The organism is Hymenobacter amundsenii (genome assembly GCF_002204745.1).
Lineage (GTDB): Bacteria > Bacteroidota > Bacteroidia > Cytophagales > Hymenobacteraceae > Hymenobacter > Hymenobacter amundsenii.
Map to the genome: position 1 here is coordinate 57,672 of NZ_NIRR01000004.1, position 111,818 is coordinate 169,489.

Below are 111,818 nucleotides of genomic sequence, written 5' to 3' on the forward strand. Positions count from 1 at the left end.
GGCGAGGACGCGGGCTTGAGTTTCCATAGTTTCAAAGGTAGCGCATCGGCGGTGAATGCATGACTCGACAGATGAGTAACAGGCTAGTTCGCTCGTTCATCAGGCCATCCATTCGTTGCTTCCTCTTATCTTGCCCCTTATGAGCACCCCCCAGCAGCTTGCCGAAGTCCTGACCAGCCTTCGGGTAGGCAACCAATCGTACTTAGTGCGCTTCTACGAGCAGAACCGCGCCCTGTTTGCGCGCTGGGCCCGCCGCCAGCACCAGTTGGAGCCCGGAGCCGCCCACGAGCTGCTGCGCACGGTGGTGGTGGAGTTCTACGACCAAGTGGCCGATGGCCGCCTCACCAAGCTGCCGCCCGACGTGCGGGCCTACGTGTACGGGCTGGCCGACGAGCGGGTCCGGGCCACGTCCACCGACGGGCTGCCGGTCAGCGAGTCGGGCCGCCGCCAGCGCCTGCTGGCCCTGTTCCGCACGCTGGGCCTCGACTGCCAGAAAATGCTGATGTATTTTTACTTCCGAGGCTACAATTTCGAGAAGATGGCCGGCAAAATGGGTTTCGCCAATTCCAACGTGGCCCGAATGCAGAAATCGACCTGCCTGCGCAAGCTCTACGAATTGCAGCGCCCGGCCGAAGCCGTTGCCTGAGTTGGCTCACGGGGTTCTGCGTAGCTTCGCCCTGCCGGCCTCCGGTGCTGCTCCTATTTCTGCCTCCTTCTTTTCGCTCGTTTCATGTCTCTGCCCGCCCCCGATCTGCGCCCTTACCTGGAAGAGCTGGAATGCTTTGCCGATGGGCAGCTGAGCGCGGCCGAGCAGGAGGCGTTCGAAGCCCGCCTCGAAACCGATGCCGACCTCTACCAGGCCTATCAGCTTTACGAGCAGCTAACGGCCGACCTACGCTGGGTGGCGGGCCACGAAACCCTCTACCAGCGCCTACTGGCGCTCGACCAGCGCCTAGACCAGCGCGAAGTGGCCCTGACGCGGGTGCGGCGGCGGCAGCGGCGCACCCAGCGCCGCTGGGCCGTGGGCGTGGTGGCGGCCGCCGTAGCCCTGCTGGCCCTATGGCTGGTTTGGCGCCCCACTATCCCCAACGCCGCCGACAACTGGATCCGTTACTACGTGCCCGAGGCCGGCTTGTCGAGCGCCGTGATGCGGGAAAGCCAGCGCCCGTTGCTGGCCGAAGCCATGCGCCAGTACCACGAGGGCCACTACGATCCGGCCCTCTATACCCTACGCCGGATATCGTCGAATACCATTGGGCAGGACACGCTTACGTACTACAACGGCATTTTCCTGCTCAGCCAAAACGAACCCGAGGCGATTCAGGCGGCCCAGCCCTTCCTGCGGCGCGTAGCCATGCAGGCCGACTCGCGTTTGGCCGGCCAGGCGCGCTACCACCTGGGCATGGCTTACTGGCGCAACCAGCAAATCACGGCCGCCCGTAACACCCTGCGGGCCGTAGCCAACGACGCCCGCAACCCCTACCAGGACGCCGCCCGCCAGGTATTGCGCTCGGGACTGATAAAGGAGTAGCACAAGCCGCGGCCTTCTCCGCTTCATCTACCCGCGCTTTTCAATAACGTATTCCCGCTCGATGTTGGGCTGCAAGGTCAGCTCTCCGGTGTCGAGGTTGAAGGCGGCCAAGTGGCGCAGCTCGGGGTTGTGGCGGTAGACGCAACCGGTATCGAGGCATACCGCGCCGGGGTGAGTGGCCAGGCGCCGTTGCACCTCGGCGTGGGGCGTGGGCACGTGGCCGTGTACTAGTCGCCGGCCTTGTAGGCGCGAGGCATCGAAAGTGAATTCCTTGCTATTGAGCATGCTGTGCCAGTCGTGGCGCATGGTGGCGGCCGGCTGGCGGAAATCGTAGCCGGCATGTACCAGCGTCCAGCCCGCAATATCGAGCTGATGGGGCAACTCCCGGAGCCAGCGCAGGTAGTGGAGCGGAATATCCTGGGCGCGGGGCACGCCGAAGCTGGCGAGCGTGAGTTGGCGGTCGGCCTCGGTGGCCCAGGTGCGGTCGGTGTGGCCTTCGGCGGCATCGAGCAGCTCCTGGTCGTGGTTGCCGCGCAGGCACACCACCTGGAAACCCCGGCGGGGCAGCGCCAGCAGGTAGTCGAGCACGCCCCGGCTATCGGGGCCCTTGTTCACGTAGTCGCCCAGCAGGTACAGCTCGTCATGAGGTTGCAGCTGCAGCTGGTTTTCAACCAACTCCCGCAACGAGAGCAGGCAGCCATGGATATCGGTTATCACGTAGCGGGCCATAAGTAGCAGGCAGAATAGAAGTGGAGAAACCAGTTGAAACCCAAACGAGCACCCATGCCAATGAGTGCTCGTTTAGGGTTGGTCGTTATGCCAGCGTGGGTTAGCTGTAAGCCGGTTTGTCGAGGTCGGGCTTGTCGTAGTTGCGGTTGGGGTTGTTCACCAAATGGGGCGGAATCTTGTCCAGTCCGTCCTCGGTATACTCGTCGGCCAGCTTCTGCTGGTCGTCGTCGTTGGCGAGGGGCTTGCTATTGGGGTCCGACTTGCGCTGGCCGGTGCCGGCTGGGTCGCCACTATTCTCTTTCGATTGCTGGTTGCTATTGTCAGACATAATAAGGGGGGTAATCAAGCCGTTAGCTGAGAGCTGTTAGTTTTCGTTCAACTGAAAAAGAGCTAGCAGCTAACGGCTTGTGAAAATTATTGGTCGATGGCCGTGTCTTTGGCGTCGTAGTCGGTAAGGTCGGCGTTGGTGCCTTGGCTGGCGAGCTTGGCGTTGGAAGGCGGGTTGGCCTCCATCTGGCCCATGCCCACGCGCGAATCAGGGTCTTCCATTTCGTCGGGGCCTTTGCGGGCGTCGTCGCCATCGAGCTCATCAACCGGTCGGCGGGGCTCCTGGGTAAGGCGGTGGGCTGGCATGTCCTGGTTGGGGCGGTCGGGGCGGCCTTCCTCGGTGGTGCGCATGTTATCGGCGGGCGGGGCCACCTTGTCTTCGTTCTGGTTCATCGACACGGCCGTGACCCCATCGGAGCTATCGGTGCCGAAGCCCTGCTTGCCGTCGCGGTTACCGAAGCCACCGCGGGCGTCCTCGTTCTTGGGCGGGTCGGCGCCGGGCACGATGTGGCCGGCTTTCATTTCCTGGTCCGAAGTATCGTCGTTGAGCACGCGCACGGGGCGGTCGTTGGGGTCAATAGCCATAGTTGTTTTGGGTTGAGGTGGATAGGCGGGCGTTTGGTAAAGTGTACTGTGGTTTGCAGGTTTGGGTTTAGCTTTGGGCCGGCCGCTGGGTTACCGGCAACCTTCTGTACTCACTCTGGCAGCAGGGCGCGGTTGGAACTTGCAGGGTTCCGCGCCTGTGGAAACCAGCAGCAAGAGAGCAGTTATAATGACGCTGAAGGATGAATAGCGGCTCAGAATATGAGTGACTTACCTGATAATGCGGGGTGTTTAAACTGTGGGTCGGAACTCCGCGAACAATTTCCCTCGTACCAGAAATTTGATGCGTGGTTGCTTCGGTTTTTGCAAAAAGGCTTCCTGCCAGCGGCCGCTCCCTCGCCAGCGGCCGCCGTGCCGCAGTGGGCTGCCCCGCACTACTGCACCTGCCCCGAGTGCGGCCAGGTATGGGCACTATCGTATCCGGAAAGCTCCTGGCGCGGCTATTTCCTGCCCATCGCGGCGGCGAGTGCCCGGTACCAGCAACAGCAACGATTGAACCGGTTGCGGCGCTTCGGGTGCTTCGGGCTGCTGGTGCTAATCGGAATTTGGCTGGCGGTACAATGGCGATAGTAGCGGTTACCACATGTCTCTGCGGGGTGGTTTAACCCGCCACCCGCTACCTTGCAGCACCACCAATTCTGCCCGCCCCATGTGGACCGAACAAGACAACGCCCTCTGCCGCACTTTCCGCTTCACCGATTTCAAAATAGCGTTCAGCTTCATGAGCGACGTAGCCGAGGAGGCCGAGTTCCAGAACCATCATCCGTGGTGGAGCAACGAGTACAACACCGTCAGCTTCCGCCTGCGCACCCACGACGCGGGTAACACCATCACCGACAAAGACCGGAAACTGGCCGCCGCCATCGACATCCTGGCCGCCGAGTACGGTGGAGAGGAAGCGTGATTTTCAGTTGCCGGTAGTCAGTGAGCAATGTCCAAGTCATTCAGAGCGGAGCGAAAAATCTCGCGTGCTGATGTTGCGGCGGTCATTCAACGCTTAACATGCGAGATTCTTCGCTGCGCTCTGAATGACGGTCACCCTGGACACTGCCCACTGATAAACTACCTTTGCAGGCTATGTCGGAAACCACGCCTACGCTGCTTTACCTCGTGCCTACGCCCATCGGCAACCTGGAGGATATCACCCTGCGGGCCATTCGGATCTTGGGCGAGGTGGACACCGTGCTGGCCGAGGACACCCGCACCAGCGGCCGGCTGATGCAGCACCTGGGCCTGAAAAAGCCCATGCTCAGCTACCACCTCCACAACGAGCACCAGCAGGTGCAGCGCCTACTGGAGCGGCTCGAAAAAGGCGAAACCATGGCCCTGGTCTCCGACGCGGGCACGCCCGGCATCTCCGACCCCGGGTTTCTGCTGGTCCGCGAGTGCCTGGCCCGCAACATCAAGGTCGAGTGCCTGCCGGGCGCTACGGCCTTCGTGCCGGCGCTGCTTAAGTCGGGCTTTGGGGCCGAGCGGTTCACGTTTGAGGGGTTTCTGCCGGTGAAAAAGGGCCGCCAGACCCGGTTGCAGGAGCTGGCCCAGGAAACCCGCACTCTTATTTTCTACGAGTCGCCCCACCGCATTGTGAAAACGCTGGAGCAACTGGCCGAGGTGTTCGGCCCCGACCGCCCCGCCTCCGTGAGCCGGGAACTGACCAAGCTGTTCGAGGAAACCGTGACGGCCCCGCTGGGCGAGCTGGCCCGGAACTTCGCCGCCCGCGCCGCCATTAAGGGCGAAATCGTGCTCGTGGTGCAGGGCCACAAAGAGGAGCGTCCTGCCAAGGAAAGCCGCTACAAAAACCACGACGACCGTGACGAATAACCCCACTCTGGCGCCAGTCGCAGTTCCCGCCACCCCCGCCAAAGGCTGGGCTTACTGGCTGCCGAGCCTGCTGGCCTTGCTGAGCGCGAGCCTGCTCTGGGCCGGCTGGCCAGTGCATCCGGGGCCGCTGGCGCTGCTGCTGCTCGTGGCCTGGGTGCCCTACCTGCTGCTGGAACAGTACCTCACCCAACGGGGGGCCAGCGGCTGGAAGGTCTGGCGCTACGGCTACCTAACGCTGATGCTCTGGAACCTGTTTACCACCTACTGGGTGAGCTTCAGCACGCTGGGCGGCGGTATTGCGGCCGTCGTCTGTAATGCCCTGATGATGAGCGCGGCACTGGCAGCCTTTTACCACACCAAAAAACGCTTCGGCCCGACGCTGGGCTACCTCTCGCTGCCCATTTACTGGATTGCCTTCGAGCAGCTCCACCTGCACTGGTTTCTCACCTGGCCCTGGCTCACGCTCGGCAACGGTTTCGCCTCGGCCAACTACTTGGTGCAGTGGTACGAGTACACCGGTTTTCTGGGCGGCTCGGTGTGGCTGTGGGCGGTGAATTTGCTGGTGTTCTTCGCCATCAGAAGCAGAAAATCAATCATCGAAAATGAAGCTCCGGCAAGCCCGTGGGGTAAGCCGTTCTTCACCTTCAATCCCCGGTTTGCCATTGCCGCCCTCGCGGCCATCATCCTGCCTGTTGGCCTCTCGTTGCTGATTGGGAGCCGTTACCAGGAGAAAGGCCCGTCGGCCGAAGTGCTGGTGGTGCAGCCCAACGTCGACCCGTTTCTGGAGAAGTTCGAGGGCACGCCCAACTTTATTCCGCACGCCGAGCAGCTGGAGCGCCTGCTCACGCTCACCGCGCAACACCTTACACCCCAGACGCGCCTCGTGCTCTGGCCCGAAACCAGCCTCGACGAAACGTATTTCGAGAACACCATTGAAACCTACCCCAATATTGTGCGGCTACGGCAGTGGCTGGCCGCGCACCCGGGCGTAGAGTTGGTAACGGGCCTGACCACGGTGGGCCAATACGGCCCCGATAAGGGCAAGGCCAGCCCCACCGCCCGCTTCCGCGACGATTTGGGTTACTACGACCTGTTCAACGCGGCCCTGCACTTGGGCGGCACGAATACGCCGGCCGGGTTCTACCACAAAAGCCGCCTCGTGCCGGGCGTGGAAGGCGTACCGCCCTGGCTGTCGGTATTCGTGATTGATTTGGGCGGCTCGGCCGGCGGACTGGGCTCGCAGCCCGAGCGCACCGTGTTCCAGGTAGCTGCCGTGCCGGCCCTGCGCGTGGCCCCGGTTATCTGCTACGAGTCGGTGTACGGCGACTTTGTGGGCGACTACGTGGCCAACGGGGCCACGCTCATCGGCATCATCACCAACGACGGCTGGTGGTCCGACTCGCCGGGCCACTCCCAGCATCTGCAATACGCAACGCTCCGGGCCATCGAAACCCGCCGCGACGTGGCCCGATCGGCCAACACCGGCATTTCGGCCTTCATCAACCAGAAGGGCGAAATCACGCAACAAACCGGGTGGTGGGTGAAAACGGCTAGCCGCGCCCCGGTGCACCTGAACACCGAACAAACCTTCTACGTCCGCCACGGCGAGCTAATCGGCCCTGCCTGCCAGGCGCTGGCGGTATTGCTGCTGCTAGGCACGGCCACGGCGGCGGTTGTGGGGCGGAAGCGGGTGGTTACGTCTTTAAATTAAAAGAACGTCATGCTGAGCGCAGCCGAAGCACCTCTACTGCTTCGGCGCAATCGACAGGATTGTTATTGCGGTAGAGATGCTTCAGCTCCGCTCCGCTCAGCATAACGTTCTGTACCAGGCACTAACAACTAAGCACGAATCACTAACCGAATGGATTACAACCAAATCAGCTTTCAGCTCGCGGCCGTAACGCGCCACGCGGGGCAGTTCATCCGCCAAGAGGCCGCTACGTTTGACCGCAGCCACATCGAAAATAAAGGCACCCACGACCTGGTTTCGTACGTGGATAAGGAAACCGAGAAGCTGCTGGTGGCCGGGCTGCGCGAGGTGCTGCCCGAAGCCGGCTTCATCACGGAAGAAGGTACCGAGGGCGCCGAGCGGGCCGAGGAATTCAACTGGATTATCGACCCCCTGGACGGCACCACCAACTTCGTGCACGGCCTGCCGGTGTACTGCGTGAGCGTGGGCCTGATTCGGGGCCAGGAGCTGGTGGCCGGCGTGGTGTACGAAGTAGTGCGCGACGAGTGTTTCCGGGCCGCCAAAGGCGCCGGGGCCTTCTGCAACGAGCAGCCCATCCACGTTTCCGACGTGCCCGACCTCAACTCCTCGCTCATTGCCACTGGTTTTCCCTACACCGATTTCGGCCTCATGGACGACTACCTGAAGGTGCTCGGCGCCTTCATGCGCGGCTCCCACGGCGTGCGCCGCGTGGGCTCGGCTGCTGCCGACTTGGCCTACGTGGCTGCCGGCCGCTTCGAGGGTTTCTTCGAGTTCAACCTCAACTCCTACGACGTGTCGGCCGGCATTCTGCTGGTGCGCGAGGCCGGCGGCCGGGTCACGGAGTTCCTGGAAGATGGCGACCCGCTGTTCGGCCGCGAGGTAGTGGCCAGCAATGGCCTCGTGCACCAGGAAATGCAGGAGCTGATCGGGCAGGTTTGGCGGAAGTAGGTAACCACCTGTCATGCTTCGGCTGCGCGGACGCCAGATAAAGCATGACGACCGGCTTGCATCAGCCGCTCCCAACGAACCTCCAGGCCTCAATCCCTGTTACCTTTGCGCTATGTGGATTCAGTATCTCATCATCTTGCTCCTCTTCGCCGGGGCGGCCTTTTACATGGGCCGTATCTTCTGGCGGGCATTCGATAAGCGCCAGAGTGGCTGCGCGAAAGGCTGCGGCGGGGCTTGCTCCGTTATCGACGTCGACCAGATTCAGCGCACCATCGACCGGGCTGTGCAGCAGCAGCATGCCAACGGCTAACGGCGCGCTTCTTTTGCCCCCGATATAACCTGCCCCTGTGTTGGCTACGTATAGCCCGGCACGGGGGCAAGTTTGCTATCGGCCCCCGCTATTTCCCTCCGCCCTCCTAACAACTAATCCCTTTCGCCATGCAGGATAAAGAAGAAGAACGCAGCCTTGTAAATGTTGAGCGTAAACTAAACGCCGATGGTTTCACGGCTGATTTTCGGGTAACCGAGGGCAAGCTCTATCCCCTCAGCGACGATAACAAGGCCCGGGGCTACGCGCCGGAGGAAATAACTATCGTGGATTTCTACCGCTTCGAGGGCGAAAGCAACCCCGATGATATGTCCATTCTCTACGCCATCGAAACGGCCGACGGCGTGAAAGGTACCATTGCCACCGCTTACGGAACCTACGGCGACACCAGCGTAGATGAATTCCTTAAAACGGTGGAAGACCTGGGCAAGAACCTCGATAAAAACCACAAATAAGCTGGGCCTAACCCACCGAAAAGAGCCCCGCCGGATTCGTCCGGTGGGGCTCTTTTCGGTGGCCGAGTGCGGCAGCTACTCGGCCTGGTGTGGCTGGGCCGAGGGCTTCGGAGGAGCCTGGGCCCGGGTGAGATTCCGGCTGACTTGCTCCAGCAGCTCGGGCGAAATATCGAGGGTACGGATGGGGAACGGAATCGTGATGCCGGCGTGGTCGAAGGCGCGCTTGATGCGCATGATGGCCTCGCTCTTCGAGCCCACGTAATCGACCTGCTGGCGGTAGGGAATCCAGAAGCGCAGGGTGAAATTGATGGAGCTTTCGCCGAATTCGGTGAACATAACTTCCAGCGGCCGGTGGGCGAGCATGTTCGGGAAGTCGCGCATGCAGTCCAGCACTACCTCGCGCACCTGCTCCAGGTTGGCATCGTAGGTGACGCCGCATTCCACATCTACCCGGCGCTGGGTGGTGACGGTGAAGTTGATGACCGAGCTTTCGAACACCTTGCGGTTGGGTACCCGCACCAGCTCGCCGGTTACCTGCCGCAAATCCAGGGTCCGCAGGTTGATGCTCTCAATAGTTCCGAAGTAAGATTCGGTTTGGATAACGTCGCCCACCGTGAAGGGCCGCTGGATGGCGATGATGATGCCGCTGATAAAGTTGGCCGCAATATCCTGAAAGGCGAAACCCAAGGCCAGCCCGATAATTCCGACGCCGGCCAGCAGCGAGGTCACCGTCTTATCGAGGCTCAGTACTTCCAGCGTGAAGAAAATGCCAATCAGCAGCACACCCACATGGGCGATGGTAGCAACCAGGTTGTTGAGCGTGACGCTGGTGGAGACCCGGGGTAAAAACCGGACGATAAACCGCCGCGCCAGCCGGGCCACGAAGTAGGTGACGGTAAGGATAACGACGGCGATGAGCAGGTTAGGCAGCATCAGGATGAGGGCCTGCATCCAGCGTACCAGCTTGCCCGAAAGAAGATTAAACGCGCGTTGAAAGTCCGTTATGCCAAACATGAACTGGTGACTGGTGATGAAGCGAAATATAAGCAGATACCGCGCCGGTTAAGCAGCTTAGCCCATTGTGCGAATCGAAATAAAGTGCAAAAATAGTTATATAAATCTGATTTACAGTGGCTTGTTGACTGGTTGCGCGGCGCCATACTTCACCGAGCTCAGCAGGCGCAAGATGCAGTAGGCCTCGTTATTGCCCCTGCCCGTTACCGCCTCAGCCCCACACCTTGGTGCCTTCCGAGCAGTTGCGGCACATGTCAATCTGGTCGCGGCCCTTGAGCAGGGAGGCGCGGAACTGGCGGTACTTGGGGCCGTGCCAGAGCTGGCGGAAGGTTTCGGTTTTGAGGTCGCCCTGACGGTACTCGGCGTCTTTGTCGAAGCAGCAGGGCACTACCAGGCCGTCCCAGGTAATCACGCAACTGTGCCACATCTTCCAGCAGTGGTTGAGCAGCTTGTTCTTGAGGTTCCAGGTGCCGTCGCCCTGGTTCTCGTAGCGCGAGTAGTAGTCGATGGTCGGGATGAGGGGTGAGCCGTTGTGGTAGTCGTAAATCTGGGCCGTCTTAAACCATACGTCGTCCACGCCCAGCTCCCGGGCCATGGCTTTGGCGTCCTCGATCTGGTGCTCGTTGGGGCGCACCACTAAAAACTGAAACACGATGCGCGGGGTGCTCGATTTCAGCTCCTTGCGCCATTTTACCACGTTGCGGGTGCCTTCGAGCACCTTGTCGAGCTTGCCACCCACCCGGTACTGCTGGTACACGTCCTGGGTGGTGCCGTCGAGGGAAATGATGAGCCGGTCGAGGCCCGATTCGACGGTGCGGCGGGCGTTGTCGTCGGAGAGGTAGTGGGCGTTGGTGCTGGTGGCGGTGTAGATGCCCTTGTCGGCGGCGTACTTCACCAAATCCAGGAAGTTGGGGTGCAGATACGGCTCGCCCTGGAAGTAAAAAATCAGGTACCAGAGCCGGGAGGCCACCTCATCGATGGTTTTGCGGAACAGCGCGTCGGGGAGCATGCCGGTAGGCCGCGTGAAGGAGCGCAGGCCGCTGGGGCACTCGGGGCAGCGCAGGTTACAGCTGGTAGTGGGCTCGAAGCTGAGCGCCACCGGCAGGCCCCAGTGCCGGGCCTTGCCAGTGGCCTTGCTCAGCAGGTATCCGCCCACGATCTGGGCCCCGTTCCAGAGACGGCGCGGCGTAGCTTTCGAGAGGAAATTAAGCGAATCGGTGAGCAGTGAGGGCATAAGTGGGGTAAAGGTACAGCGCTAGTGGGGAGCCGGCAGCTGAATGACGTTCCGCCAGCCGCTGAAATTTATTCCCCCAGCCCGTGTGGAATCCTTTCCGCCGGGGCATCAGCTAAGCAGAACCCGGCCGGTTCGCTTTGGTTCCACGCTATTCTTTCTTCGCTGATGATAAATTTCCGCTACCTGCTGCTGGCGGCCGGGCTGTTGCCCGCCTGCCCCGCCCTGGCCCAAACTGTTCCGGCCGCTGCTGCTGCCGCCACCGCCGTAGCCCCGGCCACCTACACCGTTACCGGCCGCGTAACCGACCGCGCCACCGGCCAGGGCCTGCCCGGCGTCACGGTGCTCGTGAAAGGCACCACCATTGGCGTGAGCACCAACCACGATGGCACTTATACTATCCAGGTGCCCGCGTCAGCACAAACGCTGCTCTTCAGCTCCATTGGATTCACAACCAAGGAGGTAAAGCTAACGGGCCAGCTGGTAGTGGATGTGGGGTTGGCGACAGATTCTAAACAGTTGAGTGAATGCGTAGTAACAGCCTATGGCGTTCAAGGCCGGGTGTCGGGCATTATCGCGCGGAGCGCCGCTAAGGTTAAAGGTGGCTGCAACCGCCAAGCCGCCGATCAGGCCGCGTATTCTCAGCCTTTCTTCCCGCAGCCCGGGGCGGGCGAAACCTACGCCAGCGTGGCCGAAAATGGCTTTCACGCCGTTCAGAAGGAGCCGTTGAGCACCTTTAGTATTGATGTGGACGCGGCCAGCTACAGCAACGTGCGCCGCTTCCTGCAGCAGGGCCAGCTGCCCCCGCCCGATGCCGTACGGGTGGAGGAAATGCTCAACTATTTTCAGTACGACTACCCCCAACCCGCCGCCTCGGCCGCCGAGCCTTTCCGCGTTATCACCGAGCAGGCCCAGTGCCCCTGGAACCCCGCCCACCAGCTCGTGCAGGTGGCCTTGCAAGCCCGCCAAGTGCCCACCACCCAACTGCCGCCCGCCAACCTCGTGTTCCTCATTGATGTATCGGGCTCGATGCAGGGCGACGACCGGCTGGGGCTGGTGCAGCAGGGCCTGAAGCTGCTGGTGAAAGAGCTGCGGCCCCAGGACAAGGTGGCGCTGGTGGTGTATGCCGGGGCGGCTGGCACCGTACTGCCGCCCACTGCCGGCACCGAGCGGGCCACCATTCTGCGGGCCATTGAAAACCTGACCGCCGGCGGCTCTACGGCTGGGGGTGCGGGCCTGCGCCTGGCCTACGACGTGGCCCGCCAGCATTTCAACCAGCAAGGCAACAACCGCGTGATTCTGTGCACCGACGGCGACTTCAACGTGGGCGAACAGAGCGACAACGCCATGGAGCGCCTCATTGCACAGGAGCGCGAATCGGGCGTATTCCTGACGGTGCTGGGCGTGGGCCAGGGCAATTACCAGGATAAGAAAATGGAACTGCTGGCCGACAAGGGCAACGGCAATTACGCCTACCTCGACAACCTCGACGAGGCCCGGCGGGTGTTGGTGCGGCAGTTCGGCGGCACCCTGTTCACGCTGGCCCAAGACGTGAAGCTGCAGGTGGAGTTCAACCCGGCCCGGGTGCGCGAATACCGCCTCGTGGGCTACGAAAACCGCCTGCTGGCCGCCCAGGATTTCAACAACGACCGCAAAGATGCCGGCGAGCTGGGCTCGGGCCACACCGTCACGGCCCTCTACGAAATAGTGCCCGTGGGCGCGCCCGCTACTGTCGATGCGCTCAAGTACCAGCCCGCGCCCGCCACCCCGGCGGCCCTGGCATCGGCCGAGCTGCTCACCGTAAAAGTGCGCTACAAGGAACCCCGGGGCCAGACGAGCCGCCTGCTGGCGCTGCCCCTGACCGGCGCGGCCCGCCCCTTGGCCGAAGCCAGCGAAAACCTGCGCTTTGCCGCCGCCGTGGCCCAGTTCGGGATGCTGCTGCGCCAGAGCGACTACCGCGGCACCGCTACCTACGCCGCCACCGCTAAGCTGGCCGAAGAAGCCCGCCGCTTCGACCCCGACGGCTACCGCGCTGAACTGGTGCGCCTCGTGAAGCTAGCCGAAGGCCTGCACCCCGACCCAGCCTACGGCGCCCGGTAGCTGAAACCGTACCGCTGGCGAGGCGTCTATAAAAATAAATTCGCCTATCCGTGAAATAATCAACCGCAAGACTACCAAGGGCATGCAACCATAACGCCCCCTGGCGGGCTCCTGCTCACAGCTACGCTGTACACTACCTGCCTGGCCCCGGCGTTTTGCCCTAACCAGAACCCGGCCAGGCATTCCCGAAGGCGGCCCACTTCACTCACAGACGGCGGGCGGAGCTGGTTGCAGCCACTCCGCCGCTTACGCCGCCGGACCGCCTTCGGCTTTTATCCCGATTAGGGTACTTATTGTTCGTGATGAACAGGTTATGTAAAGCCCAACGGCCCCGCGGACTAACCGCGCGTTGGGCTTTAAGGCGATAAAAGGAGGTCATTCTTCGTTTTACTCTGAATGACGTTCTCGCTCACTTCTCAGAAAGAGTAATTGAGCGAGGCCTTGATGACGCGGTTCTGGGCGTCGAAGTTGTTGTTCTTGTCCAGCGACGAGAGGCCGTAATCGTAGCCCGCGCTCAGGCCGAAGCCGTTCTGGAACTGGTAGCCCAGGCCACCAACCACCGCAAAATCGACGGTACGGAGCTGGTCTTTCACGTCGAAATCCTGCTTGAAGGCCGAGAAGCCAAAGGCGCTGGCCTGCACCCGGGCCTTACCCGAGAGCAGGACCGAGGCCTGGGGGCCGGCGTACACGTACAGGCCGTCGGTGAGGTAGGCCTTGGCCAGCACCGGAATATCGAGGTAGGCGAGGCGGCCGGTGGCCGTTACCTTGGCGTTCAGGAAATCGAACTGCTTAAGCGGCACGCGGCCGGTGAGCACAGTGCCCTTCTCCGAGTAGCCGATGCCGGGCTCAATGGCGAAACGCGGGCCCAGGGGCAGCGTGGCGTAGAGGCCGGCATAGAAGCCAGGCTTCGTGGATTTGGTTACGGCCCCGTTGGTGTAGTCGGCCAGGTCCATGACGCTGTTCACGGCGTCGCCCGAGAAGTCGGACACGTTCAGGCCGGCCCGGACACCGAACTTCACACCATCGGTGGCCGAGGACGACGAGTAGGAGGGCGTGGCACGCACCGGACGGGCCTGGGCCGGGCCGGTGTACTTGGGTACGCGGTGGGTAGTAACCTGGGCTTCAGAAACCGTAGTAAAAGCCGAAATCAAAAGGGTAGCCGCGGCCAGGCGGCCGAAAAGTCGCTTCGTATTCATGGTCAGGAAGTTTTGGAAGGAAGGTCCGGCCGCCGCGTTGCGCAGGGTGGGTGGCCGGTTACAGGAAGGAGATATTGCAAAACCGTGCCAGTTTTCGGGTGCTGGCGGGTTTGCGGTCTTCCGATGGAGCTTCTGAAAAAGATAAGCAGCTGTTGATCAACTGGAAAAAATGTGGCCTGCTAACCCGTTGCAACAGCCGGTTAATCCGCGCGCCCGATAGTTGGGGCGGCAGCGGCCGAGCGTTTGTTAGGCCATTTTCTTCCGGTTCGGATTTGGAATTACCAACTTCGGGCCCCACCTTGCCCCCAGAAAAGCCCCCTACTACCCATGCTTCAGCCCACGGCCCGCTTCTTCTTTAGCTATTACTTCTACTACCTCCCCGGTAGTCGAGCGGCCGTCCTGTAGCATTTCTAACCGAAATTTTCAGCGCTCCCGACACCACCGGGAGGCGCTTTTTTTGTGCCCGTTCCCACTGCCTTGCTCCCGCCCACCGAATAGTAAACTCACCATTTCATCACCTCCCCCCATGATTGCCATTCAGGGTTTCGAAGGAAGTTTCCACCAGATTGCCGCCCGCCAGCACTTCGGCGCGGGGGTGGCGGTGCAGCCCTGCCGCTCGTTCGGGGAGCTGACGGCCGCCGTGGTGAGCGGCAACGCGGCCGCGGCCGTAATGGCCATTGAGAATTCCATTGCGGGCAGCATTCTGCCCAATTACACGCTGCTGCGCCGGGCCGGGCTGCGGGTGGTGGGCGAGGTGTACCTGCACATCCGCCAGCACCTGCTGGCCCTGCCCGGCCAAACCATGGCCGACATCCGGGAGGTGCACTCCCACCCAATGGCGCTGCTCCAGTGCACCGATTTCCTGGGCCGCTACCCGCACTGGCGGCTGGTGGAAACCGAGGATACGGCCCGGAGCGCCCAACGCCTACGGGAGCAGCCGCGCCCGGGCGTGGCGGCCGTGGCCGGCCAATTCGCCGCCGACCTGTTCGACCTGGCGCTACTGGCCCCCGACATCCACGCCGAACCCCACAACTACACCCGCTTCCTGGTCCTGACCCGTCCCGCTGACGCCCCGGTGGAATCCCGGCCCAACAAGGCGTCGCTCTACTTCGAAGCCCCCCATGCCTCCGGCAGCCTGGCCCGGGTGCTTACGGCGGTAGCGGCCCAGGGTGTGAATTTGTCGAAATTGCAGTCGTGCCCCCAGCCGGGCCGTACCTGGCACTACTACTTCCACGCCGACCTGGAGTTCGACGACCCGGCCCGGCTGACCGATACCCTGACCGCCCTGGCCCCGCTCACGGAGGGGCTGCAAGTGCTGGGCTCCTACCGCCGCGGCCGGATGGCGAAGGCGGAGGGCGTTGGGGCCGTAGAAGAAATAGTGAAAGCGGTTACGAAAGAAACGTCATGCTGAGCGCAGCCGGAGGCGGAGTCGAAGCATGAAGCTCTTCCTCGCTTACCACCCCATCACCTCCTCACCCCGTCACCCCACAGCACCCAAAAAATGCAAGTTGCCAGCCGCCTTCAGCATACCCAGGAATACTACTTCTCGCAAAAGCTGCGCGAGATTGAAGGCCTGAACAAAACCGGTCCGTCGGTCATCAACCTCGGCATCGGTAGCCCCGACCTGCCGCCGCACCCGCGCGTAGTAGCCGCCCTCACGGCCGCCGCCGCGCGGCCCGATACCCACGCCTACCAGAGCTACAAGGGTGTCGCCGCCCTGCGCCAAGCCATGAGCGGCTGGTACCAGCGGCAGTATGGTGTAGACCTCAATCCGGAAACCGAAATTCTGCCGCTGCTGGGTTCCAAGGAAGGCATCATGCACGTGAGCATGACGCTGCTCGAAGCCGGCGACGAGGTGCTGATTCCCAACCCCGGCTACCCCGCTTACCGTGCCGCTGCCCACCTGAGTGGGGCCACGCCCGTGCCCTACGACCTAACCGCCGAAAGCGGCTGGCTGCCCGACCTGGAAGCGCTGGCCGCCCAGGATCTGAGCCGGGTGAAGCTCATGTGGGTAAACTACCCGCACATGCCCACCGGCACCCCGCCGCCGGCCGGCTTCTTCGAGCGGCTGGTAGCTTTCGCCACGGTCCACAACATCCTGCTGGTCCACGACAACCCGTACAGCTTTATCCTCAACGAGAGGCCCGCGCAAAGCCTGCTGGCCGTGCCGGGGGCGCGGGCGGTAGCGCTGGAGCTGAATTCGCTGAGCAAGTCGCACAACATGGCCGGCTGGCGGGTGGGCCTGCTGGCGGGCCGGGCCGACGTGCTCCAGGAGGTGCTGCGCTTCAAGAGCAACTTGGATTCGGGCATGTTCCTGCCGGTGCAGCTGGCGGCCGTGGAGGCGCTGAACCTCGATGAAAGCTGGTACCAGGACCTCAACGCCCACTACCGCGCCCGCCGCGAGCTGGTGCTGGAGCTGCTCACGCTGCTGGGCTGCCACCCCGAACCCGGCCAGGTGGGCCTGTTCGTGTGGGCCGCCGCGCCGCCCACCTACGCCGACGGCTACGCCCTGAGCGACGAAATCCTTCACGAAGCCCGCGTATTCCTCACGCCCGGCGGCATTTTCGGCAGCAACGGCAACGGCTTCATTCGCGTGAGCCTGTGCCAGACGCCGGAAGTGCTACAGCAGGCGTTGCAGCGGGTACGGACGGCGCGGGCGGCAGCGGCGAAATGAAAAAGAACGGTGTCATGCTGAGCGGAGCCGAAGCATCTCTACCGCAGTGCTATAGGTCATGCTGAGGCCACGAAGCATCTCGCTTGCTGACACTGAATTACCACTACAATGAAGCGGTAGAGATGCTTCGACTGCGCTCCGCTAGGCTCAGCATGCCCCATTCCTGTGACCACAACAGCACATTGTCAACATATTTAGCACATTCAAAAACATGGTCGTTACCATCATCGGCATTGGGTTAATCGGCGGCTCGCTGGCTTTGAGCCTCAAGGAAACCGGGCTGGCCCACCACATTATTGGGGTCGACCGGAGCCCGGAAAACCTGCGGCAGGCGGTAGCGCTGGGCCTGCTCGATGAGCCGGGCCACGACCTGGCCGAGGCCGTGCGCCGGGCTGACCTCGTCATCGTGTCGGTGCCGATGGACGCCATGCTCACGGTGCTGCCCCAGGTCCTGGATGCCGCCACTGACCGGCAGGTGGTGCTCGACGTGGGCTCGACCAAGGCCCTGCTGCTGGCCCAAGTGGCCGACCACCCGAACCGCGCCCGCTTCGTGGCCGTGCACCCGATGGCAGGTACCGAGTACTCGGGGCCGGAAGCAGCGGTGCCGGGGCTGTTTCGCGACAAGACGCTGGTTATCTGCGATGCGGCCGCCAGCGCCCCCGATGCCGTGGCCCGGGTAGAGGCCGTGTTTGGGCGCCTGGCCATGCGGCTGGTGTACATGGATGCTCAGGCCCACGACCTGCACACGGCCTACGTGTCGCACATTTCGCACATCACATCCTTTGCCCTGGCCCTCACCGTACTTAAAAAGGAGCAGAGCGACCAGCAGATTTTCGCATTGGCCAGCGGCGGCTTCGAGTCGACGGTGCGCCTGGCCAAAAGCTCGCCCGATATGTGGGTGCCCATCTTCCGCCAGAACCGCGACAACGTGCTCGATGTACTCGATGAGCACCTGCGCCAGCTCCAGCACCTGCGCGACCTGCTCGCCGCCGGCAACGACGCGGGTATGTACGAGCAGATTCAGCAGGCCAATTTGATTAAAAAGATTCTGAAGTGAAGATGCAGCGAAATGAGGGTGTAGGAAGAACGTCATGCTTCGACAAGCTCAGCATGACGTTCTTTTCTCTCTCAATCTCCCCGCCAACCCAACCGCAAAACTCAACCAACTGACCCCATGAGCCAACCGCAAACTGCCGCCGAAGCGGCCGTGAAGAACGACTTCCCCGGTAAAAAACCGCTGATTATTTCCGGGCCCTGCTCGGCCGAAACCGAAGAGCAGCTGATTGAAACCTGCACCCAGCTCGCCGCCACCGGCAAGGTGGATATGCTGCGGGCCGGCATCTGGAAGCCGCGTACCAAGCCGGGCATGTTCGAGGGCATCGGAACCAAGGGGCTGCCCTGGCTCCAGAAGGCCAGGGAGCTGACTGGCCTGCCGACCACCGTGGAAGTAGCCACGCCCAAGCACGTGGAAGACGCGCTGGCTTTCGAGGTAGACGTGCTCTGGATTGGGGCCCGCACCACCGTAAACCCGTTTTCGGTGCAGGCCATTGCCGATGCGCTGCGCGGTACCGATGTGCCGGTGTTCATCAAAAACCCCGTGCACCCCGACCTGGAGCTGTGGCTGGGCGCGGTGGAGCGGCTGGCCAAGGCTGGCGTGAAGAACATCGGCCTCATTCATCGCGGGTTTGCCAGCTACGGCAACACCGAGTACCGCAACGCGCCCATGTGGCACCTGCCCATCGAGATGAAGCGCCGCCTGCCCGGCATGCCGCTCATTTGCGACCCGAGCCACATCTGCGGCAACCGTACCGGGCTGGCTGCCGTGGCCCAGAAGTCCATTAACCTGGATTTCGACGGGCTGATGCTCGAATCGCACATCGACCCCGACAACGCCTGGAGCGACGCCAAGCAGCAGGTGACGCCCCAGCGCCTGGCCGAGCTGCTCGACGGCCTGGTGTGGCGCCACGAAACCAGCGACCAGCAGGAGTTTCTGACGGTGCTGGCCAAGCTGCGCGAGCAAATCAACCAGCTCGATGACGAGATTCTGCACCTGCTGGGCCGCCGCATGCAGGTGGCCGAAAGCATCGGCACTTACAAAAAGGAAAACGACATCACGATTCTGCAAACCAGCCGCTGGAACGAGATTCTGGAGCGCGGCATGCAGAAGGGCGACCAGCTAGGCCTCACCCACGACTTCATCCGCAAGTACTTCGATGCCGTCCACCTCGAATCCATCAACCGCCAAAATCGGGTGATGAACCGCTAGCACCTATATCGTGAAGCAGAGCGGCAGTAGCGCGAAGCTCCAGCTTCGCGCTACTGCCGCTCTGCTTCACGGCCCGAAGTGTAATCCGCTATTACTCCTTGCGCCGCTCCTTCTTACGCGTTTCGCGCTTCTCTTCGCGGGGGCTTCGGGGTTGAACAACAGGATTTTCCGGTACTGTTGCCATCTCCGGCTCTTCCGCCGGGGCCGGGGCATCCGGCGCGGGCGCGGTGGCTGGTTCAGGTGCCGCATCGGGAGCGGGGGCAGGGTCTTGGGGGGCGGCTTTGGCTGAGCTAGTTTGCCGGATTCGCTCCTCAATCTGCTGCATCAGAAAGCCGGCGTCTTCCTTGTGGTGGGCGTCGGGAAACAGGTGCTGGGCGCTGCGGGCGTGGTAGCGGGCCTTTTCCAGGTCGCGGAGTTCGAGCAGCACGAAGGCCAGGTTGAGGTGGGTGGTGGGGTTATTGTAGCGCAGCTCCAACGAGCGTTCGAAGGGCGGCAGGCTCTGGCGGAACCGGCCCAGGCGCTGGTAGGCGTAGCCTAGCGCAAAGTAGGAGAGGTAGTCGCCCTGGCCGTGGGCATGGGCTTGCTCGTACTCGGTAATCGTGCGCAGAAACACCTCATCCTCGCCCGTGTCCTGCTCGGCGCAGCCGCACTGCTGCACCGTGTAGTAATAGTCGCCGAGGGCGCGGGCGAGGCGGTAGTTGTTGGGGTGCTGGCGCTGGAGGCGGTCGAGGACTGAGCGCACCGCGAACCGGTAGCGCAGGCTGTCCTGGCCGATCTGGCGCAGGCTGTCGGGGGGCAGGTCGGTGAGCTTAAGGTCGCGGAAGGCGAAGCGGCTCAGCCCGGCGGTGGCCGTGTAGTAATTGAGGGCCAGGCTGGCCTTCTGCATAGCCACGGCGGGGTCGAGGTTGGCCGGATCGAGTTGGCCGAGCAGCTGCCAGGCCGACTCGTAGCGGCGCTCCAGTTCCAGTTGCCGGGCCCGGCGCAACGTGGTGGCCCGGGCCTCGGCCGGGGTAGCACGTTGCGCCGGGGCGTTTGTTGGCTGGGCCAGCGCTACCCCGGCCGAGGCCAGCAAGCTGCCGATAAGCAGGAACAGGAAAAGCAACAGACGGTTCATGGTGCGCAAAGATGTGGGATTTTGCAACGTCGGCCCCACCCGGATAGTGCCGCGGACCTAGTGGCAAGCCGCGGAAAGCAACCGCGCCGAAAAGTCTGCATAACCAATGAATTGGTTTGCCCGTGCCGGCCGGAAGTGCGAACTAGGCGGTCTGATTCGGCAACTGGCCGGGGCCGGGCCGTAATCTGGCATCATTCCTACCAAAATCTGCCTTTCTTGTAGCCATGCTTTTCTACCGAGTCATGAAGCCCCTGGTGCAGGTGGCGCTGCGCGTGTTCTTCCGCCAGCTCGAAGTCCACCACAAAACCCGCCTCCAGGGGCCGGGGCCGTTGCTCATTGCCAGCAACCACCCCAACACGCTCATGGACCCGCTGGTGGCCGCCATCAACCGGCGCCAGCCCATTGCCTTCCTGGCCAAGAGCACGTTTTTCCAGAACCCGATTGTGCGGGCCATCATGGAATCGGGAAACTCCATTCCTATTTACCGCCGCCAAGACCTCGAAACCGGGGCCGAAGCCCTCACGCCCACGCAGCTCGAAGCCCAGAACGAAAAGGCCTTTGGGCGCTGCTACGACTACTTCGATAAGGGCGGGACCATCATGATTTTTCCGGAAGGCACGAGCGTGTCGGAGCGGCGGTTACGGCCCCTCAAAACCGGTGCCGCCCGCATCGCCCTCGGGGCCGAAGCCCGCCGCGACTTTGGCCTGAACCTGCACATCCTGCCGCTGGGCATCAATTACTTCGACCCCCAGCGCTTCCGCTCCGATGTATTCCTGAACCTGGCCGAGCCTATCCGGGTGGCCGACTACGCCGCGCAGTACCGCCAGGACCCCGAGGCTGCCGCCGCCGCCCTGACCGAGGAAATCCGCTCCCGCCTCGAACAGCACCTCATCATCACCCGCACCAACGAAGAGGATGAGCTCATCACGCAGGTGGAGCGCACCTTTGGTCAGCACCTGATTCAGGACGACGAGGAAACGCTCTACGACAATTTCCTGCTCAGCCGCACGCTCCTGAAAGCGGTGCGCTACTTCGAGCAGCACAGCGCTACCCGCCTCGCCGATATCCAGCAAAAGCTGCACGCCTACCTCCAACAGCTCGCTCAGCTTGGCCTCACCGATGACGCCCTGGAAGCCCGCGGGCCGGCCAGCAGCCGCTCCCGCCGGGCCCTCGAAACGGCCGTGCGCCTCACGCTGGGCTTTCCGCTCTACCTCTACGGCCTCGTCAACAACTACCTGCCCTATATCATCCCATCCATGGTGGCCCGTCGCGCTACCAAGGAAGCCGAGTTCGTCGCCCCCATTATGCTGGTGGTCGGGATGCTGACGTTCACCATCTTCTACCTGTTACAAACAGCCCTGGTGCATCATTTTACGCAGGATTGGCGCTGGACGCTGCTGTATTTGCTGAGTTTGCCGCTGTCGGGTTTCTATGCCCTGAATTATGCCGGTACCCTCCAGCAGCGGCAGCAGCGGCTGCGAGTTTTGCGCCTGTTTGGCCAGCAGCGCCTGGTGATGGAAGCATTGCTCCGCCAGCGCACGGAGCTGCTAAAGCTGATTCGGGAAGCCCGCACGGCGTACCTGGAGCGGGACAAAAGCGGAGAGGTGAAACACTAGCGAGCAGAATGGTGGCCCTTTTGCCGCTCGCCACCGCGTTACCTCACTTTCGCCCCGCCGCCCAGCGTAAGAATTTCGGGCAGGCGCAGGCTGCGGTTGGTGAGGGCGCTGACCAAGTGCAGGTCGTTGGTGCTGAGCTCGGAGTAGAGGGCGGTGCGCAGGCCGCCGGAGGGCTGGTAGCCCAGGCGGGTACCCAGCAGCAGCCCGGCCCGCACCGCCGACGACCACCAGTAGTAACCCGGCTGGTAGCGGCCGGAGCTGGCGGCGGTCAGGAAAAACTGCTGGCCGGTGGTATAGGTTAGCCGCGCGCCAAGGGTAAGTGGTGCGGCGTGCCAGCGCGAGTCGCCGAATCGGGGCGTCCAGGGCAGGTAAGTGGTTTTGAGGGTGAAGATGGCCAGCCCTTTCGTTCCACTGAGCCGCCGGGGCAGGTAGCCAACCAGCACTTCGGGTTCCAGCCGCTCGTGGGCCACGCGCACGCCCCCACCCAGCGCCACCAGGCCCGTGCCGCCCGCCAGGTGCAGGGTCAGGAAAAAGGGCGCTTTCGGCGGGTGGGCCTGGGCCCGGGCCGGCAGGGCTGGTGCGGCCAGCAACAAGCCCACAAGGCACCAGTTAAGCTTATTTGTCGAGGCCATACGCTACGGTTTCGAGCCGAAACTGGCGCGCCCCCCACACCGTGAGGATGTGGTAGCGCCGTTTTTTGAGGCTGTACGTGGTCAGGTAGGACACGCCATCGTGAAAAGGCTGGCCCGCCGTGAAGCGGTGCACATGGCCGCTGAGGTGAAACACGAGTCGTGGGTCGGCCCGCAGCGCGGCGGTGTAGCCACTTACCAGTGCGGGGTCGAAATCTTCGTCGGTGGGCGGCACGTGGCTTACCACCACCGTTCGGCGCGCGCCGGCCGTATCGGCTAGCTGCCGGCGAAGCCAGGGTAAATCGGGTACCCGGCCGCCAAAACCGTCCTCGCGCCCGTTGGTATCGAGCAAAATAAACCGGGTGCCGGCGTAGTCGAAGGTGTAGTTGAGCGGGCCGTACACGTGCTGGTAAATGGCCCGGCCGTTGCCCACCAGATCGTGGTTGCCGATAACGGTCAGATAAGGTGGTCGCAGGGCTGCCAGCCGCCGGTTTACCCACTGAAACTCCCGGGTCAGCCCAAAGTCGGAAAGGTCGCCGGCCACCAGCACGAAATCGATGCCGCGCTGCTGGTTTACGCTGGTCACGAATGCCTCGGTTTCGTCGTAAAATCGTTGGGTGTCGCCCACGAATACAAAGCGTACCGTATCGGTGCCAGTAGCAGCCCCCAGCAACTGCAGGTTACGGGCCGTCTGGCCCCGTTCCCGCACCGGCACGTAGGCCTGGTTAGGGCTATATTCAATCAGCTGGCAACTACCGAGCAGCAGCCCCCCCGCTAGTAATTGCAGGCCGCTCCGCAAAAGGTCACGTAACCAAGGCAAGCAAGCAGGGAATTCGTGCAGCATGAGCTGGCTCCGTAAAAAGCGGCCGATGTGGCGGGTTCCGCAAGACCTAAAGAATGGTAGGCCAACTGCAGCACCAATGCCCTGATTTCAGCAGAGCCCGATGCCTGAACCGGGACAGTAATTTACGTGATTACCTGTCAGCACGATGCTATCAGGTAGAATGCAAAATCGAGCGGAGAAAATTCATCCGCTGCGGTTCTCACCCTGGTAGTTTAAAAAGTGAGTTTCAGGCCCAGCGCCAGCGTGGCGATATCGGGCAGCGAGAGGGCACGGCGGTTTTGGGCGTAACTGATCAGGTACAAGTCGTTGGTGGCCAGTTCATAATAGGCCGTGAGTTTGTGGGGGTGGCCCGCAGTGGTAGACGGTAAGACGTAACTTAGGCCGCTGCCCAACACCGGCCCTACCCGCACGGTGTTCGAGAACCAGTAGTAATCGTCGGGGTACTGGCCGGGTTTGCCGGGGTTGCGCAGGCCCCAAGTGTAGCTCGTGTAAACGCCCACCGACAGCGGCGTTAAAGCCAGCCGCGGCGCTAGGGGCAGCTTCCAGGGTGAGTACTTGGCCTTCGCCGCCACAACCGACAGGGTAGTACCGGCATGCTGGCGCGGCACGTACCCCGCCAGCACGTCGAGGTCGAGCCGGTCGTGGGCAAGGCTCAGGCCCGTGCCAATGCTCAGCATGCCTATCCCACCGCCGGTTTGCACCGTCAGGTGGTTAGGGAGATACCAGCGCCGCGGGGCGGTGGGCCGGTCTGCCCGCCGGTTGAGCACGGCCACCGAGTCGGTATCCGTGGGGGCGGCGGCGGCCAGCAGCGGCAAGGCCAATAGGGCCAGCAGTAGCGCGTGCGGCTTGTACCAGGTTGTGAGGAGGGCGCGACGCATCAGAAAGATACTTGCTTAAGCCGAAACTGCTTGTCGCCCCACACCGTCACAATCAGGTACCGGCGCTTCTCGAAGGCGTAGGAGTTCACGTAGGTTACGCCATCGTTGAAAGGCTGACCAATACCGTAATCGTGGCGGTGGCCGTTCATTTCGAACACCAGCCGCGGGTCGGCGCGCAAGGCCGCCGTGTATTGGTCGCGCACGGCCGGGTCGAAATCTTCGTCCTGGGGCGGTACGTGCGAAACGATGACGTGGCGGCGGGCCGTACGGTCGGCCAGCTGCTGGTTTACCCAGGGCATATCGGGCACCTGCCCGTTGAAATTGTACTCCCGCCCGTTCGTATCGGTCATGATGAACTTGGTATCGCCGAACGTGAACGAGTAGTTAAGGGGCCCGAAAATTTCCTGATAGGCCTCGCGGCCGTTGGCTACGTGGTCGTGGTTGCCGATAACGGTCAAGTAGGGCATCTTTAACTGGCGTAGCTGGTCATCGATCCAGCGCATCTCGCGGGCCAGGCCGAAGTCGGCAATGTCGCCACTGACCAGCATAAACTGAATGCCGGGCTGCTGGTTGACGCTCTTAACCAGGTCTTCCACATCGTCGTAAAAACGCTGCGAGTCCCCACTGAACACGAAGCGCAACGTATCGTCGGTCGGGAGTGGGGTTTTGGCCAAGCGGGCCAGGTTCTTGGCCGTCAGGTCCTGCTGGTCGGCTGGCCCGCGGTAGTCGTTAGGGCTGAACTCGATTAGTTCGCAACTGCCCAGCCCCAGGGCCAGTCCGGCGGCCAGCACGGCCCGGAGCGAAAAACGTGATAAAGCGGCACTCATTCTCTTCGGCATCAAAAGCGGGGGGCAACTCTGCGCGGCCGGCAACCAGCCCCGAAGAATAAGGCCAGTATACCGCTGGGCCCAACTACTTGTTTGGCTTCCCAAAACCTCATTCGTTGCAGAACGAGTTGGTTAAGCCTCCGAGTTTCCAGTTCGGGAAGCCTTTGACCGCAATCAGCCGGTAAAATAAAATCTGAAGACATTCTGAAGAAAAGCCGAGTTTCCATACGAAAAAGATGGGCCGCCATCCGAACATGCTTGGTGCCGGACGGGGAAAGTGCTGGTTGGGGCTGGCCGATGCCGGGGAGGTTATTAAAGATGTTTCTTGCCAAACTTTTTGGCTTTGGGCCGCATTTCTTAGTTTTCCTCTCTCTTGTTATTTCGACGCCAAACATGGCCAAAGTAAAAACCCTGTACTTCTGCCAGAACTGCGGTGCGCAGTCGGCCAAATGGATTGGCCGCTGCCCGAGCTGCGGCGAGTGGAACACCTACGTAGAGGAAGTGGTGGAGAAGGCCGACCCCAACACGGCTGCCAACGCCTGGAAAGCCTCGTCGTCGGTTGGCACTACCTCCAAGGCCGCCAAGCCCAAGGCCCTGGGCGAAATCCTCTACGAGGAAGAATCGCGCCTCAACACCCACGACGACGAGCTGAACCGGGTGCTGGGCGGCGGGTTGGTACCGGGTTCCCTGGTGCTCATCGGGGGCGAGCCGGGCATCGGTAAAAGCACGCTCATGCTCCAGATTGCCATGCAGCTCAGCGGGTTACGGATTCTGTACGTGAGCGGGGAGGAAAGTGAGCAACAGATAAAAATGCGGGCCGAGCGCCTGGGCCGCCAGCACGAGGGCCTCTACATCCTCACCGAAACCAATACCCAGAACATCTTCCGCCAGATCGACCAGCTCCAGCCCAACGTGGTCGTAGTAGATTCCATCCAGACCCTGCACAGCACCTTGGTCGAGTCGGGGGCGGGCTCCGTGAGCCAAGTGCGCGAATGCACCACCGAGCTGCTCAAATACGCCAAGGAAACCGGCGTACCGGTGCTGCTCATTGGCCACATCACCAAGGATGGCTCCATTGCGGGCCCCAAAATCCTGGAACACATGGTCGACACCGTGCTCCAGTTCGAGGGTGACCGGCACCTGACCTACCGGATTCTGCGCACCATCAAAAACCGCTTCGGCTCGACTTCCGAGCTGGGTATTTACGAGATGCAGGGCGCGGGCCTGCGGCAGGTGAGCAACCCGAGCGAAATCTTGCTTTCGCAGCGCACCGAAATCCTGAGCGGGCTGGCCATTGGGGCCACGCTGGAAGGCAACCGCCCCCTACTAGTGGAAGTGCAGGCGCTGGTAACGCCGGCTACCTATGGCACGCCCCAACGCTCGGCCACTGGCTTCGACAGCAAACGCCTGCAAATGCTGCTGGCCGTGCTCGAGAAGCGGAGTGGCCTGCGCCTGGGCCAGCACGACGTGTTTCTCAACATTGCTGGGGGCCTGCGCCTCGAAGACCCCGCCTTGGACTTAGCCGTGTGCGCGGCCGTTGTCAGCTCCCTCAACGATGTGCCCATTCGGGGTGAAATTTGCCTCGCGGCGGAGGTTGGCCTGAGCGGCGAAATCAGGGCCGTGAGCCGGCTCGACCAACGGCTGAGCGAGGCCGAGAAGTTGGGCTTTGCGGAAATGTACATTTCGCAGTTTAACGCCAAGGGTCTCGACCTGGCCCGCTATGGCATTCGGGTGCACCCCGCCGGCCGGCTCGATGAGGTACTGACGGGCTTATTTGGCTAGCCGAACTCCGAATTGGGGCGAACCGGCTGATGATGGTGCGAAATAGGGGATATTGGTATAGTTATTTTTTTTAATCGCTTGATACTGTCGGCCCCGGGGTGGTGTACAAAACTTTGGCCTGCCCCGGGCTGCGTCCGAAAAAGAAATTAGTAGCGTTGGGCAATCTGCTTTATTCCGGCGTATCTTCGGACACGGATTGACTTTTACCGCGAATTACAACTGACACGCCCCCGGGCGTCTGCTCCCCGAACTGGCCGGCTTGGCTCCCTACTACCCACAACCGCTCCTTCCGATGACCTTTCGACTCACCTTCATTACGTTCCTGATCTGGTCCGGCCTGCTGCTGGCGCCGGTGCTAGGGTGGGCCCAGGGCACGGTAGTCCTGACCGGCAAAATAACCGGCCGCCTCTCTTCCGATACCGTGGCCGTCTCGGTGCGCGAAAACCCCTTGGAAGCCCGTGAGCAAATCACCTACGCCCGCCTCGACAGCAAGGGCGAGTTTCGGATGGCTATAACCATTGGGGGTCCCACCCGCGCCGAGCTGGTATATGGCGACGACGTAACGGAAATGTTCCTGGAGCCCGGCAACCAGATCGATATCCGGTTCAAGGATTCCGACTTAGCGGGCTCCGTTCGGTATAAGGGCCGCGGAGCGGAGGCGAGCAGTTTCCTGGCCGAATTGGGCGACAAATTTGTGGAAAACGATGGTTTTCAGGTACTGCCCGACAACATCATGTTCTACGAGCCCCACTTTCTGTCCTTTCTCGACTACCGCCGCAAGGAAGAGCTCAAGTTCATGGAAAACGGTACCCAGGACCTGAGTCCTGCCTTTAAGGAGTACGTACTGGCCCAAATCAACTATAGCTACGCCAACGACCGGCTCACGTTCCAGGACCTGCGCGAGCAGGTGGTGGCGACCGAAGGCCGGTTGAAGATGTCGGCCAACTACTACGATTTCATCAATGACAAGGCCCTGATTGAAAACCCCCAAGCCATTCGCAACGGCCTTTACCAGGAGTTTTTGCTCAACTACATTCATCACATTGCCATTGCCGAGGGCAAGCAGCGCACCGACCCCGATTTTTACCAGGTTTGCTACGAACTGGCCAATAAGCGGCTCAGCGGCAAGATCAAGCCTATCGTAATGGGCCGGATTCTAAAGGAGTCGTTTCGCTTTGGGCACATCCGGCAGTCGGCGGCCATGCTCGAAAAATTCCGGTCCGTAGATCCAACCAATGAGTACTACCCCGTGCTCAAAGCCGACTTTGAAACGCACAAGGATTTTGCCATTGGGGCTCCGGCACCCGATTTCCGGCTCGTTTCCACGACCGGCGACACAGTAAGCTTGGCGCAGTTTGCCGGCAAGCTGGTGTACCTCAATTTCTGGCGCACGACCAGCGGCTTGGCCCTGCGCGATTTGCCCTACGCGGCCGACCTAGCCAAGAAGTTCGACGGCAAGAATATTGTCTTCCTCAATGTCGCCCTCGACGAAAACGAGGGAGCCTGGAAGCAACTGGTCATCAGTAAGCGGCTGCCCGGCGTGCATGTGCGGACCAGCGGTGGGCTGCGCTCGGCCGTGGCCCGCGCCTACGGCGTGCAGGACGTGCCTACTTACTTCTTGCTGGCCGAAGACGGGACCTTTCTCAACACCCGCCCCAAGCGCCTGAGCAGCCGCGCCGCCATCGACGAAATCAAGGAGTCGTTCGGTAAGGCCAACACGTACAGCAGCACGCTGCCCGTTAAACAGTAAAGCCGAAAGGCCAGGAGGCCCAAATGCCAACGCCGCCGAATGGCCCTGTCGGGTTCGTTCGGTGGCGTTGGCGGTTAGCCTACCACCCGTTCGGCTTTATTTTCCTTACTTTCCGCATGTTTTCCCGCCGCCGTCTTGCGCCTGCTGCCGAGCTTTCCGATGCGGAACTGCTGCGGCGCTACCACGCCCAGGGCGATGTGCACGACGTGGGAATCCTCTACGAGCGGCACATGGCGGCCGTGCTGGCCATTGCCCGCCGCTACCTGCCAAGCGAGGCCGACGCCCAGGATGCCGTAATGCAGCTTTTCGAGCAGCTGGTGGAGAAGCTGCGCCGGCATGAAGTGGAAAACTTCCCGCCCTGGCTGGCCACTACCGCCCGCAACCATTGCCTGATGGCACTGCGGGCCCGGCAGCGGGCCGGCCCCGCGGCGGGTGGGGCGCTGGTAGTGCACTTTCCCGATGCTGCCGGTATGGAATTGGCGGCCGCCCGGCATCAACCCGCTACCGACGACCCCGCCGAAGCCGAGGCCCACGAGCAGCAGCTTGAGCGGCTCGAACAAACTCTCGCCGAATTACCTCCCGATCAGCGCCGGTGTCTGGAGCTGTTTTACCTCGAAAAGAAAAGCTACCGCGAAGTAGCCGCCCTCACCGGCCTCGACTTGAACGCCGTTAAAAGCCACCTCCAGAACGGCAAGCGCAACCTGCGCCGCCACCTCCAGCCTGCCACGCCCCATGCCACGCCCTGACTTCCCTGCTGCTCCCGCTCCGCCCCGGCACTTGCCGACGGAGTTGCTGCGCCGGTACGTGGCCGGCGAACTGCCACCCGCCGAGGAACACGCCGTGGAGGCGCATACGCTGGAGTGCGACCAGTGCGCCGATGTACTCGAAGGCCTGGAAATGCGGCCCGCCGCCGTTACCGATGCCAGCCTCGCCGAGTTGCGCCACCGCCTGCACGCCCGCGTAGCCGAACTGGCGACTGAAACTCCCGAAACCGCGACGCTGTCGGTGCCCCAGTGGAATTGGCGGCCGTTGGCGGCGGCAGCGGCGCTGCTGTTTACCCTCGGGCTGGCCGTATGGCTGCTGCTGATCCGCCAGCCCGGATCAAGCCCCGAAGTGGCCTCCCGCCCCCAGCAAGCCCAACGAAAAGCGAATTACGCCCTAAACTCAGCGTCCGAAGCAGAAATAGCTGATCTGGACGAAGCTACGCCGATGGCGGAACCAACTGCCCCGACGGTTGCGCTACCACTGCCGGCCGCACCCGAAGTGGCCGTAGTGCGGCCAGCGGCCGCGCCGCGCCAGTTGCCGGTAGGCCGCAGTAGGGGCGGGAAAAGTGCTCGTAACCAAGAGCCACAGCTGGCCGCCGCCGATGTAGCTGTAGCCGACCAGGTAAGCCCTGAACCAATTACCACAGCTGCTCCCCCCGCAGTGGCCGCTGCTGCCAGCGAAACCAGTAAGCTGGCCCGCGCCACTAAGAGCGCCCCGCTTCCTGCGGCAGCCCCTGATATAGCCATAGCCGCTACCGAGCCAAGCATGGGCGTCGTTGCCCGCACGGTGCAGGGCCGCATTACCGACCAAGCCGGCCAGCCCGTACCCGGTGCCACGGTGCTGGTACCCGGTACTAAAACCGGGGTTTCTACCGATGCCGACGGACGCTTTGCCCTGGCCGTACCGCCGCTGGCAAGTCAGCTGGCCATTAGCTCCATCGGCTACACCACCCAAACCCGGGCCCTGCGCCCCACCGATTCGACGCTGGCCCTGGCCTTAGCCCCCGATAACAAGCAGCTCAGCGAGGTGGTAGTGGTGCGGCGCGAGGCCCCGCCGGGGCTACCCAGCGTGGGGCCGCTGCCAGCCGGAGGCTACCCCGCCTTCCGCCAATACCTGCGCGACAGCCTCGATTACCCCGACAAGGCCCGCGAGAAGCAGCTCCAGGGCTACGTGCGCCTCCAGTTTTTGGTGGGTGTCGATGGCAAGCTGAGTGATATCAAAGTAACCAGCAAACTCTCGCCCGAGTGCGATGAGGAGGCCATTCGGTTACTGAAAGAAGGTCCGGCTTGGTTCCCAGGCGTGCAGAGCAACCGCCGCACTGCCCGTAAAGTCGAGGTGAAAGTGCCGTTTTCCCTGGAAGAAAAGTAAGAAGCAAGTCGTGGCGTAAAAGCAAAAGCCATTGAACGTCAGCACTTGGCTGGTTCAATGGCTTTTGCCTTTACGCCACGACTTGGAAGGCTAGCCGCTGTAGCCGCCGCCGCTCTCGGGGGCGGTAGCGCTACCGCCGGCCTTGTCGGGCGTGGGCAGGTCGGATTCGGTTTTTACCTCGATGTGGCTGTAATCGGGCGTGCCGTTGCCTTCGGTGGGTACAGGCGTGCCGTCTTCCCCTTGCGAAGCAGTGTTGCTCTTGTTAGGAGCAGGGGCCTCTTTGTTTTCGGTGTGCGGGGGTGTAATGGCGGAATCCTGGGCCGTGGTGGGCTTGCTGGGGGAGGTGGAGAGGGCGTCGGACTCGTCTTCGAACGTCTTTTTCATGGCAACAAAAGGAAAGAAAGGGTTATGGAGTTAATGGGCCGCGCCGCAATTAGCCGTTGTTGCTCATGTCGCCGCTGGTCATCACCTCAAAGCTGATTTTGGCCGTGATGCGGTACTCGGAAACCTTGTTGTCGCGGACGCGGCAGCTCTGGTCTTTGATATAGATGGAGCGGATACCTTTTACCGTCTTGCTAGCTTCGGTAAGGGCGTTTTGCATCGCGTCTTCGAAGCTTTTCTCGGAAGAGGCTAGTATTTCGATTACTTTTTTGATTGAGCTCATGGGAAGGATAACAGAGGGTTAAGAAAAGGAGGAACTGTTCTATTCTACGGAGCCGGGCCCGTGGCGGACGACGTGAGCCCGAGAAAACCGGCTTTTGGGGCCGACCGGCCGTGGTTCGGGGGTTGGTTCGCCGGCTCGCGCCGGGTTGCGTACTTTTGCCCCGGTATTTACCTCCTCGTTTACCTACTTTCTACTTCCGATTATGACCCAGTTCCGCCAGGAAAAAGACACGATGGGCACCGTGCAGGTGCCAGCCGACGCGTATTACGGGGCCCAGACCCAGCGCAGCATCGATAACTTCCGTATTGCCCAGGACGTCAACCGGATGCCGCTGGAAATTATCCGTGCCTTCGCTTACCTCAAGAAGGCCGCCGCCCTCACCAACCAGGAAGCCGGGGTGCTCGACGCCGACAAGGCTGCGCTGATTGGCCGCGTCGCCGACGAAATTCTGGAAGGCAAGCTCGACGACCAGTTCCCGCTGGTGGTGTGGCAGACCGGTTCGGGCACCCAGAGCAACATGAACGTGAACGAGGTGATTGCCTACCGCGGCCACGTGCTGCAGGGCGGCAGCCTCGCCGACGAGAAGAAGGTGCTGGCCCCCAACGACGACGTAAACAAGAGCCAGAGCAGCAACGACACCTTCCCGACGGCCATGCACATCGCGGCCTACAAGATGCTGATGGAAACCACCATCCCGGGCCTCGAAAAGCTGCGCGACACGCTCCGCGCCAAGAGCGAGAAGTTCATGCACATCGTGAAGATTGGGCGCACCCACCTCATGGACGCCACCCCGCTGACGGTAGGCCAAGAGTTTTCGGGCTACGTTTCGCAGCTCGACCACGGCCTGCGCGCCATCCGCAACACGCTGGCCCACCTGAGCGAGCTGGCCCTGGGCGGCACGGCCGTGGGCACCGGCATCAACACGCCCGCCGGTTACTCCGAAAACGTAGCCCGCCACATTGCCCAGCTCACCGGCTTGCCCTTCATCACGGCCGAAAACAAGTTCGAAGCCCTGGCCGCCCACGATGCCATTGTGGAAGCCCACGGTGCCCTGAAAACGGTGGCGGCTTCGCTGATGAAAATCGGTAGCGACATCAGGTTGCTGGCCTCGGGGCCCCGCGCCGGCATCGGCGAGCTGCACATCCCCGACAATGAGCCCGGCTCCAGCATCATGCCCGGCAAGGTGAACCCCACCCAGTGCGAAGCCCTGACGATGGTAGCCGCCCAGGTGATGGGCAACGACGTAGCCATCAACATTGGCGGCATGAACGGCCACTTCGAGCTGAACGTGTTCAAGCCGATGATGATTTTCAACTTCCTGCACTCGGCCCGCCTCATCGGCGACGCCTGCGTGAGCTTCAACGATAAGTGCGCCGTGGGCATCGAGCCCCTCGAAGCCAACATCAAGAAGCACGTGGATAGCAGCCTGATGCTGGTGACGGCCCTCAACCCCCACATTGGGTACTACAAGGCCGCCGAAATTGCCCAGACGGCCCACAAAAACGGCTCGACCCTCAAGGAAACCGCCATCAAGCTCGGCTACATCACGGCCGAAAATTTCGACGCCTGGATGAAGCCCGAAGAAATGGTGGGCATGTAATTTGGCGTTGCCTTACCAAAAAAACGGAAGCCGCTGCCCCGCCTGGGGTGGCGGCTTCCGTTTTTTCGGGGCATCTTTACTTTCTTACCTGCTGATTTCTGCCTCATGGATTTCTCCCAGAACATCATCCTCGAAAACGACCGGGTGCAGTTGCGCCCGTTGACTACTGCCGATTACGAGGCCCTGCAGTCTGTGGCCGCCGACCCCGAGCTGTGGACCTACACCCTCACCCGCGCCGACGATGCCATTGGGCTGGCCGCCTACATTGCCCAGGCCCTGGAAGGCCGCGAGCAGGAAACGCGCTACCCCTTCCTCATCATCGACAAGAACACTGGGTTGGCAGCCGGCAGCACCAGCTTTTACCAAGTGAGTGAGGCCGAGGCCCGCCTGAGCATCGGCTACACCTGGGTGGGCACCGAGTTCCAGCGCACGGGCCTGAACCGGGCCTGTAAGTACCTGCTGCTACACTACGCCTTCGAGGAGCTGGGCTGCGAGCGAGTGGAGCTGGAAACCGACGCCCGCAACCAGAAGTCGCGGGAGGCTATGCGCCGGCTCGGGGCCACCGAGGAGGGCACGCTGCGTAGCCACCGCTACACCCAAGGCGGCGTCCGGCGCGACACCGTGATTTTCAGCGTTATCCGCGCCGACTGGAACGAGTTGCGGGCCAGCGTTTTCGGCCAATCGAGCAGTGGCGGGCGAAGCTGAGCCAACTGGCCCGGCGCCGCGCCGGGCCGCGCTGCTCCGGCGGCGGGCAGCCAGCTTTGGCCATGCTTTTCGGGGGGTGGGGGCAGCGCTGCGCACCGAAGTGCACCTTTGGTTTCATGCCGCCGCTACGGCCGCGGTGCTGGGGCTGGGCCTCTACTGCGGGCTGGCCCGCTGGGAGTGGGTGGCGGTGGTCCTGAGCGTGGGCGCCGTGTGGGGCGCCGAGCTACTGAATACGGCCGTGGAGGCCGTCGTAGACTTGGTGTCGCCGGAGTATCACCCGCTGGCGGGCCGGGCCAAAGATGTGGCCGCCGGGGCCGTGCTGGTGGTGGCGCTGGCGGCGCTGGTGGTGGGGCTGCTCGTGTTTGGGCCTTACCTGCTGCCCATCTGGGCCCGGATTAACGGCCTGTAAGCGGCTTTTTCGCTGGGCCTTCTCAACGAACTAGGGCGGGGCTTCGTACCTTCGGGGAGGGGGTAACCAGCCTTCCTGCTTACCTGCGGTGGGGGTTCATTTCCCTCCCATCATCTGCTCCTATGCGAATTGCTTTAATTCTGGCGGTGCCTTTGGCGGCTGTGCTGTTCAACTCCACCGCCTGCCAGCGCGGCGTATCCGTCACAACGCCCACCGACCCACCCCAGACCGGCGTAGTTGGTGGGGCCTCCACGCCGGCGCCCACCAGCGCCAATACCATCGAGCCCACTCCGAATCCGACGCCCGCTTTCGATAACGAAAAACGCCCCGATTGGCTGGAGGCTAAGATTCGCCAGCACTACAAGGCCGAAAAGGCCAACCCGCCCATTCACATTTACAGCTACCAGTACAACGGGCTCACGGTTTACCACGAGAGCACGCCCTGCTGCGACCAGTTTACCAACCTCTACAACGCGGCCGGCCAGCTGTTGTGCCACCCCGAAGGCGGCCTCACCGGCCGTGGCGACGGCAAGTGCGCCGATTTCAGCGAAACGCGCACCGAGGAAAAGCTCGTTTGGCAGGATCCCCGGTAGCCTTTTTTAGAAGTGAGAGGTAGGAGGTAAGAAGTGAGTTGATATAGGTCGACTTCACTTCTTGTTTTCTCCCCAAGTCTCACTTCTTACCTTTTACCCCTCACTTCTTACTAATGATTAACACGAATGAAAAGCTGGGGGCCTACGGTGTGTGGGCTAACGAAACCCTGCTTACGCACCTCGATGGCCTCGTGGCCCAGGGCGCTACGTTACCCGCGGGCGCATTGCGCCTGTTCAGCCACGTTCTCAACGCCCAAGCCATCTGGTTGGGTCGCCTTACCAATACGCCCAGCCCCGTAAAAGTGTGGCAGGAGCACGATCTGGCCGGTTTGCATCACTGGCACGAGCAGACGTCGGAACGGTTTCACCAGTATGGTGTGGAAGCCAACGAGGAGGAGCAGCATCGTTTGCTCACGTATACCAATTCGGTGGGTGATGCTTACACTAGCCAGGTGTCCGACGTTTTTACCCACGTCCCCATCCACGGCAATTACCACCGCGCCCAAGTGGCTAAGGAGTTGCGGGCGGCGGGCCTGGAGCCCATCAATACCGATTTCATTACTTACTGCCGCGAGCTGTCGGCGAAGGCCGAAATGGCCGACGTGCCCAGCCTGTAACGCCCGCCAGCTGGCCTGCAGATGAAACCCTTTCGGTGGCTTCGGCCGACCGAAAGGGTTTTTCGTTTGTTATAGCCCCCAAGTGTTCTGCCTCGGGCAGCCGCTGTTTCTCTGACCCTGTTTTTCCTTTTATGACTACTCCCATTCCGGCCCAACCGCCCGTATTGCGCCCCGAACAGCTCACTGCCGCCTACACCTATGCCCAGTATCGCCAGTTGATTGACGAGCTGATGACGGAGGACAAGACCACCGGTGAAACGCAGTCGGCGGAGCTGACGGCCTACGCCCGCCTCAACATCCAGCGCATGGAACGCCTTGACAAAAAGGCCGAACTGGTGCCCGAAATGACGGCGGCCCTGGCCGATATTACCCAATCCTACGAGTGGGTTATCATCACGGAAGGCTGGTGCGGCGACGCGGCCCAGATTGTGCCGGTACTCGAAAAAATAGCCCAGGCCAGCCACGGCCGCATCCGCACCCATTACCTACTGCGCGACCAGAACCTGGACTTGATGGACGGCTACCTCACCAACGGCGGCCGCTCCATCCCCAAGCTGCTCATCCTGCACGCCGATACGCTGACCGAAGTAACCAACTGGGGGCCGCGCCCAGCCTTAGCGCAGGACTTGTTTCTGGAGATGAAAGCCGCCGGAGCTACCCACGAAGAATTCGCCGAAGCCCTCCACGGCTGGTACGCCAAAAACAAAACCCAAGCCACCCAGCACGAATTACTGGATATCGTGCGTGGATTGTAAGTGGTGAGTGAGTAAAACGAACGTCATGCTGTGCCTTCGCGCAGCATGACGTTCCGTTTTACTCACTCACCGAGTCATTCAGTCACCGCTGCTACCGCAACCGGTCCATGCTGCGTACCAGCCGCTCGTCGCGGCGGATGAAGCGGCTGGCCAGCAGGTTGAGCATCAGGGCCAGCGTGGGTAGGTAAAAGCCAGCCTCGAAGGTGCCGGGCATTTTGATATTGAGCAGCTGCTCGCCCAGGCCCGAGTAGTAGAACCCGGCCCCAATAGTGCCCACGATGAGCAGGAAGTTGAGCATGCCCAACTTGAGCTGGTTGAAGCGGTTGCGGAACTGGAAAATCTGGAATAGGGCCAGCGCTGCCGAAGCCGCTGCCAGCGCCGCAATGGCCCAGGTATTAATGGGCGCCGGGTCGCCGGCAATGGGCTTTTCGAAGGCCAGCTGGGTGGCCGTGAGCACCACGGTGCGCTGGCTGGCTGGGTCGAACTTGCTCCAGATGGGCAGGAACAAAACGCTGAGCATGGCCAGAGCCAGCAGGAGCAGAAAAACGCTTTGGATTCTTTGTATCATCTTTGTGTTTTGACTTTTCGGCGACTAAAAGGCGACCCCTTGGGTCGGCAAAAGTAGCCAACTACGACCAGAAAACCGGACTCTTTCCTATGCCTACTGCTTATATTGTGGATGCCGTCCGCACGCCCATCGGCAAATTCGGCGGCGCGCTCAGCAGCGTCCGCCCCGACGACATGGCGGCCCACGTGCTGCGCGAGCTGCTGCGCCGCAACCCCTCGCTCGACCCCGCTGCCATCGAAGATGTGGTACTGGGCGCCGCCAACCAGGCCGGCGAAGACAACCGCAACGTGGCCCGCATGGCCGGCCTGCTGGCCGGGCTGCCCGTTACGGTACCTGGCACGACTGTTAACCGCCTATGCGCCTCGGGCCTGCAAAGCATCATGGACGTTTCCCGGGCCATTAAAGCTGGCGAAGGCGACGTGTACCTGGCCGGCGGTACCGAGAGCATGACCCGCGCCCCGTTCGTGATGGCCAAATCGGCCACTGCCTTCGACCGCGACTTCACGGCCCACGACACTACTCTGGGCTGGCGCTTTATCAACCCCAAGCTCTCGAAGCAGCACCACCCCTACGCCATGGGCGAAACGGCCGAAAACGTGGCCCGCCAGTATAACGTGAGCCGCGAAGACCAGGACCAGTTCGCCTTCGACTCGCAGCGCAAGTACCAGCGGGCCTTCGAGAAGGGCCGCTTCCGCCGCGAAATTGTGCCCGTATTCATTCCCAAGCCCAAAGGGGCTTCCGCGCTCTTCGACCAGGACGAGCATCCGCGTCTCTCGACCCTCGACAAGCTGGCCACGTTGCGCCCCGCCTTCCAGGTCGATGGCTCCGTCACGGCCGGCAACTCGGCTGGCATCAACGACGGGGCTGCAGCGTTGCTGATCGTGAGCGAAGCCGCGCTGGCCAAGTACGACCTCAAGCCAATGGCCCGGGTAGTGGCCTCGGCCGTGGTGGGCGTCGACCCCGCCTATATGGGCATCGGCCCGATTACGGCTACCCGCAAGGTGCTGGAGCGCGCCGGCCTTACTATTGATGATATCGACCTGTTCGAGCTCAACGAGGCCTTTGCCTCCCAGGCCATTGCCTGCATGCGGGAGCTGCAAATCGACCCGGCCAAGGTGAACGTGAACGGCGGCTCTATTGCCATTGGCCACCCACTCGGGGCCAGCGGGGCCCGCATCACGGCCACGCTGCTCCACGAAATGCAGCGCCGCGAGGGTGTTCGTTACGGCCTGGCCACCATGTGCGTAGGCGTGGGCCAGGGCGCCGCCGTGATTTACGAGAAGGTGTAAGGGAGCGGGCCGTAGCGCGAAGCTCCAGCTTCGCGTGTCGTAGAACGGAATCGTAACAAAGTCAGCAACGGTACGCGAAGCTGGAGCTTCGCGCTACGGTCCATACTTCCTTTCGTCCATGCCCGACCCGCTGCTGACTCCAACACTGAAACTACCGATACCTGGGGCCCGGCTGCGGCCCTGGACCTTCGCCGACGCGCCCGCTCTGGCCCATCACGCCAACGACAGGCGCGTCGCCCGCTACCTGCGCGACTCGTTTCAGCACCCGTATTCGGTGGGCGATGCGGAATTTTTCCTGTGTCTGGTGGCCGACAGCACCCGCGACCTTTTTCTGGCTATTGAAGCCGATGGGGAGGCCGTGGGCAGTGTAGGTGTCCACTTCAAAACCGACGTGCGCCGCCGCTCGGCCGAAATTGGGTACTGGCTCACGCCCGCCTACTGGGGGCGGGGCTTGGCCACGGCGGCCGTACGAACTGTTTCGGCCTACGTGCTGGCTCAGTTCGACGTCTGCCGGCTCTACGCGGTGGTATTTGCCAATAACCCCGCCTCGGCCCGGGTACTCGAAAAAGCCGGCTACGAGCTCGAAGCCCGCATGCGCCGGAGCGTAGTGAAGGATGGCGAAACCCTGGATTCGCTGCTCTACGCGCTGGTAGTGTAGGATCTTTAAGCTGTTCGCGCTACACGCTAATAGCTATCAGCTACAACTAACAGCTCCCAAAGAATGCGCTACTTCCTGCACCTGGCCTACGATGGCACCGATTACCACGGCTGGCAGATTCAGCCGGGCGTGAGCACCGTGCAGCAGGAGCTGGACCGCTGCCTGAGCCAAGTGCTGCGCCAGCCGGTGTACTGCCTGGGCAGCGGCCGCACCGATGCGGGCGTACACGCCAGCCACCAAGTGGCCCACTTTGATGCCGAGCTACCCGAGGGCCTCGATGTGCCCACGTTGCTTTACCGCCTCAACCGCGCCCTGCCAGTAGGCATCCGGGGGCAGGTGCTGCACCCTGTGCCGCCTGATGCCCATGCTCGCTACCACGCTAAAATCCGCACTTACGAGTACCACGTGCGCCTGCTGCCCGATCCCTTCGCTACCCGCTTCAGCCTCTACCTCGACCGCGCCCCCGACTTGGCTGCTATGAACGAGGCCGCCGCCCACTTGCTAGGCACCCACGACTTCACTAGTTTTTCCAAGGTGAAAGGCAGCGAGAAGCACTACATCTGCACCTGTTTTGAGGCGGGCTGGCACGAGGAGCCCGGCGGGCTGGTGTTCCGCATCCGGGCCAACCGGTTCGTGCGGGGTATGGTGCGGCTGGTGGTAGGCACGCTGCTGAGCGTGGGCCGGGGCAAAATGCCCCCCGAGCAGTTCGGGGAAGTCTTCCGCAGCCTCAACCGCGTGCACGCCAGCGGCGCAGCCCTGGCCAACGGCTTGTTCCTGTGCCGCGTCGAGTACCCCGCTGAGCTGGTAGGCGGCCAGGAACTGCCGGCCGGGCTGCCGTATTTTTCGCGGGAGTAGGATAGGGGACAGCAGCAAAAGAACGGTCATGCTGAGCATAGGCAGAGCCAGAGTCGAAGTATGACCGTTCTTTTGCTGCTGTTCTCTCCACTTCTCACATTCCGCCCGCCGGCCGGTTACCTTTGCATTCCCGTATCAATTCCCCAATGGAGCAAGCTACCCCCGCCACCAAAACCGGCAACGTATTCGACTGGCAGGTGCTGCGCCGGCTGTTCAAGTACGTGCGGCCCTACCGGCGCGTCTTTTACTTCCTGATTTTCCTCACCATTGCCACGGCGGCGCTGGGCACCTTGCGCCCGTTCCTGATTCAGCGGATGGTTGATGTGAGCATTGAGCAGGGCGATATAGCGGGGCTGAACCAGATGTTCGGGCTGTTGCTGGTGCTGCTCGTGGGCCACGCCATCGTGAGCTACCTCCAGACGTATTTCGGCGGCTGGCTGGGCCAGTATATCGTGCGCGACATCCGCGTCGACCTCTATCGGCACATTCTGGATTTGCGCCTCAAGTTCTTTGACCGCACGCCCATCGGCCAGCTCGTTACCCGCAACATCTCCGACGTGGAAACCCTTTCCGACGTGTTCAGCGAGGGGCTGGCGGCCATGATTGGCGACATTCTGCAGCTCGTGTTTATTGTGAGCTTCATGTTTTACATCGACTGGCGGCTCACGCTCATCAGCCTCTCGGTGATTCCGCCGCTGCTATTCAGCACCTACGTATTCAAGGAGAAGATCAAGCAGTCATTTCAGGAGGTGCGCACGGCCGTATCCAGCCTCAACTCCTTCGTGCAGGAGCACCTGACGGGCATGAACGTGGTCCAGATTTTCAACAATGAGGAGCGCGAGTTTCGCAAGTTCGAGAAGATAAACCAGGAGCATACCCGCGCCAATATCCGGTCGGTGCTCTACTACAGCATCTACTTCCCGGTGGCCGAAGTGCTGGCTGCCGCCGGCGTGGGCCTGCTGGTGTGGTACGCAGCCCAGGGCCAGATCGAGGGCACGATTTCCAAGGGCGCCCTCATCGCCTTTATCATGTACAACGCCCTGTTCTTCCGCCCCATCCGCCAGATTGCCGACCGCTTCAATACGCTGCAACTGGGCCTGGTGAGCACCGAGCGCCTGCTCAAGCTCCTCGACAGTAAGGAGCTGATGGCTGACAATGGTACCTACATTCCCGAGCAGCTGCGCGGTGAAGTCCAGTTCGAGCACGTCTGGTTTGCTTACAACGACGAGGACTGGGTGCTGCGCGACGTGAACTTCGACATCAAAGCGGGCCAGACCTACGCCTTCGTGGGGGCCACCGGGGCGGGCAAAACCAGCATCATCAACCTGCTCAGCCGCTTCTACGAAATCAACAAAGGCACCATCCGCATCGACGGCCACGACCTGCGCGAGTACGACCTCAAGGACCTGCGCCGCCACATCGGCGTCGTGCTCCAGGATGTGTTCCTGTTCGCCGGCACCATCCGCGACAACATCACGCTGGGCAAAACCGACATCACCGACGCCCAGATCTGGGAAGCCGCCGACCTCGTAGGCGCCCGCCGCTTCATCGAGCGCCTGCCCGGCGCCCTCGATTACGCCGTAATGGAGCGCGGGGCCACGCTCTCGGTGGGCCAGCGTCAGCTCATTAGCTTCGTGCGGGCCATGGTCTACCAACCCCGCATCATCATTCTCGATGAGGCCACCTCCTCAGTCGATTCCGAGACGGAGGAACTGATTCAGGAGGCCATTGAGAAGCTCATGCAGGGCCGCACCAGCCTCGTGATTGCCCACCGCCTGAGCACCATCCAGAAAGCCGACCAGATAATCGTGCTCGACAAAGGCGAAATCAAGGAATCGGGCACCCACGAGGAACTGCTGCGCCACCAGGGTTTCTACGCCAACCTCTACCAGATGCAATATGTGTAAGAGGGCGGCTGAAGAACAGTGTCATGCTGAGCGGAGTCGAAGCATTTCTACCCCAGTGCCAATCCTGACACCGGAGTAAGCATTGCGGTAGAGATGCTTCGACTCCGCTCAGCATGACGGCCTATTATTTACCCCAACAGCTCATACCTTCCCTTTATGAACCGAATTTCCCTTGCCCTGGCGTTGCTGCTGATTGTTGGTTTCGCCGTGGCATACTGGCAGATGGGCGGCTTCAAGGCCGCCACTGTAACTGCCGAAACCACCAGCCGGCCCTACTTTGTGGCCGGCCGCTACTACGCCGGCCCGGCCAACGACGAAGCCTTTGGCGACCTGACCCGCCAGGCCTACACCCTGCGTAAAGCCGGCAAGCTGCGCGGCGACTTCGGCAACATCTTCTACAACAGCCCCGAAAGCACCCGCGACTCGGCCCGCGTGTTCGTGGGCGTGCTCGTAGCCGATACTAGCTCCCAGGCCCTGCCCGCTGGTTATTCCTACCGCACGTTCGCGGCCGGCCAGCGGGTGTTGCACGCTCGCATCAAGGCCAGCTACCTCGTCGCCCCCGACAAGCTCTACAACGGCATCAAAACCGCCGCCGAAGAGCAGAAGCTGACGCTCCGGCATGTGTACCTGGAACACTTTCCCGATCAGGGTGAGCCCGAGGTTTTTGCGGCGGTGAAGTAGCGGGTCAGTAACGCAACAAGCCCCATCCGAATCGTGCGGATGAGGCTTGTTGCGCTATGTCTTCTAGCTCAGTTGCGGCCCAGGTAGAGTGATATGCCCAGGTTCAGGTCCTGAAGACCGAAGCCAAAATCAAGAATGCTATCCGTCGTTTTAATGCTTTGAGAGTTGCGTCGATATTTGTCTGTCAGCCGGTTATAGCTGATCCCACGCAAAGTAAGCTCTAAGCCCAGTTTGGTGGTCGGGAAAAATACAATACCTGGCAATAAACTACCGTAGATACCCTGCTGGCGGGAACCTCCACTACCAAGCCCATTATACAAGCCACTTGAACCGTAAACATTCTGGTAGCCACTTGCCAGTCCACCGTACAGCGCTACTTTTTCACCGATGAACTTGTAATAGCGGGCAAAAAGTCCGCCGCGGAGTGTTCGTATTGTATTCTCAGTCACAATTAACTGGATGCCTCCAGGAGTCACATCTTCGTAAAACCTATCATATGTGTTGAGGTTGACACCTGCCCCAACGCCTATCACTAGGTTGTCAGCTATGAAATAACCCGCGCTTGGCTGAAAGTTGAATCGCTTATCTCTTTGCTCTAGAGGTTGCCTGCTGGCGCCAATGCTATTAGTTTCGCGTTTTTGATAACTGTAGCCGATGGACCCGGTGAGTAGCTTAGTGCCCGCTGAAATCTGGGCCTGGGCTGATAAGGTGCCGGCGCTTAGAAGGAGCACGGCGAAAAGGGTCTTTTTCATAAGAGGGGAAAGAATAAAAGATGGGCGAAAGTAAGCGTTTGCAACGAGCAGACGGCGATTTAACGGCTCGCTTATGTTCTTTAGTATCGGTATACCGCTATCTATTTCTGGGACTGAAGCGTTGAGCTGAAGCCCAACCTCCCTGAACGCCAAACTGCCCGTCGAACCAAAGTTCAGCGGGCAGTTTGAAAGAGAGGGTACTACGAAGTCGGGGTGGCAGGATTCGAACCTGCGGCCTCCTGCTCCCAAAGCAGGCGCGATACCGGGCTACGCTACACCCCGAAAAAAAGCCTCCGGGTGGGGTTCCCGGAGGCTTCAATCGAAAAAATTCCTCGGTCGGAGTGGCAGGATTCGAACCTACGACCTCCAGCACCCCATGCTGGCGCGATACCAGGCTACGCTACACCCCGATAGAATTATGATGCAAATGTACGGTAGCCGGCGGGTAATGTGCAAGCCACCCGCTGGTTTTTTCCGGGCACCAACTACATTTTGAGCAGGCCGGCAGGCTATCGGGTTGCTTTAGTGTCAGTTGAGCCATTGAAAAAGCTCGGAAGCAGTAGCATAAAAGCAGGCTTGGCTCGTTTCTTGTAAACAATTTTTCACTCATTTTTGAGTGAGAAAAATCCGGTGATGGGGGAGTTCTTCGTATCTTCCTTGTCTTGTGTAGCTCCTCCGTCCATCTTCCAACACGCGTATGAAAACTTCTACTTTCCTGGGATTCCTGCTGGCATTGCTAATTGCGAGTCCGGCGGCGCAGGCCCAAACTGCGGCTGCTGCCGCGCCGATTGCGGCCCAATCTGCGCCCGTGGCCCTAATTACCGATAAAACAACCGTGGCGCCCGCTTCCACTGCGGCCATAAAGGTGCGGCTTGAAACCAACCCCGTTACCCGCCACCTCATCGTGCGCACCGATGCCAGCGGCCCCACCCGGGTCGAGCTCAACGGTGCCGATGGTCATCCTGTCCTCACCCGCGACCTGCTGGCCGGCGACCTGGTAAGCCTGGACGTTAGCCGCCTGCCAATGGGCTCTTATCTTGTCAAGTGCACTTCGGGCGAGCGTAGCGGCACGAAACGGGTGATATTGGGGCAGTAGACAGGCAGCTAATTAAGTAGCTAATGGTGCTTAAGTAACAGCAAGAAGAATCTGGACAAAAGAAACCCTGCAACACGCGTTGCGGGGTTTTATTTTGCCCAACTTGGCTGGTGTCTTTCAACCACTACTGCTTATCTGACGGCCGCGCCATGACCAACCTTTCGTACTGGGAGTACCAGTCTTTTCTGGAGGAAGCCGATGTGGTGGTGGTAGGCGGCGGGCTGGTGGGGCTCACAGCGGCCATCTACCTGCGGCAGCACCGGCCCCAGGCCCGGGTGCTGGTGCTCGAACGCGCCGTGCTGCCCAACGGCGCCAGCACCAAAAATGCCGGTTTCGCATGCTTCGGCAGCGTGTCGGAGCTGCACGCCCAGGAGCAACGCGGCGGTACTGCCGCCCTGCTGGCCGTGGTGCAAGCCCGTTGGGAAGGCCTGCGCCGCCTGCGTGAGATGCTCGGCGACGAGCCCCTGGGCTACCGGCCCGAAGGCGGCTTCGAGCTGTTCAAACCGGCCGACGCCACCTTGGCGGCCAGCAGCCGCGGGCTGTTGAGCTATTACAACGAGCTGCTGGCCCCCATTATCGGCCAAGAAACGGTGTTCCGCAACGCCTCGGCCCGCATTGCCGGGCTGGGACTGGGCCAAACGGAGATGATGCTCGAAAACACGGCCGAGGGCAGCCTCGATACCGGCCGACTGATGCTGGCGCTGCTGCGGCGGGCCTGGGCCGCGGGCGTAGTGGTGCTCCACGGCTGCCCGGTGCAGCACCTCGAACCCAAGGCCGGTGCAGTACGGGTGCACCTGCCCGGCGGGCCCACGGTAACGGCCGGGCAGGTGTTGGTGGCCACGAATGCCTTCGCCCGCGAGCTGGTGCCGGGCCTCGATTTGGTGCCCGGCCGGGGACAGGTGCTGGTAACTGAGCCGCTGCCCGATCTGCAACTGCCCGGCACCTTCCACTACGACCAAGGCTACTACTATTTCCGGCAGGTGAACCAACGGGTGCTACTAGGTGGGGGGCGCAACCTCGATTTCGACGCCGAGCAAACCACCGCTCCCGGCCTGACGCCGCTCGTGCAGCAGCGCCTCGAAGAACTGCTGCACACGGTCATCCGGCCCGGCCGGCCGCGCCCCCGCATCGACTACCGCTGGAGCGGGATCATGGCCTTTGGCCCGGCGCTGGAGCCTATTATCAGGCAGGTATCGCCCGGCCTGTACGTGGCCGTGCGCTGCAACGGCATGGGCGTGGCCCTGGGCGCGGGCAGCGGTTGGCAGGCCGCCCAGCTGATGACGCAGTAGGAGCGCGGCCCCGTCAGTCGGCCTTATTCTACCAGTGTCCCGATGTAGCAGTTTTCGGTATCTACTTCCAGGTTGTCTTTACTCAGTCCGGGCAGGTTTACCGGCTGGAAGGTGGTCGTCAGGGGGACGGGTACGAAGCCGGCAGCACCCCGCACGCGCAGGCGGGCGGGCAGCTCGAAGCCGGGCACGGCGGCAATCCAGCGGGCCAGGGGCGGGCCGGTGGCCGGAAAGCGTACTTCCAGTACCGGCAGGCCGGGGTGGCGCAGGTACTGGTCGAAAACGGGCGTCAGATTCTGGCCGGTTTGCTGGTTGAAGTAGTCCACGACCTGGGCCGTGGTTACGGTTTGGTGGTAGAAGGTGCGGTTGAGGCCCCGCAACACCTCCCGCCACTTCGCGTCGTCGGGCACGTAGGCTGTGCGGATGAGGTGGATAAGGTTACTGCCCTTGTCGTACATATCCGACGAACCCTCCTCGTTCACCTCGTAGGGCCCGATAATGGGCGCGTCGTTGCGGATGTTGCGGCGCTGGCCGTGGATGTAGGCGCGGGCCGCGTCCTTCCCAAACTGGCTTTCCACGAATAAGGCCTCAGAGTAGGTCGTGAAGGCCTCGTGAATCCACATATCGGCAATATCCTTGCTGGTGATGTTGTTGCCAAACCACTCGTGGCCGCTTTCATGGATGATGATGAAGTCCCACTTCAGGCCCCAACCGGTGCCCGAGCGGTCCTGGCCCCGGTAGCCGTTGCGGTACTCGTTGCCGTAGGCCACAGCGCTCTGGTGCTCCATGCCCAAATGGGGCGTTTCGATGAGCTTATAGCCATCTTCGTAAAAAGGGTAGGGCCCGAACCAGTACTCCATGCTTTTGAGCATGGGTTTCACGTTCTCGCCAAACTGCTTTTTAGCCTTGGTCAGGTTCTCCGGGAGCACCCAATAGTCGAGGCTGAGTGGGCCCTTCTCGCCGGCATAGGTGTCGCTGAAATGGGTGTAGTTGGCCACGTTCAGGGCCACGTCGTAGTTGTTGATGGGGTTGGCCACGAACCAGTCGAAGCGGGTGGCCCCGCCCTTGAGCTTGGTGGTGCGGCGCAGGCGGCCGTTCGACACGTCGGTCAGGCCCTTGGGCACCGTAATGCTGATGAGCATGGAATCTACCTCGTCGGCCTGGTGGTCTTTGCAGGGCCACCAGATGCTGGCGCCCACACCCTGGCAGGCCGTGGCCACCCAAGGCTGCCCCGCGCCATGCTCGGCAAACACGAAGCCCCCGTCCCAGGGCGCGTTCTGGGCCACTGTCGGCTGCCCGCCATAATACACCGTGAAGGCTGCCCGCTGGCCCTGCTTAATGGGCTCGGGAAACGTGACGAATACGGCGTTGAACTCGCGGGTAAACGGCAGCGGCTTGCCCTGGTACTCCACCTTTTCCACGGTCATGTTGGCAAACAGATCGAATTGCAGGCGGGTGAAATCCTGGGTGGCCGTAAACCGGAACTCGTTGGAGCCCCGGATGGCCCGGCCGGCCACATCGAGGCGCACGTCGAGGTGGTAGTAATTGATGTCGTAGCAGGTCCGGAGCGGCGTGAGATGGCCCCGCAGCGAGTCGGGCCGGCTGAAGGTAGAGGCCGTTTGCAGCAGTTGGGCGGCCGCGGGCCGCATCAGGCCGAGCATTGCACTGAGTAGTAATAGAATTGGAAAACGCACGGCAAAGCAGGGGAGGTTAGGTGGTAAAGAACGGAGTTCGGGGCCAAACGCTGCATACTGGTACCGCGAAAAGCGGCCACCCCGTACCAATGGGCAACGAAGTTTCGTGCTGCCGGCCGGGCCGGCGTACCTTTGCGGCTGTTTTTCCGCACTTCATGTCTTCCATCACCACTCCCCCCGCGCCTTCCCGGGCCGCTATTCTGCTGGCCTTCGCCTCCCTCTACATCATCTGGGGCTCTACTTACCTGGGCATCCGCTTCGCCATCGATTCCATGCCGCCGCTGCTCATGGCGGGTTCGCGCTACGGGCTGGCGGGGCTGCTGCTCTACGGGTTTATGCGCTGGCGGGGAGAGCCGGCCCCTACGCGCAAAGGCTGGGGCATGGCCTTGGTTATTGGGGTATGTCTGCTGGGCTTTGGCAATGGCGGCGTCACGCTGGGCGAGCAATACATCCCGACGGGCCTAGCGGCGCTACTGGTAGCCACGGTGCCTATGTTTCTGGCGGTGCTGGGGTGGCTGAGCGGGGTTTCGCAGCGCCCGAAGCTGCTGGTAGGTGTGGGGCTGGCTATCGGGCTGGGTGGGGTGTACCTGCTGGCCCGGGTACCGGGCGCCAGCCATGTAGCTCTGCCCGGCCACGCAACCCTGGGCACCGGCCTGGTGCTCACGGCGGCACTGGTGTGGTCAATTGGCTCGCTGTACTCCAAAAACCACCAGCCCACCCCGTCGCCGTTTCTGTCGGGCGGCATGCAGATGCTCTGCGGGGGAGTGGTGATGCTGCTCGTGGGCCTGGTGCGGGGCGAGGCCCAGGGCTTTCACTTCAGCCAGGTAACCACCACTTCTTGGCTGGCCTACGTGTACCTAGTCACGTTCGGGAGCATTGTGGGCTTCACGGCCTACATCTGGCTGCTGCGAGTGGTAGAACCAGCGCTGGCGGGCACGTATGCCTTCGTAAACCCAGTAGTGGCCGTGTTGCTGGGCTGGGCCTTCCTGGGCGAAGTTCCCGGCCCCAAAATGCTCGGCGGCGCGGCCCTGATTGTGGTGGCCGTAGCCTTAGTGGTACTGGGTGGCCGCCGGAAGAAGTTGAAAGACTAGCTGCCCAATCGGCGTTTCGCTTTTGGTAAAATCCGTAGCCGTGCGGGTTGCCCGCCCAACGGCAATGCTGTTGCCATTGAGGGACGCTTCAATTTGCCGACCCACGCAGCCCGCTGGCGAGGGGAGATATGTGCTCTTAAATTGATGGATCGGTAAGTCATAACAAGCTGAATGGAAATATTTTGCCTCACTTTAAGACTAATAACCAGAAAACGTTAGATATTTTATAGATTACGGCGAATAACAGCAACCTGCGTAAATTCGCTGCGTACCTGCTACTCCCACCCGTTCTTTACTTCCCACCCATGAAAACTACCGCTACCCGTCCAGATATTCGCACCGAAGGCGACATTAAAAAACTCGTCGATTCGCTCTGCCACAAGGCCACCCAGGATACGCTGCTTGGAGCCAGTTTTGCCGCTGCTGCCCGCATTCACTGGCCCCACTACCTCACCTCGCAATACCGCTACTGGAGTAGCAAATTGCTCGGCGTTGGTATTGCCGAAGGAGAAGCCCTCCCTGCCCAGGTGGCCCTACCCCGAAGCGGGGCCCACGTCGAGCACTGGCTACAGCTGTTTTCTTCTACGGTCGAGGAGTACTTTGCCGGATCAAAGGCCGAAGAGGCAAAGCAGCTAGCTCGCCAGATGGCCACCCGCCTCAGAGCCACCCGCAACCGCGAGCTGCCGGTCGACTAAATCTGCCTCTGGTTATCTTTACTCGTTCTCCGAAACACGGCTGACGTTCGATTTGCCGTTTTTCATTCTACCAGCAGCCTCGTTTTAGGTGCCGTTGCAGCGGCTGCCCAGTAAACAAATGCCAGGTACTTAAACGACCCCGTAGCCTAGGCTGCGGGGTCGTTTTTATTGGCCAATAGTGCGCTGGATTAGGCTGGGACCATAATGGGAGCTTTGTGGTGTTGCGGTGGCTTGCGCGAAGCCAAATCGCGCAAATAGCTTAGGTCCATAATGCTAAAGCCAACTTTGGAAAGAAAGGGTACTACTACGAATAGGACCGTTTCGATGGTCTGATCAAACACCTCCAAGCCCGAGGGGCCCAGCGCCCAAATGGTAGGATAAGCTACCCACAGGATGGTAAGAAAGCCCAGCAGCTTGCCGTAGATGGTGCCCAGTTCGGCATCCGAGTTGATGGCAATACGCCGCACTGGCCCCCACAACAAGTATAGCACGGCTACAAACGCTCCTACGCCGCATAAAAACCAGGTAAGCCGGGCAGTGCTGTTTTCCGACAGGTCGGCCAGCAGCCCACAGACAATCATAACCACATCGGCAGCCACCAACCCGAAGAGCAGTGTAATACTGCGCTCCTGCTTGGGCGTATAGAACATGGCTGTAAAAGCCAGAGCCAGCAGTAGCAGTGGGGTACTCACCACCCAGTCGAGGTAGCGGGCGTAGTGCGTTATCTGGCCGGCCACCTCAGTTTTCCCCTGCCCCATGGCCATGCCCATGTAGGCCAGCGCCGACCAGATAGGTATTAGCATGGCAATGCTGTATTCGTACTGCGGAACGTTTTTAGGATTGCGGCTCCAACTCCAGAACAGCAGTGTGCCGCCCACCATAAGCGCCACGTAGAGCCAGTACAGTAAGGTTTGGGTTTCCATAAGCAGGTAATTAGAAACGAAGGATAAAAGGAGCTATAACCTACTTGTCAGCTATGGTTTAAGTTAGTTTTAATGTGCTCGACAGTAGTCGTGAAAACGCAAAAAGCCAGCTCCCATTGGCTGGGAACTGGCTTTTTGAAGCTCAGAAAAAAACTAAACGCCCAGCAGCAAACGGCTTGGGTCTTCGAGCAACTCCTTCACGCGTACCAGGAACGATACCGACTCGCGGCCGTCGATGATGCGGTGGTCGTAGCTCAGGGCCAGGTACATCATGGGCCGAATCACGACTTGTCCATCCTCGGCTATGGGCCGCTGGATGATGTTGTGCATGCCCAGGATGGCCGACTGCGGGGCGTTGATAATCGGCGTACTCATCATGGAGCCGAAGATGCCACCGTTGGTGAGTGTGAATGTACCGCCGGTCATCTGCTCGATGGTCAGCTTGCCGTCGCGGGCCAGCTTGGCCAGCCGCACTACTTCCTTCTCGATGCCCTCGAAGCTCAGCGCTTCGGCATTCCGAATGACCGGCACCACCAAACCGCGCGGCGACGATACGGCGATGCTGATGTCGCAGAAGTCGTTATACACGATGTCGATACCGTCCAGCTGGGCATTTACGGCTGGCCACTCCTGCAAGGCCACGCATACAGCTTTGGTGAAGAAGGACATGAAGCCCAAGCCTACCCCGTTTTTCTCTTTGAACTGGTCCTTGAATTTGGTGCGCAAATCCATAATGGGCTGCATGTTCACCTCGTTGAAGGTGGTGAGCATGGCCGTCTCATTTTTCACCGTTACGAGGCGACGGGCAATAGTCTTGCGCAAATTGCTCATCCGCTCCCGGCGCTGGTTGCGGTTGCCGGTAGGCTCGCTGCCCGGGGCTGGCTGCTGGCTATCAGCCGAAGCTGGCGCGGGCTTAGCAGCCGGCGCGGCGGGCTTAGCCTGGGCATTCTGGGCGTCATCCTTCGTAATGCGGCCGTCGCGGCCGGTGCCGGCAACGTCAGCGGGGCTGATGCCCTTTTCACCCAGGATTTTGCCGGCGGCCGGCGAAGGCGTGCCGGTAGCGTAGCTGCTAGCGTTGCCGCCGGCCGCCGCCGCATTGGCCGGAGCCGCGGCGGCTGGTTTGCCCGAAGCCGCAGGGGCTGCCGGAGCCGCTTTCGCCGCGCCGCTGCCCCCCTCAATGCGGGCCACTACGTCGCCGATGTTGATGGTTTCGCCCTCTTTAGCCGCGTGGCGCAAGGTGCCAGCCGCCTCGGCGGGCAGCTCAAACGTCGCCTTATCCGACTCTAACTCGGCAATAATTTCGTCGCGCTCCACGGCGGCTCCGTCCTCTTTCAGCCACTTGGCCACGGTTACCTCCGTAATGGACTCGCCCACGGCCGGAATTTTCATCTCCACTGTTGCGCCGCCGCTGCTGCTGTTGCCAGCCGGAGCCGCACTGGCCGCACCGCCTTCGGGCTGGCCACCGTAGCCGGCCTGGTCGCTGGCCTGGGGGTTCTCCTCGCCTTGGCTCACCGGATCGGCGGCACCTGTCTGGGCCGGGGCACTGGCGGCCGGAGCCGGGGTTGCCGCGCCACCACCATCAATTTCGGCAATGGTGGTGCCGATATCGATGGTTTCACCCTCCGCTACTTTGATTTTGAGCACACCGGCCGTTTCGGCGGGCAGCTCAAACGTGGCCTTGTCCGACTCCAGCTCGGCAATGATTTCATCGCGCTCCACGGTGTCGCCGTCGGCCTTAAGCCACTTGGCAATGGTTACTTCGGTGATGGATTCGCCAACGGCGGGGATTTTGATTTCCAGACCCATAGGTGGGGGTTTTGAAGGGTTTCGGGGGTGAATATTCGTAAGCTAGTTGGCCGGATAAGGCCTCGTATTGGATGCTTGGGCCGGGGACGGCCGGAAGCGGTTACGGAAGTGATAGGCGGCTTGCAACAATTCTGACACGGCGGGCTCGTCGTTATCGTCGTCATTAGGATAACGAGAGAGTACCGCGTAAGGCGTCAGAAAAGTAGCCAACCGCTCATCCTCGGGCAGGATGGACATGAAGTCCGCCACCAAATAGACCAATTTTTCTAAGTCATGTGTCCGGGGTGGCTCGTGCTGCTCAGCCGTAAGCCAAGCCTTGAGGTATTTCTCGGCGGCTTGTTGGCAATGAAACGCAACTTCAGAAAAAAACTCCGGTGACTCCGCCAACTTCTCGGCGGCCCGCAAGTCGCCATCAGCCTTCCGCAGCCACTGGCCAATCCATTGCTGTTCATCTTGGTTAAGCGGCGGCATACAACTCGCGCCCATCTTGCAGGGCTTTATACTCAACTAGAAAACGGTTTCGCCTGACTCGGTCTAATTCCTCTTCATTAAGTACGAATACATCTATTGCTGGATTGTCGCGGTTTCGGGCTACTGTTCGGACGTCTACAATCCGGTCAATCTTGCGCCGGCTGTCATCGGCCTTGATAACGAGCAAATCTAGGTCGGAGTCCTCCGTTGGAGTGCCGTAGGCGTAGGAGCCGAACAGAATTATCCGGTCGGGCTGGTAGCCTTCCACGATGCGGCGAACAATGGCCTGGATTTGCGCTTCGCTTATCACAGATGTTGCTGATGAGAGGGATGAAAAAGATGCCGTTGGTTTGTTTGGGCAGCAGTTACTTAGCAGATATGGCAAGCGGCGAAGGGTGGTGCTGAATGAAGTGGAAGCGACAAAGGGATAAACCAGGGGCATCCCTTTTATCTGCGACATCTGTGACTTAATCCTGCTTTTTGGCAGTGGCAGTTGCTTCCTCGATTGCCTCGCTGGCTACGGCTTCGCGGGGTTTATCGAAGGCGCGGGCTACCACGTCCTTCTGCTCCTTCACGTGCACTTTGTTGTAGCCGGTGGCCGGCGAAGCCGATGGCTTGCGCGATACCACGTCTTCCAGCTCGCGGCGCATAAAGCGTAGCATGTAGCTCCAGTAGCCCATATTTTCGGGCTCCTCCTGCACCCAGTACACCTTGGCTTTCGGGTACTTGGCCAGCTCGGCGTTCAGCTGCTTCTGCGGGAAGGGGTGCAGCTGCTCGAGGCGCACAATGGCCACGTCCTTGCGGGCTGACTGCTGCTGCTCATCGAGCAAATCGAAGTACACCTTACCCGAGCACAGCAGTACGCGCTTCACCTTCTTGGCTTCGGCGTAATCGTCGCCGAGCACCTCGCGGAAATGGCCGCTGGTGAAATCTTCCACCGGCGACACGCACAACGGATTACGCAGCATCGACTTAGGCGACATGATAACCAATGGCTTGCGGAACTCCCAGGTCAGCTGCCGACGCAGAGCGTGGAAGAAGTTGGCCGGGGTGGTCAGGTTGGCCACGATGATGTTGTTTTCGGCGGCGAGCTGCAAAAACCGCTCGGGGCGGGCGTTGGAGTGCTCCGGACCCTGGCCCTCGTAGCCGTGGGGCAGCAGCATCACGAGGCCGTTCATGCGCTGCCACTTGCTTTCCGAGCTCACAATGAACTGGTCAATCATGGTCTGGGCGCCGTTGGCGAAGTCGCCGAACTGGGCTTCCCACACCACCAGGGCCGTGGGGTTGGCCATGGCGTACCCAAATTCAAAGCCCAGCACCGCGTACTCGCTCAGCAGCGAGTTGTAGATGGCCAGCTTTTCCTGTCCTTCGGCGATGTAATTGAGCGAGTTATAGGGGGCCGACGTTTCGGCATCGTGCAACACGGCGTGGCGGTGCGAGAACGTGCCGCGTTGCACATCCTGGCCACTCACGCGCACAATGTGGTTTTCGAGCAGCAGTGAGCCGTAGGCCAGCAGCTCACCGGCGGCCCAGTTGAGCACCCGCGTTTCGAAGAACATCTTCCGGCGCTCTTCCATCAGTTTCTCAATCTGCTTGAGCGGCCGGAAGCCTTCAGGCAGCGTAGTCAGGGCCTGGCCCACCTGCTGCACCATTTCGGCACTGATGCCAGTTTCCGGCGACTGATCGAAGTCGGCCGAGGTGCTGCGGCGTAGGCTGCGCCACTCGTTTTCCAAGGCTTGGTACTGGTAGGGCAGCTCCTGTTGCTTCACCAAATCGAGGCGGGCCTGCAGGGTGTCGCGGAACTCCTTGTCGAGCTCAGTGGCCAGCTCCGCATCCACGTCGCCGCGCTCCACGAGCATGGCGTTGTACACCTCGCGCGGGTTCTGGTGCTTGCTGATGAGGTTGTAGAGCGTGGGCTGGGTGAACTTGGGCTCGTCGGACTCGTTGTGGCCGTGGCGGCGGTAGCACACCATATCAATAAAGATATCGGCGTGGAACTGCTGGCGATACTCGGTGGCCAGCTGCACGGCAAACACCACGGCCTCGGGGTCGTCGCCGTTCACGTGCAGCACCGGCGCATCAATAATTTTGGCCAGATCGGTGCTGTAAATCGAGGAGCGGGCGTCCTCGAAATCAGTCGTAAAACCAACCTGGTTGTTGATGACGAAGTGAATAGTGCCGCCCGTGCGGTAGCCCTCCAGCTGCGACATCTGGATCAACTCGTAGCCGATGCCCTGGCCGGCCACGGCTGCGTCGCCGTGGATGAGGATGGGGAGCATCTTGTTCAGGTCGCCGTCGTAGCCGTGGTCGAGCTTGGCCCGCACGAAGCCCTCTACTACCGGGTTCACAGCTTCGAGGTGGGAGGGGTTGGGCGCCAGCTTCAGATTTACCGAGCGGCCGTCGACGTCTACCTGGCTGCTATAGCCCATGTGGTACTTCACGTCGCCGTCGCCCATGGTCAGGTCGGGCACGGCCGTACCCTGGAACTCCGAGAAAATCTGCTCGTAGGTCTTGCCCATGATGTTGGCCAGCACATTGAGCCGCCCGCGGTGGGCCATGCCAATCATCACTTCCTCTACGCCCAGCTCAGCTCCCTTGCGGATGATAGCGTCGAGGGCCGGAATGGTGGTTTCGCCGCCTTCGAGCGAAAAGCGCTTCTGCCCTAAAAACTTGGTGTGCAGAAAATTTTCGAATACTACGGCCTCGTTGAGCTTGCTCAAAATCCGCTTCTTATACGCCTTGCTGGGCTTGAAACTCAGCGAGTCCTTCTCCACTTTCTCGCGGAACCAGTCGAGCACCTTGGGGTCGCGGATGTAAGTGTACTCGAAGCCAATGCTGCGGGTGTAAATCTTCTGGAGCGCCTCCACAATCTGGCGCAGGGTCGCGTCGTCGTCGAGCCCCACAATCACCTCGCCGTTGCGGAAAACGGTGTCGAGGTCGGCCTCACTCAGCCCAAACTCTTCGAGCTTGAGGCGGGCGTGGCGGTCTTTCCGCTCGCGCACCGGGTTGGTTTTGGCCACCAAATGGCCGCGGCTGCGGTAGGCGTAAATCAGGTTGCGGACCTGCGTTTCCTTATCGCCGGACACCTTATCGACCGACCGGATGCTGGGGGCATCGTTGGTGCTGGCCGAGGTCGTGAGTACGCCTTCGCCATCGGCCTGCGGCATGTCCCCATCGGGGTACTGCTGCGAAAAGTCGAAGCCCTCGAAAAACTTGCGCCACCCGAAATCAACTGACTCGGGGTCTTGCTGGTAGCTGCGGTAAAGCTGGTCGATGTACTCGCCGTGGGCGTTGGCGATATAGGAATACTGGTCCATGCGGGGGAATTGGTGGGGTCAGGGAGTAAAGATAAACAGACTGACTAAAAGGAAAAAAACCATATTCGCATCCTCAAATAAACGTGACTATCAAGAATGTAAATGGGCGCCGGCCAAATAAGGGTAGTCAGCAAGCTAAAGCTATTGAAATAAACAGAGAAGCCGTTACCCTTTAAAGGGAAACGGCTTCTCTGGGCTCAGGGATGCGCTTATTTTGGCAGCGTCATCTTAAAGATGTGGTAAGGCTGATCCTGCCGGCCCACGCCTTGGTTCCAAGTGGCCGTTTTATGGATGGCCGAGTTGGTCACGTAAAGCGTGCGGCCATCAGCCGAAAAGGCAAACGTGTCGGGCCACTCCAAACGTGGGTCCTGCACCGCCGTCTCTATTTTGCCCTCCGGCGTACGCCGTTTGATAGAGTGGTCCTCGAAAGCGCTCAGATACAGGTTGTTCTGGGCGTCGAGAATCATGCCGTCGGAAGCGGGCACCTTGCCCAGGTCCTCAATCTGACTGATCAACTGGGCCTCCGAGAGGGCAGGGTTACGCAGGGCTTCGGTCTTGATGCGGTACAGGGCGTAGCTGGTCAGCGGCTTCCAGTACAGGTACTGGCCGTCTTGGCTCAGGGCAATACCATCGGCGTTGAACTGGCCCTGCTTGCCGGTCGGGTCGACGAGCAGCTTGCCGTCGGCCTTGATGTTGAGCGTCGTGTCACCCATCATCGACTTATGGCCGGCCAGCAGGCGGCGGGCCTTGCCAGTTTGCAAATCGACTACCACGAGGCTGCCAATGCCCGACTCGGTGATATAAGCATACTTGGTTTTCGGGTCGACGCGCACGTCGTTGAGGTAAGACTTACGCGGGGCCACGCTTTCGGGCAGGGCAATGTTCTGTACTACTTGGTTCGTAGCCGGGTCGATCTTGACGAGCTTCGGCCCGCCGGGCACGGTGCCCTTAATACCAGGCGAAGCGGGGTCGAGCACCCACAGCATGCCGGCCGGGTCGGCGTACACGCTTTGGGGGCAGATCCAATGTTTCTGAGGCTCGTTGCGCACGGTTTCGTCCCACTTGCACCACTCGGCGCTGGGGTAGGGCTTCAGCGAGTTGTCGGCCCCGATTTCGGCAATGGGAGCAATGGGGTTGTTGTCCCAGCGCGGAAAGTCGCCGAACACGCGGCCATCGGGTAGCACGGCCACGCCCACTATCTGAGGCTCCCGGAACTGCGCTACCACTTGCAAGGGCGAGTCCGCAGGAGCCTGGGGCGCGGCCGAACCCAGCGAATCGGCCGTGCTGGTGGCATTTTGGGCCGTGGCCGGGGAGGAGGAAGGCGAGGAGCAGGCAGCCGTCAGGCCAGCGGCCAGCACTAGGCCGGCAGCGAAGCCGCTCAGCCAGCGGCGGGAGAAAGGAGAGGAGCGCATAGGAAGGCGACGAAACTAGTATTAGGATATTCCGGCCCCAGAAAAGCGAGCGGAAGCCTGTGCATACGTTGGGTCGATGGCCGGGTTCCGGTCGCGCTCCGATCAAAACCTGCCGCGCCGCTACGGTGTTGCCAGCCTATATAGCTGGGCCCCACTGCCAGAAGCGCGCTAGCAGCGCATAGAAGAGGGTTTTGGGCCGTTTAATAAAAAGCCTGTATCTTTGGCCCCTTCAAAGAAAAAGCGCTTAAGAAGTTCAATCAAAAATAAAGATTGTGCTATTTAAGCCTCGTTTTCTTCTTCTTTCTACTGCCTTCGGCCCATTGGCCGCTATCATAAATAAGGAAACGCTAATTTTTTAAAAAAAAGTGTTTTCCTCCATAGCCGAGTCAGGCCGGCTGCCCACCCTCTCCGGGCCAAGCGAGAGTCCACTAGCCCAAACGCCATGTCCATTGCGTTATTCCTGTTAACTTTCCTCTTCCCCCCCCACACTGTTTCCTCGTCGGCGCTGGCTCTCCCTTCCACCGTCGCCACCCTGAGCCCCCGTCCGGTAGCCATTGCGCTGCCGGTGTTGCCCCTCAAAAAGGCCCCCAAAACTGTGTCGTACCGCGTGACGGCCACCACTTACTGGCCCGAAGTAGGCCAGACGGACGATAACCCGATGGAAACCGCCGATGGCTCCATCATCCCCCGGCGCCACTCCAGCAAAACCCGCTGGCTGGCCGTATCCCGCGACTTGCTCAGCAAGTGGGGCGGACCGTTTAAGTACGGCGAAAAAGTCCGCGTCAGCGGCATGTCCGACGACCTTGATGGCGTCTACATCATCCACGACACCATGAACCGCCGCCACCACCACTGCGTGGACGTACTGGTAAATGAGCGCGAATGCAAAAGCGGCATGGAAGGCCGTTGGTCGGGCATTCAGCTCAAAAAGCTTGGCCCTGAGCCCGTGTGGCAGGCCGGATAATACCAGCTATTGGCTGTTAGTAGGCTGCAACTTCTCTGCTGAGAAGGCTGGGCACTACTCCTTTCCCCTGTACTTCTTATCTACTCCTTTTCCGGGTACCGCGTCAGGTGCCGGGGCTGCCCCTCTGCGTCGTGGAGGTAGCTCAGCGGGAAGGTGGGGTCGGCGAGGATGTCGGACAGCAGAATATGCCAGCGCTTCCACATTTCCAGCAACGACTGGGCGTAGGCACTATTGTCCCAGGGATTGAAAATTTCGCCCGTTACATCGTCAATCAGCGCGTCGAGCACCACTTCCTGGTCGCCGGGCTTTAGTGGGCGCGGGAAATAATCGGGCACCACATTGAGCAGGTAGGCAGCATAATACACGCGGGCCTTGAACTCGGCGGTCTGCACCGGGTGTAAAGGGCGGCGAGCCTGCTGATACACCCGGCCCATTGCTCGCGCAATCAGGCCATTGTCGACCAGGCAAGCGACGAGCACGGTTTCGTCGAGCTTGATGCTGAACGCCAGCGTACTCAGGTCATCGTCGTACTCGAACGTCATATCGTCTTGGGCGGGGTCGGTTTCGAGGATGAACACCGAGCCCGGCACGAAATCGTCGTACTCCATGGGTACGCGCAGAGCCTGCAGGGGCCGGAAAAAGGCTTGAAAGCGGCGGAACATCTGGGCGTTTTCGGCCAGCGGGTACTGTGGCACCGCCAATGGGTCGAGCTCATTAAGCAGTTCCGTCACCAGAATGCCGTAGAACATCTTGCCCAGCCACAGAAACAGCGTCTGCTCATCCAACTCGCGGAACCCGCGCACGCCCTGCCAGCTAATGGTTTCGATGTGCGCCTCCAGCGGCTCGACGTGTTGGGTGCGGCACCGGGCGCAGCATGCAATGCGCAACTCTGGATAGGCCACGATGCGCATATCGAGCAGTTTGATGGAACGCTCGCGGAGTTGGTAACGGTCGAGGAGCCAGTCGGCGAACACCGGAACTGTATCCTGGGGCGGCGTAGTAGTCGTGCCACATAAAAAACAAGCCCCCGGCCCGAAGCGCATACCTTCGAAGGGGTCGTAGAGCGTCAGGGCGGGGGCAGGAAGTGTCAAGGGCAGTCGGTCGTTGATCGGGTGGCGTTACCTGCGGGCAGTTTTGGCCGGGCCAGAACGACTACGGAGGCTAACGGGCCACAAATAACGGGAAACGAACCCCGAAAACCGAACGGTGCTAACGCGAAAGCAGGGAGCCCAGCTTTGTGAGCCGCTTGCCCAGTTGGGCCAGTGGGGCCGCGTAACCACCCGAGGTTTCTTCCGCAATTTTGGTGGTTTCGTTCCCCAACGAGGCAATGGTTTCGGCTAGGTCGTGGGTCTGGGTGTCGGAAGCCGTTAGCTGTTCGCGCACCAGGTTCAGCTCCTGAATAACCTTGGCCAGGCCCGGGCGTTCCGAAGCTTTCAGCACCTCGGCCCAACGGTCGATTTCGGCCAGCGCCTGCCCCTGGTCGGGCGACTCGGCGCTGAGTAGCGTGAGCGTATCGGTGAGCAGGGCCGAATTCTGCTGGTCGGTAACCGTGAGCGGTACGGTGGGCGTAGGCTGGTGCTGGGGAGTGGGGGCAGTAGAATCCATAGGATAGAGGTCAGGCGGGGGTATTTACAAAGAAAGACTACCCGGCTATACTTGCCTGCGGCCGGAAAAGTTGGCGTATCCGGGCGGCGGTGGCGTGCGTACGCTACCTTTGTGCCGGCCTGTATGGGTCGGAAAGTTGCGGCCACGCCGCCTGTTCATGCTGCACCAGTACCAACCCGCCCCGTTTTCCTCCCCCATCCGTCAGCAGCAGTTTGAGGCCGTAGCCGCCGCGCTGGCCGCCGAAGCCGGTGCCCCCCCCAGCCTGTTGCTGGGCCAGGTGCCCCTGCCGGCCGGCGAAGCCCCCCTCGATGCCCTGCTAGTGCGCCCCCGCAGCCTCACCATCGTGCAGCTGCTGCCCGCCGGCGGCGAGCTGGAAATACCCGATCTGCGAGTTGGGCCCTGGTACCTCGATGGTGCGCTGCTAGAGCTGCCCACCCCCGAAGCCGACGAGGCCGACAACCCCTTTGCCCGTTTCGAGCGGCAGCGGACCGCCCTGGCCGCCGCGTTGGCGCCCCATCTGCCGGCCGAGGTGGCCAACCTGCAATTTATTACCGGGCTGGTGCTGTTCAGTGCCCCCGTGCAGTTCGGGGCCGGGGTAGAGGCCCGGATGGGCGCCGTGCCGGCCGCTTCCACCTTTCATCTTCTCCCCGACCCCAGCCGGTTCACGCGGCGCCTGTCGCAGCTGGCTTCGCCCGAAATCGACCTGACCCCTACCGACTTCGAGCAGGTGGCAGCGCTCCTGATGGGGGTAGAAGGACTCGTGGGCCCAGCCGCCGCGCCAACCCTAGCTGCGGCGGCTGCTCCAGAAATGGCCCCTGTGGCCTCGGAAGCCGAACCGGCCGGTGCCGGGGAACAGCTGCGCTGGCGGGCCGGGCAGCTATGGCGGTGGCTGGGGGCCGAAGATATGGCCGAACTCGACCGTACTTCCACGGGCTACGAAATCGACCTCGATACGCACTACCAGGAGAAACAGGCACTGGAAAACCTGCGCCAGCAGCTTCAGCAGCAGATGCAGCAACAGCTGACCGCCCTCGAAGCGCGCGAAACAGACCGCGAGCAGCGTATGGCCGAGTTACAGCAGCAGCTGAAGGCGGCTCCCGTCGCGCCCGAAGCCCCCGACCTGGCCGCCCGCCTGAGCGCCGAGCAGCAGGAGAAACAGGCGCTGGAGGCCGCCATCGGCCGCCACCGCACCGACTTGGAAGCCCGCAACCAGGAACTAGGCCAAAAAATCCGGCAGCTCGAACAGCTCATCACGCAGCTGGCTACCGCCCCGTCTGGGGCCACCGATGCTGCCCCGGCCGCCCCGGTGCTACCGCCTGCATCACCAGCCCCCAGACCTGTGGGAGTCGCTCAACCGGCCCCCGCTTTACCACCCCCCGCTGGCCGGCTGGCCGGCTGGCCGAAGGGGCGGCCCAGCCACTGGGCTCGGGCGCAGGTGGTTGGCCGGCGGCTGGCGGAGGAGGCACGAAATGCCATTGGCGGGCGCCTGGCGGCCCTGCCACCCCGCCGCCGCTACGCGGTGCTGGCCGGTGGGGTCGCCCTGGTATTGGGGCTGGCACTGGGCGTAACTCGGTGCGGCCCCGAAGAGCCGCTGCTGTTCGAACAGAATGGGCAGTACGGGTTGCTGAGGCCCAATGGTGACACGCTTGCTCCCGCCCGCTACGCCCACATCGGCGAGTTTCAGGCCGGGCGGGCAGTAGTGGAGCAGGCGGGCGTATTCGGGTTCGTGGCCGCCGACGGTACGGAAGTCATCAAGCCCGCCTACGACGCCCTGTACCCCTACGCCGATGGCTACGCCCGCGCCCGGGCCGGAGGGCTCTACACGTTTCTGGGTGAGGATGGCGAGGAATTCAGTGCGTTTTATTACGCGGCCCGCAATTTTTCGGAGGGCCACGCGGCGGTGCTCACCGCCCGGGGCTGGCACTACATCCAAGGGAGCGAGGAGCCCACCGCGCCCGTTATCTTTCAGGAGGCTTACTCCTTCGACCAGAAGCTGGCCCGCGTGAAAACGGGTGGCTACTTCACTTTCATTGGCCCCGACTACCTGGCCGATACCACCGCCGGCAGCGCCCCCTTCGGCCGTTATGCCAGCGCCACCGACTTCGATGACCAGGGGCGGGCGCGGGTCAGCCAGCAAGGGCGCACATTCTTCATCGACCGGCAAGCGCAGGAGGTGAAAGAGTAGCGGCCCGGCCGGCGCTAGTCGTTGTGCTTGCGCTTGTGTTTGCCCTTTCCTCTGCCCTTTTTGCCCATCCAAAACTCGATGCCGGTGCGTGGCTGCCCGACCTGCGTGGTGGTGCTTCCCGCGTCGTGCAGCAGCAGGCGGCCGCGGCTGTCTGGTTCGGCCCGGGCTGCCTCGCCAAGCATGGTGCAGCCCTGCCCATCGCGCAGTTCGGTGCGGCGGCCATCACGCTCTACTACCCAGCCGTCGCGGGTAACGCGGCGGCCATTGGGCAACTGCACGTCGTGGGGCATGGGCCTTACTTCACCATTGCGCACCAGAAACATGGTGCCGTCGCGTCGCTGGAAACCGTCGTTGGCCTGGGCCGAAGCCAAATGAGTCAGTAGAAAGCAGACGAACAAGAGCAGGTAAACGCGCATAGGTTGGTAATGGAGCGATGTGGGGCCGTTGGAGGCGGGTTTTCCATACGGTGCCGGTTGGCCGGGGTTGAAAAGGGCCAGCCAGCCGGTGCCCAAGCGCATACCCTGCACTCGACGCCAGTTGGTTAATTCCCCGCGCTACCCAACTAAGTGTAACTGCAAAGGACGGATAATGCTATCATGTTTTTGTAGCGGTGGCGGCTCCGAGCACACTAGGAGCCGGGTAAGGGCCGTGCGCGAAAGTGCTGCTACACCAATGGGTTACCTTTTAACTGTGGCGCTTATTAACGCTCATCCAATCCGCTGTTGGCAACCTTCTATTCACTTTTGACTTCCCTTGTGATGAAAACCTTGCTCAAAACCCTGTTCGTTGCTACCGCCGTTGCTTTCACCGCTACTTCCTGCACCCAGGAAGGCCAGCAGAACGCCGAAGCCGCCGCTGCCAACACCGAAGCCGCTGCCGAAAACGCTGGTGATGCTGCTGCTGCCGAAGCCAACAACGCTGCCAACGCCACCGACGACGCCTTGGAAAACACCGGCCAGGCCATCGAGAAGACGGCCGATGCCGCCGCCGCCAATACCGAAGCTGCCGCCGACAAAGCTGCTGCCGAAACCAAAATGGCCACCAACAAAGCTGCCAACAAAGTGGATGCCGCCGCCGGCGACGCCAAAGCCGAAATGAACGCCGCCACCCGCAACAACTAACTGAATTTTGCTGGCCAACTGGCTGCTCATCAGTCAACGGCCCAGTAAATTTTATTTCACGCGAAGAGGCCCGAGCTATTGCAGTAGCTCGGGCCTCTTCGCGTGGCAGCCAACGGGTCACGCCGCTCGTCAGGCCGGGGTGGGGGCCAGATCGGGAGTGGTGGCCAGCTCCACCAGCACGGTGTAGTAGGGGCGGCTTTGCACCCGCGACCGGAGCCAGCTAAAGAAGCTTAGCGCCTGCAAATCCTCCTGCTCCTGGGGCACGAAGGCCGGAATCTGGAGCATGCGCGCGGCAAAATCGGGGGTGCGGGCGGCGGCGGGGTCGTCGAACACCTCGCCCACCAGTTGCAGGTAGCAGAGCACGGCTGCATAGCCACCCCCATCGGCCCCAAATCGCTCCTTCACCAGCCGCTCGATGGCCCGCAGCCGGTTGAAGGCCAAGTCGGGGTTGCCCAGCTCGAACTGAATCAGCATCTCGCCCATGTTGCGGTTGATAACCCATTCCACGCCCATTTCCTGCTCGCAGAAGTGGTCGGTGCGCCCAATGGCCTGGAGCACTTGGTTGGCCTTCTGGAATTGGCCCTCGGCAAAGTAATGGAAGCCCAGCCCGAGCCGGGCCGTGAGCTCTTCGCGGGGTGCCAGGCTGAGCTGGAGCACCTGTTCGAGCAGCCCGATGCCCTCGGCGTTGCGGCGCAGAAAGGCATAGTTGGCGGCCAGCAGGAAGTTGTAACGGGGCCACATGGCGTCCCGGTGCAGGCGCGGACCCGCCTCCAGCACCTGCCGCAACCGCTCCAGATACGTCACCGACTCGGCGAAGCGGCGGGTGCGGTACAGGGCGTGGGCAATCATGAACAGTAGCCCGAGTTGGGCCTCACGGTGGGCCGTGGCGAAGCCGTGGCGCTTCTCCATCAGGTGGTAGCAGCGCATCACGAAGGGCGCGAAGGAGGAGTAGTCGCGGCGCACGAGCATGGCCGCCCGGGCAATCGACATGAGCCGAAATAGTAGCGTGGGCCGGCGGGCAAAGGCCTCCTGCAAATCGTATTCGCGCAGTACCTGATCCAGAATCTCATCAAACGACTCGCCGGCCCGGCCCTGCACGCGGGCCTGGCGCAGGCGCTGGCGAATGATGCTGTCGGCAATATTAGCCCGCTCCTCCTCGTCGGCATCTTTTTTATTGAGGTGGCGGCGGCGTACAATATCGGTCAGCTCGTCGGCGTGGGGGCTGTAGGCACGGGCAATCTGGAGGTTGTACACGGCATTGAGCAGCTCGTACTGCTCGTTGGTGCGGGCCAGCTTCTCGGCCTTGCGCAGCGTGCTCCAGGCCAGGCGGCCCACCCCCGCCTCGAACAAGTAGTGGGCCAGCGTGAGCAGCCCCCGCACCGAAGCCGCCGCCGTGGGGTCTTGCTGGTGCTGGCGCAGGAGCAGGAAATCCATGAGGTGGCGCATCAGGCGCTTGCGCAACGCGTAGTAGGCCACGGCGTTGGGTTCGGCCGGGTAAAGCTGAGCCAGCAGCTCGTCGGTAGAACGTTCGCGGACCTGCAGCAACAGGTCGTAGAGGCGCAGGTCCATGCGGCCCTTCTGCTTGCGCCGCTGCCGCTGAATAAACTGCCGAAACTCCTTGCGGTCGTCGGGCGGGAAAGTGAGCAGGGTAGTTCTTAAATCATCCATGGATAGGAGAAGTGGGCGGCCGGTAGCCGATGATTGCTATAAAGCCCGATTTATTGTGCGTAATTTATTTAAATTCAATCATTTAAAGCATGATGAGGCCGTTTTATTAAGTCTGAATATAGCATCTTATCGTTAGCATTGGGGCGAGGTAAGGAGTACATTTCCTAAAAATTACCACTCTCTATTCCCCATCCCATGCTGCCTCGCTTACTCGCCTTCCTGTTTTTACTGCTGGCTCCGGCCGCTGCTCTGCGGGCCCAGGACCTGCTAACCCGGCAAACCGGGGAAGAAATCAACGTAAAAGTGGTGGAGATAACGCCCGCCAACATCATGTATCGCCGCACCGACAACCTCGATGGCCCGCTGATTACGGTGCGCAAGGCGGATGTTTTCATGATTCGCTACGCCAACGGCACCAAAGAAGTGTTCGGAGTGGGGCCCATACCGGCCGCCCCGGGAGTGGCCGTCCCCTCGTACGTTGGGCCCGCCGTGCCCGGCGACGAGCCGTTCGCCGATCCGACCGTGGGCCTGAGTGGTCCGCGAATAGGTGTCACGGTGCTCACGGGCCGGGTGGCCGATAAAGCCAAGCGCGATTACCAGGTGAATCCGTTTCTGACCCAGTTTGGCTGGCAGTTTGAAACCCGCATTTTCCGCCTCTCCTCGGGTCTATCGGGCCTGTTCGAGTTCGTGCCGCTCATTGCGGGACTGGAGCAGGGCAAGTTCATCCCGAGCCTGAACGCGCTGGTAGGCATCCGCGGCCCCAAGGGCTTCGAGTTTGGCGTGGGGCCCAACGTTACGCCCGTTAGCGCCAACATTGCCCTGGCAATCGGCACCTCATTCAAGATAGAGGAAGTGAATTTCCCGGTTAACTTGGCGGTGGTGCCCGGCAATGGCGGGCTGCGTTATAGCCTGCTGGTGGGCTTCAACTACCGCCGCCGGTAGCCGCCCTGCTGCCGCTACATGCCTGCTTTGCTCTGCTGCTACTGCCGGGCGGACGGGTTTCACTGACTTTCTAAAGAAGATGACGATGCGTTTGCTGACTGCTTTTTCCTTATTGCTGGGGCTACTGCTGGTGGCCAGCCTGGGCCGGGCCCAGCAGGGCGCTCCGGCCGCCGATTCGGCGGCCCGGCCAACGGTTGGCGCGCGACCGGAGCAGCCCCGCCGGCTACCGATGTTATAGTGCTTACCAACGGCGACGAGCTGCCCGGCCGGGTGCTGGCTATCCTGCCCGGCTACATCCGCTACCTGGCCGCCAGCCCCGGCCCGGCTGGTACCGCGCCCGATACCCTGCAATTAGCCACCGCACAGGTGTTTCTGATTCGCTACGTCAACGGTACCAAAGATGTGTTCCGGCCGGCCGCAGCGGCGTCAGAGGCAGCTTCGCCCTTGCTGGGCCTGAGCACCGAACAGCGCTACGAGCGGGGGCGCCAGGACAGCCGCCGATACTACCAACCCGCGAAAGGGGTGTTCTGGGGCACATTTGCCGGCACGGTGGCTACTGGCGGCTATGGTGGTCCCGTAGTGGGCGGGGCTATTGCGCTTACGCCACCGAGCCGCTCTAATCTGAACGCCCCCGAAACAACCCTGCTCAACGACCCGGCTTACTACAAAGGGTACCGCCAGCAGGCCCAGAACCGCAAACTGGGCAAGGCCGCGGCCGGTTTTGGCGTGGGCTTAGGAGCATTGGCAACCATCGGGGTTATCATATTTATTGCGGTTGTCAATAGCTTGTAGGGAGTTGATGCGGCCCACTCAACCTTCCAACTCAACAGTGCGTACAAGGGCTACTTTCCACCTTAACTTTCCCTTATCATGGACGCTAATAACAACGGCATCGACGACAGCACCGAACTCCGCGCCCGCGGCAACTGGAACGAAATCAAAGGCCAGACCAAGCAGAAGTGGGGCAACCTCACCGACAACGACCTCGACTACGAGGAAGGCAAGCAGGATGAGTGGTTCGGCAACTTGCAGGAGAAAACCGGCGAGACAATGGACGACATCAAAAGCTGGTTCAAGCGCACTTTCTAGTTGCTTTTACGCATACAGTAACCCAACCGCCCGCTGCCATTTCGGCAGCGGGCGGTTGACGTATAGCGGAGGCCGAAAAATAGTGACGACACAGTTGATGTATTTTAAAACAAATTAAGTATATGATTATTTATATTAGTGGCCATGATAACGCAACTGGAGGAGGTTAGGACGCTGGGTAATAAGTCCCTGATAGCACTGCCCAAAACGGTGATGCTGTGCTCCCGTGAGTATCCTCCTGGTATTGAGCATTCCATTCTGTTGTGGGCTATGGAGCAGCGTCAGTTGGGCCACTGCATCGCCTCGGGCTTTCATTCGCAACTGGAGCAGACCATTCTGCGGTTTTTGCGTCAGGATGTTCATCAGCCCATTATTTATGCCCTGGGGCGGGGTATTCAGCCCGGAATGCGCTTCGATTACGAGGCTGACCTGGATGCGGGCCACTTGCTGTTCGTTTCGCCCTTCGAGCCAGACGTGAAAACCGTGACCCAGGAAACGGCCGATATCCGTAACCTGCTGCTGGCCGATATGGCCGATACCTTCTTTATTCCCTACATGACACCCGGCGGTAATCTGGCACGGCTGCTCGAAACGCGCGTAGCTTGCCACAAGCCAGTATTTACGCTCGACGTGCCTTCCAACGCAGCCCGCTACAGCCCGCAGGCGCGCATTTATCAGCCCCTGAGCCTGCTGGGCGGGTCGCGAACCAACCTTTAGGCAGGTAGTAGGCGTAAAAGGGGGGCCGGCAACCTGTTAGTGGGTTCTGGCAGTCACTACTCGTCCCTCTTTCCATGTCTGTTTCCGATACTCTGCAGGGCGCCATGCCCACCAGTCCTTCCGCCGGCATCCGGGCCCTGGCCCGCTTTGGCTTTGCTGCCAAGGGCACCGTGTACGCCCTGATGGGTGCCTTGGCCCTGCTCGCCGCTACTGGCCAGCAGGAGGGCCAGACGGCCGACAAGAAACAAGCCGTCCAGAGCCTGCAAAGTCTGCCCGGCGGCTCGATATTGCTGGGCCTGATTGCGTTCGGGCTGCTGGGCTACATTGCGTGGCGGCTGGTGCAGGCTTTTAGCGACACCGAAAATAAGGGCTCCGACGCGAAGGGCCTGGCGCGGCGCGTCGGCTATGCCGCCAGCGGCCTCGTGTACGCCAGCCTGGCCTGGTACGCCGGCCAGCTGGCCTTCAGCGGCTCGGCCGACAGCGGCAACGGCAAGGAAACCCTCACAGCCAAAGTGCTTGGCTGGCCCGGGGGCGAATGGCTGGTGATGCTGGCCGGAATAGCGACCATTGGTGTGGGCCTCTACCAACTCTATCAGGCGTATTCGGGCAAATTCCACAAAAACGTGCAGGGCAGCGATATTCCGGCCGGCCAGCAGAACACAGTGTATCGGTTGGGCCAGGTAGGCTATACCGCCCGCGGCGTGGTGCTGGGTATCGTGGGCTATTTCTTCGTGCAGGCCGGCCTGCAGTCGCGGGCCGAGGCTACCGGTAGCACCGACCAAGCTTTCGACCTGCTGGCTAGCATGGGCCCGGTAGTACTGGGCGTAGTGGCCCTGGGGCTATTGGCGTATGGGATCTATATGCTAGTGCAAGCTAAATACCCGGTCCTAAAGATCTGACCGCCGCTTCTGGCTGTCGTTACGCTTCCTCGCTCTGGAGCTGCCGTTCGTAGAGGGCGCGGTAGAGGCCCTGCTCGTCGCGCATGAGCACTTCGTGGGGGCCATGCTGCACAATCTGGCCGTCGTCAAGCACCAGGATTTCGTCGGCCAGCTTCACCGAACTCACGCGGTGGCTGATGATGAGGCTGGTGCGGTTGTGCATGATGCGCTGCAAAGCCCCTAGAATGGCGTTTTCGGTATCGGTATCAACAGCCGACAAGGCATCATCGAGAATCAGGATTTTTGGTTCCTTGACCAAGGCGCGGGCGATGCTGACGCGCTGCTTCTGGCCGCCCGAAAGCGTGATGCCCCGTTCGCCAAGCTTGGTATCGAAGCCCTGCGGGAAGTCGATGATGTTGTCGTAGACGTTGGCGTCGCGGGCGGCTTGCAGCATCCGCTCCTCACTGGGGGCATCGAGGCCGAAGTTGATGTTGTTGCGGATGGAGTCGGAAAACAGAAACACATCCTGGGGTACGTAGCCGATCTGGCTGCGCAGCGATGTAATAGTGAGGTCACGCACGTCCACGCCATCGACGCTGATGCTGCCTTCGCTCACATCGAAAAGGCGCGAGAGCAGGGCTGCTACGGTGCTTTTGCCCGAGCCGGTGTTGCCGATAACAGCCAGCGTCTGGCCCGGCCGAATGCGGAACGACACGTCGCGCAGGGCCTGAATGCCGGTATCGGGATACGTGAACGAGACGTGTTTGAACTCGATGTCGCCCTTGATGTCAAGTTCAATATCCTGCCGTGACACGATATCGGTTTTCTGGTCCATGAACTCGTTGATGCGGGCCTGGGAGGCCTCGGCCCGCTGCACCAGCGAGGAAGTCCAACCCAGGGCCGTAACGGGCCAGGTGAGCAGGTTCACGTAAATCAGGAACTCGGCAATGCTGCCCGTCGTGATGGTGCCCCGGATAACTTCCTGGCCGCCAATCCAGACGGTGATAATCGTGCTCAACCCAATCAGAAACAGAATCAAGGGGAAAAACAGCGAGTTGACGAAGTTCAGACTCAGCGACTTTTCCTTGTACTCGTTGGAAGCCTCCGTGAACTGCCGGTGCGAGTCCTCTTCGCGCACGAACGATTTGATGACCCGAATACCCGAAAAGGCCTCCTGCACAAAGGTCGTCATGCCCGACAACGAGCGTTGGATTTCGTCGGACTTGCGCTGGATGATGTTGTTGACGTAGAAAATACTCACGCTCAGTACTGGCAGCGGCAACAGCGTATAAAGCGTCAGCTTCACGTTCACCATCAGCATGAGCGGCACGATGAGCACGAACAGCAGCACCAGCTGCATAAAGTACATGATGGCCGGCCCGATGTACATCCGCACCCGGCCCACGTCCTCGGAAATGCGCGACATCAAATCGCCGGTGCTGTGGCGGCGGTAGAAGCTCAGTGGCAGGCTCTGGTAATGCTGGTAGATTTCGTTTTTCTGGTCGTTTTCCACCAGCCGGCTCATCACGATGAGGGTTTGGCGCATGAAGAACAGGAAAATGCCCCGCAGCAGGGCCATGAGCAGAATCAGGGCCCCGTAGAGCAGCACGTTGCGCCCGAACAGCTCGTAAACCTGGCTCTGGGCCTGGGTGCCGGCGTAGAGGTGGTAAAGGTCGATGCCCTCGCCCACCAGATCGAAGGCGTAGCGCACGATCTGGGCCGGAAAAATGGCCAGCAGCGTACTCAGACCCACAAATAGCACGCCCCCGAGGAAGTGCCACTTGTAGCGGAGCAGGTATTTATTGGTAGCGGAAAGAGCGGCCACGAGGGGAAATTGAGAAGGGTGGAAGGCGGGAAGTTAGAAAGTTAAAAAGGGCAGAAAGGGTTTCAGGTGGGAAAGCGCCGGGCACTTTCCGACTTCCCAAGTACCTAACTTCCAAACTCCCGCAAATCGGCGTACTTTTGCACCCGCGTTGCGGGGGCCGCCAGGGCCGAAACCGGGAAGCGGAGTTCATTGAGCGAGGGAGAAACAGCCGCAGGCCGTTGTCAGTCGTTTAAGAGCCGCGCGTTGGTTACGGGCCATTGGCCGCCGCAAAGGTACACCAACCCACCCTACCTCCCACCCAATTCCCACCCATCCCCCCCACGTTATGGTTGAAACGCAAGTAGTAACCGACTCCTCCCTTTTCGGACAGATTGCCGAGCACCAGCACGAGCAAGTGGTATTCTGCCACGACCACGAAACGGGCCTGCGCGCCATCATCGGCATCCACAACACCGTGCTGGGCCCGGCCCTAGGCGGCACCCGCATGTGGCACTACGCCTCCGACGCCGAAGCCCTCAACGACGTGCTGCGCCTGAGCCGCGGCATGACCTACAAGGCCGCCATTTCGGGCCTCAACCTGGGCGGGGGCAAAGCCGTCATCATTGGTGATGTGGGCATGAAAACCGAGGCGCTGCTGCGCAAATTCGGCCGCTTCGTGCAAAACCTCAACGGCAAGTACATCACGGCCGAGGACGTGAACATGACGACCCGCGACATGGAGTTCATCCGCATGGAAACCAAGCACGTATCGGGCCTGCCCGAGAGCATGGGCGGCAGCGGCGACCCCTCGCCGGTAACGGCCTACGGCACCTACGTGGGCATGAAAGCCGCCGCTAAGCGCGCCTTCGGTTCCGACTCGCTGGCCGGCAAGCGTATTGCCGTGCAGGGCATGGGCCATGTGGGTACCTACCTGCTGGAATATCTGCAGAAGGAAGGCGCCCAGCTTATCGTGAGTGACTACTACGAAGACCGGGCCCTCGACGCGGCCAACCGCTTCGGCGCCCAGATGGTGGGCCTCAACGAAATCTACGACCAGGACGTGGACATCTATTCGCCCTGCGCTTTGGGCGCCACGCTCAACGACGACACCATTCCGCGCCTCAAGTGCCAGGTGGTGGCCGGCTGCGCCAACAATCAGCTCGCCAACGAAAACATCCACGGCCCCGAGCTCGTGCGCCGCGGCATCGTGTACGCCCCCGACTTCCTCATCAACGCCGGCGGCCTCATCAACGTGTACTCGGAAGTAGTGGGCGGCAACCGCGAGGCGGCCCTCATCCAGACCGAGAAAATCTACGACATTACCACCCAGGTGCTCAACAAAGCCGAGCAGGAGGGCAGCCACCCCCAGGCTGCCGCCACCCGCCAGGCCGAGGAGCGCATTGCCGCCATCGGCAAGGTCAAATCAACCTATTAATTGAGTTGCTAATTGCTGGTTGTCAGTTGTCAGATTGTTCTCGTGAGAGACAACCCAACAACTGACAGCCAGCAACTGGCAACTGACAACTCTACCCCATGCTCAACCGTCGCACGCTTCGTATCAAGGTCATGCAGGCCCTGTACGCCTATCATCAGGCCGTCGGGTCCGATTTTTCGTTGGCTCTTGACCGCGTGGCGGATGCCTTCGCGCCCGACCTGAACCTGCCCGTTCCGCAGGACCGCAAGCTGCTTCAGGGCCAGCGTAAGATGGCCGAGGTAATTTTGAAAGACTGGCACAAGACCGGCGAAACCCCCGAACCGACCAACGACGCGGAGGTGAACGATGCCGTGCAGGACGCCATGAAGTTCTACCGGGCGGCTGTAGCGAAGGATAAAACCTACTACGCCGGCCAGCTGGTGAGCGGGGCCGAGGGCATTCATGACCAGTACCTGCACCTGCTCAACATCCCGGAAGCATTGCTCCAGGTGATTGAGGAAGAACGTGTGCGCGACTCGCGCCGCCTCACGGCGGCCAAAGAGCCGCTGCTCGACGCTTCACGGCTGCTAGAAAACAAGGCCATTGAGAAGCTCATTGGCAACCTGCAGCTTCAGGCCCTCACCATCCGGCGCAACCAGAAGTGGCACGGCCAGCCCGAGCTGGATGCGCTGCGCACCGCTTGGCGCACCGAGATGAAGCAGGATGCCGAGCTGCTGAGCTACCTGGCGGCCCCGGCCGGCAACTACCAGGAAGACCAGGAAATCCTCAAGCACCTCTACAAGGAGTACGTGTTCAAGGGCACGGCCCTGCCCGAGTACATTGAGGAGGACGACCAGAACTGGGAGGAGAACCGCTCGGTGGTGAAAAACCTGGTGGTGAAAACGGTGAAGATGCTCGATGAGGCCGCCGACGAAGAGCTGGTGCTCATGTCGCTCTCGGCCAACTGGACCGAGGACAAGGAGTTTGCCGAAAGCCTCTACCAGCAAACGCTGGCCGACGATGGCAAGTACGAGAAGCTCATTGCCGACTCGTCGCAGAACTGGGATGTGGAGCGCGTGGCCCTCACCGACAAGATTCTGCTGAAAATGGCTCTCTGCGAAATGCACCTGTTCCGGGCCATCCCGGTGAAAGTGACCATCAACGAGTACATCGAAATCAGCAAGCTCTACAGCACGCCCAAGAGCAAGCAGTTCGTCAACGGTATTCTCGACAAGCTGGCTCAGGACTTAACCGCCAGTGGAGATATCCGGAAGTCGGGCCGCGGCCTGCTCGACAACCAATAAGTAAGGTAGGAAGGTGATGAGTCTGACGTTCGAAGGGCCATGCTGCGCAAGTAGCGCAAGCAGGGCCTTCGAACAGCAAATACGCCCTTTTACCACCTTGCTAGTTCACATTGGCACCCCCGGGTATCTTAACGGCTCGTTTCTGCGTAAGCCTGTATAGTCTCCTTTCCTAGTTCTTACCACCCTGTACTCACTCTAATAACCAGAAATATGGGTAGCAAAACCACCACTGGTATTCTGTGCTTCACCGGCGGCGCCCTCACCGGGGTTGTTGTTGGATTTCTATTCGCCCCCGAAAAAGGCCGCGAAACCCGCAGCTGGCTCAGCTATCAGCTCGAAAAGTACCGCGAAACCCTGGCCGAACTCACCGAAAACCTCGTCACGAGCCGTTCCGACCAAGGGCCTAGCTCGGCCAAGAGCGAGGGCCAGCGCGTGATTCAGGATGCCAAAAGCAAGGCTGAACAGCTGCTCGGCGACGTCGACCAGCTGATTGACCAGATTAATTCGCGCAAAACGCTGTAGGCTGAAGCGCCGAAAACGCCGATGTGCCGGAGTGCTGATCAAACCAATCGGCATTTCGGCACATCTTCATTTTCAGCAACCGCCGGGTATCGGTACCTTTGCCGGAAGTTTGTGCCCTTTGGGCGCGGCGGCAGGCCCACCTAACCGGTCGGGGCCACTCTTTAGCAAAACAATCAACCAGTAAATCAATCAGATGCAACTCATCACGCTCATTCCCGGCGACGGTATTGGTCCCGAAATCACGAAAGCAGTAACCGATATTTTTGCCGCCGCCGAGGTGCCGGTGCAGTGGGAGGAGCAGAACGCGGGCCAGACCACGTTCGACCAGTCGGGCGAGCTGATTCCGCAGGCCTTGCTGACGTCGCTAGAGAAAAACCGGGTGGCCCTGAAAGGCCCCATCACGACGCCCGTGGGCAAGGGTTTCCGCAGCATCAACGTAACGCTGCGCCAGAAGTACAACCTCTACCAAAACGTGCGGCCGGCCAAAACCACCGAGGGCATTGCCTCCCGCTACGCCGATTCGGGCATTGATTTGGTGCTGTTCCGCGAGAACACCGAGGGCTTGTACGCCGGCCTCGAAATTTTTGACGAACACAACGGTATTGCTGACTCCATTGCCCGTAACACGGTGGCCGGAGCCCACAAAATATGCCGCGCCGCCTTTGCCTACGCCGCCAAGAATGGCCGCAAAAAGGTGACGCTGGCCCACAAAGCCAATATCTTGAAAGTGGCGGGCAAAGTGATGCTCGACGCGGCCCAGGACGCCGCCCGCGAGTTTCCCGAGATTCAGTACGAGGAGAAAATCATCGACAACATGTGCATGCAGCTGGTGACTAAACCAGAGCAATTCGACGTGATTGTAACCACCAACCTGTTCGGCGACATCCTCTCCGACCTCTGCGCCGGCCTCGTGGGCGGCCTGGGTGTGGTAGCCGGGGCGAATATCGGCGACGATATGGCCATTTTTGAGGCCGTGCACGGCTCGGCCCCCGATATTGCCGGCCAGGGCAAAGCCAACCCCACCGCCCTGCTCCGCTCGGCTCTGATGATGCTCCACCACATCGGGGAGCACGCACAGGCCGATAAGATCGAGAAAGCCCTCAACCTGACCCTGCGCAACAAAGCCCAGTGCACCGGCGACCTTGGCGGCCAAGCCTCGACCAGCGAGTTCGCCCAGAACATCATCGCGAACTTCGGGAAGTAGGAAAGTGTTTGGGTACTGGCCGTGCGCTGATAGTCGCTTTTAGCACCCCTGCCGGTAAACAGCAACTCCGCACTCCTTACCTTTGCTTTTTGCATTGCTTCACAAGATTTCCTTTCTGATTTACAGCCATCTATGAAAAGCACCCTGTTTTCTGCCGTTTTGCTTTCCGGGGCCCTGCTGTTGGGCGCCTGCAACAACAACAAGGGCGAAGTAGGCACCGAAGGCATGAACGCCGCCGCCGTCGATGCCAACGCTACCGCCGCTCCACTCGTCGATAACCCCAACGTGACCGACGAAATGGCCGCGCCGAACCCCAACGCCCCGGTGATGACATTCGCCGTGGCCGACCATGAATTCGGCGACATCGCGCCGGGTTCGGTCGTGAAGCACACCTTCGAGTTCACCAACACCGGCAAGTCGCCGCTTATCATCGAAAACGCTACCGCCAGCTGCGGTTGCACTACGCCCAACTGGACCAAGGAGCCCATTCAGCCCGGCGCCAAAGGCATGATTGACGTGCAGTTCGACTCGCACGGCAAAACCGGGATGCAGAACAAGGAGGTAGCCATTCAGGCCAACACCCAGCCCAGCATCACTAAAGTGGTCATCAAAGCCAACGTACTGCCCGACGGCCAGAACGGCCCGGTACGCCAGTAGCATCATGTTTTTCAGTCAGGCAGCCGGGGCGAAGCTACTTCGCGCCGGCTGCCTGATTTTCGGGCCGCCCTGGTCCACTCATTTTTCCTGATTTTCCGCTCATGTTCGCTTCTCTTCTGTTGCAAGCTGCCGCCGCGGGCGGCCTCTACCAATACCTGCCTCTGGTTGCCATGGCGGGCGTAGTGTACTTCTTCATGATCCGGCCCCAGCAGAAGCGCTCGGCCGACGCCAAAAAATTCCGGGCTGCGCTGGCCAAAGGCTCTAATGTGGTAACCATCGGCGGCCTGCATGGCAAAGTCGTGGACCTGAGTGACGAGTCGGTAACGGTGGAAGTGGATAAGGGCGTACGCCTGCGCTTCGACCGCTCGGCCATTGCCCGCGAAATAGCCAGCAAAAGCACAGTAGCGGCCGTTTAGCTACGGCAGTTGGTTGCTGAAACTCAGCCTGGGCTCGCCAGAGTGCGCCGGGCGTAGTATCTTGTCATTTCCGGATATTCCGGCTTCGGGTAACTACCGGGGGCCGGAATATTCGTTTTCCGCGCTCTGCCACCTTTCGTTTCTTAGCCCCGTCGCCGTGTCGTCCGTTCGCCCCAGTATGCGCGTGTTGCGCTGGTTTATGAGCCCGTTTTTCGGGCAGGAGCGGAGCTATTGGCGGGCCGTGACGGCGTGTTTTCTGGTGGCCAGCACGTTCTGGCTTCTGAACGCGCTCAACAAAACCTACACCACCCGCATCACCTATCCGCTGGCCTGCCGCTACGACGACGCCCGGTTTGTGCCGGTGCAGCCGCTGCCCCAGGAGGTGGCCCTGAACGTAACCGGCCGAGGCTGGAAGCTGCTGCGCCGCCAGCTGGCCTTCGATGTGAAGCCCGCCGAGCTGCTGCTACGTGGCCCCGCCACCCGCTACCTCACCGTCAATGCGTTGCGGCCCGCCTTGCAGCAAGCCATGGATGGGTTGCAGTTCAACTACCTGCTGGCCGATACACTCTGGGTTGACCTTGACCGGCTGGTGAGCCGCCGCCTGCCGCTGGCCCTGAGCCCGGCCACCGATGGCGCGGCGCTGCCCTATGAGGCCCGCTTCGAGCCGGCCGAAGTTACATTCAGGGGGCCTGCCAGCAAGGTGGAAAACCTGCCCGATCCTTACCCGGTGCACCTGCCCCAGGCCCCGGCTGGCTCCACCGACGGCGACATCCAGGTGCCCATCGGTGGGCCCGAGCTGGTGCGTACCAACGTGCAGGACGTGCGCGTACGCCTCGTGCGCCGCCCCGTAGTAACGCTGCCCGTTGATGTGGTGCCCGAGCTGCTCGACGCGCCTGCGGGCCGCCAGTTTCACCTTACCCCGGCTACCGTCCGGGTGCGCCTGCAGTTCTTCCCCGAAGACACGGCGGGCTTTCGTCCCGAGCAGGTGCGGGTGCAGCTCCACTACGGCCAGTTCCTCAGTCCCACCGACTCCATCATTCGGCCATTTCTATCCGAAAAACCGCCCCAGGTTCGCGGCTACCTGGTCCTGACCCGGGGCGTGCGCGTGCGAAGCAAGTGAGTTTGGGTGGGCTGCGTTTTGGGCGTTAATCCAGAGCGAAGCCTACTAGAAACCACCCACCAAAAACTAATCAGATGCTTAAAATCGGAATTACGGGCGGAATCGGTTCGGGCAAGAGCATTGTGGGGCGGCTGTTTCGGGTGCTGGGCGTCCCGCTCTACGATTCCGACAGCCGGGCCAAGGCCATGATGGCTCACGACCCGCAGCTACGGCAGGAACTAACGGCTGCCTTCGGCCCCGAAACTTTCGATGCTGCCGGCTGCCTCGACCGCGCCTATTTGGCCCGCGTCGCCTTTTCCGACTCTGCCCAGCTGGCTCGCCTTAACGCCCTGGTGCATCCGCACGTGGGTCGCGACTTCGCCGCCTGGGCCACGGCCCGCCAGGCCGAGGGCCACACCTACGTGCTCAAGGAAGCCGCGTTGCTCTACGAGTCGGGAGCCGACCGCCAACTCGACCGTATCATCACCGTATTCGCGCCCCAGCCCCTGCGCCAGGCCCGGGTGCTACGCCGCGACCCCCACCGCACGGCCCAGGATGTGCTCACCATCATCGGCAAGCAGCTCAGCGAGGAAGAAAAGCTGGCCCGCGCCAACTACGTGGTGCGCAACGACGACGAGCACTTGCTCATCCCGCAGGTGCTACGGCTGGATGAGGAGTTAAAGCAGCTGGCAGGGCAGGCAGGATAGAGAAACGGTCATGCTGAGCGAAGCCAGGGTAGCCAGGGTAGAGATTCTTCGACTGCGGCTGCGCCTTCGCTCAGCATAACTTTCTCTTTTACCGAATAATCGGGCTGCGTTCGAACTCCCGTTCCCGATCGAATAAATACCGGTAGGTGACGTGGGTTTTAAAAATGCGCGCCCCGATGGAGCGCGTGACGGCCAGCATCCGGGGGTTGAAATCCCCAATCCAGTTCATCTCGATATCCTGGTAGCCGGCGCGCATGAATTCGGCGCGGGCGTGCACCATCAGGGCACTCTCAACGCCCTGGCCCTGCCAGGCGGGTACCACGCCGAAGATGACGCCGAACATCTTTTTATCGGACCGCGCCTGGTATTTACGCTTTTCCCAAAGAAAGCGCAGCTTGCTGAGCAGTCCGAAACGGGGGCTGACGTGCTTAAAAAGCTGGTTTAGCTCGGGTAAGCTCACGAAGAAAGCTACGGGCTCATCGTGGTGGTAAGCAAACCAGAGCAGGCGCTCATCGAGCACCGGCTGCATCTGCTTCACCAAGTCGCGGGCCTTATCTAGGCTCATGGGGCTGATGCCGCTGTGGTTGGCCCAGGCCAGGTTATAGACGTGGTGGAAATCGTGGGCTAGCTTCTCGGCATTGCGCTTGCGGGCGTGCTCGAACCGAAACGTGGGGTACTGTTGGGCGTACTTGTCGAAGGCCTTGTAAAACGCTTGGTGCAGGGGCGCGGCTACCTCACGGTAGCAGGTGTATTGGCGGAAATATATCTCGAAGCCATACTGCTCGAACAACTGCTGGTAGTAAGGCTGGTGGAAGAACATGCCGTAGTTGGGCTCGGTGAAGCCATCGGTGAGCAGGCCCCAGAACCGGTCCCGCTCACCAAAGTTGATGGGGCCGTCCATGGCGGCCAGGCCCCGGGAGGCCAGCCATTGGTGGCAGGCCTCAAACAGGATATTGGCAGCGGTCTGGTCGTCTTCGCACTCAAAAAAGCCCATGCCACCCACTCGCAGCGTTGGGTCAGACTGGGGTGCCTCGTGGTTGATGAAGGCTGCCACCCGCCCGATAGTCGTGCCGGCCTCGTCGGTGAGCACCCAGCGGATGGCCTCGCCGTGGGCGAAATTCGGATTTTTGGCTGGGTCGAACACGGCTTCAATTTCCGGGTCGAGGGGCGAAATCCACTGGGGCTGGTTTTGGTAAAGGCGGGCCGGCAGGTCGAGAAACTGGCGAACGAGGGCGGGGGAAGTAACTTCGAGCAGCAGAGGCATACGGAACGAATAAGGGCGACAAACCAGGCCGGAGCCGCAGTGGGCGGCAAGTTACGGCAGTTTGGCCGGCCTGGGCCAGGTGGTGGTGTAGAGCACCGAAAGAATGGTCAGCCCGTCAGCCCGCACGGCGTAAACCTCGCGGCCCAACGCCGCTGGGGGCGGCCCCGCCCACCGTCGGTACCCGAACAAGTGGTAACGGCCGGGCCCTGGCGGCACCAGATGGATGCGCCGTTGGTCGGCGGGCGGTAGCCAGACCAAGTTGTTGACGAAGGGCCGCTGCTCGGCTGCGGCCACGTAAATGGGCCCGGTTGGGTGGCGGCGCACCAGGTATTCCAGCCCCTGCCGGTATGCCAGCCCCCAGTAGTCGCGCTCGAAGCCATACGCCACCTGCCGGGGCGTCAGGAAGCTGAAATACACCTGCTGGTAAGGGTGCATCCGCACCATCCGGCCGGCTGTTACGGCCATTTCCAACCCAGTCAGCAGCCCCAGCACTACCAGCACTGGCCGCCCCCAGCGGTGCAGCTTCCCCCAGGCCCAAAGCTGCCGCCCTGCCGAGACGGCTAGGAGCAGCAACGCCGGATACGTGAAATACAAGTGCCGCCAGCCGTCGTAAATAACGGAGTGCAGGCCAATAACCAGTAGAAAAGGGAGCAGCAGCCAGCCTCCGAACAGCAGATCGAGGCGTCCGTCGAGCGTCCGCAGGCGGGCCAATGGTCGGCGCAGCAGTCGGCCCGCGGCCAAGCCCAGGCCCAGCAGTGCCCCCACCGAGTAGGCTACTGGGGTCGTTATCAGCAGCCAAACGGGCGCATAGTGCCAGGGCAGGTGCTGGGCCGCCACCAACTGGCCTCCATATAGTACCACACCCTGCCATTTGGCGTAGTGGCTCAGGTTGTAAAAGGCCGTCAGGAAGTGGTGAAATGGAGCCGCCCACAAGTAGGGCCAGCCTGCTACGGTAGCTCCGGCGGCAGCCAGCAGGTAGGTGCCCGCAGCACCGGTTACGCGCCAAGCGCCGCCAGCTGGCCGGGTGGGTAGCAGGATTTCCAGCCCCAGCATGGCCAGCGTGAAAGGCACCAGCAACACCCCCATCAGCCGTAGGTCGGTGGCGACGGCCGTGGCCAAGCCGTGCACGAGGGCGCGGCCGAGGGTAGGACGCTTCAGCAGGCGGGCCAGCGTGTACATGCCCACCGTAAAGGCCGCCAGAAACCCCACGTCTTTGGTATTGTAGAAGGATTCGGCGAACAGGCGGGGCGAAAGCACGAACAGCACTACTGGCAACAGCGCCAGGTAAGCGTCGCGCAGCCTGATTCGGGCCAGCCCGTAAAGCGCCCACAATCCACCCATGCTAAGCAGCAGGGTAATTCCGTGGCGCACGAGGTAGTAAGTGTGGTTGACCTGCTCGCCGGGTAGGCCCAAGGTGAAGCGCGCCACCAACGCCATGGGCAACTCGAACAGCACCCCGTGGTCGCTATCAATGTGCTGGGCTAGGTCGATGGGCTTGCGCCCCAGAGCCAGATCGGCCAGATAGCGCAAGCTTACCAGCCCGTTGCGGTAGTCGACCGGCTCATCCCACGATACCCCGTAGTCGGCCACCAGCGTGCTGCCTGCCAGCAACAGCAGCCCGAAAAAGAGCCCGATCAACCAGGAACGACGAACCTCGGCCCGCATCACTGGGAAAAAGGAGAAACGAGCACAGGCGGCGACTCTGTCGGCGAGTTGGGCTGCCGCAGGTGCCGGACCCGCGACGGTACTTCCGTTTCAGGAAGACGAGCCGGCGGCGCAGCCACCTTAGCCCGCCGGAACACCGACAGTACTTTCAGCCCGCCCGCCCGGATGACGTACACTTCGGCCCCCAGCGAATCGCGGTACGATTGGGGGTGCCACCGGTAATTGGTGAGGTAGTAACGGGCGGCGGGCGTATGCACGTACTGGAGCCGGGTGCGGGCGTCGGGCTGAATGATGAGCGAATTGTTGTAGAGCGGGTAGTGCCAGAACGTGTTCACGGTGAGCGTAGGGGCCGCGTCATGAGTAGTTATCCACTCCAGCCCCTGCCGGAAACTCAGCCCCCAATAGTCGCGCTCGAACAGGCGCTCGGCTACGGAGCCGGGCAGAAAGCTAAAGTACACGTTGCCGTGCGGATGCATTTGCACTTGCCGCACCACTGTGTGGCCCGTTTCGAACAGGGCCAGGGCCAGCGCCAGCCGGGCCACCAGCCGGCCCTGGCTGGCCGCTGGCTTCCGGCTCCAGCGCAGCAGCGCCCGCGCCCCGTAGGTGGCCCACAGCAGCAAGGCCGGGTAAATGAAGTAGAGGTGGCGCCAGCTTTCGTACACCACAGCGTGGGTGCCAATAACCACCAGCACCGGGGCCAGCAGCCAAGCTGCTACCAGCACCACCGTGCGCCCGGCTGGAGCCGCCAGCGTCGCTCGCCCGCCCCGCCGGAGCGCCAGCGCGGCCGCACTCAGCAGGCCCACAGTCGCCCCCAACGAGTAGGGCAGCGGAATCGTGACCAGCATCCAGACCGGGATATAGTGCCAGGGTAACTGTTGTACCGTCAGGAACTGGCCCAGGTAGAAGTTGGTGAACGGCCACGGGTAGTGCACGGCGTGGGAGCTGACGGCCAGCAGTTCGGACAGCGAGTGGGCCCACAGATAGGGCCAGCCCGCTACAATACCGGCCAGGGCAGCCACGGCGCTCAGCAACCCCAACCGCCCGTAGGCCGGGCGGGCAGCCCCAGGCTCAGGAACTTCAAACCAAGCGGTCAGTCCCAGCCCCAAAGCCGTAAACAACAGCAGTTGCAGGCCCTGCACCCGGATATCGACGGCCAGGGCTACGGCCAGCCCGTGCACCAACGCCCGGCCCGCGGTGGGGCGCTCCAGCAGCCGCAGCAGCGTGTGCATAGCCAGGGTAAAGCAGGCCATGTACACAATGTCTTTGCCGTTGTAGAAGGCCTCGGCGAAGAAGCGCGGCGAGGCTACCAGCAGCGCCGCCGCCAGCAGGCCCCAGCGCCAGTCGGCCAGCCAGCGCCGGCCCAGCTGGTAAAGCGCCCACACCCCTACCGCGAATACGCCAAATACCATTGTATGGCGCACCAGAAAGTAGGAACGCGAGTCGTGGTCGGTGAGGGCGTAGCTGACCACCACGGCGGCCATTTCGAATAGCGGCCCGTGGTGGGCATCCGGGAAGTCGCGGATGTCGGGCGTGGCCACAAAGGTGGGGTGGTGGCGTAGGCCTTCACCCACGGGCAGCAGGCTGGCCAGGTATTTCAGGTTGACTAGGCCGTTGAGGTGGTTGTTGGGCTCATCCCACGACACGCCGTAGTCGTTCACCAGCAATACCCCGGCCAGCAGCAGCAACCCAAAAAACAGGATTTCGGCCAGCCGCCGGCCCCGGGCTTCGGATGCCGCAACCAACGGCGCTGCAACGGGCGCGGCAGTAGAAGTAGATGGACTAAACATGCGGCACGAATAACGGCCAAAGCCGGCCTAAAACAAAAAAGGACTGCCCAAGCGGGCAGTCCTTTCGTTGTGTGGGAGATACTGGGTTCGAACCAGTGACCCTCTGCTTGTAAGGCAGATGCTCTGAACCAGCTGAGCTAATCTCCCGGGGGGTGAGCGTACTAAAGAAAAGTGGGAGATACTGGGTTCGAACCAGTGACCCTCTGCTTGTAAGGCAGATGCTCTGAACCAGCTGAGCTAATCTCCCGATGGGCGTATCCCGTTTGGGATGGCAAATATGGCGGGTCGTTTTCGAAAACGCAACTCTTTATCCCATCTTTGAGGCAGGAAATTTTTGTAATCCGCCCGCGAAACGTGGGAAAGAGCTGTGAGTCAGAAATTTCAGCTACATCAGGAAGGAAGTGCCGGTGCGTAGATTGGGTAAATATTTTTTGCTGACGCTGCTTTTTTTGGTCAGCACCGCCGCGTTGGGGCTGTGGTTGGGGCAGGACCGCATCATCGGCCTGTTCGTGGCCGGCCTCAACGAGCACCTCGCCGTGCCGGTGCGCGCCAGCCGCCTCGAAGTATCGGTGCTCGACCAGTTCCCGCGCCTTTCCATTACGCTGCACGATGTGGTGATGCAGGGTTCGGTGGCCGCCGATACGACCAAGCTGGTGCGGGCTCGCCGCCTGTTCTGCGCCTTCGACGCCCTCGATGTGCTGCGCGGCCGCTACCGCATCCGCCGCCTCACCCTCGCCGACGGCCAGCTCAACGTGCGCCGCGACGCGACCGGCCAGCCCAACTACCTCATCCTCAAACCCGACACGGCCGCTGCCGCCGACGAGCCCTTCGCGCTCGAACTGAAAGGCATCCGGCTGGAGCGCGTGCGGGCCACTTATGCCGACGCGGCCCGCCAGCAGTATTTCGCCCTGCAAACCCCCGACCTGCGGGCCGCCGTGAGCCTGGACGGCCCGCGCATCGACGTGTCCGCTACCGGGGCGGCCCACCTCGAAACCATCCGCCTGGGCTCCGATGACTACTTCCGGGCCAAAGACGTGCAACTGAACGTTCTGCTGCGCATTGACCGGGCGGAGCAGCTCGTCACCATCCGGCCCTCCGAAATCAAGGTGGGGCCGGCGGCTTATTCGGTGGCGGGTACGGTTGGGTATGCTGGGGCTCCGCAGCTAAACCTGACTGCGGCCGCCCGCCAGGCCAACCTGCGGGCAGTACTGGCGCTGTTGCCGCCCCGCCTCACGCAACGGGTGGCCGGCTACCGCAGTCGGGGGCAGGTGTATTTTGAGGGCACCGTGCGCGGCGAATGGTCAGCGGCCCGCAACCCGGCCGTGGAGGTGCGGTTCGGGTGCCGGGAAGCCTCGTTTTTTCATCCCGAATACCGCCAGCAAGTGGAGCACGTGAGCCTGACCGGCCGGTTTAGCAACGGGGTGGCCCACGAGGCGGCTTCGGCGGTGCTGGAGCTGAAAGCGGTGCGCGGGCAGCTGGCCGGCTGGCCCTTCAGTGGCGATTTACGGCTCGATAACCTGGCCCAGCCCGTTATCAACCTCAACCTGCAAGCCGAATTGGACGTAGCCCGGGCCCTGAAGTTCTTCCCGGTCGCGGCTATCCAGTCGGCGGCCGGGACGGCCAGCTTACGGCTGGCCCTGCACGGGCCGCTGGCCGCGTTGCGCCGCCGGCCCACCGCCCGGCAGGCCAGCGGCGAGTTGAGCCTGCGAGCCGTTACGCTCCGCTTGCGCGACCTGCGCCAGCCCTTTACTGGCCTCAGCGGCCAGCTCCGGCTAAGCGGCTCCGACGTAACCGTGCCCACCATGCAGGGCCGCCTGGGCAACTCCGACTTCCGGGGGCGCGGCACGGTGCGTAATGCCACCGGCTGGGCCTTGGGGCCGAACCAACCCCTGCGCATCGAGGCTACCATTGCCTCCCAGCTGCTCGATTTCAACCAGCTCCTGTACGCCTACCAACCGGCCGGCGGCGGTGGGGCGGCGGGTGCCTCCGGGACCAGCGGCGGCCTGCACGTGCCCGCCCGGCTGGTGCTCGACGTGCAAACCCAGGCCCGGCAGGTGCGCTACCGCCGGTTACGGGGCCGAAATCTGCGTGGCACATTACGACTGCAAAACCGGGTGTTCAGCTCGCCGGGCCTGGCCCTGAGGGCCGCCGGGGGGCAACTTAGTGTGCGCGGCACCGTGGATGCCCGCCAACCCCAGCTGCTGAAAGCCAGCACCGTGGCCAGCTGCCAGCAGGTGCCGCTGGACAGCTTGTTCTACGTGTTCGAAGATTTTGGCCAGCGGTTCATTACCAGCCGCCACCTGCGGGGCACGCTCACGGCCTCAGCCGAATCGGATACGTATTTTGATGGCCAGCTGAGCCCGCTGCCCGACCGGCTCGAAGCCCAGATAAAAGCCACCGTGCGCCAGGGCGAGCTGCTCAATTTCGAGCCCTTGCAGAAGCTGAGTCTGGTGGCCGACCGGGCCACGCTGCGCCATTTGCGCTTTGCCGAGCTGCACAACGATTTCTACATCCAGAGCCGCACGGTGTACATTCCGGAAATGGACATCCGCTCCAATGTGCGGGCCGCGGCCCTAATTCGCATCACCGGCACGCACACCTTCGACCAGCAGCTCGACTACCATGTGCGGATTCCGCTGCTACCGGGTCTGCTGCCGCGGGCCGCGGCCCGCGCCGATGGGCCCACGCTGGGGCTGGCCATCCGGGGCACCGAAAGCAACTTCACGGTGCGCTACGAAACGGCCCGCCCTGGGCGCCCGGCCGCGAGTCCGCCGGTAGCGGGGCCGTCGGCCGCGGCCGGCTCAGCCGAGTCGGCGCCGGTTGCGGCCCCCCGGCCCCGGCCGACGTGGGAGCTGAAAAAGCCGGTGAAAAAACCTGCCGAGCCTCAGCCAGGCGGTTATTTTGAATTCTGAGATGCCGCCGCTTTTACCGAGGCCAACCTCAACTGGCGCTGGTGCGTTAAGGGATGAAATTATTATCCACCTCCCTTTCCTTTCCTGAACATGAACGATTCACAACTGCTCGAGAACTACTCCGATCAGGAGAAAGCCGCTTACCTGAGCGTAATTGCTAGCTTGGCCTCGGCCGACCGGGAAGCCTCGGCCCCCGAAATCGAGTTTCTTCAGCAGCTCTCCCAACAGGCAGGCCTCAGCGGCGGCTCCACCCAGCAGGTGCTTTCGGCCGCCAAAGACTCGAACAACCAGAGCGTAAAAGCCAACCTCGACGCCCTGCGCAGCAGCGACCTGCGCTTCTCGCTCGTAACTGACCTCATCAGCTTCGCCCGCGCCGATGGCGCCTACTCCAACACCGAGGAGGAAATGGTGAACAAGATTTCCGGTTACCTCGGCATCAGCCAGCAACAGCAGCATACGCTGGAGCAGGTGGTAGACCAGGCCGCCAACGTGCCCCACGATGCCAGCGACCCGGCTAAGCAGAGCTTTCTGGGCGGCATCGGCGACAAGCTCGAAAGTGCCGGTATCCCCAAAAATGCCCTGATGGCTGGTCTGCTTGGCATTGTGGCCCCCATGGTGATTTCGAAAGTGATGGGTGGTGGTAACCGCAGCCAGGGCATGGGCGGCGGTGGCGGTATGCTGGGCGGCAGCATGGGTGGTTTGCTCGGCGGCGCGGCCCAGAGTGGCATGGGCGGTTTGCTTGGCGGCTTGCTCGGCGGCGGTCTGTTGAGCGGTGTAATGGGCGGCGGCAACCAGCAGCAGAGCCAGTACGGCAACTACCCCCAGCAAGGCACCCATACCGGCAGCGGCGGCCTCGGCTCGATAATGTCCATCCTCGGCGGACTTGGCGGCCAGCCTAACTCCCAGCCCCGCAGCTCCGGTGGCGGTGGCCTCGGCGGCCTGCTCGGCGGTGGCGGTATGGGCGGTCTGCTCGGCGGCCTGCTCGGTGGACGCTAGACCTGTTAGCTGAAAAAACGAAGAAGGCCCCGCACTCAGTTGAGTGCGGGGCCTTCTTTTTGTTGGATTATTAGGGCTTCCGAACCAAAGCTAACAGCTATAAGCTCAAGGAGGCCTCAGCTAGCAGCCCACTTTAAGAGCCGGCAATGGACTGGCCGCTGGCTTGCTGTTGGAGACTTTTGGGTAAATTGGTGTCGCCCGAGCCGGAACCCGAGAGGCGGGTCATGGTCGTATCCACGAAGTTGGCCCCAACTTCTTCCACCGCCGACACAATTTTAAAGTTGATTTCCTCCATCACGTCGAGGTACTCGTCGTAGCTGTCGGTGCGCACATAATACTGCACTCGTACGTCTTTGGAATTAGAGGTGAGCGAAGTGAATTTTACCTGCACATCGGGGTCGATGAGGCGATGATCCACGATGGCGGTGCGCATACGGTCGAGGATGCGGTGGAGCTGGTCGCTGGTGGTCATTTGGGTGAGCGACATCATGAAGAACACCCGGCGGGCAGTGCGGCGCGAGAGGTTGTCGAGAGGCTTGTCGATCATGGACTTGTTGGGCACCGTGACGTAGCTTTTCTCGACCGTGCGGATGCGGGTACTGCGAAAGCCGATTTTCTCCACCGAGCCCGTTAAATCGCCCACGCTCACCAAATCGCCCACCACAAAGGGTTGGTCGAGGAAGATGGTGAACGAGGCCAGCAGGTTTTCCAGGCTTTCCTTGGCGGCAAAGGCCACAGCCAGGCCACCAATGCCCAGGCCGCCCACGACGGCCGTAACGTCGACGTCGAACACCTTGCCCAGCACAATAAGGAAGGCCACGATGGCCACAAACAGCTTGATGAGGTCGCGGGCGAAGGGTACGAGCTGGTTGGTGAGCCGTGAGGGGTCGCGCAGGGCCCGGTTCATAAACACGAGCACCGCCAGATCGATCATGCGCAGGAAGATCCAGGTAACGCCCGTGACAAAGGCAATCTGGTAGACCCGGAAGGCAAACACCCCGTACCAGGGCGTGTGGCGGCCCAACTCGGCCGTGCGCACCGGAATGTCCATCACGGTGTAGGCAATGAACACCGTGATCAGGAAAATGACAATAGAAATGGGCTTGATAAGCAGATCGTGAAACTGTGTTTCAGTCACGTCCTTGTCCACCTTCCGCTTGAAGAACTGAAACAGCACTTTCGTCAGCAGGCGCGACACCAGATTTTTAAGTACGAAGCCAGCCAGCAAAATACCAGCGGCTATCAGGTATTCCTGCACCTCCACGCTAAGCAGGCGGTAATGAAGGATTTCTGAGAGAGACATAAACGCGATTGAAGAGGTAAAGGGGCAACAAACAAGCCGGCCGCCGACTGCCCCAACGAGCAGCAAGCAGACGGCTTGTTAGGGTTCTAACGCAAACAACTGCTTAGCGTTATGCTTGCCCTAGCCGCAAACACCAGGCCGGATGGGTAGCCCGGAAGCAGTTATACCAGTTGGCGCAAGGCCATTTCAAACGATTTCTGGGCCAGGTTGGTGGTGCCTTCGCCCTGGGCCCGGGTGCGGGCCAGAGCCGCCCGAATTACGCGCGAAGTATCCTCAAAAATGGCCTGGTCGGTGATTTCGGCGTTGGATTCCATCAGGTAGGCGAACACCCGGGCCATGCCGCAGTTGGCAATAAAATCGGGGATGACGCTGACGCGGGCATCGGCAAACTCGCCGGTGGGACCGAAGAAGATTTCGGGGTCCTGGAAGGGCACATTGGCGCCGCAGGAAATAACTTCGAGCCCACCGGCTACCAATGCCTCTATCTGCGCGCGGCTCACGAGCCGCGAAGCCGCGGCCGGGATAAAGATTTCGGCCCCGCTGCTCCAGATGCGCTGCTCCACTTCCTCGAACGAGAGCAGGTTATCGGCGGCCAGCTCGTTGCCCTTGCGGGTCAGGAACAGGGTCCGGATTTCCTCCAGCGAAAAGCCCTCCTCCTTGATCAGGCCGCCGGCCCGGTCGATGATGCCCGTAACGCGGGCACCCTGGCTGGCCAGGTAGTAGGCCGCCGCCGCGCCCACGTTCCCCCAGCCCTGAATAATGGCCCGCTTGCCGGCCACCGAGCGGCCGCCCCATAGCTCGTAGTAGTGGCGCACGGCCTCGGCCACACCGTAGCCGGTAATCAGGTCGGCCACGGTGTACTTGCGGCGCAGGTCGGGCGAATACGTGGCGTCTTCGAGCACTTTGACTACGCCCTGGCGCAGCTGGCCCAACTTCTGGATCTTCTGGGGCTCGGTGGCGTGGTAGTGCCCGTTCACGACGCCCTCCTGGGGGTGCCAGAGGCCATAGTCTTCGGTAATCGGAATCACATCGTGGATTTCGTCCACGTTCAGGTCGCCGCCGGTGCCGTAGTAGGCCTTCAGCAGCGGAATAACGGCCCGGTACCAGCGCTCCAGTACGCCGCGCTTGCGGGGGTCCTGGGGGTCGAAGTTGATGCCCGACTTGGCCCCGCCAATGGCCGGCCCCGATACGGTGAACTTCACCTCCATTGTTTTGGCCAGGCTTTCTACTTCGCGCTTATCGAGGCCCTTGCGCATGCGGGTGCCGCCGCCGGCCGCCCCGCCCCGCAGCGAGTTAATCACGACCCAGCCTTCGGCCTCCGTTTCGGCGTCCTGCCATTCAAATACAATTTCGGGACGCTTATTTTCAAACTTAGCCAGCAGCTCTTTCATAATCAGGACGCAGAAGGGATGGGAGTTGGGAATCTGGCCGCAAAGGTAGGTAAGCCCGGTGGCAAGACCCGGATGCGACCAGAAATTACCCAGCCTGGCTGGATGCTGGCCAGCTGGTGCCAGAGCGCGCTGCCACTGGCCGGCCAGTTGATTTTGCGGGCGGGCATATTGCCCCGGCGTAGTGGCCGAGAAGCTGGGCCACAAGCAATAGAAGAGGCCCCGGTGCCAGTTTTTTTTACCGGCTGGGATTTTAAAAGGAACTTTGCAACCCCTAAATATCGTATTAGCCCTATTCCCGCCTATCGTCCTGTAATACCACCGTTGCCACGATAAAATGAAACCATTACTCGCCCGAGTCGAATCGAAGAAAGTAGATAAAGCCGCCGCCATGCTTAAAGTGCTGGCCCACCCTAAACGGCTGGCTATTGTAGACCTGCTGGGTAAAGAGGACAAGATGACCGTTACGGAAATCTACCGTACCCTCGACCTGCCCCAGGCTATTGCCTCTCAGCATCTTATCACCCTCAAAGACCGCGGCATTCTGTCGTCGCTCAAAGTGGGTACTAAAATCTACTACTCCCTCTCCATCCCTAAGTTGCTCGACGTTATCGACTCGCTGGAAGACTGCTGCGAGGCCATTTAGCCCCGCGCCCTTTCCGGTGGTCATCGTCCCGGGCCCGCCCGACACCTTGTGTCGGGCGGGCCTTTTGGTGGGAGACTGGTTCCAAAACAAAACCCCGGATGCCGGGGCATCAGGGGTTGGAGTTGATTGGAAACGGTAGCCAGCTACTGCGTTCAGCTGAAATCGGGCTGGCGTTCGAGGTCGAACAGGTCGGTGAGCGTGTCGATGAGCTGGTCGGCCTCGCCGCGCTTGCAGGCGGCCTTGAGCTGGAGCACGGGCTGCTTAAGAATCTTCTGCATCAGCGCGCGGGTAATGCTGTCCAGGCGTTTGGCTTCTTCAGGGCTGAGCTTCTTCTGGTAGCGGTCCAGTTCTTCGAGGCGGATCTGCTCCAGCGCGTTTTTGAGCTTCTGGATGGTGGGCGACACCAGCATCTCCTTGGTCCAGTCCTGAAGGCCCATCATGCTTTCCTCGATGATGGCCCGCACATGGGGCACGGCCGCCAGGCGGCGCTCCAGCGCGGCCGAAGCCTTGCTCTGGATGGTATCGATGTTGTACACCAGCACGCCGGGCACCTGCTCCACGTCGGGCGCGATGCTGCGCGGCACCGAGAGGTCGATGAAGAACTTATAGCTCAGTACTTCCAGGTTAGCCACCAAGGCCCGCGTAAAGAACGGCTCGGCCCGGGCAATGCTGCTGATAACCACGTCGGCTTCTTTCAGGCCCTCGGCCAGTTCCTCGAAGTCGAGCATTTTGAGGCCGCATTCCTCGGCCAGCTCTTCGGCCTTGGTACGCGTGCGGTTGCAGATGGTAACGTCGGAGAACACCTTGCTGTCGCCGAAGTAGCGGCACACATCGGCCCCGATTTCCCCCAATCCCACCACCAGCACCCGGGGGTTGGCCACGTCGGCAGTCAGCTCCTCGACCAGCTCCAGGGTGGCATAAGCGGTGGAAGCCGCCCCGTCGCGGAAGGCAGTTTCCTGCTGTACGCGCTTGTTGGTAAAGAATACGGTGTGCAGCAGCCGGTGCAGAAAAGGCCCAGCCGCATCGGCATCGGCCGACCATTGGTAGGCCTGCTTCACCTGGTTGCTGATTTGCAGGTCGCCGACCACCTGGGCCTCCAAGCCCATGGCTACCTCGAACAGGTGGCGCACAGCCTCGATGTGCTCGTCGAGCACATCGAAGTAAGGGAAGTAGGTGCTGACGTCGGGCAGGTGCTTGAGTTTTCCCAGGGCCTCGATGATGGCCGGGCTCTGGTCGCGGGCGGCCGAGTAGTAGACCTCAGTGCGGTTGCAAGTGCTTAGCACCAGCAAATCGGACAAATCCAGCTCGTGGTGGAGGGTTTGCAAGAACTGCCGGCAAGCCGCTTCATCCAGCGCAATCAGCTCGCGAATGGCGAGCGGGGCTTTCTTGAAGGACAGGCTAACGGCTTTGAATGTATGGAGCATAGCAGGTGCTAGTGCGGAAATCAGGGGGCAAAAATACGATACAAATTGCTAGGGTAAAAACAGTTGAAAAGGGCAGGTGGTTCGGCTGCAAGTACTATTGCGCGCTAAATCCCCGTTAAAAGCCCACAAGGCCGTTTTCGGGCCTTTGAAACAGCTAAAAATGTTGGCACAGCCGTTGTGGTCGGCCTTCGGCGCGCCGCAGAACTGTATCTTCGGAGCCGGGGCGGCCGTATCCGGGGCAGCTCCTCTTATCTCGTTTCGCTGCCGTGCTTCCCACCATTCCCATCTACGATCAGAAGTCCCGCATCAAGCTCCTCATTGTGGCCGTGGCCCTGCTGATTGGGGCCGCTACCGTTATCTACACCAATATTCTGGTAGGGCAGCTCTCCGACCGCGAGCGGCAGCAAATCGACCTCTACGCCAAAACCCAGCGCTACATCATCAACACGGAGGAAGAGTCGAACCTGTCGTTTCTCTACGACGAAATCATCGAGGCCAACAAAACCATCCCCGTCATCATCACCGACGGCGACGACAACATCATCGACGCCCGCAACGTGAACGTGCCGAAAGGCGTGGCCGAGGCCGCGTCCATTAAGTTTCTGCGGGGCGAAATCGCCCAGATGAAAGCCCAGCACCCGCCCATCGTGATTGAAATAGGGGCCGGGCTACGCAACTACCTGTATTACAAAGAGTCGGCGCTGCTTACCCAGTTGCGCTACTACCCGCTGGTGCAGCTGGCCATTATCGGCTGCCTGGGCGTGATTGCCTATTTCGCCTTCAGCTACTCGCGGCGGGCCGAGCAAAACCGCGTGTGGGTGGGCCTGGCCAAGGAAACGGCCCACCAGCTGGGCACCCCGCTCAGCAGCCTCGTGGGCTGGCAGGAGTACCTGCGCGAATCGGAGCGGTTTCGGGGCGAGCCCATTGTGGAAGAGCTGGGCAAGGATATCCGGCGGCTCGAAATTATTACCGAGCGGTTCAGCAACATCGGCTCGGTGCCAGTGCTCAAGGATGAAAACATCCTGCGCGTGACCGAAAACGCCATTAGCTACCTGCAAAGCCGGGTGTCGAAGAAGGTAAGCTTCGAAGTGAAAACCGACCTACCCACCGATACGCCCGCCCAGGTCAATATCCCGCTCTTCGACTGGGTGATTGAGAACATCTGCAAGAACGCCGTGGACGCCATGGATGGTCGCGGCAGCATCGTGCTGCACCTGCGCCGCCCGGTGCGCGGCAGCAAGTCACAGATTGTCCTCGACATCACCGATACTGGCAAGGGCATATCTAAAAGCAAGATGCAGCGCGTGTTTCTGCCCGGCTACACCACCAAAAAGCGCGGCTGGGGCCTGGGCCTAGCCCTGGCCAAGCGCATTATCGAGAATTACCACAAAGGCCGCCTCTTCGTGAAGTGGAGCGAACCCGGTCGCGGCACCACGTTTCGGGTGATATTGAATGGATGAGTCTTTTCGCACTTCGCACCTCTCTGTACTTACTTCTTCTCCTCTTTCCCCCGATTCGTGATTTCTACGTAGCTGTTGCCCTTTACCGGCTGGCCGTTATAGGTGCCTTCGACCTGGCACATGCCCTCCCAGTAGTGCATTTTGATGCCGGCGAAAAGCTTGAGGGTTAGTTCCTGATCGGGCATGACGGGTGTGATGGTAAGGTCGTAACCCTGGCTGGGCACGCGCAGGCGCCACTTGTTGGGGTAGCGCAGCTTGGAGTGGGGGCTGGTCCAGTAGTCGAGGACTTCCAGCTGGAAATCCTCGGCGTTCAGGTGCTGGTTGGTCAGGTTGGGGCCGTAGTGAGTGCCGCCCGAAACGGTGCGGTTGGTGTTGCGGTCGAAGAGTTGGTAGGCCATAATTTCGGCCCGGGGCTCGTCGAGCTGCACTGAAAACCAGTCCCAGCCAATGCCCTTGTTGGTGACCGAGTTGCCGTTCCATTGGCGGTCGTACCACAGCTCGCCTTCCACCTCGCGCACTTTGCCGCCTATTTCGAGGGTGCCGGTAGTGGCCAGGCGCGGGTAGCTGTAGTAGCCGGCCTTGGCCACGTCGCCGTAGTTCTCGTAGCCGGTGCCACCGTGCAGCAGTACCGGTTTAGCGGGCGTAGTGGTTAGGTCGATGGCCTGGCCGGGGTGGGCGGCCATGCGGCCCTGCAAGTGGTAGCGGCCCTCTTGGCCGGTGAGGGTCCAGGTTTGGTCTTTTTTGCGGGCGCTCAGGTTCAGGGGCAGGGCCGAGGCCATCAGCTCGGGCAGGCGCGTGACTTTATAATCGTAGCGGAACTGCCGGGTTTGCGGGTCGGTGAGGGCAAAGTTCACCATCTGCCAGTCGCGCTTGCCGTTCAGGTTGAAATGGAAGAACACGTACTCGACCCCGAACGTCTCGCCGGTGGTCTTGTCGCGCAGGTGGCCAGTGAAGTACCACCATTCCAGGGAATTCTGCTGATGCACGGCTTCCTCCCGGGGCAGCTCGGCCCGCTCCGTGAATACATCGAATTTATTAGTGGGTTTGAGGGCGCAGCCCGAGGCCGCAAAAAGTAACAGAACAGTAGTCAGCAACAGATTTCTCATACTGCTGCCATAAGGGTTTCGGGGGGCGAAAGGTTTAGGCAAAAAGGCTTCTCAGTGAAGCGGCCGCACATCTGGCACTAGCCGAATGACCGGCTGTTCGACTAGCCGGGCATCGAGCCGCAGGTTTTGCCGAAGGAAGCCGATCTGGCCCGCCAAGATTTTTACCCGACCCCGACGCGACAAGTAGTGAGAAGGTACTGGCAGGCGGTAGCGACCACTCGCGTCGGTTTCTGTGCCTAGTTTTGTCTTCCAAATCATGAGCACCGCCCCCGGAAACGGTCGGCCCTGCTCATCCATCACCGCTCCGGTCAGCACGGCGGCGGCCGTGGCTTCATCGGGCACGATTGGAAACTGGCTACCGGGCAGCTCGTAAGCGGGCGTGGTAGCCGGAAGTGGGGCCGTTGCCGTTTGGGCTGAAGCTGACGAGGTGTTCAACAGAAGCCCAGTTGTCAGCAGGAGGAAGAACAGCACTTGCATAATGTTACTGAGGCTTGGTAGTGCGCTGTGGGGTGCAATAAGGGCTTTAACGATTCGTCTGCCGCCGAAACGGCCGCGTCAGGCGCTGCCAGAGGCCGCGGGGCGTATACCAACGGGCGGTGTCGGTATATACCACTTCGCCCATCAGCGTGTCATCCATCTTCATGTTCACTGACTTCACCGTAGAAGCTAGGCCGATTGGCTCAACAGTCATTTCGAAGCCGATGCTTGAAAATACCAGCTGCGGGCTGTGCAGGCTGGTCGGTACATCCAGCTCGTAGGTGCCGTCGGCCCGCGTGGAAGTGCCGTAATGGGTGCCCTCTACCAACACCGCTACGCCCGGCAACCCTAGGCCGGTACTGGCATCGGTTACGCGGCCCTGCACCACCCGAACCGGCAGTACGGCCTGGGGTTGCGTAGCCACTATGCCCATCGATAGGGTTTGCTCGGTGAGGGTTTGGGGGCGCGGTATCTGCGCAATGGCCGGCGCGGCAGCTCCCAGGCCCAGCAGTGCCAGCAGGGCCGCCAGGGTACGGGGCCAGCCCGTCGTGGCCCCCGTTGCCAGCGGCCGGTGCAGCTGCGGGGTCGCGAACCGACCACAGGTGGCGCCCGCAGCCTGGCGCGAGAGCCAGGCCACCACCTGGGCATCGGTCATGCAACTGAAATCGACCACCGTTTTGGCGCAGGCGGCGCAGTGGCGGCCCTGGGCGGCGGGCGTCATGGCGGCCCAGCTTTCGTGGCAGGGCTCGGGGATGGTGAGGGTGAGGGAATGGGGCATCAGGCAGCAGGTTGTCGTGAGTGTCTGCTGGATTGATGCCGGCCGGTGACCGATTCCACACGCGGCGCGGAAAATTCTGCTGATCCGTGCGGGCTGGGCTCGGTTACAGCGGCGGCTTCTGGGGCGGCTCGTGGGCCATTACTTTGCCCATAATCTGTCCCCGGCCAGGGACCGACTTCAGCCGCACCGTAAGCGGAGTCGGCGCGGGGGCCACCTCTACGCTCAAGGTCTGCGTCTTGAACACGAAGGGGCTGCCCGACACGCGCAAACTCACCACCCCGCCCTGGACCGGCGCCCACTGCTGCTGCATCGTAAAGCGGAAGTTGCCCTGCTCATCGGTAGTGGCCCCGTAGGGCGTGTCGCCGATAAATACCTCGGCCCCGGCTACTGCTTGGCCGGTAGAGTCGTCGAGCACCCGGCCGCGGATAGTTACTTGGCTTTGGGGCGCGGCGGCCAGTTCGTCGGCCTGCTCGGTGGGGCCGGTGGTAGCAGCATCGGCCCCAGACTGGGCAGTTTGGCAGGACGTGAGCAACGGCTTGAGGCTGAGCAGCGCCAGCCCCGTGAGCAGCCAACGCCGCCAGCGCGGAGCCGGAGCCGCTGCAACTGGAGCCGCGAACTGCCCGGCCCGGAAAAACCCGCAGACGCTAGCCGCGCCCGGCCGGGCCAGCCAGGTCCGCACCTCGGCTTCACTCATGGCCGAAAAATCCACGACCTCGTGCTGGCAGCTGCCGCAGAAGCGGCCGGCGTCGGTGGGCGTCATGGCGGCCCAGGGTTGGGGGCAGGGGGCAGGAACGGAGAAGGCAGACATAGCAGGAGAGAATAGTAGGCAGAGGTAAGTACAAGAATATTTGGGAGTTGGTAGTGGTAGAAGCAAACGACAGGCACGTCGTGCAGCACGACGCGGGCTGACATTGCAACGGTGACTTAACGTCAGCTCGCGTCATGCAGCGCAGCATGCTGCGCTGCATGCTGCATAACGTGCTGCTAAACTGACAACGACCCGCCCCATGCAGCCCCCCGGCATTATTCTGTATCTTTTGCCCTCTAAACTCTGTTCCTACTACTTTGTCAACCCCTCTACCGCCTTCCCGCCTGAGCGGGCTGTTCCGCCGTAAAACCGTTACGGACCTGCTCGTTAATCCGCCCGCCGACTCGGATATGCTCGGCCCCAACCCTGGCGCCCACGGCCTAGAGCGCCACCTCACCGTCCGCGACCTAACCTCGCTCGGCATTGCCGCCGTTATTGGAGCGGGCATCTTCAGCACCATTGGCAATGCGGCCCACGACGGCGGCCCGGCTGTGTCGATGCTGTTCGTGTTTACCGCCATTGCCTGCGCGTTTTCGGCCCTGTGCTACGCCCAGTTCGCGGCCACCATTCCGGTGAGCGGCTCGGCCTACACCTACGCCTACGCCTCGTTCGGCGAGCTAACCGCCTGGATTATCGGCTGGGCCCTGATTATGGAATATGCGGTGGGCAACATCGTGGTGGCCATTTCGTGGTCCGATTACTTTACGGGCCTCATGGATGGCATCGGGCTGCACATCCCCATCTGGCTCACGATGGGTATGCAGAGCGCCTACAACCAGTACCACGAAGTGCTGGCCCTGATGCAATCAGGCCAGCCCCTGACCGAGGCCACGGCCTCCCAACTGGCCGGCTACAACGCCTGGAACCTGGCACCCGAGCTGCCTGGTGGCCTGCGTCTGGTCATCGACCTGCCCGCCGGCCTCATTACGCTGGCCATCACGGCGCTGGTGTACATCGGCATCAAGGAATCCAAGAACGCTTCTAATATCCTGGTGGGCCTCAAGCTGATTGTGGTGGCCGTCGTGATTGTGGTGGGCATCTTCTACATCGAGCCCGATAACTGGACGCCCTTCGCGCCCAACGGCATTGGCGGGGTGCTCAAGGGCGTGTCGGCCGTGTTCTTCGCCTACATCGGTTTCGACGCCATTTCGACCACTGCTGAGGAGTGCAAAAACCCCCAGCGCGACCTGCCCCGGGCCATGATTTACGCCCTCATCATCTGCACCATTCTCTACGTGATTGTCACGCTGGTCCTCACTGGCATGGTGAACTATAAGGAGTTGGCCGTAGGTGACCCGCTGGCTTACGTGTTCAATAAAGTGGGCGTGAAGTGGCTGGGCGGCGTGGTAGCCGTGTCGGCGGTGTTTGCCATGGCCTCGGTGCTGCTCGTGTTCCAGATCGGCCAGCCCCGCATCTGGATGACCATGAGCCGCGACGGACTGCTGCCCCCGGTATTTGCCCGCGTGCACCCCAAGTTTCACACGCCTTCGTTCAGCACCATCGTCACGGGCTTTTTCGTGGGCGTGCCGGCGCTGCTGCTCAACATGGATCTGGTGATTGATTTGACCAGCATCGGTACGCTGTTCGCCTTTGCGCTGGTGTGCGGCGGCATCCTCGTTATTGACCCCTATGGTACCTCCGACGCCCGTTTCAAGGTGCCCTACATCAACGGCCAGTTCCTGGTGCCCCTGATTTTGACCATTTGCGGCGTGCTGGTACTCATCTACAACCAGGACGGCATCCGCGAATTTACCCATGCCCTGACTACCAGTTACGACGAAGGCCGCCATTACATTCCGATGCTGGTGTTCTTCGGTTTCTGCCTGGGCCTGTCGTGGGTGTCGTTCCGCAAGCGCCTGAGCTTGCTGCCCACCCTGGGCCTGCTCACCAACCTGTACCTGATGACCCAGCTGGGCATCAACAACTGGCTGTTGTTCTTTGGCTGGCTGGTCATCGGCCTGGCCTTGTACTTCAACTACGGCTATAAGCACTCGAAGCTGAGCCTGAAGAAGGCCGTTGGCTGATAGCTTTTTCGGTTGCTTACCCGGCCAGCCTGGCTCCTCGGCGCAACTTCGCCGTCATTATTTCTTCCCTGAAACGCTGTCTATGTCCCCCTTATTCACTTCCTCCGGTTCTCTGCTGACACTGCTGGCTGGCCTCGGTCTGGCTGGTGCTGCCCTGTCGGCCCAGGCTCAGCCCTCGGCTCCCAAGGCCCCAATGGACGTGGCGCGGCCCGTGCCGATGCCGCTGCTCCAGCCCTGGGACGGCCCCCACGGCGGGGTGCCGCCCTTCGATCAGGTGAAAGTGGCCGATTTCAAGCCGGCCCTGGAGGCCGGCATGGTCGAAAACCTGGCCGAAATTGCCCTCATTGCCAACAACCCGGCCGCGCCCACCTTCGACAATACGATTGCCGAAATGGAGCGTAGCGGCCGCACCCTCGACCGGGTGCAGACGGTGTACGGCATCTGGGGTACCTCGCTCAACAACGCGGCCATGGCGGCCGTGCAGGCAGAAATGGAGCCCAAAATGGCCGCCTTCAGCGACCAGATAACCCAGAACACGGCCTTGTTCAAACGCATTGAAGCGGTGTATAACTCGATGGCGGCCCAAAAGCTCACGCCTGAGCAGCAGCGCCTGACGGAGGTGCGCTACAAGGCCTTCGTGCGGGCCGGGGCCAAGCTCGATGCCCCCGCCAAGGCCCGGCTCTCGGCCATCAATCAGGAGCTAGCCGGGCTGTTCAACAAGTTCTCGCAGAACGTGCTGGCCGATGAAGCTGACCAGACCTTAGTGCTCAAAACCGAGCAGGATTTGAGCGGGTTGCCCACCTCCTTGCGCGATGGAGCCAAAGCCGCCGCCGACAGCCGTAAAGTGGCCGCGGCCGGCGTCATCACCAACACCCGCTCCAGCATCGACCCCTTCCTGACGTACTCCGACCAGCGCCCGCTGCGCGAGAATGCTTGGCGCATGTTCACGAACCGCGGCGACAACGGCGGGGCCCACGATAACAACGCTCTGATCACCCAGATTCTGCAGCTGCGGGCCGAGCGGGCCAAGCTGTTGGGCTACAAAACCCACGCCCACCTGCGCCTCGACAACACGATGGCCAAAACGCCCGAGGCCGCCATGGAGCTCATGGAGCAAGTCTGGAAGCCGGCCGTGGCCCGCGTGCACGAGGAAGTGGCCGACATGCTGGCCCTGGCCAAGAAGGAAGGTTCCCCCGCCGACTTCAAAATTGAGCCCTGGGATTATAACTACTACGCCGAAAAGGTGCGTAAGGAGCGCTACGACCTCGACCAGAACGAGGTGAAACAGTATTTGCAGCTCGACAAGATGCGCGAGGGGATGTTCTGGATGGCCGGCGAGCTATTCAACTTCAGCTTCGTGCCCGTTTCCGACGTGCCCGTGTTCCACCCCGATGTGCGGGTGTGGCAGGTGAACGACAAAACCACCGGCAAGCAGGTGGGCCTCTGGTACTTCGACCCTTACGCCCGTCCGGGCAAGAAATCGGGGGCCTGGATGAACGCCTACCGCCGCCAGCAGCGCCTCGATGGCCAGCCCGTGACCACCATCGTGTCCAACAACTCCAACTTCGTGAAGGGCAAGGCCGGCGAGCCGGTGCTCATCTCCTGGACCGATGCCACGACCCTGTTCCACGAGTTCGGGCACGCCCTGCACGGGCTGTCGAGCAACGTAACCTACGGCGGCCTCTCGGGCACGAGCGTGGTGCGCGACTACGTGGAATTCCCCTCGCAGGTGCTCGAAAACTGGCTGGCCACGCCCGAAGTGCTCAACCGCTTCGCCCTGCACTACCAGACCGGCAAGCCCATTCCGCAGGCTTTAGTTGACCGCATCGACAAGGCCAGTACGTTCAACGAGGGCTACGCGACCACCGAGTTCCTGGCCAGCGCCCTCATCGACATGAAGCTGCATCTGGCCGGCGACCAGAAAATCGACCCCGACAAGTTCGAGCGCGAAACCCTGGCTCAGTTGGGCATGCCCTCCGAACTGGTGATGCGCCACCGCACGCCGCAGTTCAACCACGTATTCTCCTCCGACGGCTACTCGGCCGGCTACTACTCCTACCTGTGGTCGGTGGTGCTGGCCGCCGATGCGTTCAGCGCCTTCACCGAGGCCGGCGGCGCCTACGATAAGCAAGTGGGCGAGCGGCTGCGCCAGCACGTGTTCACGGTGGGTAATACCATCGACCCGGCCGCTGGCTACCGTGCCTTCCGCGGCCGCGACCCGAAAATCGATGCCCTGATGAAGCAGCGCGGCTTCCCGATGGCCGGGGCCGCGGCTACGTCGGCCGCACCGGCTGCTGCCGAGAATCCCGCTAAAACGACCAAGGTGAAAACCAAGGTCAAAGCCTCGGGCAAGCGCAAGTAAGCAGTAGTTATTACTGCTAGAAATTAGCTCCCCTCCTCAGATAGGAGGGGTTGTGGGTGGTTGATGATGTCAGAACGGTTGCTAGCTTTAGCTGACGTTCAACGCTAGTCGACCACTCTCAACCCCTCTCTGTCTGAGGAAGGGAGCTAATTTTTAGTAACCATGCCGCCTGCCGCTGCCGAAACCATCCTACTCACGCTGCACCTGGCCGGCTCGGTGCCCGCCCGGGCCGGCCGCGAGCTACAGGGGAAGCGCGTAGCTGCCCAGGCTGCTGCCCGCGCCGCCCCCGACCCCGCTGCCGCCGGCCACCGCGCCGAGAAGCAGTTCTTCGTCGCCTTCGATGCGCTGTTGGATGCCCATTCGGTAGGGCCGGTTTACCTGGAACGGGAGAAGCTAGCCGAGTTGGTGGCCGGCGAGCTGCTGATGCTGGAGGAACAGGACCTGCGCGTGCCGGGCTTCGTGCTGCTGCCCAACCACCTGCACGCCGTGCTGGTGCTGCCAGCCGGGGCGGGCCTTTCGCTCTACAAAACCATCGAGCTGCTGCACCAGCGCACCGCCGCCCAGGCCCGCCGCCTGTTGCGCGGCCAGCTCCCACCCGAAGCCGACTTCTGGCACCCCGGCTCCCACGAGCTGCCTATCCAGGGCGAAGCCGAACTGGCCCGCGTACTGGCCTACCTGGCCTCACACCCCGCCCGCCTAGGCTTGCCCGAGCGGTTCCACGAGTGGCCATATATGAATGAGTGACTAATTCACCAAGTCACCGCGCCCGGTGGATGATGGCGACGCTGACCAGGATAATGACCATGCCCAGCAGGTGCCACAGGTTGAACTGCTCGCCATCGAGCACCCCCCAGGCCAGGGCTACTACCGGAATCAGGTAGGTGTTGGAGGCTGCGAACAGGGCGGTGGAGGTTTGGATGAGCTTGTTGAAGAGCACCATGGCCACGGCCGTGCTCATGGTGGCCAGCAGGGCAATGTAGCCGAAGGCCGTCCAGGCCCCGGGCACCACGGCCAGCTTGTGCAGAAAATTGGTGCCCACCAACAAAAAGGCCAGTGCCGGCCCCCCGATAAATAGCAGCAGCAACCCCGTCACGGCCAGGGCCGGAATGTCGCTTAGGTGGCGCTTAATCACGTTAATGCTGATGCCATAGCCCAGCGTGGCCACCACGATAAACAGCCCGTACCAGGCGTTGCCCTCGCCGGCGGGCGAGGTGCCGGCCGCCGCGCTGCCGCCCAGCAGAATGAGCACCAGCGTGCCCGCCAGCCCCAGTACAATGCCCAGCACCCGCAACCCGGTAAGCCGCTGCCCGAAAAAAGCCGCGCCCACCACCAGCGTAAACACGGCCGTGAGGGCGTTGAGCACGCCCGCCAAGCCCGAAGCCAGCCGGGTTTCGGCGTAGGCAAACAAGAAGGCCGGCAGCAGCGTGCCCACCACGCCGCTCAGCAGCAGCCACTTGAGCTTCTCGCGGTTCACCCGCCCCAGGTGGCGCAGGGCAAACGGCAGCAGCAGCAGCGCTGCCACGCTCACCCGGGTCGCGCCCAGCTCCAGGGCCGAAAACACCAGCAGCCCCTTCTTCATCAGAATAAATGAAGTGCCCCAAATAGCCGCCAGCACCAGCAGTAGCACCCAGGCCGTAGCCGTAGGAGCGGGCGGAGCCGGTGTGACGGGTGGCAGCGGGGTAGTGACGGGGCTGGGAGTGGAAGGCACGGGCAAAATGGCGGGCTATCTGGCAACCGAACTGACCGCCAACTGCCGCAAAGGTAGCCCTACTTATAGCGGCACCATCAGGTTGCCCATCGCCTTCTAGCTTGAAACGCTCAGCCGGATAGGCTACCAGTGCTTCTACTAGGGAGCCGTAATGACGATGCGCTGGTTTTGAGTTTGGCCGTTGCCGGTGCAAGACAATACATAGAGGCCGGGCGAACAGTCCGTGACGTCGAAGCTGGTAGCTCCGGCGGGGAGGGTTGCGGTTTTCTGGCGCCGGCCGATAGCATCCGTAAATGTGATTATGCGCGGATAGGCAACGGCGGTTAATTGCAACTGGCCGGTAGTTGGGTTGGGGGAAGCCAAAAGGGCCGGGATTAACTGGGCTGAACGACTGCTAAGCACCAGCGAACGTGCTCGGTATAATCCTCCTAAAATAAAGCTATCCGACCATATTCGGGTGGCCGAACTGGCTGCCATGCCGCTGTGTCTGATGCCGCTTTCCAGCTGTTTCCAAGTGCTGCCTCCATCAAATGAAACGGAAGTTCCTTCCTTTTCTGTACCATATGCCAAGTAAGTGCCTGGCGTACCTGGTACGGCCACCAAATCTCTGTAATCTAGTCGAGCGGTATTTACAATAGTCCAAGTGTTGCCGCCATCTGTCGTTCTAACCAACTTATCGGCATCAGTAAGTGCTAAGCCCCTAGATGAGTCTATAAAGGCCAGGCTCACTAAGACACCATTGGAAGGAAGTGTAGCTACTTGCCAGGTAAGACCTTGGTCGTGCGTAAAAAGCAACTGATTTTTTGAGGTAGGCAGCCAAAGCGAGCTTCCGAGCTGGTACAATTTTGTCGGTAAATCGTTGGCCAAATGAGCGGGTGCCTGTGCCATTAGTTTCCAGCTGTTGCCCCCGTCGGTTGTCTGATATAGTGGCCAGATAGCTGCCGCGCCATCGGGACTACCAATAAGTATCCCGTTGGTTGCCGTGAAAAACCGTAGCATACTAGCGTTCTGGGGCGGAGCGGGCAAAGGCTCCAGCTTACTGGGGCCGGAAGCCGTCGCCAGCAGAATCTTATCTCCGGTTGGATACTGGCTAATCAATACCCAGCTATGCAAGCCATCAGTAGTGCAGGCGTTTAGGATTTGGGTTCCGTCTTTAGGGCCCCCGGAAGCAACATATTCAACATCCCAGGTCTGACCCTCGTCAGCTGAAAAAGCAATAATATCTGTGTGATTACCGTGAGGTCGAAAGTTGCGGACTCTACTCCATACGCTAGTAGGGCCGGGCAGCTTCATATCCCGAAAGGCATAAGCGTTGAATACGTCACCTTCAAAGGGGCTTGGCTGTGCTACCCATACGTCTGACCAGGGGCCTTGCGCTGCCGCAGATTGTATTGGCAGTACCGAGGTTAAGGCCAGAAGCCCTAAGCCATAAAAAAGCGTGCGGATGGAAGCCATAAAAAATCAGAAAGGATAGAGGGGAAATAGTGCGACAATTACCTGATAAATAGGTGGTTATTCTTTCCTGAATACGTAAGCAGGTGTATTTATACCACTTGATGCCTCTAATATAGCCGCAAATAACTACCCCACCAGCATGGGCTCGGCGGCGGTTATTTCGTCGAGAATATGGTGGATTTCCAGTGGGTCGTTGGTGTCCACGAGGCGGCTGCGCCACTGGCGGGCACCTTCGAGGCCGCGGAAGTACTGGGCGTAGTGGCGGCGCATTTCGAACACGCCGGCGCGAGGGCCTTTCCACTCCAGGCTCTTTTCGAAGTGCATGCGGCAGGCCTGCACACGCTCCTCTACGGTGGGCGGGGCCAGCAGCTGGCCGGTGGCCACATAGTGTTTCACCTCCCGGAAAATCCAGGGGTAGCCGATGGCGGCCCGCCCGATCATGATGCCATCGACGCCGTAGCGGTTTTTGTACTCCACGGCTTTTTGGGCCGAGTCGATGTCGCCGTTGCCGAAGATGGGGATTTTGATGCGCGGGTTGTTTTTGATGGCCGCAATCAGCCGCCAGTCGGCCTCGCCCTTGTACATCTGCACGCGGGTACGGCCGTGGATGGTGAGGGCCTCTATGCCCACATCCTGGAGGCGCTCGGCCACTTCCTCCACGTTTTTGGTGTCCTCGTCCCAGCCCAGGCGGGTTTTTACGGTTACCGGCAAATGCGTAGCCTGCACCACGGCGGCCGTCATTTCCACCATTTTCGGAATGTCGCGCAGCAGGGCCGCGCCGGCACCCCGGCAGGCCACCTGCTTCACCGGGCAGCCGTAGTTGATGTCGATCAGGTCGGGGCCGGCCTCGGTGCTCAGGCGGGCGCACTCGCCCATGGTGGCCACGTCGGAGCCGAAGAGTTGGATGCCGATGGGTCGCTCGTAGTCGAACACGTCGAGCTTCTGGCGGCTCTTGGCGGCGGCCCGAATCAAGCCTTCCGACGAGATGAACTCGGTGTACATCAGATCGGCCCCGCCTTCCTTACACACGGCCCGGAACGGCGGGTCCGACACGTCCTCCATGGGCGCGAGCAGCAGCGGGAAATCGGGCAGGGCAATGTTGCGGATGTAAACCACTTGTTTTTCAGCTGATGGCTAATAGCAGTTGGCTGTTAGCTTTTGATGGATGACGAAAGAGAAAGACCAGCACGCGCCAGTTGGGGCTGATACTGGTATTTTGCGCAAATTTACGATTATTAGGGTCTTGACTGGCTGAAGGCTGGGGGCTTAGATGGGACGCTGTCATCTTGGTACTCTCGTTCCCCCAGCCCTCAAAACCCCAAGGCCCCCTCTGCTCCCCACCAACCCAGACCCCCGCATGAAAGGTTTCGTTTCGAGTCGGCTGCATCCGTTGGCTAATCTGGCGCTGCTGCTGGTGCTGCTGATAGCCACTTTCAGCCTGAGCATGTTGCTGATTGCCATTGCCAGCAACCTGCTCTATGGAGTGGGACTGATGGGGCTGGGCAACGTGCAGCAGCAACCCAGTAACTACGCCAACGGCTGGCAGATTTCCATGCTCAGCCAGGGCCTGCTGCTGCTCGGCGGCTTTGGGGGTGCGGCCGTGGCGCTGGCCAAGCTCACGGGCTACGAGCTGTCCGAGTACTTCGCGCCCCGGCGGCCGGTGCCGGGCCAGTGGCTGCTGCTGGCGGCCGTGCTCATTATCGCCAGCCTGCCGGCCATGTCGGTGCTCATTGCCTGGAACTCGCAGTTGCACCTGCCCGCCGGCCTCTCCCACCTCGAAGAGTTGGCCCGCCAGGCCGAAGATCAGGCCCAGATCATCACGAGCTACCTCACCCGGTTCTCGTCGCCGCTACGCTTCGTGGTGGCCGTGCTGGTCATTGCGGTAGTGCCGGCCATCAGCGAGGAGCTATTTTTCCGGGGCGTGATCCAGCGCAACCTCGTGCAGTGGACCAATTCCCGGCACGTGGGCATCTGGCTGGCGGCGGCGCTGTTCAGCGCCATCCACTTCCAGTTTTTTGGCTTCTTCCCGCGCTTCGTGCTCGGTTTGCTGCTGGGCTACTTGTACGAGTGGAGTGGCAATATTCTGGTGCCCATGGCGGCCCACTTTGCCCAGAATGCCTTTCAGCTAGTGCTGCTCTACGCCCAGCAGCGCGAGTGGTCGGCCGCCGACTTCGACCCCGACTCGACGGAGGCGCTGCCCTGGTACTGGGTGCTGGCCTCGGTGCTCGTATGCGCGGCGCTGCTCTGGTACCTGCATCGCGCCCTGCAAGCCCCCCGCGCCGACGCCCAGCCCACCCAGATGCACACGCTCGGCCGCCGCGGCATCGCCGCCCACCAGCCCGCCGATGCCCTACCGCCACCCGCCCGCACCCTCAGCCACGACGGCGTGGACACGACCCGGGAGTGATTTTTTAGCTCTTAGCTGATGGCGCTTAGCTGTTAGCTTTGCTCTGGCCCGGCAATAAGTTCGGGTGTTGCTTATTCTCGATGCCCGAAAGCTACCAGCCGAATACCCATCAGCTCAAAAAAACTGCCCGCTTGTCTACCTCTCCCGCCCCTGCTTCGTCCGTTACGCCAGCCTCCCCGGCCGACAAACCGCCCATGTCTAACCTGAGCCAGCGCATTGTTTTTGGGTTGCTGGGGGCCGCTTTGCTGCTGGGCAGCGTCTGGCTGAGTGCCTGGACTTTTGCCGTTTTTTTCGCGGTGGTGCAGGCCAAGATGCTGCTCGAATTCTACCGCATGATGCGCCAGGCCGGCTACAAGCCCGCCGCCATGCTAGGCGTGGGTATCAGTCTTTTGTTGTTCGCCAGCGTGGCCGCCCTTACCGATTTCCGAGTGCTGGCCAATGCCACCGCGCCCGAGGCCGTGGCCGACCTGCACTACCTGCGCACCTCGGCCGTGGGCCTGATTGCGCTGCTGCCAGTGCTGCTGATTCTGCGCGAAATGTATTCCTGGCCCCGCCTCAACCAGCCCTTCGCGCCGTTTTCCAACGTGGGCGTGGCCCTGCTCGGGCTGCTCTACGTGAGCCTGCCCATGAGCCTGCTGAGCGTGGTGGCCTTCAGCGGCGGAAGCGGCTACGATTACCGCCGCATTGTGGCCCTGTTGCTACTGGTGTGGTCCTCCGATATTGGGGCCTACGCGGCGGGTAAAACGCTGGGTAAGCACAAGCTGGCTCCCAAAATCTCGCCCGGCAAAACGTGGGAAGGCGCTGTGGGCGGCTTTCTGCTGACGCTGCTCGTGGGGTATTTGCTGGGTTACCTGCTGCCCGAACTGTCCCTGGCCTACCGCCTCGTAGTGGCCGGCACGGTGGCCGTATTCGGCCCGCTCGGCGACTTGGCCGAGTCCATGCTCAAGCGCAGCGTGGGCGTCAAGGATTCGGGCCGCATCATGCCCGGCCACGGCGGCCTGCTGGATAGGTTCGACGCCTTCCTGTTTATTCTGCCGGTGCTGGCGGTGTTGCAGTTGGTGTTTGGGGGGTAGGGGCAAGCCAAGCTGAAACTGGAAAAGCCAACGCCCCCGCGTTGGCTTTTTACATGGCGCGAGGCGGCCTGCTTCGCAAAATTTCCCTGGCAAACCATCTTGGCCTGATGGTCAGTAACTCGCCGTAATCCGCTTACCTTTGGGCCCCTAATTGTTGCTGTGGCCCGAAATCCCCCCAGCGGGCCGCGTTCCTCTCATTTCCCCACCCACCCAACCCCCACCCGTATGCCCGCCACCACGGTCTACAAGTACAAAGAGCCGGCCCCGCGCGTCGATGCCGAAAATCCGCTGGAATCTATGATGTCGCGCTTCAACGTCGCGGCCGAAATCCTGGGTCTCGACGAGGAAACCTACGAAGTGCTCAAAGCCGCCGATAAGCAGGTCATCGTGCACATTCCCGTGACCATGGACAACGGCAAGGTGCGCGTGTTCGAGGGCTACCGGGTGATTCACAACACCATCCTGGGCCCGAGCAAGGGCGGCATCCGCTACGATAAGAACGTGCACCTCGACGAGGTGAAGGCCCTGGCCGCCTGGATGACGTGGAAGTGCGCCGTGGTAGATATTCCGTATGGTGGGGCCAAAGGCGGCATCATCTGCGAGCCTACCAACATGAGCGCCGGCGAGTTGGAGCGCCTCACCCGTGGCTACACGCTGGCCATGAAGGACGTTTTCGGCCCCGACCGCGACATTCCGGCCCCGGACATGGGTACCGGCCCGCGCGAAATGGCCTGGCTGATGGATGAGTTTTCGAAGACCGTGGGCGCTACTTCGCCCGCCGTCGTGACGGGCAAGCCCCTGGTAATGGGTGGCTCGCTGGGCCGCACCGAGGCTACCGGCCGCGGCGTGATGGTATCGGCCCTGGCAGCCCTCAAAAAGCTGCAGCTCGACCCCAAAGAGGTGTCGGCGGCGGTGCAGGGCTTTGGCAACGTGGGGGCCTGGGCCGCCAAGCTGCTGAGCGAGAAAGGCGTCAAAATCAAGAGCATTTCCGACGTGAGCGGCGCCTACTGGAACGAGAACGGCATCGACATCGACGAGGCCATTGCCTACAAAAACGTACACGCCGGCCGCCTCGATGGCTTCCAGGGCGCCACGCTCATGGACAACGCCTCCGACCTGCTCACCTCCGATGTGGATGTGCTCGTGCCCGCGGCCGTCGAGGACGTCATCACTGAGCACAACGCCCACCACATCAAGGCTAAGCTGATTGTGGAAGGCGCTAACGGCCCCACGTCGGCCTCCGCCGACCCTATCATCAACGAGAAGGGCATTATGGTGGTGCCCGACATCCTGGCCAACTCGGGCGGCGTAACTGTTTCGTACTTCGAGTGGGTGCAGAACCGCCAGGGCTTCAAGTGGAGCGAGAAAATGGTGACCGAGCGCGCCGACCGCATCATGAACGATGCCTTCGAGAAAGTGTACGCTACCAGCCAGAAGTACAACGTGCCCATGCGCATTGCCGCCTACGTAGTAGCCATCGACAAAGTGGCCCAGACCTATAAGTTCCGGGGCGGCTTCTAACCCACTGCTGAGGCAGGTTTTTGGATGCCGCTGATGCCAATAAGCTGCGCCGGCGGACCATCCGGTGGTTTGCGCTAGCCTCGCTTTGGGCCCACCGTAGCATTTGCCCCGCACCCGTATATTTGCTTTCCGATAGCCCGGGCCGGTGGTTCGGGCTATCTTCGCGTAATTCGGATGCTTCTAGCTTGCAACTTGCTTGCAACTTGCAGCTCCCGCTTTCTGTTTACTGCACAAAAACACCAAGTTTTAGCATCCTAACAACCTGCTCGCTGCCTACTTTAGGGGCCAGGTACATCTGCGGCATCCAAAATCTGCATCATCAGTGATTTATGAAAATCCATAAGGAAGGACGACGAATTCTGTTTTTCACGCTGCTGGCATTGCTGGCCGTAAACCTGCTGCTGTTCCGCTACAATGCCGACAACGACGGCTTCAACAAGGTTTTCGGCGGTATATCGGTTATCATGTTCCTTATTTTGCTGCAGTTCTTCCGCAGCCCGGCCCGGCGCCTGTTCACCCACGAAGACCTGATTATTGCCCCGGCCGACGGCAAGGTGGTGGTAATTGAGAACGTGCAGGAGCCCGAGTATTTCGACGACATGCGCAAGCAGATCAGCATTTTCATGTCGCCGATTAACGTGCACATCACCCGCAACCCCATTTCGGGCATCGTGCGCTACTTCAAGTACCACCCGGGCAACTACCTGGTGGCTTGGCACCCCAAAAGCAGCACTAAAAACGAGCGGACCACCGTAGTGGTGGAGTCGGAGGCCGGCCCGCTGGTGCTCTTTCGCCAGATTGCCGGCGCCATGGCCCGCCGCATCGTGTGGTACGTGAACGAGGGCGATGAAGTAAATCAGGGCGAGGAGTTCGGCTTCATCAAATTCGGTTCCCGGGTCGATATTTTCGTGCCCCTCGATACGGAAGTGAAGGTGCAGATTGGCGAGAAAGTAAAGGGTGGCCAGACCGTCATCGCCCAACTCAAAACCCCACCCCCGAGCCTGTTTTAAGTCCTTTAAGCGGCACCTACCTGTACTGAAGCGGTAGCTATTTCCCGCAGAGGGGCGCAGAGCCGTTCTCGTAACGGTAGCAATAAGATGCCCGCAGCGGCTTCCGATTCGGAGGCCGCCGCGGGCATTTTCAGGCCTTTCCGCACTCAGGTCCGGCAAGATTCGGCAGCAAACGAGGGTAATAATAGGCTGGTCTGAAGAGCTGCTAAGGTTGGGAGCGGGCTTGAATGGCCGCGTCGAGAATCTGGCTTTGCTCAGCGAAACGACGATTAAAACTGACCCAGCCATAATCAATAGTATGATACCAGGTGTGCGCCTCCGCCGTCGGCACCAGTGCCGATGCTAAGGACTGCTCGTAATTGACTTGCTCCATTTTTTGGTGGGATTCAGGGTTGTAAGAAATAGAGCGGCATAGAAACTCATCGGAAGTATGTAGCCATTCCATCGCCACGTAAACGCCCCGCTGCGGAAATGATATGGTGTAGCGGTTCATGTCAACGGTTATCCATCCTCTATTGGTGGCGGCCGCCAGCACGGAGGTTGTTAGTAAATCGGTGCCCGGACTCCCCCCAGGGCCATCAGCCGCGTACACGCGCACCCGAAAAGGTGCCCGCAAACCAGTCTTCCCACAATCATGACTGGGATTGACAAAGAAACGCACAGCCGTAAGGTAACCATCGGCCGTTGGCTGGCACCGGCGGGCTATTTGCCAGCCCGTATTCTTCTCCCGCAACAAAATGGTTTGTCTGTATCCGCCGCGGCTTTTCGGCACTCCCTTGAACCCCACCCACTCGGCCACACCCGGCCGCACCACTACCTCGCTTAGCGACACCGGTAGCGCGGCCAGCCGCAACGTAGCCGCCGCTTCGGCTGGTACGGCCACTCGTCGCCGCTCATAGCCCAACGCCGAAAAGGTGAGCGAGTCGGCGGGCGTGAGGCCAGCGGGGAGCGGGAAGGAAAAAAGGCCCTCATCGTTGGCCTGCACCCCAAGCTTTCGCGCGGGCAATTCCACGACGGCGAAGGGTATGGCCGCGCCTTGCGGGTCTTGCACGATGCCGGTAAGGGTGCGCTGGGCGTAAAGCGGATGCATCAGGGCCGCCAGCAGGCCGGCCCCCATCAATAATGAGCGCGTAGTAGCGGGCATAGAAACAAAAAAAATCGGGTAGCGACGCGGCGAAGCTACCCGTTTTTTTCGGTCTGTGTTATTCGTTAATCAGGCTTCCTTAGGCAACTGGTAGTGCAGCAGCGTCATGCCGTCGGGCCAGGTTTGGGTGCGCAGCAGGTGCAGGGGCTGGGCGTGTTCTTGGTGGCGCCAGAGCGGAATACCAGCTCCCAACAGGCGGGGCACCACGAACAGCATCAGCTCATCGATGAGGCCGGCCGTGAGCAGGGGCGAGGCCAACGTGCTGCCCCCAATAAGCCAGATGGTGCCACCGGGCTGTGCGCGCAACTGGCGCACAAACGCTACCGGATCGGCGCTTATGAATTGTACGGAGGCATGGGGTTCTTGGCGCGGTGGCTGGTGGCTGAATACGTAGTTGGTGAAACTGGGGTAAGGCCACTCGCCGGAATTAACCACCTGCTCGTAGGTCGCCCGGCCGAGGAGGGTGGCATCGGCATCGGCCAGAAACTCGGCGTAACCGTAGTCTTCGCCCGAGGGCGGGGTAGGCAGCCATTCCACCGAGCCGTCGGGCGAGGCGATGTAGCCGTCGAGGCTGGTGGCAATGTAGAGGATAACTTTACGCATGCGTGAGTGGGTTGTGGTGGTAGGGATGGGCGCCAGGGCCCGGAGCAGAGCTGTGGCCAGCAGGCCACGGTACTAATTGATACGGCATCGGCGGCCAGGGGGCTGCGAAAAAGCCAATCAGGTTTAAGTTATCCTTTTCTATTTGGGCTATGCCCGCTACCACCGCCCGCCCACATTCACCTAACTTTGGGTCCCGCTTATGGTTGATAGCGCCCGGCTACCTGGTCGCAACCCAATTTCTCCTCCGCCGCTTTTTCCTCTTTCGCATGGCCGAAGAATTGCTCCTCGACACCACCCTCAGCAAAGCCGAACAATACCGCCAACTGCTGCCCCAACTGGAAGCCTTGACCACTGGGGAGCCCGACCTGATAGCCAACTTGGCTAATACCGCCGCCGCGTTGCGCCAGGCATTTGGGTTTTTCTGGGTGGGTTTTTATCTGGTGAAGGAGGACGAACTGGTTCTCGGGCCGTTTCAGGGGCCGATTGCCTGCACCCGCATCCGGCGCGGTAAGGGCGTGTGTGGCACCAGCTGGGCCCAGGCCACCACGTTGCTGGTGCCCGATGTGGAGCAGTTTCCTGGCCACATTGCCTGCAGCTCGGAGTCGAAATCGGAAATCGTGGTGCCCGTGCTCAAAAACGGCCAGGTCGTGGCCGTCCTCGATGTCGACAGTGACCAACTCAACGATTTCGATGCCACCGACCAGCAGGCCCTGGAGCAGTTGATGCAGCTAGCCGCCGGCTGGTTCGCGGAGTAAGCGGAGCCAAACTTGTAATAAACGGGCGAATAGCCCCGTTTCACCGCTATTCCTCATGCCCGGCCACGGCTTTTGCTGGAGCGGCTTCCAGTTGCTGAGCCTCCAAAGCCAAGCGGTGCTGCTCTTTTTCTGAGGGCGTGCGAGGCAGGGCGCTGAGGTCGGGCTGGCCGGCATCAACCCAGGCCGTGTACCAGAAGGCCCCCACCAGCCGCGTGGCCAGCCGTAGCTGCCGCTCCACCTGCCCATTCAGGCGCTGGTGGTAGGCGCGGGCGAAGTCGCGGGAGTAGGTGCGCACAGTAGCGGTGCCGCGCTGCTCGAAGCCGTACTTGCGGTCGTCGGCGAACTGCCCGCTTAGCGCCCGCTCGAAGGTCAGCACCGAATCGACGGCGGCATGGGAGCGGGCTACGGCGGCCCAAATGGTTTCGGTGGGCCGCTCCAGGTAGGGTGCGGGGCCGGTGAAGAAGTCGTAGCCGCTGCTCAGCAGTTCGGGCAAACGGCTTTCCCAGAGCGCATGAATGCCGCGCTGCCCGGTAAGCTGGCCGTTGTAATTGTGGGTGGTGTGCAGCGGCACGCAGGCATCGGCAATATAGTGGCCCAAATCGGCCGAGTGATGCAGAATCCGGTCGGTGTCGTGGGCCTGGAAGGCGGCCGTGAGCTGGCCCTTCATGCGGGCCACCTGCCAGGGTACAATGCCGTGGCGCAGCAGCGAGTCTTCGCTCAGCAAAGCCACCGCGTCGGGATAGGAGCGGGGCAGCTTGTAAACGGCCGAGTCGCCGTACACGTCCACATCGAGGAAGTGGCGGGGCGCTTCGCCAGGTACCACCATCCGGCGCGAATCGGGCCGGGTAGCGTTGGTGGTGAGGTAGTCGATGTTGGCCTTATAGAAACCCACCATTTCGGGCGGTAGCGTAAACACGGCTAGCCGGTTGATCAGTCGGTGCGCGAAGAAGCCCCAGGCGTCGGCGCTGGCAGGTAGAAACACTAGTAGTAGCACGCTCACTGTATAGCTAATGTGTTTCATAACGCATTGATATAATGAATTTTGCTTGTAAGGTTTAATAGCTGAATTATCTACAAGATATACATTGCCTACGA

Annotated in this window: 108 protein-coding genes and 4 tRNA genes (2 of these 112 cut by a window edge); 63 read left to right on the forward strand and 49 right to left on the reverse strand. The window is 61.4% G+C overall.

Annotated elements, in window-relative coordinates:
• A protein-coding gene (locus CDA63_RS04315) for a serine hydroxymethyltransferase (RefSeq protein WP_088463226.1) crosses the window boundary here: on the reverse strand, positions 1–27 show its beginning. The gene continues 1,266 nt to the left of window position 1, outside the view; only the first 27 of its 1,293 coding nucleotides appear in the window; its start codon is at positions 25–27; its stop codon lies off the left edge, out of view.
• A 112-nt stretch (positions 28–139) separates the two neighbouring features.
• Between CDA63_RS04315 and CDA63_RS04320 the strand changes: the two genes are divergently transcribed.
• Positions 140–646: a hypothetical protein gene (locus tag CDA63_RS04320; protein ID WP_088463227.1), complete on the forward strand. Its 507-nt coding sequence runs from the start codon at positions 140–142 to the stop codon at positions 644–646.
• A gap of 84 nt (positions 647–730) precedes the next feature.
• Positions 731–1,531, forward strand: a complete 801-nt coding sequence (locus CDA63_RS04325) for an anti-sigma factor (protein ID WP_088463228.1) — start codon at positions 731–733, stop codon at positions 1,529–1,531.
• Between the two features lie 27 nt (positions 1,532–1,558).
• Here the strand turns inward: CDA63_RS04325 and CDA63_RS04330 are convergent, their stop codons facing one another.
• The 3 genes from CDA63_RS04330 to CDA63_RS04340 all read right to left on the reverse strand — a co-directional run bounded on the left by CDA63_RS04330 (position 1,559) and on the right by CDA63_RS04340 (position 3,172).
• The gene (locus CDA63_RS04330; protein WP_088463229.1) at positions 1,559–2,260 is read right to left on the reverse strand and encodes a metallophosphoesterase family protein; all 702 of its coding nucleotides are present in this window, start codon (positions 2,258–2,260) and stop codon (positions 1,559–1,561) included.
• Between the two features lie 100 nt (positions 2,261–2,360).
• Positions 2,361–2,588: a hypothetical protein gene (locus tag CDA63_RS04335; RefSeq protein ID WP_088463230.1), complete on the reverse strand. Its 228-nt coding sequence runs from the start codon at positions 2,586–2,588 to the stop codon at positions 2,361–2,363.
• Positions 2,589–2,674: 86 nt separating this feature from the next.
• Positions 2,675–3,172 (reverse strand): hypothetical protein, encoded by a 498-nt coding sequence (locus CDA63_RS04340; RefSeq protein WP_088463231.1) that lies wholly within the window; start codon positions 3,170–3,172, stop codon positions 2,675–2,677.
• 321 nt (positions 3,173–3,493) lie between these two features.
• On the opposite strand from CDA63_RS04340, the gene CDA63_RS20315 reads away from it, so the two are divergent.
• The 7 genes from CDA63_RS20315 to CDA63_RS04370 all read left to right on the forward strand — a co-directional run bounded on the left by CDA63_RS20315 (position 3,494) and on the right by CDA63_RS04370 (position 8,453).
• Positions 3,494–3,760, forward strand: a complete 267-nt coding sequence (locus CDA63_RS20315; RefSeq protein ID WP_126546726.1) for a hypothetical protein — start codon at positions 3,494–3,496, stop codon at positions 3,758–3,760.
• Positions 3,761–3,839: 79 nt separating this feature from the next.
• Positions 3,840–4,094, forward strand: a complete 255-nt coding sequence (locus CDA63_RS04345) for a 4a-hydroxytetrahydrobiopterin dehydratase (RefSeq protein ID WP_088463232.1) — start codon at positions 3,840–3,842, stop codon at positions 4,092–4,094.
• 173 nt (positions 4,095–4,267) lie between these two features.
• Positions 4,268–5,011 (forward strand): 16S rRNA (cytidine(1402)-2'-O)-methyltransferase, encoded by a 744-nt coding sequence (rsmI, locus tag CDA63_RS04350; protein WP_088463233.1) that lies wholly within the window; start codon positions 4,268–4,270, stop codon positions 5,009–5,011.
• Entirely contained in the window at positions 5,001–6,722 is a 1,722-nt protein-coding gene (gene lnt, locus CDA63_RS04355; RefSeq protein ID WP_242434540.1) for an apolipoprotein N-acyltransferase, read from the forward strand. The genes rsmI and lnt overlap by 11 nt, the downstream gene beginning before the upstream one ends.
• Before the next feature lie 150 nt (positions 6,723–6,872).
• A complete protein-coding gene (locus tag CDA63_RS04360) occupies positions 6,873–7,670 on the forward strand; it encodes an inositol monophosphatase family protein (RefSeq protein ID WP_088463234.1) in 798 nt (265 codons plus the stop codon).
• Between the two features lie 112 nt (positions 7,671–7,782).
• Positions 7,783–7,980: a FeoB-associated Cys-rich membrane protein gene (locus CDA63_RS21055; RefSeq protein WP_199797489.1), complete on the forward strand. Its 198-nt coding sequence runs from the start codon at positions 7,783–7,785 to the stop codon at positions 7,978–7,980.
• Positions 7,981–8,108: 128 nt separating this feature from the next.
• The gene (locus tag CDA63_RS04370; RefSeq protein ID WP_088463235.1) at positions 8,109–8,453 is read left to right on the forward strand and encodes a hypothetical protein; all 345 of its coding nucleotides are present in this window, start codon (positions 8,109–8,111) and stop codon (positions 8,451–8,453) included.
• 75 nt (positions 8,454–8,528) lie between these two features.
• On the opposite strand, the gene CDA63_RS04375 is transcribed toward CDA63_RS04370, so the two are convergent.
• Both CDA63_RS04375 and CDA63_RS04380 read right to left on the reverse strand, forming a co-directional pair.
• On the reverse strand, positions 8,529–9,467 hold the full coding sequence (locus CDA63_RS04375) for a mechanosensitive ion channel family protein (protein WP_088463236.1): 939 nt from the start codon (positions 9,465–9,467) through the stop codon (positions 8,529–8,531).
• 211 nt (positions 9,468–9,678) lie between these two features.
• Positions 9,679–10,701, reverse strand: coding sequence for an SPASM domain-containing protein (locus CDA63_RS04380; protein WP_088463237.1), 1,023 nt, complete (start codon positions 10,699–10,701; stop codon positions 9,679–9,681).
• A 165-nt stretch (positions 10,702–10,866) separates the two neighbouring features.
• Between CDA63_RS04380 and CDA63_RS04385 the strand changes: the two genes are divergently transcribed.
• On the forward strand, positions 10,867–12,798 hold the full coding sequence (locus tag CDA63_RS04385) for a vWA domain-containing protein (protein ID WP_088463238.1): 1,932 nt from the start codon (positions 10,867–10,869) through the stop codon (positions 12,796–12,798).
• Between the two features lie 416 nt (positions 12,799–13,214).
• Here CDA63_RS04385 and CDA63_RS04390 read toward each other — a convergent pair whose 3' ends face one another.
• The gene (locus CDA63_RS04390; RefSeq protein ID WP_088463239.1) at positions 13,215–13,994 is read right to left on the reverse strand and encodes a porin family protein; all 780 of its coding nucleotides are present in this window, start codon (positions 13,992–13,994) and stop codon (positions 13,215–13,217) included.
• A gap of 526 nt (positions 13,995–14,520) precedes the next feature.
• Here CDA63_RS04390 and CDA63_RS04395 point away from each other — a divergent pair.
• From CDA63_RS04395 to CDA63_RS04410, 4 genes are all read left to right on the forward strand, one after another.
• Positions 14,521–15,405: a prephenate dehydratase gene (locus CDA63_RS04395; protein ID WP_088463240.1), complete on the forward strand. Its 885-nt coding sequence runs from the start codon at positions 14,521–14,523 to the stop codon at positions 15,403–15,405.
• A 90-nt stretch (positions 15,406–15,495) separates the two neighbouring features.
• Positions 15,496–16,668, forward strand: a complete 1,173-nt coding sequence (locus tag CDA63_RS04400) for a pyridoxal phosphate-dependent aminotransferase (protein ID WP_088463241.1) — start codon at positions 15,496–15,498, stop codon at positions 16,666–16,668.
• Between the two features lie 211 nt (positions 16,669–16,879).
• Entirely contained in the window at positions 16,880–17,725 is an 846-nt protein-coding gene (locus CDA63_RS04405) for a prephenate dehydrogenase (RefSeq protein ID WP_088463242.1), read from the forward strand.
• Positions 17,726–17,842: 117 nt separating this feature from the next.
• Entirely contained in the window at positions 17,843–18,934 is a 1,092-nt protein-coding gene (locus CDA63_RS04410) for a chorismate mutase (RefSeq protein WP_088463243.1), read from the forward strand.
• Between the two features lie 91 nt (positions 18,935–19,025).
• Here the strand turns inward: CDA63_RS04410 and CDA63_RS20760 are convergent, their stop codons facing one another.
• The gene (locus CDA63_RS20760; RefSeq protein ID WP_088463244.1) at positions 19,026–20,048 is read right to left on the reverse strand and encodes a tetratricopeptide repeat protein; all 1,023 of its coding nucleotides are present in this window, start codon (positions 20,046–20,048) and stop codon (positions 19,026–19,028) included.
• A gap of 224 nt (positions 20,049–20,272) precedes the next feature.
• On the opposite strand from CDA63_RS20760, the gene CDA63_RS04420 reads away from it, so the two are divergent.
• Positions 20,273–21,664: a lysophospholipid acyltransferase family protein gene (locus tag CDA63_RS04420; protein WP_088463245.1), complete on the forward strand. Its 1,392-nt coding sequence runs from the start codon at positions 20,273–20,275 to the stop codon at positions 21,662–21,664.
• A 38-nt stretch (positions 21,665–21,702) separates the two neighbouring features.
• On the opposite strand, the gene CDA63_RS04425 is transcribed toward CDA63_RS04420, so the two are convergent.
• The 4 genes from CDA63_RS04425 to CDA63_RS04440 all read right to left on the reverse strand — a co-directional run bounded on the left by CDA63_RS04425 (position 21,703) and on the right by CDA63_RS04440 (position 24,842).
• Positions 21,703–22,296: a hypothetical protein gene (locus CDA63_RS04425; protein WP_126546728.1), complete on the reverse strand. Its 594-nt coding sequence runs from the start codon at positions 22,294–22,296 to the stop codon at positions 21,703–21,705.
• Positions 22,280–23,113, reverse strand: a complete 834-nt coding sequence (locus CDA63_RS04430) for a metallophosphoesterase family protein (protein WP_242434541.1) — start codon at positions 23,111–23,113, stop codon at positions 22,280–22,282. Before CDA63_RS04430 ends, CDA63_RS04425 begins: the two co-directional genes overlap by 17 nt.
• 236 nt (positions 23,114–23,349) lie before the next feature.
• A complete protein-coding gene (locus CDA63_RS04435) occupies positions 23,350–24,015 on the reverse strand; it encodes a hypothetical protein (protein ID WP_088463248.1) in 666 nt (221 codons plus the stop codon).
• Positions 24,015–24,842 carry a metallophosphoesterase family protein gene (locus CDA63_RS04440; protein ID WP_088463249.1) on the reverse strand — a complete coding sequence of 276 codons (828 nt, stop codon included), beginning with the start codon at positions 24,840–24,842 and terminating at the stop codon, positions 24,015–24,017. The genes CDA63_RS04435 and CDA63_RS04440 overlap by 1 nt, the downstream gene beginning before the upstream one ends.
• 393 nt (positions 24,843–25,235) lie before the next feature.
• Here CDA63_RS04440 and radA point away from each other — a divergent pair, with 393 nt between their 5' ends.
• From radA to CDA63_RS04460, 4 genes are all read left to right on the forward strand, one after another.
• Positions 25,236–26,624, forward strand: a complete 1,389-nt coding sequence (gene radA / locus CDA63_RS04445; RefSeq protein ID WP_088463250.1) for a DNA repair protein RadA — start codon at positions 25,236–25,238, stop codon at positions 26,622–26,624.
• 292 nt (positions 26,625–26,916) lie between these two features.
• Positions 26,917–28,374, forward strand: a complete 1,458-nt coding sequence (locus CDA63_RS04450) for a TlpA family protein disulfide reductase (protein WP_088463251.1) — start codon at positions 26,917–26,919, stop codon at positions 28,372–28,374.
• 116 nt (positions 28,375–28,490) lie between these two features.
• Positions 28,491–29,120, forward strand: a complete 630-nt coding sequence (locus CDA63_RS04455) for an RNA polymerase sigma factor (protein WP_088463252.1) — start codon at positions 28,491–28,493, stop codon at positions 29,118–29,120.
• A complete protein-coding gene (locus CDA63_RS04460) occupies positions 29,107–30,507 on the forward strand; it encodes a TonB family protein (protein ID WP_088463253.1) in 1,401 nt (466 codons plus the stop codon). Before CDA63_RS04455 ends, CDA63_RS04460 begins: the two co-directional genes overlap by 14 nt.
• A 90-nt stretch (positions 30,508–30,597) precedes the next feature.
• Here CDA63_RS04460 and CDA63_RS04465 read toward each other — a convergent pair whose 3' ends face one another.
• The gene (locus CDA63_RS04465; protein WP_088463254.1) at positions 30,598–30,891 is read right to left on the reverse strand and encodes a hypothetical protein; all 294 of its coding nucleotides are present in this window, start codon (positions 30,889–30,891) and stop codon (positions 30,598–30,600) included.
• A 49-nt stretch (positions 30,892–30,940) separates the two neighbouring features.
• A complete protein-coding gene (locus tag CDA63_RS04470; RefSeq protein ID WP_088463255.1) occupies positions 30,941–31,171 on the reverse strand; it encodes a dodecin family protein in 231 nt (76 codons plus the stop codon).
• Positions 31,172–31,373: 202 nt separating this feature from the next.
• Here CDA63_RS04470 and fumC point away from each other — a divergent pair, with 202 nt between their 5' ends.
• From fumC to CDA63_RS04500, 6 genes are all read left to right on the forward strand, one after another.
• Complete coding sequence (gene fumC / locus CDA63_RS04475) at positions 31,374–32,771, forward strand: class II fumarate hydratase (protein ID WP_088463256.1); 1,398 nt, start codon at positions 31,374–31,376, stop codon at positions 32,769–32,771.
• A 105-nt stretch (positions 32,772–32,876) separates the two neighbouring features.
• Positions 32,877–33,476, forward strand: coding sequence for a GNAT family N-acetyltransferase (locus tag CDA63_RS04480; protein WP_088463257.1), 600 nt, complete (start codon positions 32,877–32,879; stop codon positions 33,474–33,476).
• Positions 33,460–33,885, forward strand: a complete 426-nt coding sequence (locus CDA63_RS04485) for a diacylglycerol kinase family protein (protein WP_088463258.1) — start codon at positions 33,460–33,462, stop codon at positions 33,883–33,885. Before CDA63_RS04480 ends, CDA63_RS04485 begins: the two co-directional genes overlap by 17 nt.
• 122 nt (positions 33,886–34,007) lie before the next feature.
• On the forward strand, positions 34,008–34,478 hold the full coding sequence (locus tag CDA63_RS21235) for a DUF6970 domain-containing protein (RefSeq protein ID WP_242434543.1): 471 nt from the start codon (positions 34,008–34,010) through the stop codon (positions 34,476–34,478).
• Between the two features lie 113 nt (positions 34,479–34,591).
• Complete coding sequence (locus tag CDA63_RS04495) at positions 34,592–35,095, forward strand: DinB family protein (RefSeq protein WP_088463259.1); 504 nt, start codon at positions 34,592–34,594, stop codon at positions 35,093–35,095.
• Between the two features lie 131 nt (positions 35,096–35,226).
• A complete protein-coding gene (locus CDA63_RS04500) occupies positions 35,227–35,850 on the forward strand; it encodes a thioredoxin family protein (RefSeq protein WP_088463260.1) in 624 nt (207 codons plus the stop codon).
• Between the two features lie 91 nt (positions 35,851–35,941).
• On the opposite strand, the gene CDA63_RS04505 is transcribed toward CDA63_RS04500, so the two are convergent.
• Complete coding sequence (locus CDA63_RS04505; RefSeq protein ID WP_088463261.1) at positions 35,942–36,418, reverse strand: DUF4293 domain-containing protein; 477 nt, start codon at positions 36,416–36,418, stop codon at positions 35,942–35,944.
• Between the two features lie 89 nt (positions 36,419–36,507).
• Between CDA63_RS04505 and CDA63_RS04510 the strand changes: the two genes are divergently transcribed.
• The 5 genes from CDA63_RS04510 (at position 36,508) to CDA63_RS04530 (ending at position 41,808) form a co-directional block, all read left to right on the forward strand.
• Positions 36,508–37,707, forward strand: a complete 1,200-nt coding sequence (locus CDA63_RS04510) for a thiolase family protein (protein WP_088463262.1) — start codon at positions 36,508–36,510, stop codon at positions 37,705–37,707.
• A 118-nt stretch (positions 37,708–37,825) separates the two neighbouring features.
• Positions 37,826–38,365, forward strand: coding sequence for a GNAT family N-acetyltransferase (locus CDA63_RS04515; RefSeq protein WP_088463263.1), 540 nt, complete (start codon positions 37,826–37,828; stop codon positions 38,363–38,365).
• A 63-nt stretch (positions 38,366–38,428) separates the two neighbouring features.
• Positions 38,429–39,220 (forward strand): tRNA pseudouridine(38-40) synthase TruA, encoded by a 792-nt coding sequence (gene truA, locus CDA63_RS04520; protein WP_088463264.1) that lies wholly within the window; start codon positions 38,429–38,431, stop codon positions 39,218–39,220.
• Between the two features lie 146 nt (positions 39,221–39,366).
• Positions 39,367–41,127, forward strand: a complete 1,761-nt coding sequence (locus CDA63_RS04525) for an ABC transporter ATP-binding protein (RefSeq protein WP_088463265.1) — start codon at positions 39,367–39,369, stop codon at positions 41,125–41,127.
• Between the two features lie 156 nt (positions 41,128–41,283).
• Entirely contained in the window at positions 41,284–41,808 is a 525-nt protein-coding gene (locus CDA63_RS04530) for a hypothetical protein (RefSeq protein ID WP_088463266.1), read from the forward strand.
• A 68-nt stretch (positions 41,809–41,876) separates the two neighbouring features.
• On the opposite strand, the gene CDA63_RS04535 is transcribed toward CDA63_RS04530, so the two are convergent.
• From CDA63_RS04535 to CDA63_RS04545, 3 genes are all read right to left on the reverse strand, one after another.
• Entirely contained in the window at positions 41,877–42,560 is a 684-nt protein-coding gene (locus tag CDA63_RS04535) for a hypothetical protein (protein WP_088463267.1), read from the reverse strand.
• 208 nt (positions 42,561–42,768) lie between these two features.
• Positions 42,769–42,842, reverse strand: a tRNA-Pro gene (locus tag CDA63_RS04540).
• A 54-nt stretch (positions 42,843–42,896) separates the two neighbouring features.
• Positions 42,897–42,970: transfer RNA gene (locus CDA63_RS04545), tRNA-Pro, on the reverse strand.
• Positions 42,971–43,257: 287 nt separating this feature from the next.
• Between CDA63_RS04545 and CDA63_RS04550 the strand changes: the two genes are divergently transcribed.
• Both CDA63_RS04550 and CDA63_RS04555 read left to right on the forward strand, forming a co-directional pair.
• Positions 43,258–43,656 (forward strand): T9SS type A sorting domain-containing protein, encoded by a 399-nt coding sequence (locus tag CDA63_RS04550; protein ID WP_088463268.1) that lies wholly within the window; start codon positions 43,258–43,260, stop codon positions 43,654–43,656.
• A 149-nt stretch (positions 43,657–43,805) separates the two neighbouring features.
• Complete coding sequence (locus CDA63_RS04555) at positions 43,806–44,945, forward strand: NAD(P)/FAD-dependent oxidoreductase (RefSeq protein ID WP_088463269.1); 1,140 nt, start codon at positions 43,806–43,808, stop codon at positions 44,943–44,945.
• 23 nt (positions 44,946–44,968) lie between these two features.
• On the opposite strand, the gene CDA63_RS04560 is transcribed toward CDA63_RS04555, so the two are convergent.
• A complete protein-coding gene (locus tag CDA63_RS04560) occupies positions 44,969–46,636 on the reverse strand; it encodes a M1 family metallopeptidase (RefSeq protein ID WP_088463270.1) in 1,668 nt (555 codons plus the stop codon).
• 155 nt (positions 46,637–46,791) lie between these two features.
• Between CDA63_RS04560 and CDA63_RS04565 the strand changes: the two genes are divergently transcribed.
• The gene (locus tag CDA63_RS04565) at positions 46,792–47,727 is read left to right on the forward strand and encodes an EamA family transporter (RefSeq protein ID WP_088463345.1); all 936 of its coding nucleotides are present in this window, start codon (positions 46,792–46,794) and stop codon (positions 47,725–47,727) included.
• Positions 47,728–48,032: 305 nt separating this feature from the next.
• Positions 48,033–48,422, forward strand: coding sequence for a group III truncated hemoglobin (locus tag CDA63_RS04570; protein ID WP_088463271.1), 390 nt, complete (start codon positions 48,033–48,035; stop codon positions 48,420–48,422).
• A gap of 188 nt (positions 48,423–48,610) precedes the next feature.
• Here CDA63_RS04570 and CDA63_RS04575 read toward each other — a convergent pair whose 3' ends face one another.
• The 6 genes from CDA63_RS04575 to CDA63_RS04600 all read right to left on the reverse strand — a co-directional run bounded on the left by CDA63_RS04575 (position 48,611) and on the right by CDA63_RS04600 (position 56,351).
• Entirely contained in the window at positions 48,611–49,345 is a 735-nt protein-coding gene (locus CDA63_RS04575; RefSeq protein ID WP_088463272.1) for a bacteriorhodopsin, read from the reverse strand.
• Between the two features lie 153 nt (positions 49,346–49,498).
• Entirely contained in the window at positions 49,499–51,151 is a 1,653-nt protein-coding gene (odhB, locus tag CDA63_RS04580; protein WP_088463273.1) for a 2-oxoglutarate dehydrogenase complex dihydrolipoyllysine-residue succinyltransferase, read from the reverse strand.
• Between the two features lie 42 nt (positions 51,152–51,193).
• On the reverse strand, positions 51,194–51,622 hold the full coding sequence (locus CDA63_RS04585; RefSeq protein ID WP_088463346.1) for a HEPN domain-containing protein: 429 nt from the start codon (positions 51,620–51,622) through the stop codon (positions 51,194–51,196).
• Positions 51,609–51,932, reverse strand: coding sequence for a nucleotidyltransferase domain-containing protein (locus CDA63_RS04590; RefSeq protein ID WP_199797490.1), 324 nt, complete (start codon positions 51,930–51,932; stop codon positions 51,609–51,611). The genes CDA63_RS04585 and CDA63_RS04590 overlap by 14 nt, the downstream gene beginning before the upstream one ends.
• 157 nt (positions 51,933–52,089) lie before the next feature.
• Positions 52,090–54,939, reverse strand: coding sequence for a 2-oxoglutarate dehydrogenase E1 component (locus CDA63_RS04595; protein WP_088463274.1), 2,850 nt, complete (start codon positions 54,937–54,939; stop codon positions 52,090–52,092).
• A 209-nt stretch (positions 54,940–55,148) separates the two neighbouring features.
• A complete protein-coding gene (locus tag CDA63_RS04600) occupies positions 55,149–56,351 on the reverse strand; it encodes an SMP-30/gluconolactonase/LRE family protein (RefSeq protein WP_088463275.1) in 1,203 nt (400 codons plus the stop codon).
• Positions 56,352–56,793: 442 nt separating this feature from the next.
• Here CDA63_RS04600 and CDA63_RS04605 point away from each other — a divergent pair, with 442 nt between their 5' ends.
• A complete protein-coding gene (locus CDA63_RS04605; RefSeq protein WP_088463276.1) occupies positions 56,794–57,315 on the forward strand; it encodes an RlpA-like double-psi beta-barrel domain-containing protein in 522 nt (173 codons plus the stop codon).
• Positions 57,316–57,395: 80 nt separating this feature from the next.
• Here the strand turns inward: CDA63_RS04605 and CDA63_RS04610 are convergent, their stop codons facing one another.
• Together CDA63_RS04610 and CDA63_RS04615 are read right to left on the reverse strand one after the other, a co-directional pair.
• Complete coding sequence (locus tag CDA63_RS04610) at positions 57,396–58,406, reverse strand: hypothetical protein (protein WP_242434545.1); 1,011 nt, start codon at positions 58,404–58,406, stop codon at positions 57,396–57,398.
• 118 nt (positions 58,407–58,524) lie between these two features.
• Entirely contained in the window at positions 58,525–58,920 is a 396-nt protein-coding gene (locus CDA63_RS04615) for a hypothetical protein (protein ID WP_088463277.1), read from the reverse strand.
• Positions 58,921–59,077: 157 nt separating this feature from the next.
• Between CDA63_RS04615 and CDA63_RS04620 the strand changes: the two genes are divergently transcribed.
• Positions 59,078–61,105, forward strand: a complete 2,028-nt coding sequence (locus CDA63_RS04620) for a WG repeat-containing protein (RefSeq protein ID WP_126546730.1) — start codon at positions 59,078–59,080, stop codon at positions 61,103–61,105.
• A 14-nt stretch (positions 61,106–61,119) separates the two neighbouring features.
• On the opposite strand, the gene CDA63_RS04625 is transcribed toward CDA63_RS04620, so the two are convergent.
• Positions 61,120–61,521, reverse strand: a complete 402-nt coding sequence (locus CDA63_RS04625; protein ID WP_126546731.1) for a DUF6799 domain-containing protein — start codon at positions 61,519–61,521, stop codon at positions 61,120–61,122.
• A gap of 342 nt (positions 61,522–61,863) precedes the next feature.
• Between CDA63_RS04625 and CDA63_RS04630 the strand changes: the two genes are divergently transcribed.
• Positions 61,864–62,226, forward strand: coding sequence for a hypothetical protein (locus CDA63_RS04630; protein WP_199797491.1), 363 nt, complete (start codon positions 61,864–61,866; stop codon positions 62,224–62,226).
• A 129-nt stretch (positions 62,227–62,355) separates the two neighbouring features.
• Here CDA63_RS04630 and CDA63_RS04635 read toward each other — a convergent pair whose 3' ends face one another.
• Positions 62,356–63,894 (reverse strand): hypothetical protein, encoded by a 1,539-nt coding sequence (locus CDA63_RS04635; protein WP_088463280.1) that lies wholly within the window; start codon positions 63,892–63,894, stop codon positions 62,356–62,358.
• A 195-nt stretch (positions 63,895–64,089) separates the two neighbouring features.
• On the opposite strand from CDA63_RS04635, the gene CDA63_RS04640 reads away from it, so the two are divergent.
• The 6 genes from CDA63_RS04640 (at position 64,090) to CDA63_RS04660 (ending at position 67,541) form a co-directional block, all read left to right on the forward strand.
• A complete protein-coding gene (locus CDA63_RS04640; protein ID WP_088463281.1) occupies positions 64,090–64,836 on the forward strand; it encodes a hypothetical protein in 747 nt (248 codons plus the stop codon).
• A 79-nt stretch (positions 64,837–64,915) separates the two neighbouring features.
• Complete coding sequence (locus CDA63_RS20765) at positions 64,916–65,074, forward strand: hypothetical protein (RefSeq protein ID WP_165768190.1); 159 nt, start codon at positions 64,916–64,918, stop codon at positions 65,072–65,074.
• On the forward strand, positions 65,074–65,628 hold the full coding sequence (locus CDA63_RS04645) for a hypothetical protein (RefSeq protein ID WP_088463282.1): 555 nt from the start codon (positions 65,074–65,076) through the stop codon (positions 65,626–65,628). Before CDA63_RS20765 ends, CDA63_RS04645 begins: the two co-directional genes overlap by 1 nt.
• 78 nt (positions 65,629–65,706) lie before the next feature.
• Positions 65,707–65,925, forward strand: a complete 219-nt coding sequence (locus CDA63_RS04650; RefSeq protein ID WP_088463283.1) for a CsbD family protein — start codon at positions 65,707–65,709, stop codon at positions 65,923–65,925.
• 144 nt (positions 65,926–66,069) lie between these two features.
• Positions 66,070–66,642 carry a DNA-binding protein gene (locus CDA63_RS04655; RefSeq protein WP_126546732.1) on the forward strand — a complete coding sequence of 191 codons (573 nt, stop codon included), beginning with the start codon at positions 66,070–66,072 and terminating at the stop codon, positions 66,640–66,642.
• Between the two features lie 74 nt (positions 66,643–66,716).
• Positions 66,717–67,541 (forward strand): DUF1206 domain-containing protein, encoded by an 825-nt coding sequence (locus CDA63_RS04660; protein WP_088463285.1) that lies wholly within the window; start codon positions 66,717–66,719, stop codon positions 67,539–67,541.
• A 19-nt stretch (positions 67,542–67,560) separates the two neighbouring features.
• Here the strand turns inward: CDA63_RS04660 and CDA63_RS04665 are convergent, their stop codons facing one another.
• Positions 67,561–69,345, reverse strand: a complete 1,785-nt coding sequence (locus CDA63_RS04665) for an ABC transporter ATP-binding protein (RefSeq protein WP_088463286.1) — start codon at positions 69,343–69,345, stop codon at positions 67,561–67,563.
• A gap of 325 nt (positions 69,346–69,670) precedes the next feature.
• Between CDA63_RS04665 and CDA63_RS04670 the strand changes: the two genes are divergently transcribed.
• From CDA63_RS04670 to coaE, 8 genes are all read left to right on the forward strand, one after another.
• Entirely contained in the window at positions 69,671–70,759 is a 1,089-nt protein-coding gene (locus tag CDA63_RS04670; RefSeq protein WP_088463287.1) for a Glu/Leu/Phe/Val dehydrogenase dimerization domain-containing protein, read from the forward strand.
• A 98-nt stretch (positions 70,760–70,857) separates the two neighbouring features.
• Complete coding sequence (gene nusB / locus CDA63_RS04675; RefSeq protein WP_088463288.1) at positions 70,858–72,042, forward strand: transcription antitermination factor NusB; 1,185 nt, start codon at positions 70,858–70,860, stop codon at positions 72,040–72,042.
• Between the two features lie 210 nt (positions 72,043–72,252).
• A complete protein-coding gene (locus CDA63_RS04680) occupies positions 72,253–72,564 on the forward strand; it encodes a YtxH domain-containing protein (RefSeq protein ID WP_088463289.1) in 312 nt (103 codons plus the stop codon).
• 193 nt (positions 72,565–72,757) lie between these two features.
• Positions 72,758–73,768: an isocitrate/isopropylmalate dehydrogenase family protein gene (locus CDA63_RS04685; RefSeq protein ID WP_088463290.1), complete on the forward strand. Its 1,011-nt coding sequence runs from the start codon at positions 72,758–72,760 to the stop codon at positions 73,766–73,768.
• Between the two features lie 132 nt (positions 73,769–73,900).
• A complete protein-coding gene (locus CDA63_RS04690) occupies positions 73,901–74,425 on the forward strand; it encodes a DUF1573 domain-containing protein (RefSeq protein WP_088463291.1) in 525 nt (174 codons plus the stop codon).
• Between the two features lie 101 nt (positions 74,426–74,526).
• Positions 74,527–74,841 carry a preprotein translocase subunit YajC gene (gene yajC / locus CDA63_RS04695; RefSeq protein ID WP_088463292.1) on the forward strand — a complete coding sequence of 105 codons (315 nt, stop codon included), beginning with the start codon at positions 74,527–74,529 and terminating at the stop codon, positions 74,839–74,841.
• A 157-nt stretch (positions 74,842–74,998) separates the two neighbouring features.
• Entirely contained in the window at positions 74,999–75,961 is a 963-nt protein-coding gene (locus tag CDA63_RS04700; protein ID WP_126546733.1) for a YbbR-like domain-containing protein, read from the forward strand.
• 74 nt (positions 75,962–76,035) lie between these two features.
• Positions 76,036–76,647, forward strand: coding sequence for a dephospho-CoA kinase (gene coaE / locus CDA63_RS04705; RefSeq protein ID WP_088463294.1), 612 nt, complete (start codon positions 76,036–76,038; stop codon positions 76,645–76,647).
• Between the two features lie 88 nt (positions 76,648–76,735).
• Here the strand turns inward: coaE and CDA63_RS04710 are convergent, their stop codons facing one another.
• The 5 genes from CDA63_RS04710 to CDA63_RS04730 all read right to left on the reverse strand — a co-directional run bounded on the left by CDA63_RS04710 (position 76,736) and on the right by CDA63_RS04730 (position 81,610).
• A complete protein-coding gene (locus tag CDA63_RS04710; RefSeq protein ID WP_088463295.1) occupies positions 76,736–77,911 on the reverse strand; it encodes a GNAT family N-acetyltransferase in 1,176 nt (391 codons plus the stop codon).
• Between the two features lie 51 nt (positions 77,912–77,962).
• On the reverse strand, positions 77,963–79,576 hold the full coding sequence (locus CDA63_RS04715) for an ArnT family glycosyltransferase (protein WP_126546734.1): 1,614 nt from the start codon (positions 79,574–79,576) through the stop codon (positions 77,963–77,965).
• Complete coding sequence (locus tag CDA63_RS04720) at positions 79,576–81,363, reverse strand: glycosyltransferase family 39 protein (RefSeq protein WP_126546735.1); 1,788 nt, start codon at positions 81,361–81,363, stop codon at positions 79,576–79,578. The genes CDA63_RS04715 and CDA63_RS04720 overlap by 1 nt, the downstream gene beginning before the upstream one ends.
• A 72-nt stretch (positions 81,364–81,435) precedes the next feature.
• Positions 81,436–81,510: transfer RNA gene (locus tag CDA63_RS04725), tRNA-Val, on the reverse strand.
• Positions 81,511–81,535: 25 nt separating this feature from the next.
• Positions 81,536–81,610, reverse strand: a tRNA-Val gene (locus tag CDA63_RS04730).
• Positions 81,611–81,794: 184 nt separating this feature from the next.
• Between CDA63_RS04730 and CDA63_RS04735 the strand changes: the two genes are divergently transcribed.
• Both CDA63_RS04735 and CDA63_RS04740 read left to right on the forward strand, forming a co-directional pair.
• Positions 81,795–84,275: an AsmA-like C-terminal region-containing protein gene (locus tag CDA63_RS04735; protein WP_126546736.1), complete on the forward strand. Its 2,481-nt coding sequence runs from the start codon at positions 81,795–81,797 to the stop codon at positions 84,273–84,275.
• A 90-nt stretch (positions 84,276–84,365) separates the two neighbouring features.
• The gene (locus tag CDA63_RS04740) at positions 84,366–85,271 is read left to right on the forward strand and encodes a TerB family tellurite resistance protein (protein ID WP_088463299.1); all 906 of its coding nucleotides are present in this window, start codon (positions 84,366–84,368) and stop codon (positions 85,269–85,271) included.
• Positions 85,272–85,404: 133 nt separating this feature from the next.
• Here the strand turns inward: CDA63_RS04740 and CDA63_RS04745 are convergent, their stop codons facing one another.
• Together CDA63_RS04745 and CDA63_RS04750 are read right to left on the reverse strand one after the other, a co-directional pair.
• Positions 85,405–86,574, reverse strand: a complete 1,170-nt coding sequence (locus CDA63_RS04745) for a mechanosensitive ion channel family protein (protein WP_088463300.1) — start codon at positions 86,572–86,574, stop codon at positions 85,405–85,407.
• A 161-nt stretch (positions 86,575–86,735) separates the two neighbouring features.
• A complete protein-coding gene (locus CDA63_RS04750; RefSeq protein WP_088463301.1) occupies positions 86,736–87,965 on the reverse strand; it encodes a Glu/Leu/Phe/Val dehydrogenase dimerization domain-containing protein in 1,230 nt (409 codons plus the stop codon).
• Positions 87,966–88,299: 334 nt separating this feature from the next.
• Here CDA63_RS04750 and CDA63_RS04755 point away from each other — a divergent pair, with 334 nt between their 5' ends.
• The gene (locus tag CDA63_RS04755) at positions 88,300–88,608 is read left to right on the forward strand and encodes an ArsR/SmtB family transcription factor (RefSeq protein ID WP_088463302.1); all 309 of its coding nucleotides are present in this window, start codon (positions 88,300–88,302) and stop codon (positions 88,606–88,608) included.
• Positions 88,609–88,760: 152 nt separating this feature from the next.
• Here CDA63_RS04755 and hemA read toward each other — a convergent pair whose 3' ends face one another.
• On the reverse strand, positions 88,761–90,032 hold the full coding sequence (hemA, locus tag CDA63_RS04760) for a glutamyl-tRNA reductase (RefSeq protein WP_088463303.1): 1,272 nt from the start codon (positions 90,030–90,032) through the stop codon (positions 88,761–88,763).
• 266 nt (positions 90,033–90,298) lie between these two features.
• Here hemA and CDA63_RS04765 point away from each other — a divergent pair, with 266 nt between their 5' ends.
• Positions 90,299–91,492, forward strand: coding sequence for a sensor histidine kinase (locus tag CDA63_RS04765; RefSeq protein WP_088463304.1), 1,194 nt, complete (start codon positions 90,299–90,301; stop codon positions 91,490–91,492).
• A gap of 29 nt (positions 91,493–91,521) precedes the next feature.
• On the opposite strand, the gene CDA63_RS04770 is transcribed toward CDA63_RS04765, so the two are convergent.
• The 4 genes from CDA63_RS04770 to CDA63_RS04785 all read right to left on the reverse strand — a co-directional run bounded on the left by CDA63_RS04770 (position 91,522) and on the right by CDA63_RS04785 (position 94,661).
• A complete protein-coding gene (locus CDA63_RS04770; protein WP_088463305.1) occupies positions 91,522–92,598 on the reverse strand; it encodes a lipocalin family protein in 1,077 nt (358 codons plus the stop codon).
• Between the two features lie 51 nt (positions 92,599–92,649).
• Positions 92,650–93,033 (reverse strand): peptidase associated/transthyretin-like domain-containing protein, encoded by a 384-nt coding sequence (locus CDA63_RS04775; RefSeq protein ID WP_126546737.1) that lies wholly within the window; start codon positions 93,031–93,033, stop codon positions 92,650–92,652.
• A gap of 88 nt (positions 93,034–93,121) precedes the next feature.
• Positions 93,122–93,853, reverse strand: a complete 732-nt coding sequence (locus CDA63_RS21240) for a carboxypeptidase-like regulatory domain-containing protein (RefSeq protein ID WP_088463307.1) — start codon at positions 93,851–93,853, stop codon at positions 93,122–93,124.
• A gap of 103 nt (positions 93,854–93,956) precedes the next feature.
• Positions 93,957–94,661 (reverse strand): carboxypeptidase regulatory-like domain-containing protein, encoded by a 705-nt coding sequence (locus CDA63_RS04785; RefSeq protein ID WP_088463308.1) that lies wholly within the window; start codon positions 94,659–94,661, stop codon positions 93,957–93,959.
• Between the two features lie 350 nt (positions 94,662–95,011).
• Here CDA63_RS04785 and CDA63_RS04790 point away from each other — a divergent pair, with 350 nt between their 5' ends.
• The 3 genes from CDA63_RS04790 (at position 95,012) to CDA63_RS04800 (ending at position 99,791) form a co-directional block, all read left to right on the forward strand.
• Positions 95,012–96,685, forward strand: coding sequence for an amino acid permease (locus CDA63_RS04790; protein ID WP_199797494.1), 1,674 nt, complete (start codon positions 95,012–95,014; stop codon positions 96,683–96,685).
• An 82-nt stretch (positions 96,686–96,767) separates the two neighbouring features.
• Positions 96,768–99,047, forward strand: coding sequence for a M3 family metallopeptidase (locus CDA63_RS04795; RefSeq protein WP_088463309.1), 2,280 nt, complete (start codon positions 96,768–96,770; stop codon positions 99,045–99,047).
• A gap of 162 nt (positions 99,048–99,209) precedes the next feature.
• Positions 99,210–99,791 (forward strand): hypothetical protein, encoded by a 582-nt coding sequence (locus CDA63_RS04800; protein WP_088463310.1) that lies wholly within the window; start codon positions 99,210–99,212, stop codon positions 99,789–99,791.
• A gap of 13 nt (positions 99,792–99,804) precedes the next feature.
• Here the strand turns inward: CDA63_RS04800 and CDA63_RS04805 are convergent, their stop codons facing one another.
• The 3 genes from CDA63_RS04805 to dusB form a co-directional block, all read right to left on the reverse strand.
• Positions 99,805–100,755, reverse strand: a complete 951-nt coding sequence (locus tag CDA63_RS04805; RefSeq protein WP_088463350.1) for a DMT family transporter — start codon at positions 100,753–100,755, stop codon at positions 99,805–99,807.
• A gap of 138 nt (positions 100,756–100,893) precedes the next feature.
• Entirely contained in the window at positions 100,894–102,210 is a 1,317-nt protein-coding gene (locus CDA63_RS20325) for a T9SS type A sorting domain-containing protein (protein ID WP_126546738.1), read from the reverse strand.
• A 126-nt stretch (positions 102,211–102,336) separates the two neighbouring features.
• The gene (gene dusB, locus CDA63_RS04815) at positions 102,337–103,326 is read right to left on the reverse strand and encodes a tRNA dihydrouridine synthase DusB (protein WP_088463312.1); all 990 of its coding nucleotides are present in this window, start codon (positions 103,324–103,326) and stop codon (positions 102,337–102,339) included.
• Positions 103,327–103,567: 241 nt separating this feature from the next.
• Between dusB and CDA63_RS04820 the strand changes: the two genes are divergently transcribed.
• The 4 genes from CDA63_RS04820 (at position 103,568) to CDA63_RS04835 (ending at position 108,221) form a co-directional block, all read left to right on the forward strand.
• Positions 103,568–104,617 carry a CPBP family intramembrane glutamic endopeptidase gene (locus CDA63_RS04820; protein WP_165768191.1) on the forward strand — a complete coding sequence of 350 codons (1,050 nt, stop codon included), beginning with the start codon at positions 103,568–103,570 and terminating at the stop codon, positions 104,615–104,617.
• 131 nt (positions 104,618–104,748) lie between these two features.
• Positions 104,749–105,690 carry a phosphatidate cytidylyltransferase gene (locus CDA63_RS04825; protein WP_165768192.1) on the forward strand — a complete coding sequence of 314 codons (942 nt, stop codon included), beginning with the start codon at positions 104,749–104,751 and terminating at the stop codon, positions 105,688–105,690.
• Between the two features lie 225 nt (positions 105,691–105,915).
• On the forward strand, positions 105,916–107,211 hold the full coding sequence (locus tag CDA63_RS04830; protein ID WP_088463315.1) for a Glu/Leu/Phe/Val family dehydrogenase: 1,296 nt from the start codon (positions 105,916–105,918) through the stop codon (positions 107,209–107,211).
• 329 nt (positions 107,212–107,540) lie between these two features.
• Positions 107,541–108,221, forward strand: coding sequence for a phosphatidylserine decarboxylase family protein (locus CDA63_RS04835; RefSeq protein ID WP_088463316.1), 681 nt, complete (start codon positions 107,541–107,543; stop codon positions 108,219–108,221).
• Positions 108,222–108,426: 205 nt separating this feature from the next.
• Here CDA63_RS04835 and CDA63_RS04840 read toward each other — a convergent pair whose 3' ends face one another.
• Positions 108,427–109,365: a carboxypeptidase-like regulatory domain-containing protein gene (locus CDA63_RS04840; RefSeq protein WP_126546739.1), complete on the reverse strand. Its 939-nt coding sequence runs from the start codon at positions 109,363–109,365 to the stop codon at positions 108,427–108,429.
• Positions 109,366–109,434: 69 nt separating this feature from the next.
• The gene (locus tag CDA63_RS04845) at positions 109,435–109,968 is read right to left on the reverse strand and encodes a dihydrofolate reductase family protein (RefSeq protein ID WP_088463318.1); all 534 of its coding nucleotides are present in this window, start codon (positions 109,966–109,968) and stop codon (positions 109,435–109,437) included.
• Between the two features lie 266 nt (positions 109,969–110,234).
• Between CDA63_RS04845 and CDA63_RS04850 the strand changes: the two genes are divergently transcribed.
• Positions 110,235–110,723 carry a GAF domain-containing protein gene (locus tag CDA63_RS04850; protein ID WP_088463319.1) on the forward strand — a complete coding sequence of 163 codons (489 nt, stop codon included), beginning with the start codon at positions 110,235–110,237 and terminating at the stop codon, positions 110,721–110,723.
• Between the two features lie 46 nt (positions 110,724–110,769).
• Here CDA63_RS04850 and CDA63_RS04855 read toward each other — a convergent pair whose 3' ends face one another.
• Complete coding sequence (locus tag CDA63_RS04855) at positions 110,770–111,744, reverse strand: zinc dependent phospholipase C family protein (RefSeq protein ID WP_088463320.1); 975 nt, start codon at positions 111,742–111,744, stop codon at positions 110,770–110,772.
• 68 nt (positions 111,745–111,812) lie between these two features.
• Positions 111,813–111,818, reverse strand: the 3' portion of a protein-coding gene (locus CDA63_RS21825) for a Fic family protein (protein ID WP_394335381.1). Its footprint extends 327 nt past the window's final position; only the last 6 of its 333 coding nucleotides appear in the window; its start codon lies off the right edge, out of view; the stop codon is at positions 111,813–111,815.

What these genes read in the sequence shown, in the direction of transcription:
- CDA63_RS04320 (WP_088463227.1), top strand. Translation starts at nt 140, where the DNA reads ATGAGCACCCCCCAGCAGCTTGCCGAAGTCCTGACCAGCCTTCGGGTA.
- CDA63_RS04325 (WP_088463228.1), top strand. Translation starts at nt 731, where the DNA reads ATGTCTCTGCCCGCCCCCGATCTGCGCCCTTACCTGGAAGAGCTGGAA.
- CDA63_RS04330 (WP_088463229.1), bottom strand. Translation starts at nt 2,260, where the DNA reads ATGGCCCGCTACGTGATAACCGATATCCATGGCTGCCTGCTCTCGTTG.
- CDA63_RS04335 (WP_088463230.1), bottom strand. Translation starts at nt 2,588, where the DNA reads ATGTCTGACAATAGCAACCAGCAATCGAAAGAGAATAGTGGCGACCCA.
- CDA63_RS04340 (WP_088463231.1), bottom strand. Translation starts at nt 3,172, where the DNA reads ATGGCTATTGACCCCAACGACCGCCCCGTGCGCGTGCTCAACGACGAT.
- CDA63_RS04345 (WP_088463232.1), top strand. Translation starts at nt 3,840, where the DNA reads ATGTGGACCGAACAAGACAACGCCCTCTGCCGCACTTTCCGCTTCACC.
- rsmI (WP_088463233.1), top strand. Translation starts at nt 4,268, where the DNA reads ATGTCGGAAACCACGCCTACGCTGCTTTACCTCGTGCCTACGCCCATC.
- CDA63_RS04360 (WP_088463234.1), top strand. Translation starts at nt 6,873, where the DNA reads ATGGATTACAACCAAATCAGCTTTCAGCTCGCGGCCGTAACGCGCCAC.
- CDA63_RS21055 (WP_199797489.1), top strand. Translation starts at nt 7,783, where the DNA reads ATGTGGATTCAGTATCTCATCATCTTGCTCCTCTTCGCCGGGGCGGCC.
- CDA63_RS04370 (WP_088463235.1), top strand. Translation starts at nt 8,109, where the DNA reads ATGCAGGATAAAGAAGAAGAACGCAGCCTTGTAAATGTTGAGCGTAAA.
- CDA63_RS04375 (WP_088463236.1), bottom strand. Translation starts at nt 9,467, where the DNA reads ATGTTTGGCATAACGGACTTTCAACGCGCGTTTAATCTTCTTTCGGGC.
- CDA63_RS04380 (WP_088463237.1), bottom strand. Translation starts at nt 10,701, where the DNA reads ATGCCCTCACTGCTCACCGATTCGCTTAATTTCCTCTCGAAAGCTACG.
- CDA63_RS04385 (WP_088463238.1), top strand. Translation starts at nt 10,867, where the DNA reads ATGATAAATTTCCGCTACCTGCTGCTGGCGGCCGGGCTGTTGCCCGCC.
- CDA63_RS04390 (WP_088463239.1), bottom strand. Translation starts at nt 13,994, where the DNA reads ATGAATACGAAGCGACTTTTCGGCCGCCTGGCCGCGGCTACCCTTTTG.
- CDA63_RS04395 (WP_088463240.1), top strand. Translation starts at nt 14,521, where the DNA reads ATGATTGCCATTCAGGGTTTCGAAGGAAGTTTCCACCAGATTGCCGCC.
- CDA63_RS04400 (WP_088463241.1), top strand. Translation starts at nt 15,496, where the DNA reads ATGCAAGTTGCCAGCCGCCTTCAGCATACCCAGGAATACTACTTCTCG.
- CDA63_RS04405 (WP_088463242.1), top strand. Translation starts at nt 16,880, where the DNA reads ATGGTCGTTACCATCATCGGCATTGGGTTAATCGGCGGCTCGCTGGCT.
- CDA63_RS04410 (WP_088463243.1), top strand. Translation starts at nt 17,843, where the DNA reads ATGAGCCAACCGCAAACTGCCGCCGAAGCGGCCGTGAAGAACGACTTC.
- CDA63_RS20760 (WP_088463244.1), bottom strand. Translation starts at nt 20,048, where the DNA reads ATGAACCGTCTGTTGCTTTTCCTGTTCCTGCTTATCGGCAGCTTGCTG.
- CDA63_RS04420 (WP_088463245.1), top strand. Translation starts at nt 20,273, where the DNA reads ATGCTTTTCTACCGAGTCATGAAGCCCCTGGTGCAGGTGGCGCTGCGC.
- CDA63_RS04425 (WP_126546728.1), bottom strand. Translation starts at nt 22,296, where the DNA reads ATGGCCTCGACAAATAAGCTTAACTGGTGCCTTGTGGGCTTGTTGCTG.
- CDA63_RS04435 (WP_088463248.1), bottom strand. Translation starts at nt 24,015, where the DNA reads ATGCGTCGCGCCCTCCTCACAACCTGGTACAAGCCGCACGCGCTACTG.
- CDA63_RS04440 (WP_088463249.1), bottom strand. Translation starts at nt 24,842, where the DNA reads ATGAGTGCCGCTTTATCACGTTTTTCGCTCCGGGCCGTGCTGGCCGCC.
- radA (WP_088463250.1), top strand. Translation starts at nt 25,236, where the DNA reads ATGGCCAAAGTAAAAACCCTGTACTTCTGCCAGAACTGCGGTGCGCAG.
- CDA63_RS04450 (WP_088463251.1), top strand. Translation starts at nt 26,917, where the DNA reads ATGACCTTTCGACTCACCTTCATTACGTTCCTGATCTGGTCCGGCCTG.
- CDA63_RS04455 (WP_088463252.1), top strand. Translation starts at nt 28,491, where the DNA reads ATGTTTTCCCGCCGCCGTCTTGCGCCTGCTGCCGAGCTTTCCGATGCG.
- CDA63_RS04460 (WP_088463253.1), top strand. Translation starts at nt 29,107, where the DNA reads ATGCCACGCCCTGACTTCCCTGCTGCTCCCGCTCCGCCCCGGCACTTG.
- CDA63_RS04465 (WP_088463254.1), bottom strand. Translation starts at nt 30,891, where the DNA reads ATGAAAAAGACGTTCGAAGACGAGTCCGACGCCCTCTCCACCTCCCCC.
- CDA63_RS04470 (WP_088463255.1), bottom strand. Translation starts at nt 31,171, where the DNA reads ATGAGCTCAATCAAAAAAGTAATCGAAATACTAGCCTCTTCCGAGAAA.
- fumC (WP_088463256.1), top strand. Translation starts at nt 31,374, where the DNA reads ATGACCCAGTTCCGCCAGGAAAAAGACACGATGGGCACCGTGCAGGTG.
- CDA63_RS04480 (WP_088463257.1), top strand. Translation starts at nt 32,877, where the DNA reads ATGGATTTCTCCCAGAACATCATCCTCGAAAACGACCGGGTGCAGTTG.
- CDA63_RS21235 (WP_242434543.1), top strand. Translation starts at nt 34,008, where the DNA reads ATGCGAATTGCTTTAATTCTGGCGGTGCCTTTGGCGGCTGTGCTGTTC.
- CDA63_RS04495 (WP_088463259.1), top strand. Translation starts at nt 34,592, where the DNA reads ATGATTAACACGAATGAAAAGCTGGGGGCCTACGGTGTGTGGGCTAAC.
- CDA63_RS04500 (WP_088463260.1), top strand. Translation starts at nt 35,227, where the DNA reads ATGACTACTCCCATTCCGGCCCAACCGCCCGTATTGCGCCCCGAACAG.
- CDA63_RS04505 (WP_088463261.1), bottom strand. Translation starts at nt 36,418, where the DNA reads ATGATACAAAGAATCCAAAGCGTTTTTCTGCTCCTGCTGGCTCTGGCC.
- CDA63_RS04510 (WP_088463262.1), top strand. Translation starts at nt 36,508, where the DNA reads ATGCCTACTGCTTATATTGTGGATGCCGTCCGCACGCCCATCGGCAAA.
- CDA63_RS04515 (WP_088463263.1), top strand. Translation starts at nt 37,826, where the DNA reads ATGCCCGACCCGCTGCTGACTCCAACACTGAAACTACCGATACCTGGG.
- truA (WP_088463264.1), top strand. Translation starts at nt 38,429, where the DNA reads ATGCGCTACTTCCTGCACCTGGCCTACGATGGCACCGATTACCACGGC.
- CDA63_RS04525 (WP_088463265.1), top strand. Translation starts at nt 39,367, where the DNA reads ATGGAGCAAGCTACCCCCGCCACCAAAACCGGCAACGTATTCGACTGG.
- CDA63_RS04530 (WP_088463266.1), top strand. Translation starts at nt 41,284, where the DNA reads ATGAACCGAATTTCCCTTGCCCTGGCGTTGCTGCTGATTGTTGGTTTC.
- CDA63_RS04535 (WP_088463267.1), bottom strand. Translation starts at nt 42,560, where the DNA reads ATGAAAAAGACCCTTTTCGCCGTGCTCCTTCTAAGCGCCGGCACCTTA.
- CDA63_RS04550 (WP_088463268.1), top strand. Translation starts at nt 43,258, where the DNA reads ATGAAAACTTCTACTTTCCTGGGATTCCTGCTGGCATTGCTAATTGCG.
- CDA63_RS04555 (WP_088463269.1), top strand. Translation starts at nt 43,806, where the DNA reads ATGACCAACCTTTCGTACTGGGAGTACCAGTCTTTTCTGGAGGAAGCC.
- CDA63_RS04565 (WP_088463345.1), top strand. Translation starts at nt 46,792, where the DNA reads ATGTCTTCCATCACCACTCCCCCCGCGCCTTCCCGGGCCGCTATTCTG.
- CDA63_RS04570 (WP_088463271.1), top strand. Translation starts at nt 48,033, where the DNA reads ATGAAAACTACCGCTACCCGTCCAGATATTCGCACCGAAGGCGACATT.
- CDA63_RS04575 (WP_088463272.1), bottom strand. Translation starts at nt 49,345, where the DNA reads ATGGAAACCCAAACCTTACTGTACTGGCTCTACGTGGCGCTTATGGTG.
- odhB (WP_088463273.1), bottom strand. Translation starts at nt 51,151, where the DNA reads ATGGGTCTGGAAATCAAAATCCCCGCCGTTGGCGAATCCATCACCGAA.
- CDA63_RS04585 (WP_088463346.1), bottom strand. Translation starts at nt 51,622, where the DNA reads ATGCCGCCGCTTAACCAAGATGAACAGCAATGGATTGGCCAGTGGCTG.
- CDA63_RS04595 (WP_088463274.1), bottom strand. Translation starts at nt 54,939, where the DNA reads ATGGACCAGTATTCCTATATCGCCAACGCCCACGGCGAGTACATCGAC.
- CDA63_RS04600 (WP_088463275.1), bottom strand. Translation starts at nt 56,351, where the DNA reads ATGCGCTCCTCTCCTTTCTCCCGCCGCTGGCTGAGCGGCTTCGCTGCC.
- CDA63_RS04605 (WP_088463276.1), top strand. Translation starts at nt 56,794, where the DNA reads ATGTCCATTGCGTTATTCCTGTTAACTTTCCTCTTCCCCCCCCACACT.
- CDA63_RS04615 (WP_088463277.1), bottom strand. Translation starts at nt 58,920, where the DNA reads ATGGATTCTACTGCCCCCACTCCCCAGCACCAGCCTACGCCCACCGTA.
- CDA63_RS04620 (WP_126546730.1), top strand. Translation starts at nt 59,078, where the DNA reads ATGCTGCACCAGTACCAACCCGCCCCGTTTTCCTCCCCCATCCGTCAG.
- CDA63_RS04625 (WP_126546731.1), bottom strand. Translation starts at nt 61,521, where the DNA reads ATGCGCGTTTACCTGCTCTTGTTCGTCTGCTTTCTACTGACTCATTTG.
- CDA63_RS04630 (WP_199797491.1), top strand. Translation starts at nt 61,864, where the DNA reads ATGAAAACCTTGCTCAAAACCCTGTTCGTTGCTACCGCCGTTGCTTTC.
- CDA63_RS04635 (WP_088463280.1), bottom strand. Translation starts at nt 63,894, where the DNA reads ATGGATGATTTAAGAACTACCCTGCTCACTTTCCCGCCCGACGACCGC.
- CDA63_RS04640 (WP_088463281.1), top strand. Translation starts at nt 64,090, where the DNA reads ATGCTGCCTCGCTTACTCGCCTTCCTGTTTTTACTGCTGGCTCCGGCC.
- CDA63_RS20765 (WP_165768190.1), top strand. Translation starts at nt 64,916, where the DNA reads ATGACGATGCGTTTGCTGACTGCTTTTTCCTTATTGCTGGGGCTACTG.
- CDA63_RS04650 (WP_088463283.1), top strand. Translation starts at nt 65,707, where the DNA reads ATGGACGCTAATAACAACGGCATCGACGACAGCACCGAACTCCGCGCC.
- CDA63_RS04655 (WP_126546732.1), top strand. Translation starts at nt 66,070, where the DNA reads ATGATAACGCAACTGGAGGAGGTTAGGACGCTGGGTAATAAGTCCCTG.
- CDA63_RS04660 (WP_088463285.1), top strand. Translation starts at nt 66,717, where the DNA reads ATGTCTGTTTCCGATACTCTGCAGGGCGCCATGCCCACCAGTCCTTCC.
- CDA63_RS04670 (WP_088463287.1), top strand. Translation starts at nt 69,671, where the DNA reads ATGGTTGAAACGCAAGTAGTAACCGACTCCTCCCTTTTCGGACAGATT.
- nusB (WP_088463288.1), top strand. Translation starts at nt 70,858, where the DNA reads ATGCTCAACCGTCGCACGCTTCGTATCAAGGTCATGCAGGCCCTGTAC.
- CDA63_RS04680 (WP_088463289.1), top strand. Translation starts at nt 72,253, where the DNA reads ATGGGTAGCAAAACCACCACTGGTATTCTGTGCTTCACCGGCGGCGCC.
- CDA63_RS04685 (WP_088463290.1), top strand. Translation starts at nt 72,758, where the DNA reads ATGCAACTCATCACGCTCATTCCCGGCGACGGTATTGGTCCCGAAATC.
- CDA63_RS04690 (WP_088463291.1), top strand. Translation starts at nt 73,901, where the DNA reads ATGAAAAGCACCCTGTTTTCTGCCGTTTTGCTTTCCGGGGCCCTGCTG.
- yajC (WP_088463292.1), top strand. Translation starts at nt 74,527, where the DNA reads ATGTTCGCTTCTCTTCTGTTGCAAGCTGCCGCCGCGGGCGGCCTCTAC.
- coaE (WP_088463294.1), top strand. Translation starts at nt 76,036, where the DNA reads ATGCTTAAAATCGGAATTACGGGCGGAATCGGTTCGGGCAAGAGCATT.
- CDA63_RS04710 (WP_088463295.1), bottom strand. Translation starts at nt 77,911, where the DNA reads ATGCCTCTGCTGCTCGAAGTTACTTCCCCCGCCCTCGTTCGCCAGTTT.
- CDA63_RS04715 (WP_126546734.1), bottom strand. Translation starts at nt 79,576, where the DNA reads ATGCGGGCCGAGGTTCGTCGTTCCTGGTTGATCGGGCTCTTTTTCGGG.
- CDA63_RS04720 (WP_126546735.1), bottom strand. Translation starts at nt 81,363, where the DNA reads ATGTTTAGTCCATCTACTTCTACTGCCGCGCCCGTTGCAGCGCCGTTG.
- CDA63_RS04740 (WP_088463299.1), top strand. Translation starts at nt 84,366, where the DNA reads ATGAACGATTCACAACTGCTCGAGAACTACTCCGATCAGGAGAAAGCC.
- CDA63_RS04745 (WP_088463300.1), bottom strand. Translation starts at nt 86,574, where the DNA reads ATGTCTCTCTCAGAAATCCTTCATTACCGCCTGCTTAGCGTGGAGGTG.
- CDA63_RS04750 (WP_088463301.1), bottom strand. Translation starts at nt 87,965, where the DNA reads ATGAAAGAGCTGCTGGCTAAGTTTGAAAATAAGCGTCCCGAAATTGTA.
- CDA63_RS04755 (WP_088463302.1), top strand. Translation starts at nt 88,300, where the DNA reads ATGAAACCATTACTCGCCCGAGTCGAATCGAAGAAAGTAGATAAAGCC.
- hemA (WP_088463303.1), bottom strand. Translation starts at nt 90,032, where the DNA reads ATGCTCCATACATTCAAAGCCGTTAGCCTGTCCTTCAAGAAAGCCCCG.
- CDA63_RS04770 (WP_088463305.1), bottom strand. Translation starts at nt 92,598, where the DNA reads ATGAGAAATCTGTTGCTGACTACTGTTCTGTTACTTTTTGCGGCCTCG.
- CDA63_RS21240 (WP_088463307.1), bottom strand. Translation starts at nt 93,853, where the DNA reads ATGCCCCATTCCCTCACCCTCACCATCCCCGAGCCCTGCCACGAAAGC.
- CDA63_RS04785 (WP_088463308.1), bottom strand. Translation starts at nt 94,661, where the DNA reads ATGTCTGCCTTCTCCGTTCCTGCCCCCTGCCCCCAACCCTGGGCCGCC.
- CDA63_RS04790 (WP_199797494.1), top strand. Translation starts at nt 95,012, where the DNA reads ATGCTCGGCCCCAACCCTGGCGCCCACGGCCTAGAGCGCCACCTCACC.
- CDA63_RS04795 (WP_088463309.1), top strand. Translation starts at nt 96,768, where the DNA reads ATGTCCCCCTTATTCACTTCCTCCGGTTCTCTGCTGACACTGCTGGCT.
- CDA63_RS04800 (WP_088463310.1), top strand. Translation starts at nt 99,210, where the DNA reads ATGCCGCCTGCCGCTGCCGAAACCATCCTACTCACGCTGCACCTGGCC.
- CDA63_RS20325 (WP_126546738.1), bottom strand. Translation starts at nt 102,210, where the DNA reads ATGGCTTCCATCCGCACGCTTTTTTATGGCTTAGGGCTTCTGGCCTTA.
- CDA63_RS04820 (WP_165768191.1), top strand. Translation starts at nt 103,568, where the DNA reads ATGAAAGGTTTCGTTTCGAGTCGGCTGCATCCGTTGGCTAATCTGGCG.
- CDA63_RS04830 (WP_088463315.1), top strand. Translation starts at nt 105,916, where the DNA reads ATGCCCGCCACCACGGTCTACAAGTACAAAGAGCCGGCCCCGCGCGTC.
- CDA63_RS04835 (WP_088463316.1), top strand. Translation starts at nt 107,541, where the DNA reads ATGAAAATCCATAAGGAAGGACGACGAATTCTGTTTTTCACGCTGCTG.
- CDA63_RS04840 (WP_126546739.1), bottom strand. Translation starts at nt 109,365, where the DNA reads ATGCCCGCTACTACGCGCTCATTATTGATGGGGGCCGGCCTGCTGGCG.
- CDA63_RS04845 (WP_088463318.1), bottom strand. Translation starts at nt 109,968, where the DNA reads ATGCGTAAAGTTATCCTCTACATTGCCACCAGCCTCGACGGCTACATC.
- CDA63_RS04850 (WP_088463319.1), top strand. Translation starts at nt 110,235, where the DNA reads ATGGCCGAAGAATTGCTCCTCGACACCACCCTCAGCAAAGCCGAACAA.
- CDA63_RS04855 (WP_088463320.1), bottom strand. Translation starts at nt 111,744, where the DNA reads ATGAAACACATTAGCTATACAGTGAGCGTGCTACTACTAGTGTTTCTA.